Origin of the sequence: Sphingomonas sp. GM_Shp_1, from assembly GCF_026540895.1 — a bacterium.
Classification (GTDB): domain Bacteria; phylum Pseudomonadota; class Alphaproteobacteria; order Sphingomonadales; family Sphingomonadaceae; genus Sphingomonas.
This window is the reverse complement of record NZ_JALNUR010000003.1, coordinates 1-115,343: the sequence shown is the minus strand read 5'-3', so window position 1 is coordinate 115,343 and position 115,343 is coordinate 1. Positions and strand designations below refer to the sequence as shown.

Below are 115,343 nucleotides of genomic sequence, written 5' to 3'. Positions count from 1 at the left end.
TTCCATGGCGGACTGGTCTTTCCGCGCAGCGCCTCGCTGCATATGGGCCGCTTCGCCGCCGGGCTGGCGCGCGCGGCGGTGCGGCATGGCGCGCGCATCCATGAGGATACGCCGCTGACCGGCCTGGGCCGTGCGCCAGGCGGGCGGCACAGGCTGGTCACGCCGCGCGGCACGATCGTCGCCGACCATGTCCTGCTGGCGACCGGCGCGTCGATGGCGGGACCGTTCCGCTGGCTGCGGCGGCGGATCGTGCCGATCGGCAGCTTCATCGTCGCTACCGAGCCGCTCGGCGATCTGGCCCGCCAGATCATGCCGGGGCGGCGCAACGGGACGACGACGCGCAACATCGGCAATTACTTCCGCCTGACCGCCGATGACCGGCTGATCTTCGGCGGGCGCGCCCGCTTCGCGCTCTCCAGCCCGCGCAACGATGTGCGCAGCGGCGCGGTCCTGGAGGCACGGATGCGCGAGGTCTTCCCGGCGCTGGCGGGTGTCCGCATCGCGCATAACTGGGGCGGGATCGTCGACCTGACCGCCGACCGCCTGCCCCGCGCCGGCATCCGCGAGGGCGTGCATTATGCGATGGGCTATAGCGGCCACGGCACCCAGATCTCCGTACTGATGGGCGAGGCGATGGCGCGGATCATCGCCGGCGCGGACGAAGCGGAGGAAAACCCCTTCCACGGCATCGACTGGCCCGCCGTGCCGGGGCATTTTGGGCCGCCCTGGTTCCTGCCGCTGGTCGGCGCCTATTACCGCTATCAGGACTGGCGGCATTGATCGGGCGGCGCGACGCGATCCGGCTGATCGGCGGTGGCGGCCTGTCGCTGGGCTTGGGCGCATGTGGCTTCTCGCCCGCGCGGCCCGAACCGGCTGGCGGGCGGTTGCGCGTCGCGGTCGCGGCCAGCTCGACCGCCGACACGATGGACCCGGCGCGCCAGACGGTGGTGTCCGACTTCTGCCGCTGCGCGATGGTCTATGACGGGCTGACCCGGCTCGACGCCCGGTCCCGCCCCCAACTGGCGCTGGCCGAGGCGATCGAGACCGAGGATGCGCGCGACTGGTCGATCCGGCTGCGACGCGGGGTCCGCTTCCATGACGGATCGCCGCTGACCCCGGCCGATGTCGTCTATTCGCTCGGCCGCCATCTCGACCCCGCCGTGGGATCGAAGGCGCGCATCTTCGCCGAGCAGTTCGCCAGCATCCGCGCCGACGGGCCCGACCATGTCCGCATCGTCCTGAAGAGCCCCAATGCCGACCTGCCGGTGATCCTGGGCATCGCGCAATTCCAGATCGTCCGCGACGGCGCGCGCGACTTCCGCGCGCCGATCGGCACCGGACCGATGCGCATGGTCGAATTCGCCCCCGGCGTCCGGTCGATCGCGGTGCGCTGGCCCGATTACTGGCGGCGCCAGGTCCGGCTGGGCGAGGTCGAGCTGTTCGCCATTTCCGACGACAGCGCCCGGATCAACGCGCTGCTGTCGGGCGATGTCGACCTGATCCACGCGATCAACCCGCGCATCGCGCGCCATTTGGTCGGCGCGGGCTTCGACCTGCTGGTGACGGAATCGGGCGGCTATACCAACCTGATCGCGCGACTGGACCAGGCGCCGACGCGCAACCCGGATTTCGTCGCGGGGCTCAAGCTGCTGCTCGACCGGGAGACGATGCGCAGCGCGATCTTCCGCGGCTATGCGACCATCGCCAACGACCAGCCGATTGCGCCGACCAACCCCTATTTCGACCCAACTGTGCCACAGCGTACCTTCGACCCCGACCGCGCCCGGCATCATTTCGCCCGCGCCGGGATGATCGGCGCGCGCCTGCCGCTCGTCACCTCCAGCGCGGCGGACAAGTCGGACGACATGGCGGTGCTGATCCAGAATGCGGGGCAGCGCGCGGGCGTGCAGTTCGACATCCGCCGCGTGCCGTCCGACGGGTACTGGACCAATAGCTGGATGAAGGTGCCGCTGGGCTTCGGCAACATCAATCCGCGCCCGACCGCCGACATCGTCTTCACCCAGTTCTTCGCCTCCGACGCGCCGTGGAACGAGAGCGGGTGGAAGAATCACCGCTTCGACAGCCTGCTGGTCGAAGCGCGCGGCGAGACCGACGAGGCGCGGCGCAGGTCGCTGTACGGCGAGATGCAGCATCTGGTCCACGACCATTCGGGGATCGGCATCCCGCTGTTCCTCAGCCTGCTCGATGCGCACAGTCCGAGGGTGAAGGGGTTGCGGCCGATGCCGCAGGGGGGATTGATGGGGTTCGACTTCGCCGCCGACGCCTGGCTGGAGGGCGCATGATCCGCTCCCCCCTCCTCCTGCTGATCGGCCGCCGGGTCGGCGCCGCGCTGGTGACACTGGTCTTCGTCTCGGTCGCGGTCTTCGCCATCGCGCAACTGATGGAGGGCGACGTGGCCGAGGCGATATTGGGCCAGAGCGCGACGCCCGAGGCGGTGGCGGGCCTGCGCGCCGCGATGCATCTCGATCAGCCCGCCTGGCGGCGCTATGGGGAATGGGCGGCCGGCGTACTGACCGGCGATCTGGGCCATTCGCTGATCACCGGCCTGCCGATGCGCGAGATGATCGCGGCGCGCCTCGCCAATTCGCTGACGCTGGCCGGGCTGACCGCGCTGGTGTCGGTGCCGCTGGCGCTGGCGCTGGGCATCGTCGCGGCGGTCCGGCGCGGCACCGCCTTCGACCGGGCGATCAGCATCGCGACGATCGGCATCGTGTCGGTGCCCGAGTTCCTGATCGCGACGCTGGCGGTCATGATCTTCGCGGTGACCTTGCGCTGGCTGCCCGCCCTGTCCTCGACCCGCGACATCCATTCTGGCTGGGATCTGGTCCGGGTCTTCGCGCTGCCGGTGTTCAGCCTGGCGTGTTTCGTCATGGCGCAGATGGTGCGGATGACGCGCGCGGCGGTGATCGACGCGCTCGACACCTCCTATTGCGAGGCGGCGCGGCTGAAGGGCTGTTCGCCCGCGCGCGTGGTGCTGCGCCATGCCCTGCCCAATGCCATCGGGCCGATCGCCAATGCGATCGCGCTCAGCCTGTCGACCTTGCTGGGGGGCGTCATCGTGGTCGAGATCATCTTCAACTATCCGGGCGTCGCGCGGCTGATGGTCGACGCGGTCGCCACCCGCGACCTGCCGCTGGTGCAGGCGGTCGCGATCCTCTTCTGCACCGCCTATCTGATCCTGGTCACGACCGCCGATCTGGTCGCGATCCTCTCCAACCCCAGGCTGCGGCACCGGTGAGGGCGATGACGACCAGCGGCCGGATCGGCCTGGGCCTCGTCGTGACGTGGATGCTCGTCGCACTGCTCGGCCCCAGCGTCGCGCCGCACGGCGTGGGGGATGTCGTCGATCTCGACGTGTTCGATCCCGTCAGCCTGCGCTTCCCGCTGGGCACCGACTATCTGGGCCGCGACATGCTCAGCCGGGTGCTTTACGGCGCGCGCCATACCGTCCTGATCGCCTTCGTCGCGACCGGCATCGCGGCGGTGTCGGGCATATTGCTCGGCCTGGCGGCGGCGGCGGGCGGGTGGATCGACATCGGCCTGTCGCGGCTGTTCGACATCGTCATCGCCATCCCCAGCCTGATGCTGGCGCTGGTGGTGATCGCGGCGACCGGCGCGTCGGTGCCCGTGCTGATCGGCACATTGGCGCTGATCTACACCCCCGGCGCGTTCCGCACCGCGCGGGCGCTGGCGCTGGGGGTGATGGCGCTGGACTTCGTCGCCGCCGCGCGGGCGCGGGGCGAGCGCCTGCCCTATATCGTGGTGCGCGAGGTGCTGCCCAACGTCACCGAGCCGCTCGCCGCCGATTTCGGCCTGCGCTTCGTCTTCGTCGTCCTGCTGCTCAGCGGCCTGTCCTTCCTCGGCCTGGGCGTCCAGCCGCCCGAGGCGGATCTGGGCGCGCTGGTCCGCGAGAATATCGCCGGGCTCGGCTTCGGCGCGCCCGCCGTGCTGTTCCCCGCGCTGGCGATCGCCTCCCTCACGATCGGAATGAACCTGGTGATCGACTCCCTTCCCGGACGGCGGCGGCGATGACCGGCACGCCGCTCGTCCGTATCGAGCATCTGCGCATCACCGCCACGGGCGAGGACGGGCGCGAGATCGTGATCGTGCCCGATATCAGCCTGTCGGTCGCCAAGGGCGAGGTGCTGGCCCTGATCGGCGAGTCTGGGTCGGGCAAGACGACCATCGCGCTGTCGCTGCTCGGCTATGCGCGTCCCGGCTGCCGGATCGCGGGCGGCACGATCGAGGTGGCGGGCCAGCGGCTGGACGGCGCGAGCCCCGAACAACTGCGCGGCATCCGCGGCCGCACCGTCGCCTATGTCGCGCAGAGCGCCGCCGCCGCCTTCAACCCCGCGCTCACCATCATGGCGCAGGTGATCGAGCCCGCGCTGATCCACGACACGCTCGACCGCGCCGCCGCCGAGGCCAAGGCCAAGGACCTGTTCCGCCGCCTCGCGCTGCCCGATCCGGAGGGAGTCGGCGCGCGCTATCCGCACCAGGTGTCGGGCGGGCAGCTCCAGCGGCTGATGGCGGCGATGGCGCTGATCACCGATCCGGCGCTGGTCATCTTCGACGAGCCGACCACCGCGCTCGACGTCACCACCCAGATCGAGGTGCTGAAGGCGTTCAAGGACGCGGTGCGCGACCTCGGCACCACCGCCGTCTATGTCACCCACGACCTGTCGGTCGTCGCGCAGATCGCCGACCGCATCGCCGTCCTGCGCGGCGGCGCGGTGCAGGAACTGGGTACGACCGAGCAGATCTTGTTCGCGCCCGCGCACGGCTACTCCAAGGCGCTGGTCGCCGCCGCCGCCCCCCGCACACCTGCCATCGCGCCGCCGAGCGAGGACGCGCCGCTGCTCGACCTGTGGGGGATCGTCGCGGGCTATGGCGGGACGGGCACGGACGGCATGCCCCGGACCAGGATCCTGGACGGCATCGACATCTCGATCCGGCGCGGCCAGGTGCTGGGCGTGATCGGCGAGTCGGGTTGCGGCAAGAGCACGCTCGCCCGCGTCGCGGCGGGACTGCACGCACCGACGGCGGGCCGCATCCTGCTGAACGGCCGGCCGCTCGCCTCGCTGGTCCGCCGCCGCTCGCGCGAGGAACTGCGGCGGGTGCAGATGGTATTCCAAAGCGCCGACACCGCGCTCAACCCGGCGGTCAGCATCGGCGCGGCCATCGCCCGGCCGCTCGCTTTCTATCACGGGATGGATCGGCGCTCGGCCCGGGCGGAGGTGGCGCGGCTGCTCGACCTCGTCCGCCTGCCCGCATCGCTCGCCGACCGGCTGCCCGGCGAATTGTCGGGCGGGCAGAAGCAGCGCGCCAACCTCGCACGGGCGCTGGCGGCGCGGCCCGACCTGCTGCTGTGCGACGAGGTGACGTCGGCGCTCGACCCGGTGGTGGCCGAGGCGGTGCTCGACCTGCTGATCGAGCTGCGCCGCGAACTGGGCCTGGCCTATATGTTCATCACCCATGACCTGGAGATCGTGCGCGCGATCGCCGACGACGTTCTGGTCCTCTATGCTGGGCGGGTCGCCGAGCAGGTGACGCGCGACGGCCTCGGCGATGGGCCGCACCATCCCTATACGCGGCTGCTGACCGCCTCGGTGCCCGAATTGCGGCCCGGCTGGCTGGAGGAGACGCCCGCGCGCCAGGCGGGCACGGCGGGCGCGCGCATGTCGGCCACGGGTTGCAGCTTCCACCCGCGCTGCGTCCGCGCCCTGCCCTCCTGCGCCGAGACGATGCCGCCGCGCTTGCTGGCGGAGGACCGGCAGATCTTCTGCCACCGGTCGCTGGAACTGCTCTGATCGGGGCGATGCCGGTCGCGGCATCGCCCCGAGGGGAGGATCAGGCGACCACCGGCCGCCAGATCGCATAGACCTTCTTCACATTCTCCTGGCTGTCCCAGGAGCACATCGCGCCATGTTCGAGCAGGAAGATGTCGCCCTTGCCGAAGGTCCGGCTCGCCCCCGTCTCGTCCCGGAACGTGACGCTGCCGTTCAGCAGGTGCATCAGCTCGTGGTGGCGATAGCGCATCGCGGTGCGGTGATAGGGCGTGGAATCCCAGGTGCCGCAGATGACCACCCCGTCGCTCGACAGATAGTCGGTATGGTTGCGGCAGGACGGCGTCGGCCCGACCAGCAGCTCGGCGAGCGGCGGGTTGGACGGGGTCAGCGCGGCGCTCTCATCGATGAGCACGATCCGGTCGGCGGCGGGCTTTTCGATGGCATAGCGCATCGCCAGCGCACGGGTGCCGGGCGCGGCCTGCCAGTCGAAGGCGACGCCGCTGGGGATCACCGCGCAGGCATCCGTTTCCAGCATCACCTCGCCCAGCCGCAGCGAGCCCGCCAGCACGATCACAAACTCGTCGCCGGGCAATCCTGCATCCGACCCCGCCGCGCCGTCGAGCGCCAGCAACTCGACGCTGCAAGGCCCCTCGGCGAGCGGCAGCGATACGCGCGCGCTGCGATAGTCGCCGGTGGCGGGCGCCTCCACCGACGCGGCGAAGGCGCGCAGGTCGATGAACGAGCGGACCTCGGCCATGACGCTCACAGCCCCACCAGCCCGGGCAGACCCGCGATGCTGGGGATCTCATGCACCTGATAATAGCTGTTCAGCGGCTCATGGCCGCGATTGACGAACGCCTTGTTGGTGATGCCCATGTCATGGGCGGTCATCAGGTCGTAGCGGAAGCTGGACGAGACGTGCAGCACGTCCTCCGGCCCGCAACCGAGCCGGTCGAGCATATATTCGAACGCCTGCATCCGGGGCTTGTACGCCTGCGCCTCCTCGGCGGTGTAGACCGCGTGGAACGGCGCCTGGAGGTTGGCGACGCTGGCGGGGATCAGGTCGATCATCGAGTTGGACAGGATGACCAGCGGATATTCCGCCGCCACGCGCGTCAGCGGCGCGACGACGTCCGGGTGCGGGCCCCAGGTCGGGACGGCGGCATAGACCTCCGCCGTGTCGCTGTCACGATACTCGATGCCCCATTTGGCGCAGGTCCGGCGCAGCGATCCCTCGACCACGTCGCGATAGGGCTTCCACGCGCCGAGCACCTCGTCCAGGCGATAGGCGGAGAAATCGGCGCAGAACCGGTCCATGTCCGCCGCCGCGATCCGGTCGGCGTAGAGACGCCGCGCCACCGGCGCCATCTCGAAATAGATCAGCGTGCCATAACAATCGAAGGTGATGTATTTCGGACGAAGCACGGTCGGCCCCCTTGCTGCTGTGAGTATGTCGGTGCCGATGGTAGCGGCGGCGGCGCGGCAGAATTGCTGATTTCCCCCGCGCCGGCGTGGCGTTCGGCATGCGCTTCCCCATGCCGCAGCATAATATGCCGCACTCTTCCTTGCCAGACACGGGTCGAAGCGCTTCAACACGGGGGAAATCGCTGGCCGTGGCGGCCGGACGGCATCGGGAATGCCGTTTGCCCCCCCGTTTTCGGGAGCGTCTGCTGACCGGCTGCCACTAGACTGGGCGCAAGTGAAAAGTGACAGGTGACCATGACGAACGACAGGGCGGGACTTTTCTATATCGACGGCGACTGGTGCGAACCGGTGGCGGCCGCGCCCGCCATTCCCGTCATCGACCCCGCGACCGAGACGCCGATCGGCGCCGTCGCGGCAGGGTCTGCCGCCGATATCGACCGGGCGGTAGCCGCCGCCAATCGTGCTTTTCCTACCTTCGCCGACAGTCCGGTGGCGGAGCGAATCGCGCTGCTCGGCCGGATCGCCGCGCTGCTGGAGGAACGGACCGAGGATTTCGCCCGGGCCATCGCGAGCGAGATGGGCGCCGCCATCGGCTTTGCCCGCGCCGCGCAAGTTCCCTTCGCCATCGCCCATGTCCGCGCGCAGATGGAGGTGCTGGCGGATTACCGGTTCGAGCGGCAGGAACCGGGCTTCACCCTGTGCAAGGAGGCGATCGGGGTCTGCGCGCTGATCACCCCGTGGAACTGGCCGCTATACCAGATCACCGCCAAGGTCGCCCCCGCCCTCGCCGCCGGATGCCCGGTGCTGCTGAAGCCCAGCGAATTGTCGCCCTATAGCGCCTTGCTGTTCGCGCAGGTCATGCATGATGCGGGGACTCCGGCGGGGGTGTTCAACCTGGTCGGCGGCACCGGAGAGGTGGTCGGCGCGGCGCTGGCGGCACATCCGGACATCGCGATGATCTCGATCACCGGCTCGACCCGCGCGGGCGTGCTGGTCGCGCAAGGAGCGGCGGTCAGCGTGAAGCGCGTCGTGCAGGAACTGGGCGGCAAGTCGCCCAATATCCTGCTCCCCGATGCCGACTTCGCACAGGCCGTGCCGCGCGGGGTGATGGCGGGGATGCGCAATGTCGGCCAGTCGTGCAGCGCCCCCACCCGGATGCTGGTCCCCGCCGACCGGCTGGTCGAGGTCGAGGCGCTCGCGGCCAGCGCCGCTGCCGAGTGGCGGGTCGGTCCGCCGAGCGACGAGGCGACGACCATGGGCCCCATCGCCAATGCCGCGCAGTACGCCCGCGTACAGGACATGATCGCGGCGGGCCAGGCGGAGGGCGCGCGGCTGATCGCCGGAGGCCCCGGCCGCCCGGCCGGACTCGATCGCGGCTTCTACGTCCGACCGACCATTTTCTCGGGCGTCACCCGGACGATGCGGATCGCGCGCGAGGAGATTTTCGGGCCGGTGCTGTGCATCATGCCCTATGCCGATGAGGACGAGGCGGTGGCGATCGCCAACGACACCGTCTACGGCCTGGGCGCGCATGTCCAGTCGGGCGATCCCAAGCGCGCGAAAGCCGTGGCCCGGCGCATCCGGTCGGGACAGGTCCATGTCAACTATCCCGCCTGGACCGCGCACGCGCCGTTCGGCGGCTACAAGCAATCGGGCAACGGCCGCGAATATGGGGTCCATGGTTTCGAGGAATATCTCGAGACCAAGGCGATCCTGGCCTGAGCCCCGGAGGGAGACCAAGATGATGCAAGCCGACACACTCGCCCAACCGGCGATGTCGCCCGCCTCCGAGACGCTGGCGACCGTCGAGACGCCGTGCCTGGTGCTCGACGCCGACCGGATGGACCGCAACATCGCCCGGCTGAAGGCGCATCTGGCGCCGATGGGCGTGGCGCTCCGTCCGCATCTGAAGACCGGCAAGTCGGTCGAGGTCGCGGCACGGCTGATGACCGGGCCGCAGGGACCCGCCACCGTCTCCACCCTGCGCGAGGCCGAGCAGTTCGCGGCGGCGGGCGTGCGCGACATGATCTACGCGGTCGGCATCGCGCCGGACAAGCTGCCCCGTGTGCTGAGCTTGCGCGCGCGCGGCGTCGACCTGGCGGTCATCCTCGACACGCTCGAACAGGCCCGGGCGGTGGCGGCGGCCGCGCGCGCGGCGAGCACCGCCATCCCCGCGCTGATCGAGATCGACTGCGACGGCCATCGCTCCGGCGTGTTGCCGGGCGACACCGGACAGTTGCTCGCCATCGGCCGGGCGCTGGCGGACGGGGCCGAGCTGCGCGGCGTACTCACCCATGCGGGCGGCAGCTATGCCGCGCGCACCCCCGACGAGCTGCGCCGCTGTGCCGAGGTCGAACGGGAAAGCGTGGTCGATGCCGCCGCGACGCTGCGCGCCGCCGGCCTGGCCTGTCCGGTGGTCAGCGTCGGATCGACCCCGACCGCGCATTTCGCCACCGACCTGACCGGCGTGACCGAGGTACGCGCGGGCGTCTTCGTCTTTTTCGACCTGGTGATGCACGGCATCGGCGTCTGCGCGATCGACGACATCGCGCTGTCGGTGCTGGGCACGGTCATCGGCTTCCAGCGCGAAAAGGGCTGGATCCTGATCGATGCGGGCTGGATGGCCATGTCGCGCGACCGTGGCACCGCCAGGCAGCCGGTCGACCAGGGCTATGGCATCGTCTGCGATATGGACGGCACGCCCTATCCCGACCTGATCCTGGCCGACGCCAATCAGGAACATGGCATCATCACCGTGCGGCCGGGTTCGGGCGGCACCCTGCCCCCGCTCGCGATCGGCGACCGGGTGCGCGTCCTGCCCAACCATGCCTGTTCGACCGGGGCGCAGCATCCCGCCTATCACGTCGTCCATGGCAGCGATCCGATGATCGCCGCGACCTGGCCCCGTTTCGGAGGATGGTAATGACCGACACCACGCTTACCCCCGTGCTGACCCATGATGCGCCGATCCCGGCGGGCCATTATTCGCAAGCCGTGCGCGCCGGGGATCATCTCTACATTTCGGGCCAGTTGCCGATCCGGGCGGACGGCGCGCCGCTCGACGACATGGGCTTCGAGGCGCAGGCGGCGCAGGCCATCGACAATATGCTGGCGATCCTGGCGGCGGCGGGCGGCACGCCCGACCGGCTGGCGCGCGTCACCGCCTATATCGTCGGGGTCGAGAACTGGCCGCGCTTTAACGCCGTCTACGCCGCCCGGCTGGGCGACGCGCGACCGGCGCGCACGGTCGTGCCGGTGCCGGAGCTCCATTACGGCTATCTGGTCGAGATCGACGCCATCGCGCTGCTGGCGCGCGACTGAATTCCAAGGTTCGGGGGAGTCCTTCATCATGGCGAGCATCACGACGGCGGGCATCGGCAGCGCTCCATCCCCGGCCCGGGCGGCCGGCGCCACGGCGCGGGCGGGGGCGCGGCTGGTCAGCATCGACGCGCTGCGCGGCTTCGTCATGGTGCTGATGCTGCTCGACCATATCCGCGAGACGTTCCTGCTCTGGGTACCGATCGGTGACCCGGTCGACGCGCTGACCGTCGCGCCCGACTCCTTCTTCAGCCGGATGACCAGCACCCTATGCGCGCCGATCTTCGTCGCGCTGACCGGGTTGGGCGCCTATCTCTACGGCCGGAAGCATAGCCGGGCGGAGACCAGCGCCTTCCTGCTCAAGCGCGGCGCGTTCCTGGTCCTGCTGGAGTTGACCGTAGTCAACTTCGTCTGGCGCGCCGAAATCCCGCCGACCATCCTCTATCTCCAGGTCATCTGGGCGATCGGGTTGAGCATGATCGTCCTGTCGCTGGTCATCCGCCTGCCCCATGCCGCCGTCGCCGCGATCGGCATCGTCATCGTCGCCGGGCATAATCTGCTGGGGCCGATCACCATTCCCGAAGGCCGGCCGTTCCACCTGATCTGGACCGTGCTGCACGATCGCGGGACACTCATCTTCGGCGGTTTCCCGGTGCGCGTCAGCTACCCGCTGCTGCCCTGGATCGGCGTGATCTGCCTGGGCTGGGCGATCGGGCCGTGGTTCGTCGCCGACGACGCGGCGGCCCGGCGGCGGCGGCTGGTGCGGACCGGTGTGGCGATGCTGATCGGCTTCGTCGTGCTACGCGCGCTCAACATCTACGGCGATACGCCCTGGTTCGTCGTGCCCGGCTCGTCCGTCCGCACGGTCATGAGCTTCCTGGCGCTGACCAAATATCCGCCCTCGCTGCTGTTCGTGCTCGCGACCCTGGGCACCGGGCTGCTGCTGCTGGCGCTGTTCGACCGGGTGGACGACACGCGGGCGATCGGCTGGCTGGCGGTGCTAGGCAGCGCGCCGATGTTCTTCTACCTCTTCCACCTCTATGTCCTGCGCGCGCTCTATCTGGGCGCGGTCGCGATCTGGGGCACCAACCACGACAGCGTGTTCGGCTTTCCGTCGCTCCAGTGGATCTGGCTGATGTGGATGGCGATGATCGTGCCGCTCTATTTTCCGACACGCTGGTTCTCGGAGCTGAAGAAGCGCCGCAAGGATATCGGCTGGCTCAAATATTTCTGAGCGCCGCCCCTCTTCATACCGCTGGAGCCCCGGAATGCCCGCACCGCTGACCGCTATCGATTCGAGCCCCGCTTTGCCCGCCAGCGCCGATGTCGTCGTGATCGGCGGCGGCATCGTCGGCAGCTTCACTGCTTATTACCTGGCGAAACGTGGGCTGAAGGTCGCGCTGGTCGAAAAGGGTCGCGTGGGCGCGGAACAGTCGAGCCGCAACTGGGGCTGGTGCCGCCAGCAGAACCGCGACGCGCGCGAGCTGCCGATGGCGACCAAGGCGCTCGACCTGTGGGAGCAATTCGCCATCGACACCGGCGAGGCGACCGGGTTCAGCCGCTGTGGCCTGCTCTATCTCAGCGACAATGAGGCGGAGATCGAAGGCTGGGCGCGCTGGCGCGATTTCGCGCGGACGGCGGGGGTCACGACGCACATGCTGTCGGCGACCGAGGCGAGCGAGCGTGGCCGGTTCAGCAACAAGGGGTGGAAGGGCGGCGTCTTCTCCCCCACCGACGGCACCGCCGACCCGTCGCGCGCCGCGCCCGCCGCCGCCCGCGCGCTGATGGCGCTGGGCGGCACGGTGCATCAGCATTGCGCGGTGCGCGGGCTGGAGACGGAGGGCGGCCGCCTGTCCGCCGTGGTGACCGAGCATGGCACGATCCGCACCCGCATCGCGGTGCTGTCGGCGGGCGCCTGGGCCTCGTCCTTCTGCCATCAATATGGCATCCGCTTCCCGCAGGCGACGATCCGCCAGACGGTGATGGCGGTGGGGCCGGGTGAGGACATCTTCCCGGCGGCGATGCACAGCGACTATATCTCGATGACCCGGCGCGGCGACGGCGGCTATACCCTGTCGATCAGCGGCAGCGGCAAGGTCGATCCCACGCCGCAGTTCCTGCGCTTCTCGACCCAGTTCGTGCCGATGTTCCTGCGCCGCTGGCGCAAGCTGTCCCCCGGCGGGCTGGAAGGCGTGCGCTCGGGCCATGAGCGGGTCGCCCGCTGGCGGCTCGACCGTCCGACGCCGATGGAACGGATGCGCATCCTCGATCCCACGCCCGATGCCGCGACCGTCAAGCGCACCCATGCCCGCGCGCTGGAGCTGATGCCGCGCCTGTCGGAACGGGCCGTGACCGGCGCCTGGGCGGGTTATGTCGACAGCACCCCCGATGGCGTGCCCGGGATCGGCGAGGTGGAGCAACTGCCCGGCCTGGTGCTGGCCGCAGGATTCAGCGGCCACGGTTTCGGCATCGGGCCGGGCGCAGGCCATCTGATCGCCGATATCATCAGCGGCGCGTCGCCGATCGTCGATCCCAAGCCTTATCACCCCAACCGCTTCGCCAGTTCCGCCTGGGGCAAAGTCGCGGATTTCTAGGGCCGATCGACATTCAGATATGCCCTTCTTTTCCCTCGCCCCTCCTTGAGGGGAGAGGGTTGCGCAGACTTAGACTTTGCGCAGCAAAGGCTTAGTCGGAGCTGGGTGAGGGGTGTTGCGCTCGCGCAGTCGAGCGCGCGAGCCTGCGGCTCGCTCAACCCCTCACCCAAGCTGCGCTAGCCAGCAGGCTGGCAAGCTCCGCTAACCCTCTCCCCTATCCAGGGGAGAGGGAAAGAAGGAGTGGCATGAATGTCGATTGGCCCTAGCGCGGGATGACATGGAATCGACCCGAACCTAGCCGCTCCCCTGAAGGGGGGGATGGCTCAACCCGATGTCCTCCCGCTCCAACTGGCCTATAGGCCGGCTTGGTCGATCATCTGTGCGATCTCACTCGGCAGGGCCGTTTCCGATTTCGGCAACAGTCGATGAAGCGCCGTCTGCACGCGTTTGCGGGCCACCTGATACGCCTTGTGACGGATGACCCGCATCGCGTTCGTCCGCCAGGACGGGCTCTCGCCGAGCCGTGCCTCCCACTTGGCCTCCTCCGCCTCGAGGATCGACAGCGCCAGGCGCAATCCATCGCGTCGTCCGCGTGCATATTCGTCGGAAACCGGGGAAGTCTTCATCTTGAGGCGAGATTGGCCCGCCCTACCGTCTCTGACAAGGCAAATCCCCGGTGCGGCTCAATTGCCCTCGGCGTCGACCATGACGACCACCGGCCTGCCACGCGACATCGGCTCCCACCCGGCCGATATCGCCGAGCGCACGCAGCGCGCTATCGTCGCATCGTCGAGCTGAAGCCGACCGCGCGGCAATCCTTTCAACAGCCGCTTGGGCGGCGGAAATTCGACCAGGGCTTCGCGCTTGGCGTCCTGCTGGAGGAGCGAGATCGTCATGCCCTTCCACCCCTCGTCATCCGACTCATGGGGTTCGCTGTGCAGGTGCCAATCATAGGCCACGCCGTCGACAGTGACGGTTCCGGCGTTCGTTCGGGATTTCGACATGGCCGGGCCTCTAGCATAGCAAATGGGCGAAGGCATAAATTCGGGTATCGCCCGTAATAATTCTATGGCCCGGATGCGCTTCGGGTTCGTTAGGAAAAAACCCTGAGCAGGAGAGAATGGCGTGCTGTTTCACACGATGGTCGGATCGAACGACATTGAACGATCGAAGCGCTTCTACGACACGGTGCTCGGCACCCTCGGCGTGGGCGAGGCGACGCGCAACATCGCCGACAGCGGCCATACGCGGCTCATCTACAATAATGGCAACGGGACCAACTTCATCGTCAGCCAGCCGATCAACGACGAACCGGCAACCGTCGCGAACGGCGGCACCGTCGCCTTCGCCTGCAACTCGCCGGAGCAGGTGAAGCAGTTTCACGATGTCGCGGTCGCCAATGGCGGCACGTCGATCGAAGCACCGCCCGGACCGCGCCACACGGCATCGATGGGCACGATCGAACTCGCTTATTTCCGCGATCCCGACGGCAATAAGCTCTGCGGGATCCACTTCCCCGAGTAATCCGGCGAACCCGTGCTGCCCGTCCCCGTCGGCGATGGGCAGCGCCTGGCCGATCCGGTGCGACGAGGATCACGCGTGAGGGTCGGCGGATATTGGCCCGATGCGCGGCGTCGGACGTTGGTCAGCGCATGAAGATGATCCGCTTTCCCGACGGTACGACCGTCCCCGCGCTGGGCCAAGGCACCTGGATGATGGCGGAAGACCCCGCCCGCCGATCGGATGAGATCGCCGCCCTTCGCGAAGGGCTCTCGCTCGGCCTGACCCTGATCGACACGGCCGAGATGTATGCCGATGGCGAGTCCGAACGTCTCGTCGGCGAGGCGATCGCGGGCGTGCGCGACGATGTGTTCCTGGTCAGCAAGGCCTATCCCCAGAATGCCTCGCGCGACCGGCTGCCCCGGGCCTGCGAAGCGAGCCTCCAACGGCTCGGCACCGACCGGATCGACCTGTACCTGCTGCACTGGCGTGGACGTGTGCCGCTGGCCGAGACGGTCGAGGCGATGGAACGACTGGTCGCGGCGGGCAAGATCCTGCGCTGGGGCGTCAGCAACCTCGACACCGACGACATGGCGGAACTGGTCGCGAGCGGCGGCGAGGGCTGCCAGACCGATCAGATCCTCTATAACCTCACCCGGCGCGGCCCCGAATATGATCTGATCCCCTGGCTAGCGCAGCATCGCATGCCGGTCATGGCCTATAGCCCGGTCGAGCAAGGCCGCTTGGTGGCCCATCCCGGCCTCGCCGACATGGCTGCGGAACGCGACGCCACGCCCGCGCAACTCGCCCTCGCCTGGCTGCTGGCGCGGGACGGCATCCTTCCCATCCCCAAGGCCGGATCGGTCGCCCATGTGCGTGACAATCGTGCCGCTTTGGACCTCACCCTGTCCGAAGCCGAGCTACGACGCCTCGACGGTCTGTTTCCGCCGCCACGAGGTCCCGAGCCGCTTGCGATGCTCTAGCCACGGATGAAGTCGAGGAACGCGCGCAGCGGCGGCGAAAGCCGGTCCTTGAACAGGTGCGCTTCGTCGGTGGCTTACCTGCCAGAGGATGCCTTGGCCGAACTCTACGTGATCGGTCGGTGATCAGGCAGGCCTGTTGGCGAGCACCGCGTCGAGCAGGCCGGGAAAGCGCTGATCGAATTCCTCGCGGCGCAGCGTGTTGATCATCTCGCGCCCGGCCTGCGTCGTCTCGATCAGCCCCGCCGCACGCAGCAGCTTCAAATGGTTGGACAATGTGCTCTTCGGAATGGACTCGCACGGCGCGGCGTCGGTGCAGCGCAGCCGCTCGGTCGCGGCGAGCCGCGCCACCATGGCCAGCCGATTGGGATCGGCCAACGCGTGCAACGCCAGATCGAGCGGAACGTCCTCCAGCCGGGGATGGGTGAAGCGGGGCATGCAAACAAATATAGGGCACCGCAGTGAATTTAATAGTTCGGGATTATTGAACCATTAAAGCGTCTCCCCATCTTCCGCCTGCCGACAGCGCACGAAGCCGTGATCGCGGGCCAGATTTGGAGAATGCACATGTCCATTCAGGGAAAGACAGCGCTCGTCACCGGCGGATCGCGCGGCATCGGCTCGGCCATCGCCAAGCGACTGGCGGCCGAGGGCGCGGCGGTGGCGATCACCTATGCCGGTAACAAGGCGGCAGCGGATGCCACCGTGGCGGTGATCGAGAGCGCGGGCGGCACCGCCTTCGCCTTCCAAGCCAATGCCGCCGATCCGGCCTCGCAGCGAGCGGGCGTCGAACAGGCCGCCGCTGCCCTGGGCGGGATCGACATCCTCGTCCACAATGCCGGAGTGGCCGAATTCTCGACCGTCACCGAGGATACCGACGAGACCTATGACCGCCAGTTCGGCGTCAATGTGAAAGGCCTGCACGTCGGCACCCGCGCCGCCCTGCCGCATCTTCGCGACGGCGGGCGGATCATCCTGATCGGCAGCATCTCGGGCGAAATGGCCTTCCCCGCGACCACGGTCTACAGCGCGACGAAGGCGGCCGTCGCGGCGCTCGCACGCGGCTGGGCCAAGGACCTCGCCTCGCGCAACATCCTGGTCAACACCGTGCAGCCGGGACCGATCGACACCGACATGAACCCCGCCGACAGCGACTTCGCAGGGCAGGTGCTGCAAGCCATCCCGCTCGGCCGCTACGGCAAAGTCGAGGAAATCGCAGGCGCGGTGGCGTTCCTGGCCGGACCGGATGCGAGCTACATCACCGGCACCACGCTCAACATCGATGGCGGTGCGACGGCGTAAGGCCAGTGATCGTCGCCCTTTCCTTGATGGAAGGGGCCGCCGAAGCTTGGGCGAGTATGACGCGGACGTTTGTCCCCGACATTGGCCCATCCCCCGCACTTGCTGGTTGTTGAGCCCCCGAAACAGGACGGGCGCCGTTGTCCTCACGACGGCGCCCGTAGAACCCTGCCCAAACCCCCTCGCCCGTGCCTATGGGGACACGGACGGCGAGCGCATCGTTTAGAACCGACATCGCATGCAACAGCCGGAGTGCGTTCCATCTTCAATCTCGTCTTTGCCATACCGGCGCTGATCGTCCTGGCACGCTGGCTGTCACCGTTGCCGCTGCCCCTTTGGGCGGAGATACCTGCCGGGTTCCTGATGATCGCGGCCTCGCAGTTCCACCTGTGGAGCCGCCTCTCCTCAGGCTCGGTATTCGCGCCCGAGTTCCCGCGGCTGGTCGTGATCCTGTTCAACTGGGCATTCGGCGCGCTGCTCCTGCTGGCCGTGTTCCAACTGGCCCTCGACCTGGGTGCGCTGCTGACCATGCTCGTTCGTCGGGAGGTGATCCGGGAACCGGCCCTTCTGCGATATGCCATCGCCGGGCTGGCGGCGGTGCTGGCCGGGATCGGGGTCGCCAGTGCGCTGCGCGTTCCGCCCATCAAGGACGTGACGGTGGCGATCCGCGACCTGCCGCCGTCCTTCGACGGCTACCAGATCGTTCAGCTTACCGACCTTCATATCAGCCGCCTCTTCACGCCCCAATGGGCGCAAGCGGTCGTCGAGCGCGCCAACGCGTCCGGTGCCGACGTGATCGTGGTGACCGGCGACTTCATCGACGGGTCGGTCGAGATGCGGCGGGATGACGTGGCGCCATTGCGGCAGTTGCGTGCGCCGGACGGGGTCTATGCCATTCCGGGCAATCACGAATATTTCTTCGATTACGGCGCGTGGATGCGGCACCTGTCGAGCATGGGCTTCCGCATGCTGACCAATGCGCATGCCGTGATCCCGCGCGGCGGTGACCGACTGGTGGTCGCGGGGGTCACCGACCTGTCGGCGCCCAGCGTCGGCGAAGCCGGACCCGACCTTACCCTCGCACTCCGAGGGGCACCCGCCGACGCGCCGATCATCCTGCTCGATCATCAGCCCCGCAAGGCGCGCGATGCCGCCGCGCGTGGGGTGGCGCTTCAGCTGTCGGGGCATACGCATGGCGGCATGATCCGTGGGCTCGATCGGCTTGTCGCGCGAGGCAATGCCGGGTTCGTGTCGGGACAATATGCGGTCGGCGGCATGACACTCTACGTCAGCAACGGCACCGGTTTGTGGCCGGGCTTCGCCCTCCGGCTGGGCGTACCGTCCGAGATCACACGGTTCACATTGCGGCCGATGCCATAGGGCAAATATCACCCCGACCCGCTTTTGCGGGCCGGATCGGTGATTTTTGAGCAGACGCACAAATCAGTCCGGCCGGACCGATTGCGGCGATGCACCGCATCTTGGTCAAGGAGCCCCCCGCTCCAAATCGCTCCGTCCGACCGTGCCGGCCGACATCTCGATCGCCACACGTCATGGGCAGTGCGTCGAATATCGCATAGGGTAATGTGGGTTTCGGGGATCTGTACGTCTAATGGCTATGGGAACGGGTCAGACACAGCCGCAGGCCATGCCCGGCAACCTGCTGGAGCTATCCAACCGGCTTCGCCCGGCGCTGATCGCATTCTTCCAGCGACGCATGCGGGATGCGTCGCTCGCCGAGGATCTGACGCAGGATCTGTTCTGCCGCCTCGCCTCGGGGCCGCAGCATGTCGTGGACAATCCCGAAGCCTATATCTTTCGTATCGCGGCCAATCTGGTCAACGATCATTATCGCCGCGAAAGCGTCCGCACTCGCTATCACCATGGTGAAATGCTGTCCGATGGCGACATCGACCGGCTGGACGCGGCGCGCACACTGGAGGCACGGGAAAGCGTCGGCCACGTCGCGCGGATTCTGAACGGCCTCCCAGAACGGACACGGCACATTTTCATACTCTACCGTTTGGAAGGCATGCAGCGCAAAGCCATCGCCGACGTCTTCGGCATCTCCGTCAGCGCCGTCGAAAAGCATATCGCCACCGCCATGCGAGCCCTGCTCCGCGATCTGGGAGGCGTGCAATGACGCCGGACCCCTGGAAATCGATCGACGATCAGGCGATCGCCTGGTGCATGCGGCTCCACGACGCACCGCTGAGCCCCGAGGATCAGCGGAAATTCTCCGCCTGGCTGGCCGCCGATCCCGCGCATGGCGAGCGGCTGGCACGCGCGCGCGGGCTATGGGGCGGGTTCGATGATTACGCGGATACGCCCGAACTGCTGACGTTGCGCGGGGAGGCGCTGGGGGCGGTGCAACAGGCGGGTGCACGACGCTGGACGGTCCGGCCTATTCCCAAGGCGGGATGGCTGGCGATCGCCGCCGCCGTGCTGCTGGCCATCGGCCTGGTCGCCATGCTGCGCGCGCCCTCTCGATATTATGAGACCGGCGTCGGCGAACGGCGAACCGTGATCCTGGCCGATGGCTCGACGATGACGCTCGACGCGGACACGGGCGTTCGCGTTCGCTTCACGGATGACCGACGCGAGCTGACGCTGGATCATGGTCGCGCGAGTTTCAAAGTCGCCAAGAACCCGTTGCGGCCATTTGCCGTGACCAGCGGCACGAGCATGGTGGTGGCCGTCGGGACGGCCTTCTCGGTCGAGCAGTTGACCACCGAGGTACGGGTCGCGCTGTATGAAGGACGCGTCGCCGTCCTGCGGAACGCGGCCAACGGCCCGGCTCCGCAATTCGCCACGGTGCACGGCACGCGGGAGAGCGCCGAACAGGCGCTGACGCCGGGACAAGAACTGATCGTGTCGACGGACAAGCCGCTCGCAACCCTGCGCGCCGCCGCAGTCAGCGATCGGCTGGAGGGGGGACAATTGTCCTTTACCGACGAACCGCTGCTGATCGCGGTGGAGCGGGTCAACCGATACAATATCGGCAAGCCCATCGTCGTCACTCCCGACGCATCGAGCATCCGGATCAGCGGCGTCTTCAACGCGGGGGATATCGACGCCTTCCTGCAAGGCGTGGTCGCCGCCTTCCCGATTCAGGCCGTTCCTTCGCACGGATCGATCCTGCTCTCACGGCGTAGCGGACAGAACGCTACCAATTCGATGCCACGCAATCCCCCCTCCACGACATGATTGAATTTTTTAGGAGCCTTACTGAGCATTTCGAACCCCCGGACGTCATATTCTTGTAACCAAAAAACGGGGGGCGATATGTCGAATAGGAGTGGGTTTGGTACCATCGCATCACGCGTGAGCGCGATGGCCTTGGCGACGGCGACGGTGATGGCCGGAGTGGCGGCGACACCGGCGGCAGCACAGCAGAGCGTAGTTAAGGTGGATGTCCGTTCGCAGCCGCTGGGTCAGGCGTTGCGGACGCTGGCGCATCAGGCGCGGATCCAGATCGTGTTTGACGAAACCCGGCTCGCCGATCGCCGGTCGCCCGCCGTTTCGGGCACCATGCCCGCCACCACCGCGCTCGACCGGCTGCTTCGCGACAGCGGCTTCAGCGCCTCGCGGACCCAGCAGGGGGTCTATGTGGTGGCGGCCCGCTCAGCCGGGCTCAGCCCCGTCGGGCTCAACACCGTCGGCCAGACCGGTACGAGCGAGCAGCAGCGCGAGGCGGTGATTTCGGGCGAGCCGCCCGCGCCCCAGGCCTCGGGAGGCGGCGACGTCGTCGTCACCGGCACCCGCATCGTCCGCCCCAACCTGAAGTCCGCCAGCCCGATCACCACGATCACCTCTTCGGAGATCAGGGCGCAGGGTGCGGTCAACCTGGAGGAGGTTACCAACCGCCTCGGCCAGGTCCAGCCGGACGCGCAGCAGAATTACCAGCAGAGCAACGGCCAGCAGCGCGGCGTCAAGCTGCGCGGCCTGGACTTCAACCGCACCCTGTCGCTGATCAACGGACAGCGTATCGCGGGCACCGAGTCCGTCGACACCAACCTGATCCCGGTGTCGCTGGTCGAGCGGATCGACCTGCTGACCGGCGGTGCATCGTCGGTCTATGGCTCGGACGCCATCGCCGGCGTCGTGAACTATGTCATCCGGCGCGACTTCATCGGGCTGCAACTGTCCGCCAATTACAGCTTCTACAATCACCTCAATCGCGACAATGTCTCGACGCCCGTCGCCCAGCGCTACGGGATTACGACGCCCCGGGGGGTGACCAATGATGGCGGCCGTGCGGACCTGAGCGCGACCTATGGCCATAATTTCCTCGACGACCGGCTGAACATCTCGGTCTACGGCACCTATCGGACCGCCGACGGCATCCTGTTCCGCGACCGTGACGCGTCGGGGTGCCAGTTGCGCCGCGACACCGGCAATCCGCTGCGCGTCAACAATCTGATCTGCGGCGTCACCGGCGCATCGCCCAACGGGACGCTGACCGCCAACGGTGCGAACTATTCCAACGTCACCGGCAACCCCGGCGTCTTTGCCCCGGCCTCGACCATTCCGGGTTATCCCAACCAGGGCGACCGACTAGCCGCACGCGGTTACGAGCGGTACAATGCCGGTGGCTTCATCAACTTCAAGGCATCCCCGGCCGCCGAGATCTCGCTCGGCGTGATGTACCTGCACGACAAGTCGGAGAACCTGCTCTACGGCCCCTATGTTCAAGGCAGCTACCAGGTCAATTGCGACAATCCGTTCCTGTCACCGTCGCAGGCGCAGACGATCTGCGGCGCGCGCGCGGGGACGGCCGTATATGCGCCGCTGAGCGTCCAGTACGGCTTTCCGGGTCTGGCGGGCGACCGCGACAAGGAGACCTTCACCAACAGCCAGACGCGGATCAACGCCTCGATCCGGGGCGAAATCGCGGACGGCTGGCATTACGATGTCGGCGGCGTCTATGACGAGAGCCGCCAGCTATGGCAGCCGGGCGGCAATCCGGTCGCGGTCAAGGTCGGCCGGGCGCTCGACGTGGTGAACATGAGCGGCGTTCCCACCTGTCGCTCGGTGGTCAACGGCACCGACCCCGCCTGCGTGCCGCTCAACGTCTTCGTCGCCAACAATCCCGGCAGCGCCGCGCTGAGCAACTATCTGTTCAACGAGGGGCTGGGCGTCAGCGACCTGCGCGCCAAATTCTACGACGTCACCGCCAACCTGACCGTCGACCTGACTCGCTACGGCATCCGTTCGCCCTTCGCCGAACAGGGTCTCGCGCTCGCCTTCGGCACCGAATATCGCAAGCAGGAGGAGCGTGGAATCCAGAATGCCCGATTCATCGAGGTCTATGGCGGCGTCGCCGACCGCTTCGCGACGCAGGACGTGGTCGAGGGCAATGTCGAGGCGCAATTGCCGCTGGTGCAGAATGTCAGTCTGATCAAGCTGTTGCAGGTCAATGGCGGCTATCGCCTGTCCAAGTACAGCACCAATTCCGAGACCTTCAACACCTGGAAGGTCGAGGCGGTCTATTCGCCGACCGAGGACATCACCTTCCGCTTCGGCCGCAACCGCGCCGCGCGCGCACCCGGCCTGCGCGAGGCGAACCAGACAGTCAGCTTCCAGAACGCGACGATCATCGACCCCTGCGCCAGCGTCGACGGCGTCGCTCCGCGCGCCAGCCGCGAGGTGTGTCGCCTGACCGGGCTGCCCGACAGCCAATATGGCAACGGAATCGCAGCGGGCATTCCCGGCAGCATCCGATGCGTCGACGATGTCTGCCGCCAGCGGAACAACGGCATACCGATCAGCCCGGAGGATGCGCGGACGACGACCTTCGGCTTCGTCTTCACGCCGCGCTTCATCCCGCGGCTTAGCCTTTCGGTCGATCGCTACACGATCCAGGTCAACAGCGTGATCAGCTATCTAGGCGCCAGCTTCGCCGTGGACGGCTGCGTCATCACCGGCGATCCCTATTATTGCAGCAGGCTCGTCCGCGATCCGACCACCTATCAGTTGACGAGCACCGGTACCTCCGCCGGTTACATCCAGGGGGGCAATCTCAACGCCTATCGCCTGTTCGCCAGCGGCTATGACTTCCAGGCGCAATATTCGATCCCGCTGGGCGAGACGGCGGGCAAGGTCGACCTGCTGATGAACGGCACGCTGACGACCGATCAGGGCGGTCAGGCCGCCGTCAACCAGCCTCGGACCAATTGCGTCGGCTATTTCGGCGGCTCCTGTTCGCAGCCCGCGCCCCGCTGGGTCCATAATGTCCGCGCGACCTATTCCTCGGAAGGCCAGCTTCTCTCGGCCTCGCTCGCCTGGCGGTATATCGACGGAACGACGGCAGGGCAGAATGGCGGCCCGAACTCCAATCCGGCGACCGCAGTTTCCGACTTCACCCGCATCGCGCCCTATCATTATTTCGACCTGGCGCTGGCCTTCAGCATCGCCAAGCGGCTGACCTTGACCGCGGCGGTCAACAACATCTTCGACCGTCAGCAGCCGATCATGACCAACACCTATGACTATGCCCTGTCGCGCGGCAACACGATCCCGCAGCGTTACGACACGCTCGGGCGGCAAATCTCGATCGCCGCGACGACGCGCTTCTGATGACCGGTCCATCGCCCGAGCGTCCGCGAGGGCGGCAAAAGCGGTCGCGCTCGGGCGGAAGCCGGGCCGCGCAGGGCCTGCTCGGGCTGGCGGCGATGGTCCTGACCGCCGCCGGCCCGGCGACGCCGGTGCTTCCACGCCCCGCCCATCTGACGATGGGCACCGGTCGCATCCGGGTTGGGGCGGGCGCCCGCATCGCCGTGCCGGCGGGCGATGCCGGTGCGATGAACGCCGCGCGCCGGATGGCGGAGATCGTCGCCCGCATACGCGGCCTTGCTCTGACCGTCGTCGAGGGCGGGGATGGCGTGATCCGCCTCGAACGGTCGGGCAAGGCCCTGCCCGGCGACGAGCGATACCGGCTCGACGTCGCGGCGGCGGGCATCCGGATCGCGGCGGCAAGCGATACCGGGCTGCTCTATGGCGCGATGACCCTCGCCCAGTTGCTGACCCCCGACGCGCGGTTCGGCTCAGGCGTCACCGTCCAGGCGATGACGATCGAGGATGCGCCCCGCTTCGCCTGGCGCGGCGTCATGCTCGACGTGGCGCGTCATATGCAGCCGATCGCATCGATCGAGCGCGTCATCGATATGATGGCGCAGGCCAAGCTCAACCGGCTGCAACTCCATCTGACCGACGATCAGGGCTGGCGGATCGAGATCAAGCGCTATCCCGACCTGACCGGGATCGGCGCCTGGCGTGACGCGGGCGGCTCGCGTTACGGCGGCTTCTATACGCAAGACGAGCTTCGCGCGCTGGTGACCTATGCCGCCGCGCGCGGGGTGACCATCGTGCCCGAGATTGACCTGCCCGGCCATGCCCAGGCGGCCATCGCGGCCCATCCGGAGGTCGGCGTGCTGGGCGATCGTCCGCCGGTGTCGGGCGATTGGGGGATCAATCCCTATCTATTCGACGTCACCGACCCGAGCCTCGACTTCGTGCGCAACGTCCTGGACGAGGTGATGGCGATCTTCCCCTCCCCCTATATCCATATTGGCGGCGACGAAGCGCTGAAGGATCAGTGGCGGGCCTCCCCGGCGGTGCAGGCGAGGATGAAGGCGCTGGGAATCGCGGACGAGGAGCGGCTGCAAAGCTGGTTCGTCGAGCAACTCGGCCAGCATCTCGCGCGCCATGGCCGTCGCCTGATCGGCTGGGACGAGATATTGGAGGGTGGCCTGCCCGCATCCGCCTCGGTCATGTCGTGGCGCGGGGAAAAGGGCGCGATCGAGGCGGCCAATATGGGCCATGACGTGGTGCTATCGCCTGGCCCCGTCCTCTATTTCGACAATCTGCAAAGCGCGCGCGGCGACGAACCACCCGGCCGGATGAAGTACCAGACGCTGGCCGACGTCTATGCCTATGACCCGCTGCCCCGCGAGATCGCCGCGTCGAAGGCACATCACGTACTTGGCGCGCAGGCCAATCTCTGGGCCGAATATATGGTCACGCCCGAACAGCGCGAACATGCGCTGTTCCCGCGTCTGGCGGCGCTGGCGGAGATGACCTGGTCTCCCGCCGGTACGCGCGACTGGCCGGACTTCCTGTCCCGGCTCGACCCACAGATGAACCGTTATGTTCGGCAGGGGGTCGCGGTCGCGGACAGCGCCTTCGCGGTCGACTTCACCGTGATCGGCGGGGTCGGGCAAGCGTTGCGCGGCCCGAGGGTGTCGGTCGCGATGGCGCGCCAGGCGCCCTATGGCACGATCCGCTACACGACCGACGGCAGCGCGCCGACCGCCCGCTCGCGCGCCTATGCCGCGCCCGTGACGGTCAGATCGGGCACGGTCCTGCGCGCCGCCGACTTCGCGCCGGACGGACGTCCGCTTGCAGCGTTCCGGGCCTTCGACACCACCCCGGCGGCGCTGCTTACACGCTCGAGCGCGGAACTCGTCCCCTGCCCCGGCCCGGGTATCCTGCTGCGCCTGCCGCTGACCCGCGATGCGACCGGCAACGGCCCTGCCCACAGCATGAACATCTTCAACCCCTGCTGGACATACAAGGCCGCGCCGCTCGACCAGGTCGACGGGATCGCGGTGACGATCGGCCGCCTGCCGCGCAATTTCGCATTGCGACAGGAGCAGCGCGAACAGGTCGTCTGGCGCTATACGCCGAGCCATTTCGGCGCGCTGATCGTGCATGGCGGCGGCTGCGACGGTCCCGCCCTGGCGTCGACGCCGCTGCCCGATCCAAGCCGCAGCGCGAACCGCTTCACCCTTTCCGCACCGCTGTCCCGGAGTCCGTCCGAGAGCGACCTGTGCCTGACAATCGCTCCGCCGGTCGGTGGCCCGCTCTACGGCATCGACACGGTGCGGCTAACCATGAAGGACCGCCAGTGATCGACACCCCCCGCCCTTCGCGCCGCGACGCCATCGCCTTGGCCGCCGCCACCCTGTCGCTGCCGGGTCGAGCGCTGGCCGAGCCTTCCGCGACCGCCTTGAAGCCCTATGGCGCGACGCCTTCCTCGCGGCAGTTGGCGTGGCATCGGATGGAGCAGAACGCCTTCGTCCATTTCACGATCAACACCTTCACCGATCGCGAATGGGGCTATGGCGACGAGGACCCCGCGATCTTCAATCCCAAGGCGTTCGACGCCGACCAGATCGTCGGAGCCGCCAAGGCAGCCAATCTGCGCGGCCTGATCATCACCGCCAAGCATCATGACGGCTTCTGCCTCTGGCCCAGCGCCTTTACCGAGCATAGCGTCAAGAGCAGCCCCTATAAGAACGGCAAGGGCGATATCGTCGGCGAACTGGCCGAGGCCTGCCGGCGTCAGGGGCTGCAGTTCGGCATCTATCTGTCGCCCTGGGACCGCAACCACCCGGACTATGGCCGCCCGGCCTATATCACCTTCTTCCGCAACCAGTTACGCGAGTTGCTGACCCAGTACGGCCCGATCTACGAGGTATTCTTCGACGGCGCGAATGGCGGCGACGGCTATTATGGCGGCGCGCGCGAGATGCGGAAGATCGACGCGGTCCCCTATTATAACTGGCCGTCGATCATCGATTTCGTCCACCAGCTTCAGCCGATGGCCTGCACCTTCGATCCGGTCGGCGCGGACCTGCGCTGGGTCGGTAATGAGGAGGGCGAAGCGGGCGATCCTTGCTGGGCGACGATGGACGACAAGGGCTTCACGCCCGAAAAGGGCAATTCGGGGGTTCGCGGGGGATCGGTGTGGTGGCCCGCCGAGGCCGATGTCTCGACCCGTTATGGCTGGTTCTGGCACGCCTATGAGGATGGCCAGAGCCGCAGCCCGGCCAATCTGATGAAGATCTATTTCGACACGGTCGGGCGCAGCGCGGGGCTGCTCCTGAACCTTGCCCCCGATACGCGGGGGCGGATCACCGATGAGGATGTCGGCAACCTCGCCGAATTCGGCAAGGCGGTGCGCGATATGTATGCCACCGACCTCGCGCGCGGGGCCACGGCCTCGGCCAGCAGCGCGCGGCCCGACCATCCGGCCGCCCATGTGCTGGACGGCAAGCCGGGCAGCTTCTGGGCTGCGGCCGATGGGGCCGCCACGCCGATGCTGACGCTGGACCTCGGTACGGCGAAGACCTTCGACGTGATCCGCCTCGCCGAGCATCTGCCGCTGGGTCTGCGGGTCGACCGGTTCGCGATCGATATCCCCCGGACCGGGGGCTGGCGCGAGATCGTGGCGAAGCAGGGGATCGGGTCGCAGCGCGTCGTCCGGCTCGACGCACCTGTCACCGCCCGGCACGTCCGCCTGCGCATCGTCGCCGCAGCAGCGGTGCCTGCGATCACCGAGTTCGGCATCTATCTCGCCCCCGTCCTGCTCGAACCGCCGCATATCCTGCGCGACCGGGAGGGACTGGTGACGTTGACCAGCGATGCGCCGGGTCAGGCCATCGCCTATACGATCGACGGCAGTACGCCCAGCGCCGCTTCGCCGCGCTACGCCGCCCCCTTCCCCCTGCCCGATGGCGGGACGGTGCAGGCGATCGGGATCCATCTGGCGAGCGGCGCGGTCAGCAGCGTCGGGCGACGCGACTTCGACATCCGCAAGAGCGACTGGAAGATCGTTCGCGCCAGCGCTCCGCAGGCCGAAAAGCTGATCGACGAACTGAACCGCACCGACTGGATCGCGCCACTAGTCGGCGCGGATGGCAAGCCCTGTTCGGTGACGATCGACCTGGGACGCAGCGTGACCATGCGCGGCTTCGTCCTGAAACCCGGCTGGCATGCGCCGCAGGGCGCAGGCGATCCGGCGACCTGGACGGTGCGGATCGGCGACGACCCGGCACTGTCCGGCCCGGTGCAGGAGGCGGGGGAATTCTCCAACATCGCCGCCAACCAGGCGCCGCAGCGCCTGGTCTTCGGTCGGCCGCATCGCGGCCGCTATATCGAGATCGCCTTCCCCCGCACCGCGAACGGCGAGACCCGGCTCGCCATCGCGGAGATCAGCCTGCTGACCCGATAGGTCGGACTTCAGAAGAAGGTCTCGATGACGTCCACCACGCGGTGATCGTCATCGGCGACCAGGATACGGCGCCACTTGTCGAAGGTCAGGCACGGATGCGAGATATCGAAGGCCAGCACATCGCCCACCGCCAGATCGTCCCCCGGCGCGATGGCGAGATAGGCATGCTGATCCATCAGGCCGGTCACCTCCCAATGGCCCGGCGCGTCGCCGGGGCGGCTGTCGCGGCCCTGACGGAACAGCGTGGCGGGACGTGGCAGTCCGGCATCGAAGGCCACGTCGCGCTTGCCCATCGCCACCACCGCGCGCGCCGGATCGGGAATGGACTGCACCGCCGCCCAGATACGAAGCGCGGGTTGGAGTGGCGCGCCAAAACGCGGGGCGACCGGGTTGCGGCGCAAAATCCCGTCCTGCGCGACCCGGTACAGGCCATCGTCATGACTGATATAGCAGCCGGGGCGCAGCAGCGCCTGGACCGTGCCGTCGCCTACCGCCGCCGCACTTTCCTCGGCCACCACATCGTACCAGGCCGAACCGGCACCGGTCAGGATGGCGGGCACCCGCTCCACCCGCCCCTCGGCGACCAGCCGCGTCGCGACGGTCACGGCACGGCGGACAAAGCGGCGCACCTCCACCTCATCGGCCAGCACGCCTTCGTAGAATTCGATGCCGCCCAACCGCAAGGCGCCCTTCCAGGGGATCAGCGCCGCCAGCACCGCCGCAAGCTCGGCCTCGGTCCTCACGCCGGTCCGCAATCCGGGCTGGTCCGGCTCGGGCGCCAGTTCGACCAGTATGTCGAGCCTTGCCCCCCGCACGCGACAGGCTTCCCCGAGCAGATCGACCCCGGCCACGCTGTCGACGAGGCACATCACGTCCAGACCGGGTCGCTCCGCGAGTTCCGCCAGCATCGCGACATTGGCCGCTCCGACCACTTGGTTGGCGATCAGGATATGCTCGACACCTTGCGATGCGGCGACCCGCGCCTGCTGAACGGTCGCGACCGTGATGCCCCAGGCGCCCGCGTCGAGTTGACGCCGGAACAGCGCGGGCGCCATCGTGGTTTTGCCATGCGGGGCCAGCGCCAGGCCATAGGCGTCGATAAACTGGCGCATCCACGCCAGATTATGCGCCATGCGCGTCTCGCTCAGCACGGCGGCAGGCCAGGGCACGTCACCGGCAAGCAGGTTCCAGGGCCGGTCCACGATGCCCACGCCCTTGTTCAGTTCCATGCCCTGCCTGCTCACTGTCATTCTCCCGATACGCATCCGCTCACCGATCCGGGCGGCCTATCTTTCATGACGTTCGAGCCCGGGAAAGGCGCATCATGACACGAACACGCATCGTCGGCGCGACCCTCTATGACGGCACGGGCAGCCCCGGTCATCCCGCCGACGTGACGATCCGGGACGGCCGGATCGCTTCGGTCGATCCGGCCTCCGACATGGTGGCCGATGGCGCGATCGACGGGCGCGGGCTGGCGCTGGCGCCGGGCTTCATCGACGCACACACCCATGACGACCTGATGGCGATCACCGCCCCGGCGATGCTGCCGAAGATTACCCAAGGCGTCACCACGGTGGTCGTCGGCAATTGCGGGATCAGTGCCGGGGCGGGCCGTGCCACCGGACCCACGCTGCCCGATCCGATGATCCTGCTCGGCGCGCCCGAGGCCTTCCAGTATGAGAGTTTCGCCGCCTATGCCGAGGCGGTCGAAGCGGCCGGGCCCGCCACCAATGTCGTCGCGCTGGTCGGGCATACGGCGCTGCGCGCGCGTCATCTGGACCGGCTGGACCGCGAAGCGACCGAGGAGGAGTGCCTTTCCATGCGCGCGGACCTGGCCGAGGCGCTGGCTGCGGGGGCCTTCGGCTTCTCGACCGGCCTGGCCTATGCCAATGCCGGGAGCGCCTCCACGCGGGAGGTGATGGCGATCGCGGCGGCGCTCCGCGATACGGGCGCGCTCTATGCCACCCATCTGCGCAGCGAAGGCGCGGCGATCCTCGATGCGATCGACGAAGCGGTCGCAATCGCACATGACGCAGCGGCACCGCTGATCGTCTCGCACCTGAAATGCGCGGGCGCGTCTCAACATGGACGCAGCGGAGAGATACTCGACCGGCTGGAGCAGGCGGCGAAGGTCCATCCGGTCGGGTGCGACTGCTATCCCTATACCGCCAGTTCCTCGACGCTCGATCCGCGACAGGTGGTTCCCGAAACGCCCATCATGATAAGCTGGTCCGATCCGGAACCGGCCCAGGCCGGTCGGATGCTGAGCGACATCGCCGACGACTGGGGTATCGACCCGGTCGAGGCGGCCGGGCGGCTCCAGCCCGCCGGGGCGGTCTATCATTGCATAAACGAACGGGACGTCGATCGCATCCTGGCGCACCGGCTGACCATGGTTGGATCGGACGGCCTGCCCTGCGACCCGCGCCCTCATCCCCGGCTCTGGGGCAGCTTCCCGCGCGTGCTCGCTTATTATGTCCGGACACGCGGGCTCCTGACCCTGCCGGTCGCGATCCGCAAGATGACCGGCCTGGCGGCCGATCGTCTGGGGCTGGTCGATCGCGGCTATATCCGCCCGGGCCTGGCGGCCGATCTCGTGCTGTTCGATCCCGAACGGATCGCCGATCGCGCCAGCTATGACGACCCCCAGCAGCCCGCCGACGGTGTGCTGGGGGTCTGGGTCAACGGCATCGCGACGCTGGAGCAGGGCCGCGTCACCGGCGCGCGCGGCGGACGGATGCTTCGTCGCCCCGGCACCAAAGAACATTTCAATGGGAAGGACATATCGTGATGACGGATGGTATCAAGCGTTTCGGCGTCGAGGGCGGCAGCGGCACCGGCGGACAGCATCTGCCCTTCGCCCGCGCCGTGCAGGCCGATGGCTGGCTCTACGTATCGGGCCAGGTGCCCATGGTCGACGGCGAGGTGATCGACGGCGGCATCGTCCCCCAGACCCACCAGGCCATCCGCAACGTCCTGAAAATCTTGGAGGAAGCGGGATATGGCCCCGAGCATGTCGTGCGTTGCGGGGTGTGGCTGGACGATGCGCGCGACTTCATGTCGTTCAACCGCATCTTCAAGGAGTATTTCGGGGCCAATCCCCCGGCACGGGCCTGCGTCGTCTCGCAGATGGTCGTCGACTGCAAGGTCGAGGTGGACTGCGTCGCCTGGAAGCGCCCCTAAGTGACGCCGGGCGCACTGCTGTTGGTCGAGGCGGGCGCGGCCGTCGCGATCCTGATCCTGCTGATCGTGCGGGTGCGATTGAGCCCGTTCATCGCGCTCATCCTCGTGTCGCTCGGCCTCGCGCTCGCGACCGGGATTCCGGCGGGCACGATCGTCAAGGGGTTCGAGGCCGGGGTCGGCGGAGCGCTCGGCCATATCGCGCTGGTCGTCGGGTTGGGCACGATCCTGGGCAAGATGATGATCGAGTCCGGCGGCGCGGACCGGATCGCCGATACCGTCATCCGGGCCTTTGGCGAACGCCGGGCGGACTGGGCGGCCATGACGATCGCGCTGATCGTCGGGCTGCCGGTCTTCTTCGAGGTCGGGTTCGTCCTCCTCGTTCCGATCATCCTCGTGGTCGCACAGCGGCTCGGCCAGCATCCGCTGCGGCTGGGATTGCCGATGGCCGCCGGGCTTTCGGTCGTCCATGCCATGGTGCCGCCGCATCCGGCGGCGATGCTGGCGACCCAGGCCTATCACGCCGATATCGGCCTGACCGTGCTGTTGGCCGCATTGATCGGCATTCCCACCGCCGCGATCGCGGGGCCGCTCTATGCCCGGCTGATCGTCCCCCGCCTGGGGCCGACGATGCCGACCGGTATCGCCCGCGCTGGCGCACCGGCGGGATCGCTTCCCCCGTTCGGGATGACCATGGCCACGCTGCTGCTCCCCGTCCTGCTGATGCTGATCGGCAGCCTGGGCGCGTCGGGGCCGATGGCGGCGTTCCCGATGGGGCCCTTCCTCCAGTTCATCGGCTCGCCGGTCGTCGCGCTGCTGACGGCTGTGCTGGTGAGTTACTGGACGCTCGGCCTTGCGCGCGGACTGAACCTGGACACGATCCAGCGCTTCACAACGAATGCCTGGCCCCCACGGCGATGATCACCCTCGTCGTCGGTGTCGGCGCGGGTTTCGGGCGGGTCCTTACCGATAGCGGCGCGTCCGCCGCGATCGTGGCGCTCGCCGGGCAGTGGCATATTCCCATACTCCTCCTGGCATGGCTCATCGCCGCGCTGATCCGCATCGCGACGGGCTCCGCCACGGTCGCGATGGCCACCGCCGCCGGGATCATCGCACCCATCGCCGCCACCTCGACCGTCCGCCCCGAACTGCTCGTGATTGCGACCGGCGCGGGGTCGGTCGTGTTCAGCCATGTCAACGATGGCGGTTTCTGGCTGGTCAAGGAGTATTTCGGGCTGAGCGTGATCGACACGGTTCGGAGTTGGACGATATGCGAGACCCTCATATCGCTTACCGCGTTGGCAATAGCGGCGACCTTGTCGCTCCTATTGTAAGGAAACGACGTTAGACGGCCGCCAGCCGGCTCCGGGCCGACTGGCGGACTCCATCAAATCTGCGCCAGGCCACCATCGGTGAACAGCTCGCTGCCCGTCATGAAGCTGCTGTCCGACGAGGCCAGGAAGGCGGCGGCCGCCGCGACTTCCGATGGGTCGCCGACATGGCCGATCGGCGTCGTCGCCCCCAATTCGATCATCGCGTCGCGGCCGACGACTTCGGCGGCCAGTTCGGTCAGCGTCGGCCCCGGCGACAGAACGTTCACACGGATCCCCGTACCCCGCAGATCCTGGGCCCAGCTCCGCGCCAAATTGCGGACGGCGGCTTTGGAGGCGCTGTAGACGCTGAACGCCGGCGTTCCCATAACGCCCGTGGTCGAGCCGGTGAGGATGACCGAACCGCCCTTCTCCATCAGCTTCAGGCCCTTCTGCACCGTGAAGATGGTGCCTTTTACATTCACGTCGAAGGTCGCATCGACATGGTCCGGCGTGATCTCGGGCAAGGGCAACAGCGCGCCGGTGCCGGCATTGGCGAACAGGATATCGAGCTTGCCATGTTCCCGCTTCACCGTTTCGTAGAGCCGATCCAAGTCGCCGGAGTCGGTGACCGATCCTGCCACCGCCCGAGCTCGGGCGCCAAGCTCCGCCACGGCCGCCTCCAGCTTATCCGCCCTGCGCCCGAAGACGTAGACGAACGCTCCTTCCGCGATGAACCGCTTCGCCGAAGCCAGGCCGATACCGGTGCCACCCCCGGTGATGACGGCCGTCTTTCCTTCCAGTCTGTTCATAAGTGCCTCCATTCATTGGTTGCACACAGCTGGCGTGGAGCCTACCTACAGACAAGTATGCACCTTTTGGTAAGTACAGAGAATGTCTGAAACGCTGCAAGCCGACGATCCCGTTACGACGCCCACCGCGCCCGCCTTTACTTGCGGGCTCGACGCCACGCTGAAGATCATCTCGGGCAAGTGGAAGCCGCTGATCCTCTACTTCCTGCTGCGCGGCCCGACCCGCTATGGGGAACTGAAGCGCGCCATTCGCGATGTCAGCGACAAGGTGCTGATCCAGCAGCTCAAGGAGCTGGAGGCGGACGGCGTCCTGCGCCGGAACGATTACAAGGAGGTTCCGCCACGGGTCGACTATACGCTGACCCCACTCGGACAGAGCCTTGCCCGGGCGCTGGAGCCTTTATGCCAATGGGGCACCGCGAACATGGCCGTGATGCAGAGACTTTTCGCCGAGCGTGACGGCTGGGGACGCGAGCGTCGTTGACCAGCCTTTGGCTGCCGCACGGGGGATGTTGCGGACAGGTTCGAGGTCCCGGGGGCGCCTGCTCACACGCCGCGGCTAGCGCTCCCGCCCACGATCCGGCACGGCTAGGTGTCAATGACGAAGGCGACGTAGCATCGTCGCCTATCGCATCCCACAACTCGCGGTCAGTATCGAGGTGCCTTGGCGAAGTCCGCCTTGCCGAAGGGGCGGTCGTAGAACATGTAATCGTAATAGAATTCGCGCAGCCGCCGATGGAAGGCCCGGATACGGTCCTGATAGGTGAGCTGGGCGCTCAGATCGGTATGGGCCAGCCGCGTCAGCAACGCCTGGACTCCGACCGATGGGAGAAGCCAGCCCAGCGCGTCGGCGGTCGCGGCGCGGCGTTCCAGCCCTTGGCGATAGGCTTTCACCCGATCGGCGACGCTCTCGTCGCCATTCTGGTGGAAGGCGTAATACCATTTCTGGTGGAAACCCTGCGGCAGGGGCGGCGAGTCCGCCCATTCGGGGTGGCGGGCGTAGAAGCGCCGCATCGTCTCCTCGCGCGGGATTTCCCAGGCGTGATGGACATTCTCACGCTGCGCCAGCGCGATCTTCGCGCCTTCGTCGACGGGAATGGCGCGGTTGATGACGACATTGGCGAGCGTCGGGATCACGAGGACGAGCACCAGCCACGATCCGGCCAGCGTCGCGGCATTGGCGGTCGATCCATGGCCCAGCCGTGACACCAGCCCGGCCAGCCCGATCCAGAACAGCAGATAGGCCCCCGCCACCGCCACCACGAGCAGCACGGTCCAGGCGGCAACCCCCGACAGGATCGCGCCGATCACAAACGGCACCGACAGCGCCGCCAGCAGCAGCCCGAAACGGACCAGCCCGCGCCGCAGCCATAGGCGCCGCGCGCCCGGCAGCGCGCCCAGCATTCGCGCCCGCCCGGCCTCGCGCTCGCCGGACTTCAGGTCGTGGAACAGCGCGATGGCGAAGAGCGGCGCGAGGAAGACCAGCACGAAGGCGAAATCGAGCCGCCCCGGCAGCGCCAGTTCGGGATTGAAGGTGTCGCCATCATAGATCTGCGCCTCCAGCCCCAGCGCCCGAACCCGCAGGATATAGGGCGCGACGTCGCGCATCCCGATCGCGGCGAAGGCGAGCGTCGCGGGCGCGTCCCAGGTCGGGTGGAAGGTATAATAGGCGGCGTTGCCGGCATCCTTGTCCCGGTCGACATGGGTGGCGATGGCCGCGACATCCTCGGCCTGCGCGGCGGGGATCGCGGCGATGGCGGCGCGCTGCCGCGCCATCTCGGCCATGCCGGCGGCGACGGCGGCGGTGCTGAGCAGCGCCAGCAGAACCAGCGCGATGCTCGCCATGCGCGACCGCAGCAGCAGCCGGAGTTCGTGCATCCAGATCGCCATCACTTCGCTCCCAGCCGACGGGCGGCGAGGGCCAGTGCGCCCCCGGCCACCACCAGCCACCCCAGCACGATCGCCAGTCCGGGCAGGCTCGCCCGCACCAGGGTCCGGGCATCGGGCTGGACGAAGGTGAATTCGGGGATACGGCGCCAGTTGTCCGCCCCGATCCGCTTGCGCCGGTCGGCCCCGGCGTCCTTGGCGATGTCGTCGGCATAGCTGACCGCCTCCGCCTGCAGGCGGTTCAGCCGCTGGACCAGGGCGTAGCGATAGGCCTCCGCCTGTTCCAGGAAGCGGCGATGCCCGGCGAAGTCGGTGCCCGCCGCCGCCATCGACGCCTGTCGCAACGCGATGGTCGGGCTGAGCAGGCCGACGCCGGTGACCAGCGCATTCTGCCGCGCCTGCGCCGCGAAGCTCTCGGCGGCATAGCGGTCGAACAGCCGGCTGGTCATCGCTTCGCCCTCCAGCGCGAGCAGGCCCTTGTAATTGACCGGCAGATCCTCGATCCGGGTCACGCCATAGCGTTTCAGCACGTCCGCCTTGAACTTCGCGAAATGCGGGTCGTCGGGATCATGGCTGTCGCCCATGCGCCGCAGGTCGCGGGCGATGGCGACGTCGGTCTGCAGCCGGTTAGCGAGCGGATAGGCGGCGCTCGCCATATCGGGGGCGACGCGCGGCAGCAGCACGACCGTCACCGCCCAGATCGCGAGCAGCGCCAGCAGCGCGTCGCGGCGACGGCGGACCAGCATCGAGACGAGGAGGATCGCCACCACCCACAGCGCCAGATAGGCGGCATAGGCCAGCGCGATCATGAGCATCGGCCCGGCAAACGCCCCCGGCTGGCCCGAGATCAGGACGAAGCCGATCATCGCCGGCAGCCCGACCAACAGCGCGACCACGCCCAGCGCGGCGAGCTTGCCGAGCACGATCGCGCGCGCCGATGCCCCCTGCACCATCAGCGGGCGCAGCGTCCCCCCCTCGGTCTCGCGCGCGATGGCGCCATAGCCGAGAAAGATCAGCAGCAAGGGCGCCACCGCCTGCAACACGAAGGCCGGGGTCAACTGGCCGAAGCGGACCAGCGCCGAGCTTTGCCGGACATCGCCGAAATTGCTCGTATTCTGCCGATGTCCTTCGAGGAACATGGTGTTGCCGGTAAAGGCGTCGACACCCGGATCGAAGGCGGCGAGCGGCCCCAGCGGGCGGAAGATGAAATGGCCATAATGGACGACGCGGTGCGGATGGCGATCCGGCTGCGCCTCGAACGCATGGTTCGCCTCCGCCTGGTTGCGCGCGCGGTTGTCGGCGATGCCCTGTTGATGCGTCCAGGAGGTGACGACCGCGACCAGGGTCAGGACCAGCAGCAGCAGGATGGCGGTCACCGCGACGCGGTTGCGCCGCATCAGCCGCAACTCGTCGCGCGCTATCAGCGAAATGGCGCTCATGCCGCCGCCACCCCGGCGAACCGGTCGTGCAGCGCCCGCACGTCGAACCGCGCCTCGCCCTCGGCCGCGACCTCAGCGACGATGCGCCCGCCTTCGAGGAACCCGATGCGGTCGGCGACATCGGCCGCGCTGAGCAGGTCGTGCGTCACCATCAGTACGGCAGTGCCCCGTGCACGGACCGCATGGAGCAGCGTGTTGAAATCGGCGGTCGCGCGCGGATCGAGGCCCGAGGTCGGCTCATCGAGCAGCAGCACCGGCACTTCGCGCAACAGCGCCACCGCGATCGCGACCTTTTGCCGCATCCCCTTGGAAAAGCCGCCCAGTCGCTGGTCGAACGCCCGTTCCTGCAAGCCCGCCGCCGCCAGCGCCTCGGTGATCGCGGTCCGGTCGCGCGGCGTGCCCGACAGCGCGAGCAGATAATCGGCATTCTCGACCGCGCTCAGATGTTCGTACAGCGCGACATTTTCCGGCAGATAGGCGATGCGCCGCCGCGCCGCGTCGGGATCGGTCGCGGGGTCGATCCCGCTGACCCGGACGCTGCCGCCATCGACCCGGACGAAGCCCAGCAAAGTCGACAGGGTCGTCGACTTGCCCGCGCCGTTCCCGCCGAGCAGCGCATAGATTTCGCCCGCCGCGACCGACAAGGTCAGACGGTCGAGCACCTTATGGGCGCCATAAGACAGAGTGGCGTCCGCTATGGCGATTTCGGGCGAGGCGGCGGGGGTTGAAGGCATGGTCGACATGGCCTGATCACTGCCCTGTCAGCCCCGCTCTCGTCAACAGTAATGATGTATCATTGCATTGACAGACGACAGCCAATCGGTTTGTAGGCGCGAAACTGCATATCATTTGCATCGGGGGTTCTATGATGATCTGCATGCGCCGGCTCGCTCCGGCCCTGATTCTCGTGCCGCTACTGAGCGCAGCCGGTGTCCGAGCCGAGGAATCGAGCGAGCGCGGCGCGCCGAGGGAGGAGGAAACGACCGACGAAATCCTCGTCACCGGATCGCGAAAGGCCAATGCGAGCATCAACGGGCTCGACATCGACCCGCATTTGCTGCCGCAGAATGTCCGCCTGCTCGACGACACGCTGATCGACCAAGCGGGCTTTACCGACCTATCCCAACTGTTCGACCTGGCCGGGGGCATGTCGCGGCAGAACAGCTTTGGCGGGGCATGGGATGCCTATGCGATCCGCGGCTTTTCCGGCGACATCAACCAGGGGCCGGACCTGCTGGTCAATCGCTTCAGCGCCAATCGCGGCTTCAACGCGCGCCGCGACGTGGCGACGGTCGAAAGCTTCCAGGTGCTGAAGGGCCCGGCCTCCGCCTTGTCGGGCAAGGGCGAGCCGGGCGGCTCGATCAACATCGTGACCAAGGCGCCGCTCGACCATGTCCATGCCGGGGGCGAGATGGGCTATGCCAGCTTCGATACGTGGCGTGGCAGCTTCGATATCGGCGGACCGGTCGGTGGCGGCGTGTCGACGCGGGTCATCGGCGTCTATCAGGACGGCGGCAGTTTCCGCGACTTCGTCCACAACGACCGGCTGCTGTTCGCGCCGTCGATCGGCTGGCGGCTGAACGACCGGATACGGCTGCTCTACCAGCTCGAATACAACCTCGTCCATTTCACCCATGATCGCGGCCTGGTCGCGGTGAACGGCAATGGCCGGGCGCTGCCGCGCAGCCGGTTCCTGGGCGAGCCCAATGACGGGCAAATGACCCAGCGCACATCGCAGCATCAGGCGACCGCCTATGTCGATCTGGCCCCCGGCATCACGCTGGAGGGGGGTGTCCAGTATCGCGACGGCGCGCTGCTGGGCCAGTCGACGCACAATTCGGCGCTGGTCGGCACCAGGCTGCGGCGGCAATTGCGGGTCCACGACTATCGCTGGCAGGATCTGTCGGGACGGATCGAGATCAGCGCCAACCGGACCCTGCTCGGCATCGGCCATCAGATGCGGATCGGCGCGGACGCCTTCGACTTCGACCAGCGCCGCATCCTCTACCGCTTCAACCCGACCGCCGCGCAACCCTATGACATCGATATCTTCAACCCCGTCTATGGCCAGCCCAAGCCGGTCGCGCCGCTCAACCAGAACCTGCTCGAACGGCTGAGCGGACAGAGCGTCTATGCGCAGGACCTGCTGACGCTCGACGATCGCTTCTCGCTGCTGCTCGGCATCCGCCAGGACTGGATACGCCAGGACAATCTGAACTATCGCAACGGTCGTACCGACCGCCAGCGTCCGCAGGCGACCAGCCCCCGCGCCGCCTTCACCTTCGCGCCGAGCGAGCATGTCTCGACCTATATCAGCTGGGGCCGGTCGTTCCGGTTCAACCAGGGCGTTGATGCCGCCGCCAACCCCTTCGCGCCCGAACGCGGCGAGGCGTGGGAAGCCGGGGTGAAGGTCGCGGCGCTGGCCAAGCGCCTGACCGGCACCGTCTCGCTGTTCGAGATCACCAAGCACAATATCCTGGTCAACGACCCCGCCAATGCCGGTTTCTCGATCGCGACCGGTGAGGCGCGCAGCCGGGGCGTGGAGGCGGATGTCAATTACCGAGCCGGCGACCGGCTGACCCTGACCGGGGTCTATGCCTATACCGATGCCAAGGTGACGCGCGACACGCGGCCGGGACTGACCGGCAGCGGCCTGTCGAACATCCCGCATCACAGCGGCGCGGCCTATGCCTTCTGGCAGTCGCGGGGGACCGAGCCGGGATCGGTCGGTATCGGCGCCGGGGTGACCTATGTCGGCGCGCGGCCCGGCGACGATGTCGCCAGCGGCTTCCGCCTGCCGGGTTATGCTACCGCGCGGCTCAACCTGTCCTATCAGGTCGCCAAGGGGCTGTCGGCGCATCTCGACGGCGAGAATCTGTTCGACACCTATTATCTGGAAAGCAGCTATTCGAACATATGGATCACGCCCGGCGCGCCGCGCACGATCCGCGGCCGGATCGCCGTCGCGCTATGAGGGGCTGGGCGTTGGGACTGGCGCTGGTCGCCGGGGGCTGGCCCCTCGCCGCCGCCGCGCAGCGCACCGCCGAGAATACGGTGCGCGAGGCGGAAGACGGCTTCGGCAAGAGCGTCGGGAGCGAATCGATCGGCATCTATGCCAGCGGCGAGGTGCGCGGGTTCAGCGCGACCGAAGCGGGCAACAACCGGATCGAGGGCGTCTATTGGGACCGCGCCGTCGCGCTGAGCAGCGTCATCACGCGGGAAACCACGACCCGCGTCGGGCTCAGCGCATTTGGCTACCCGCTTCCCGCGCCGACCGGGATCATCGACCATGAGATGCGGCGTGCGGGCACGAAGACGGTGGTCAGCGTCCAGCTCAACAGCGGCGAATATCTGGGCACCGACCTGGTGGTGGATGCGGCGATCCCGGTCGGCGACAGGATCAGCCTCAACCTGGATGCGGGGCTGTATGACGACGAATATGTCAGCGGCGCCGGCGGTTGGTATGCCAGCTATGGCGGGATCGCGCGCGTCCGTCCGGTCGACGGCGTCGAACTGACCGGCTTCTATGGCGGCTACAGCTTCGGCGACGAGGAACAGGCGCCGACGATCTTCACCGCCGACGGCCATGTGCCCGGCCGTATCGTGCGCCGCCGCTTCTTCGGACAGGATTGGGCCGACATGGCGGGGCAGACCTTCAACTACGGCACCCTCGCCAAGGCCATGTTCGGCAAGTGGCAGGTGGCCGCCGGAGCCTTTCGCAGCCGCTTCGCCCGCGATGAATATCACACCGCCTTCTTTCGCGGCGTCGATGCGAACGGGGTCGGTCGCTCCTTCGTGCTGGCGGGCGCGGATCAGACGACCGCGTCCACCTCGGGCGAGCTGCGGGTCAGCCGCCTGATCGAGGACGGGCCGCGTCGCCACCGGCTGCTGGCCTCCGTGCGTGCGCGGGACGTCGCCGCACGCTATGGCGGGCTGGCCACCGCCGATCTCGGGCTGGCGACGATCGGGGTTCCCGATCCGAAGGCCCAGCCGTCGCTGGTGCCGGGCGAGCGGACCCGCGACGATGTCCGGCAGACCAGCTATGCCCTGGGCTATGAGCTGCGCTGGGCGCGGCTGCTCGAACTCAATCTGGGCCTGACCCGCACCGATTACCGCAAGACGGTCGCGGTGCCGGGGGCGCCGGCGGTGCTCCAGCACGACCGGCCCTGGCTGTGGAACGCCGCGCTCGCGCTGTTGCCGACCGAGCGCCTGACGCTCTACGCCGCGACCACGCGGGGGCTGGAGGAAAGCGGCATCGCGCCCGGCAATGCGAGCAATCCCGGCGCGGCGCTGCCCGCACTGCGCACCCGGCAATATGAGGCGGGCGCGCGCTACGCCTTTCCGGGTGGCTGGCGGGCGACGGCGGCGGTATTCGACATCGCCAAGCCCTATTTCGATCTCGACCGGCGCGACGGCATGTTCCGCCAATTGGGCACCGTCACCCATCGCGGCGCGGAGGCGTCGCTGTCCGGCAGTCCGCTGGCGGGATTGAGCATGGTCGCGGGCATGGTCTGGTTGCGCCCCCGCGTGACCGGCCAGGCGGTCGACGATGGACGGATCGGCCCGCGCCCGATCGGCCGCACGCCTTTGTTCATCGACGCCAGCGCCGATTACAGGATTCCGGGCCTCGCCGGTGTCTCGATCGACGCCCATGCGACCTTCGAGGCACGGCGAACCGCCAATGCCGCGAACACGGCGGCGCTCCCGGCCCGCGCCATTCTCGATCTCGGTGCCCGTTATCGCAGTCGCATCGGGCGCGTGCCGACTCTGCTGCGGCTACAGGTCCGCAACGTCGCCGACACATTCGGCTGGCGGGTGTCGGGCGGCGGCGGCTACACCCTGTTGCCGGGACGCCGGGTGACCGCGAGCCTGACGGCGGACTTCTAGGATCGGGCCTTATCCCATGACGTTCGCCGAAAAATCTGCAACCTGGCCGTAGAGTGGCATCCCATCAGACGACATTCAAATCCGTCACGAACTCGTAGCGGTCTCCGCGATAGACCGAGCGGGTGAATTCGACGATCCGACCATCGGGAATTCGAGTGCAGCGCTCGATCCGCAATACCTCGGAATTCTGTCGTACGTTGAGGATCCCGGCTTCGGTTTGCGTGGCGAGCGAGGCGCGGACCCGCTGCGTGCCCGATGTGGGTCGAAAGCCATGGACCTCGAGCGCCTGATAGAGGGAATCGCCCAGCGCATCGAGGTCGGGCATGAAGATCGCCGGGATCACCGCATGCTCGATCGCCAGCGGTTCATCGCCCGCCAGGCGGACACGACCGAGCCGGGCGACGCGGGCATCGGGAGCCACCCCCACCGCCGCGGCTTCCTCTTCGGTCGCCAAGGCATAGGATTTGTAGATCCAGACCACGCCGGGGTCCTGCCCGCGCGACCGGGTGTCGTCGGTGAAGCTGTTCAGCTTTGCCCCCGGCGCTTCGATCCGTCGCGCGACGAAGGTGCCCGAACCCTGCCTGCTGATCAGCACGCCTTCGTCGATCAACTGCTTGATACCCTTGCGGACGGTGACGCGCGACAGGCCCACCATTTCGCTGAGTTCCCGTTCGGAGGGCAGCGCGCTCCCCGGATCGATCCCCCCGCCGTCGATATGCTCGCGCAGGCTCTGCGCGAGTTGCAGGTACAAGGGCGTCGCTTCGTCGCTCCGCGTCCAGGCGATATCGCGCATCGTCACGCCTCCCACGCGTCCAGCGCGTGCAGGGCGTCGCGCAGGCTACCATGATGCGCGTCGAGCAGCGCCCTCGCCTCGTCCAGGGGCAAGCCCATGGCGACCAGGACGCCGCGCCTTATGTCGTTCTCCGCGACGCCCAGCGCATGGATCGCCACCTCGGCATCCACGCCGGCCAGTTCCTGGACCATCCGGCGAGCGCGTCGGAGGAGCTTGGCGTTGGATACGCGCATCGCCACCATCCGCCCGCGATAGACGAACCCCAGGCGCAGCATCAGGGCCGTGGACAACAGGTTCAGCACCGCCTTTTGCGCGGTTCCCGCCTTCATGCGGGTCGATCCCGCCAGAACTTCGCTGCCCGTATCGGCCAGCACATGATGCTCCGCCTGTTCGATCAGGGGGGTCCCCCGATTGTTGGCGATCCCGATCGTCAGCGCACCGAGCGTCCTGGCGTGCCGAACTGCAGCCACGGTGTAAGGCGTCTGTCCGCTCGCCGCGACGCCGATGACGACATCGGACGGGGTGATCGCGCAGGCATCGATGTCCGCCTGCGCCGCCTCGACATTATCCTCCGCCCCTTCATACGCTTCCGTCAGCGCGCCGAAGCCGCCCGCCATCAGGAAGACCAGACGCTTCATCGGCCAGCAGAAAGTGGGGTTCAGCTCGGTACCGTCCTGCACGGCGAGCCGCCCCGATGTGCCCGCGCCGACATAGATCAGGCGTCCGTCCTGGCCGAGCCGCGCCGCCGCCGCTTCGGCAGCCCGCGCGATCGCGGCCGTCTGCGACTGGATGGCGGCGATGGCGGCCATCTGCCCTTCCAGCATCGCTTCGACTGCCGATTCCGTCGGCCATTGGTCGAGGTCCAGATACCGGGCGTCGAGCGTTTCGGTGTTCATCATAGCGTTGATCCCACTGGAAGCTTCGATGCGGAGCGGCCCGCCGGCGCGGCGCAGACCAGGAACGCCAAGGCCGTTCCGATGCAAAGCTGGAAGGGAAAGGATAGCCCGGTGAGCGCGAGCGGCAGGCCGATGGCCCGGGCGATTGCCGGTTGCAGAAGAATGATCGTCACGAAACCGATCAACAGCGCCGCGATGGCCGAGCCGGTCGTGCCGCGCGTGGTGAACAAGGCCGTGAAATACACGCCGAGCAGACCCGCATAGCTGAACACCATCACCTGCAACGCGAATTCCAGGAGGCCCATCGAACTGTGGCGCTGCCAATAGAAGGAAAGGACGGCCATCAGGAACATCGCGAAGCCGATGATGCCCATGCCCGCACGCCCGGCCTGGACGAAATGATGCTCCTCGACCGGCCCGCGCCGGTCGCGCCAGGGGCGATAGAAATCCTGTACCAGAACCGACGACATCGCGTTGAGCGCCGAATTGGTGGTCGCCACCGCCGCCGCGCAGATGCCGATCGTCACCAGGCCGCGCAGCCCGCCGGGCAATTGGGTCAGGATATAGTGCATGAAGATGCTGATCTTCTGCCCCTCGAATCTGCTGGCCGCGACGGCACCCGAACCGCCCATCAGGTCGGGACGGTCATAGAAGACGTACAGCAACAGGCCGATGACCATGAACATGCCGACGGTCGGCACGGTCGCCAGCACGGACAGGTAAAGGCTGCGCGCCCCCGTCCTCGCATCCCGGCACGATAACAGGCGCTGCGTGGTGTCCTGATCCATGCCCGCATTGGCGATGTAGAGCAGCGCGAGGCCCGTGACGATCGCCAGCACCGAGAAGGGCCGCGACAGGTCGAAGGAGAAGTCGAACAGCCGCAGCTTGTCCACGCCCTGCGGCGTATGCGCCAGCGCCTCCAGTATCTGGCCATTCGAGGCCGGGATCGACAGGCGCAGGAACAGTAGCACGGCGATCGCCGAGCCGACATAGACGACGAACTGGATCAGGTCGTTCCACAATACCGACTTCAGGCCGCCGACGAAGGTGAACGCCACGCTCGCCACGACCAGCGCGGCGGCGGCGAACATGATCCCCTGCACGCCCACGCCACCCGTCACGACCATCGCCAGCGCGATCGCGGCGAGATAGACGCGCGCACCACCGGCAAAGACCCGTCCCACCAGGAACATGCCCCCTGCCCAGCGGGTCGCCCGTTCGCTGAAACGCAAGGTCAGCAACTCATAGGCGGTGGTGGCGCGGATCGCATAGAAGCGCGGGATCAGGACATGCGCCACGAAGATCGCGCCGATCAGGCCCCCGCCGATATTCCCGCTGAGATAGGTGAGGTCGCCGTGATAGCCATAATCCGGCCCGCCGAGGAAGGTCGCGGCGGACTGCGTCGCGGACAGCACCGAAAGCGCCGCGAGCCAGGCGGGCACGGTGCCGCCCGCCAGGAAATACTCGCGCGCCGACGCGGTCTGGCGCGGCGTCAATATCCATCCGCCCACGACCAGCACCAGCAGATAGCCCGCGATCACCAGCCAGTCGGCCATGGAGAAGGGCAACGTCATCGAAGCATACTCCGATCGCCCGGGACCGAACGTCCACGGGCATGAAGCGAATGCGCCCGGCCCGCGGATCGGGCCGGACGCCATGGCAAGGCTATCCGATCACAGATGCGCGGTCAGCGAGAAGCCGATCGTCCGCCCCAATATGTCGTAGGTGTCGGGGAAGGTGTTGAAGACACCGCCGGTCGACACGCGCGGCGGGGTCTTGTCGAACAGATTGTAGACGCCCGCGCTCATCGTCACGACATCGGTGAAGTCGTACGATGCCGACAGGTCGAAGATATCCTGCGCCGGAAGCGTCTCGGTCGACCCGACCGTGCTCGACCGGACCTTGCCGATACGCTGCCAGTCGAACTGGATCACGCCCTTGTCGAGCAGCCAGCCGAGCCCGGCGGTGTGGCGATAGTCCGGCTGGACCAGCGTCGTGCCGTCGCTCGAACAGGTCGCGCCGAACGTGCCCTTGCACTGCACCGCCGACACGGTCGGGTTCGCCTGGATCAGATAGGAGGTGACGATGTTGCCCTGATAGCTCGCGCGGACACCCTTGCCCGGCAGCCAGTCCGCCCGCAGCGTATAGGCCGCCGAGATGTCGAAGCCGCGTTGCAGCAGACGGCCCAGATTCTGGTTGTTGACGAAGGCATCGGCGAAGGTGCCGTTCGCGTTGCGCGTGACCAGTGCGCACAGCGGATTGCCCGCGGTCGGATTGGTGATGTAGCAGCTCGTGATCGCCGCGATCGGCTGGATCACGCCGACCGCCCCGCGCAGGTCGAGGTTATAATAGTCGACCGTCAGGTTCAGGCTCGGCAGGAAGGTCGGCGTGAACACCACGCCCGCCGTTGTCGTATAGCCGGTCTCCGGCTTGATGTCGGGATTGCCGCCATAATAATAATTGCCGGTCAGATAGCCGGGGGCGCTGGAATTGGCGGAGCCTACCGCCGGGGCACCGAACCGCGCGCATTGCGCCGCATTGCCGGTGCCGATCACGCACGGGTCGCCGCCATAGCGCGGCTTCAGACGATCGACCGTGACCAGGCTGTTGAGCGGCAGCGAGGAAGTGCTGGCGGCGAACTCGCCGAAATTGGGCGTCCGCAACACGCGCTGATAGGTGCCGCGCAGCCGCAGGTTGCGGTCGACTTCCCAATTGCCCTCGACCTTCCACGTGCCGTGCGTGCCGAACAGGTTATAGTCCGACAGACGATAGGCCCCGCCCACGTCCAGCTTGCGGATCAGTGGCGTGTCGTGGATCAGCGGGACAAGGACTTCGCCATACAGCTCGATGACGTCGAACGCCCCGCGATAGGCGGCCTGCACGCCCTGGCGATAGGTGTTGCCGGACAGCAGCGCGCTATCCTGATTGATGCTCGCCGTTTCACGCCGATACTCGACGCCGGCTGCGAAACCGATGGGACCTGCGGGCAGGGAGAACAGATCGGCCAGCGTACCGCTGAGCGTCCCCGCCGTGACGAACTGGTCGCGCTTGCGGATGAAGCCGTCGATCGTGCTCCCCAGCGCGGCGGCGAGGCCGGGCCGGTTGGGGCCGAAGATGTTCACCGTATTGACGATCGACGCGAAATTGTTCGCCCCGGCCGCGTTGGCGACGAGGCCGTCGCCCGAGATCAGGGACGATTCGGTCGAGCGGCCATATTGCGCATAGACGTTCCACCGCACCGCATCGGTCAACGGTCCGCGCAGGCCGGTCTGAACCTGCAAGGTGTTGCGCTCGGTCGCATAGGTGATCAGGCCCAGCTCGGCCAGCGAACGCGACACGTTCACCTGCGCGGTGCCGTTCACGAAGGTCAACTGGTTGCGGATCGCGTCGGTCAGAAACGGATTGGTCGCACTGATCGCGACGGTGCGGTTGACCGAGGCGGGCGCTGCGCCCGGGGTGCCCGTCTCCTCGGTCCGGGCATTGGTATACATGGCCCGGCCATAGAGTTCGACCTGCGGCGTGATCTCGTATTTGTACAGCGCCGCCACATTGATGCGCTTGAGCGGTGAGATCAGCGGATAGCTGGCCGAAATGTTGGATGTAGCGGACGGACTGGTCGTGAACGCGCCATCGTCGGTGAAGCCGAAGCGGCGCCCGCTCGCGACATCGGTAAAGACGCCACCGAGGCTTGGGATCGTCTGGTTGGGCGTCGCGGCCCAGTCGCGCTGTCCGGCGCGGACCCCATCCCGCTGCGTATAGTCCGCCGCGATCACTAGGTTGCCACGATCACCGATGCCCGTGCCGAGCATCAGCGAGCCGCCATATTGCGCGCCGCCCTGGACCGACAACCGGCTGGTCGCGGTGCCGCGAATGCCCTCATATTCGTCGTTGAGGATGAAGTTCACGACGCCAGCGACCGCATCCGCGCCGTAAACCGCCGCCGCGCCGCCGGTCAGCACGTCGACACGCTTGATGAGCGAGGCAGGAATCGCATTGACGTCGACCGAGTTGCGGAAGCTGAACGGCGCCGCACGGGTGCCGTCGATCAGCACCAGCGAGCGGCTTTGGCCGAAGTTGCGCAGTTCAAGCACCTGGGCGCCGAACGCATCGCTGCCCTGCGAGCCCTGACGCACGCCGCCCGACAATTGCGGAATGGCGGTGGAGAAATCCTCGATCGTCAGGGCGGAACGAAGCTTGATCTGCTCCTCGCTGGTCGAGGCGACCGGGCTGCTGGAGGTCAAGCCCGGAACGGGAATGCGCGTGCCCGTTACCACCACCTCGTCGCCGGTCGTCGAAGCGTCCTGGGGCGCGGGAGCAGCGGGCGTCGCCGGGCCAGTCTGCGCCAGCGCGGCTCCGGGTGCCTGTATCAGGGCGACGGCCAGTGCGGCTGCGGCTACGCTCTGTCGGTATGACGTCATGATCATCGAAGTCCCTCCCTGATATGCCCCAACCCGGTCCGCCTATCGTGGAACATGTCGCGCGACGGGCCGGAAAACCCGCGCCGATCATGCATACCTGTCACCAACATGTAAAGATGTGGTATTATCATTTGGTATTGCTCGAGGGATACCATAGCTGCCCGCCCGTCAGCGGTGCGGCGACGCCGGTCGTGCCCGGGAAGGTCAGCGGCAGGCCATGCAGGCTGCGTGCGGCGAGGAACGCCATCGCCTCGGCCTCGACGAAATCGCTGCGCAGGCCGATTTCGTCCGCCGTCCGGCATATCCCCAGTCGATCGCTCAGCGCCGCCATCAGCACCGGATTATGGCCACCGCCCCCGCATATGATCCAGCATTCGGGCGGGGCGGGCAGCATGCAGGCCGCCAGGGCCACAGCCTCAGCCGTGAAAGCCGTCAGTGTCGCGGCGGCGTCTTCCAGCGAACAGGCCGCCGCCCAGTCGAGCGGAAAGTCGTAGCGATCGAGCGATTTTGCCCCCTCCCCACGGAAATAGTCGTGCGCCAGGAGCCGGGCCAGTATCTCCGTATCGACGCTGCCCGCCGCGGCGAACCGGCCGCCATCGTCATAACGGCCCGCGCCACGCGCCTGGACGACCTGATCGATCAGACCGTTGCCCGGCCCCGTATCGAACGCGATCAGCGTGCCGTCCGCACCGATCCAGGTCAGGTTCGCCACACCGCCGACGTTGAGGAACGCGACCGGTCGCGTGAGCCCGAGATAGTCGGCGAGCGCGGCGTGATAGACCGGCACCAGCGGAGCCCCCTGCCCGCCGGCGCGCAAATCGTCCTGCCGCATCTGCGCCACCACCGGCACGCCCAGGGCATTCGCCAGCATCCGGGGATCGCCGATCTGGACGGACAAGCCACGCTCCGGTCGATGGAGCAACGTCTGGCCGTGAAAGCCGACCAATGCCGGGCGGCACCCGGCTTCCGCGATGACCCGTTCACCCGCCTCGACATGCAGCCGCACGATGAGGTCGGATGCGGCATCGAACGACGACGGCACCGCGCCATGGCCGTTCCACGCCAGCGCATCGCGGGTCGCCTGCTCGATGGTCGTGCGTTCGGCACTCGTGAACGGGATCATCGCCGTAGGACCGAACGCTTCGATCCGCTCGCCATCGGTTTCGATCATCGCGACGTCGACGCCGTCGAGCGACGTCCCGCTCATATAGCCCATCACCAGCATCAGCGAGACGGGTCCCAGGTGCAGACGATCAGGCTGGCATCGTCGTGCCGCTTCACACGGACATGACGCAGCAGCGAATCCGGCTCGCTCTCGATATCGCGCAATCGTGCAAGCCAAGCGGCCCCGTTCTCCGGCGTGGCGATCGTCAGCAGATCGGCGGGCGTCACTATTCCGAACAACTCGATGAGCCGCAGGAACCCGTCACTGGCGATGGCGAAGCGCTGACCGGGCCGGAGCGGCACCGTCGTCTGCCAGACATGGTCCGCAGCGGCGGGCTCGGTGCCGAGCACCCAATAGCCGCCCTCACGATTTTTGAGACGGCGATTGTCGCTCAGGCCCGGCAACAGGCGAAGCTTCAAGGCATCATTATCGATCAGAGGATCTTCCTCGCGGATCGCCTTGACCGTAGCAAGGGTCCGCGCCTCGACCGCATCGAGCGCATAGGTGCCGAACAATCGTGCGGTCCCCGTATCGTCCACCGTCGCCACGCGACAGTCGGCGAGCGCGGTGATCTCGGCGACGTCGCCCTGCCGGCGGATCATGGCAAAGGCCGCCGAGGGATGCTCATGCGTGCCGCCGGCGGCGCGAAGCTGGGCATCCTCCAGCGCGGCGGCGCAGCGCGTCATGACCAGGCGCAATATCTCGATCGTGGATCGATCCGGATCTTCCGCCAGGGCGTCGGCGATCAGCCGGTTGGCGGTATGCGCGAACCAGGCCGCGTCACTTGGGGCGTCCAGCAGAGATGGACCGACGCCCGTAGCCCCGTCGATCACCCAGGCCGCGTCGCCATAATGGCCGATCGCATCCTCGTTCACCATGCTCCCGCCATCGGAGAGCGCGACATCGATCCTCAGCATTCCATGCTCCCGATCCGATCTTCATGCGATGGGACATCCTACGCCGATGCTCACCCACATGCAAACCAATAGCATGCCACTTGCGTCGTTCTGCATAGTGGTATTTACTCGGGTTATGACGTCCCCTCGGCTCACCATGACCGACACCGCACCGCTGCTCGCCCGGCTGCGCGCGACGGTCGGTCGCCGCCACGTCCTGACTGCGGCGCGTGCCACGGCCCGGTTCCGCAAAGGCTATCGCACCGGCGGGGGACCGGCCATCGCCGTGGTGCGACCGGGCAGTCTGGTCGAGATGTGGCGCGTCGCACAGGCCTGCGTCGCCGCCGATGTCTCGATCCTCCTGCAAGCGTCGAACACCGGGCTGACTGGTGGCTCCACGCCAGACGGCGATGATTATCCGGGCGGCCTCGTCATCATCAGCACCACGCGATTGTCGCGGCTTACCGTGATCCGAGAGGGCGAGCAGGTGGTGTGCCTGCCCGGCGCGACCCTGTACGAACTCGAACAGGCCCTGCGACCTTATGGACGAGAGCCGCATTCGGTGATCGGGTCATCCTGTTTCGGGGCGTCGGTCGTCGGCGGCATCTGCAACAATTCGGGCGGTTCGCTGGTCCGGCGCGGGCCCGCCTATACCCAGTTGGCCCTGTTCGCCGCGGTCGAGCCCGATGGCCGCCTGACCCTGGTCAATCATCTGGGCATCGCGCTAGGCGACGAGCCGGAGACGATCCTGTCCCGCCTCGATCGCGGCGAGTTCAGCGACGCCGATATCGAGGATGCGGGCGATCGATGGGCGCACGATCACCGCTATGCCGAGCATGTCCGCGCGATCGACAGCGATGTGCCCGCCCGCTTCAACGCCGACCCACGCTGTCTGTTCGAGGCGGCGGGAAGTGCGGGCAAGCTGATCGTCTTCGCGGTGCGCCTGGACACCTTCGCGCGCGAAGAGGGCACCGCCACCTTCTATATCGGCACCAATGAACCCGACCGCCTGACCGATCTGCGGCGGACGATGTTGCGCGATTTCGACAGGCTGCCGATCGCGGGCGAATATATGCACCGCACCGCTTTCGACGTGGCGGATCGTTATGGCCGCGACACCTTCTTCGCGATCGAGCGGCTGGGGACCGACCGGCTGCCTGCGCTTTTCGCCGCCAAGGCCCGCTTCGATGCCGTGGCCGATCACATGTCCCGGGGGTTGAGCGACCGCCTGCTGCAAGCGGCGGGGCGGTTCATACCGGATCGCCTGCCCGCCTGGATGCGGACCTATCGCGATCGCTTCGCGCATCACCTGATGCTGAAGGTGTCGGGCGACCAGATCGACCAGACCCGCGCCCTGCTCGCCCGGCTGTTTCCCGGCGACGACGCGGGCGACCATGTCCAATGTAGCGCGGCGGACAGCGCCAAGGCGTTCCTCCACCGGTTCGTCGCGGCGGGTGCGGCGGTCCGCTACCGCGCAGTGCGCGCCGACGCCGTCGCCGATATCGTCGCGCTCGACGTCGCGCTGCCCCGCAATGCCGAGACATGGACCGAGACATTGCCGCCCGCGCTCGACGCCCAAGTCATTCACGCGCTCTATTACGGTCATTTCTTCTGCCACGTCTTCCATCAGGACTATATCGTCCGAAAAGGCACCGACCCCGTGGCGTTCGAGCATGCGCTATGGACATTGCTCGACGCGCGCGGGGCGCAATATCCGGCCGAGCATAACGTCGGCCATCTCTATGTGGCACCGCCCGCGCTGGCCGAATTCTACCGCCGGATCGATCCGCGAAACCAGCTCAATCCCGGCATCGGCCAGACGCCCCGTGCGCGCCACTGGAGCGACGCATCGGACGGTCCGGCTTGAGAGCCCGTCGCGCCCGGGGCCATGGCCAGCATTTATGGTCGTCCGCCATGGTGGAATGGGTGGCCGTCCGTCGGCATGCTATGGCGAAGCGATGGAGCGCATGAAGTTTCGAGCCGCGCGAACCCGCCGCGCCCGCATCGTCCCGCTTCTCGCTTGGCTCGCCGTCTGGGCCGAGCCCGCGTTCGCAGCACCAGCCGCCTGCCCGGTCCTGAGCGCCCCGCTCTCACGCGCCGACGACACGCGCTTCGCCCGGATCGACGCGGCGGTACGCGGCGGCGTCGGCACGCTCTATCCCGGCGCGGTGCTGCTCGTGACCGATCGCGGGCGCATCGTCCATCGCGCGGCCTTCGGCCATGCCCAGACGCTGACCACGGCTCCGGACGGCACGCTGCACACGCTCGCCACGCCGCGAGCGATGACCGTCGATACCCTCTTCGACATGGCCTCCGTGACCAAGATCGAGGCCACGACCGCAGCGATCCTGCATCTCGTGGGCACCGGCCGCCTGTCCCTCGACGACCGGCTGGGCGCGCTGCTGCCCGCGTTCCGAGGGACCGACAAGGCGGACATCACGATCCGTCAGTTGCTGACCCATCGTGCGGGCCTTTGGGAATGGCAGCCGACCTGGCTCCACCGCGACGCCTCGGGCGAGACACTGCCCTATCTGGCGGCCTTGCCGCTCCGCTATCCGGTGGGCTCGCGCTTCGCCTATTCGGACCTTGGCTTCATGCTGCTGGGGGCGGTCGTCGAACGGGTCGCGGGCATGAAGCTGGACCGCTATGTCGGCGAGAAACTCTATCGCCCGCTCGGCATGACCGATACCGGCTTCCTCCCGTCATCGACCTTGCGCCGACGTGCCGCCGCGACATCGCAGGGTGACGCGTATCAGCGGCGCATGGCGGAGACCGGCAAACCCTATCCCGCCGCGTCCTTCCCTCCTTCCCGGCCCTTTGTCGGATATCGAAACCATGTGCTGGTCGGCGAGGCGAACGATGCCAATGCGGCACTCGGCTGGCGCGGTGTGGCGGGGCATGCCGGGCTGTTCTCGACCGCGACCGATCTTGCCCGCTATGCGCAGGCGCTGTTGAACGGGGGCTGCTATGGCCGTTGGCGGCTCGCACCCGCGCCGACGGTCGCCGCGTTCGAGCAGACGCCGTTCGACGCCGATCAGGCGCTGGGCTTCCACAAGACGCAGCTCGCCGGGATTGCCGCAACCTTTTACGGCCATTCGGGCTTTACCGGCACCTGGTTCGCCTTTTCCCCACAACTAGACATGACCGTCGTGCTGCTCACCAACCGGGTCCATCGGCCGGACGGCGAGCCCTACCCCGCGCTCGACACCCTGCGCGAGACGGTGCTGCGGGAGGCGGTGGCGACGGTGCTCGACAATCGCAACAAGGAGAAGACATGGCGCTGAACCTGGGCGTGATCGAAGGCTTTTTCGGCAAGCCGTGGAGTTGGGCGGACCGTACCACGGTGCTCCGCACGCTGGCGGGCGCGGGCTATCGTTTCTATCATTACGGGCCCAAGGCCGACCCGTTCCTGCGCCGCCGCTGGCGCGAGCCGCATGCGCCGGAACAGTTCGCCCCGCTGGCCGCCTTCGCCGCCGAGTGCAGGAGACTGGGCGTGCGCTTCGGCGTGGCGCTGACCCCGGCGGGCAGCACGCACCCTTTCAACGAGGAATCCCGTGCGGCGCTGACGCGGAAGCTGCGGCAGCTCGACGCGTTGGGCATCGACGACCTCGCCATCCTGTTCGACGACCTTCCCGCCGACCTGCCCGATCTGGCGCGGAGTCAGGCCGAACTGGTCGACTTCTGCGCGAACAACAGCCGCGCGACCCAAATCTTCTTCTGCCCGAGCTTCTATTCGGACGATCCGATCCTGGAACGCGCCTGGGGCAAGCGGCCGCCGGACTATCTGCATCAACTGGGCCGCTATCTCGATCGTAAGGTGCGCGTCTATTGGACGGGCGAGGAAGTGGTCTCGCGGGAGATCGGGGTCGCGCATCTGGAACGGGTACAGCACGAACTCGGGCGCAAGGTGTGCCTGTGGGACAATTATCCGGTCAATGACGGCGTGCGCATGTCGCAATATCTCCACCTGCGCGCCTTTACCGGCCGCCCGGCCGCGATCCGTCATCATGTCAGCGGTCATGCGATCAACCCCGCCTCGCAACCGCTCCTGTCCTGCATCCCCGCGCTGACGCTCGCCGCCAGCTACCGGGAGGGCGAACGCTACGCCTATGGCCAGGCTTTTCTGGCGGCGGCGACCAAGGTGCTGGGCGCCGATTTCGCAAGTATATTGCACCGCGACATCCTGCCGCTTCAGGATACCGGCCTCGACAATCTCGGGCCGCGTTTTGCCGAGCTGCGCGAGCGCTATGGGGCGATCGATCATCCGGCGGCACGTGAGATCACCGACTGGCTGGACGGTCGCTTTCGCACGACGCTGGAAGAAGTGCAGACGCAGTAGAGGCAAGGATCGGACATGACGCAGTTCTTTCTCGGCGTGGATGCGGGCGGCAGCAATTGCCGTTGCCGCCTGGTCGACGGCACCGGCCGGGTGCTGGGCACCGCCCAAGCGGGCCCGGCCAATGCCGGACTGGGGCTGGACGCGCTCTATGCGACGCTGCGCCAGGTGACCCAGGACGCGGTCCGCGCGGCGGGGCTGGACGCGGCGCAGGTCGCGATCGTCCGGGCCGCCATGGGCATTGCGGGCATCTCGCGGCCGGGTGTGCGGGCGGCGCTGGAGGGCTTCGCCTTTCCCTTCGCATCGACGGTGTTCGACACCGATGCCGTCATCGCCAATCTGGGGGCCCATGGCGGCGGCGACGGGGCGATATTGATCATCGGCACCGGCAGCATCGCACAGGTGCGCGTGGGCGGGCAGAGCTTCCGGATCGGCGGCTATGGCTTTCCCATTTCGGACGAGGGCAGCGGCGCGGCCTTGGGCCTCAGCGCGATGCGCCATGCGCTACGGGCGCTGGACGGGCGGACGCGCGCGACGCCGCTCAGCACCGCCGTCACCGAGCGGTTCGGCCATGATACGGCCCGCGCCATCGCCTGGATGGATCAGGCGACCCCGCGCGACTATGGCAGCTTCGCACCGCTGGTGATGGACTATGCCGAAGCGGACGATGCGATCGCCCGCTCGATCGTCGAGGATGCCGCAGGCCATATCGAACGGTTCATCGAGACGATCTACGAACGCGGCGCCCCGCGCTGCGCGCTCCTCGGCGGCCTGTCGGCGAAGATGCGCCCCTGGTTGCGCGCACGGACCGTCGCCCGGCTCAGCGAACCGCTGGGCGATGCGTTGAGCGGGGCGCTTTATCTGGCGGGCCTGCCCGCCCGGACAATGGAGACTTTGCCATGATCGCGCGTCGACGCTTCCTCGCCGCCACCGGGCTCGCCGCGCTCGGGCCGGTCGCCGCACCGCTAGTGAAGGCGTTACCCGCGCCGCCGCCCGCCCCGGCCCTGCTCGCGTCCAACGCGCTCGCGCTGTTGCGGGGCTGACCGACCGCCGCTCAGTTCGCGGCGGCGATCGCCACCAGCGCCGCGTCGATTGCAGCGGTCGCGCTCGCGTCGTCGGCCATGTCGTTGGCATAGGCGGCGAAGGTCAGCGTCCGCCCGCTCGCCGCGATTATCGTCCCGGCCAGCGCATTGGCCGCGTTGAGCGTGCCGGTCTTCGCCATCAGTCGCCCAGCCAGCGGGGTGCCGACGAACCGCCGCGCCAGCGTGCCGTCGGTGGCGGCAACGGGAAAGGTCGCCCGCCATGCCGCCCCCCAGGGCTGGGTCTCCGCCCAGCGCAGCAACGCCACCGTCGCGCGCGGGGTGACCCGATTATAGTTGGACATGCCCGCGCCATCGGCAAAGTCATAGGTCGTGCGGGCAACGCCAGCACGGGCCAGCACCGCGTCGACGACCGCATGCCCATCGGCGACCGACCCGCTCGGCCCCAGTCGCCGCAGCAGAAGTTCGGCGTGGAGATTCTGGCTCGTCTTGTTGGTCTCGCGCAGATCCTCGGCCAGTGGCAGTGGCGTCAGGCCGGCCAGCACCGGCACGGGCGCAACGGCCGCAACGGGGCCGCCTCCGCGTCGTACGGGATCGTCCGCATCCGTCAACGGTCGGTGCCGCACGGTGATCCGCCCCGACACCGTCACGCCCGCCGCTCGCAGCAGTTGCGCGAACCGCCAAGCCGCCCGGTGCGCCGGATCATCGACCGCCAATCTCAGGACGACTGGCGCCGTCCCGAGGGCGAGACTGCCGGTCATGCGCACAAGGTCGCTGCCCGGCATGCGCTCGATCGAGAGCGTCCGCGCCCCGCCCGCCGCGCCCGTCGTCGCGGCATTGTCGATCCGGTAATAGCCATCGCCGACGACCCGTGGCGGCGCGCCGGACGCGGTGGGTGTCACGGTCAGCGTCACGACATTGTCGTCCAGCGTCAGCGCCGAGATGCCGGTGCCATAGGCGCCGCTCATATTGTTCCAGCTCATCCCCTGCGGCCAGCGTTCGTCGGGGAATGCAGTGTCGTCGCCGACCACATCGCCCACGGCCCGCGTGCGGCGCGCGACGGCTGTCGCCAACTCCGCCAGGCAATCGACACGGCAATCGGGCGCGGAGGACAGGCGGGCATCGCCATGCCCCGCGAGGATCACCGTCGGGGTTCCCTGCCCCTCCAGCCGAACCGTCGCCCCGCCCGGCGCATCAGGCGTCGCCACGTTCAGCGTCGCGAAGGCGGCGGCGGTGGTGAACAGCTTGGTGTTGGACGCGGGCACGAAGCGTTCGTCCGGGCGCAGCGCAACGATCTCCTGCCCCTCGGGATCGACCACCACCAGCCCTATACGCGTGCCCGGCGGCGCCTTCGCCAGCGCCTCCGTCACTGCGGGCGGCAGCGGCGCCTCGACCGGCGCACTCGCCAGCAACAGCGGCAATAACAGACCTCCCATCATCGGCGCTCGATCTCTTCGCTTAACAGGGCCAGGAACTCGGCCGCCAGTTTCGAGGGCGGGCGATCGAGCAGGTGGATGGCATGGACGTCGAAGGTGATTGACGGGCGAAGCGGCCGCATCGCCAGCCCCGGCGTCATCGACGCCGCAGCGGTGAAATTGTCGACGATCGCCAGCCCCACCCCTGCACGGACCAGGGCGGCGGCGATGTAGAAGGTCCGCGCCACCACGATCTCGTCCAGCACCAGATCGTGCCGGTCGATCTCCTCGGACAGCAGCTTGCCGATCGGGCCGCTGCCCTTGAGCGATATCAGCGGCCGCCCGACCAGTTGCGACAATTCCAGCCGGGGTGGCGCGTCGGGCATGTCGCGTTCGCGGTAGAGGACGACCATCTCGCCCTCGCCCAGCCAGTCATGGGTAAGCGCCACGCCGCGCGGCGGCTCGCTGGCGATGGCGATGTCGCTTTCGCGTTCGTAGAGTTTGCGCAGCAGATCGTCGTGATGCACCGTCTGCAAGTCGAAGCGGACATCCGGCCGCCGGGCCAGGAACCGCGACACCGCGTCCGGCAGCACCCCCAGGCCCAGACTGGGCAGGGCCGAGATGCGCAGCGTCGTCCCCGCACCCATGCGCAGGTTGCGTCCCGCCTCGCGCAACGCGCGCACCCGCTCCTGGATATTGGCCACATCGGCGAACAGCGCATGGGCATCCTCGGTCGGCAGCAGTCGCCCGTTCGAGCGCTGGAACAACTCGAACCCCAGCAGGCTCTCGGCATGGCGGAGCGTCTTGGACACCGAGGGTTGCGACACGTTGAGGGCGCGGGCGGCGGCGGAGACCGAGCCGTTGACGTACACCGCGTGAAAAATCTCGATATGGCGAAGGTTCATCGATGCAGCCTAGCGCCCCCGCCCCTATTCCACCACCGACCCGCGAAAGCGCGCCGTATCCAGCTCCCCCTCGCCTCGCGCGACCAGCGTGGCGACCGCGAGATTGGCCGAGGCGGAGGGCACGGTGCGCGTCATGTCGAGCAATCGGTCGAACGGCAGGACCAGCCCCACGACCAGCGCGGTCTGCTCCGCGCCCACACCGACCGCCGACAGCATCGCCGCCAGCATGAACAGCGAGGCGGAGGGGACCGGCGCCGTGCCGAACGCGGCCAGCGCGCCGGTCAGCAACATGGTGACGAGCATGGTCGCGTCGGGCACGATGCCCAGCGCCTGCAACGCGAATTGGCCGAGCAGTCCGACATACATGGCGGTGCCGTCCTTGCCGATCGACGCGCCCAGCGGCAGTACGGTCGAGGCGACGCCGCGCGACACGCCCAGGTTATCCTGCGCCACCCGCAACGCGACCGGCAGCGTCGCCGAGGACGAGGCGGTCGAAAAGGCGACCACCAGCGCATCGACGATCCCCCGGAAGAAGCGCGCCACCGGCAGTCGCGCGATCAGCCCGACCAGCGCGGCATGAACCACCAGCATCTGCACCAGCGACGCGAGCACGACCGCCAGCGCCAGCCACCCGACATGCACGAACACCGCCGCGCCGTTCACCGCCACCGCCTGGGCGATCAGCGCACATACCCCGAACGGCGTCACCTCCATCACGGCGCGCACAATATGCAGCAGGACCGAGGACAGACCCTGGAGCAGTGCGACGACCGGCCGCCCCGCCTCACCCGCCATCACGCTGCCGGTGCCGAGCAGCACCGCGACGAAGATGATCGCCAGCATGTCGCCGCGCGCCAGCGCCTCGACGATGTTGGTCGGCACGATCGACAGCAATTGGTCGGCGGGCGTCACCGGGGGGCCGAGCGAATGAGGGACCACGCCCGCGAGCGGCATCGCCACGCCGGGGCGCAAGCCCAGTCCCATCGCCATGCCGATCGACACCGCGACCAGCGTGGTCGCGGCGAACAGCCCCACGGTGCGCAGGCCGATCGACCCCAGCCGTCGCGGATCGCCCAAGGTCGCGATTCCGCCTGCAATGGTGACCAGCACCACCGGCACCACCAGCATCTTGATGAGCCGGACGAAGATCTCACCGACCAGCCGGATCGCCCCGGCCGCCTCGGGCCGGAACAGTCCCAGCGCGACGCCGAGCAGCAATCCGCCGACCACCCGCTGCCACAGCGGAATGGCGAACCAGCCCCGGATCAGGCGCAAGCGGGCGTTCCCCAGAAACCGGGTTGGGGCGGGCTCAGAATGCCGTCGTCATCGCGCACGCCGCCGGGGCGATCGGTCGCCAGCCAGAGCGGGCCATCGAGATCGACGAAGTCCGCGCCCCCCGCGACCAGCATCGCGGGCGCGATTCCCAGCGACGAACACACCATGCACCCCACCATCACGCCGAACCCCCGCGCCCTCGCCTCCGTGGCCAGCGCCCATGCTTCGGTCAAGCCGCCGGTCTTGTCGAGCTTGACGTTGACATGGCTGTAGCGCCCGGCCAGCCGATCGAGGTCGGCGCGGGTGTGCAACGCCTCGTCGGCGCAGATCGGGATCGCGCCCGCCAGCTCGGCCAGCCCCTCATCCTCACCGGCGGGCACCGGCTGTTCGAGCAGGTCGACACGCTGGGCCAACAGCATGGGCAGCCGGTCGGCGATGTCCCCCACCTGCCAGCTTTCATTGGGATCGACGATCAGGCGCGGCGTGGGCGCGACGGCGCGCACCGCCGCGATCTGATCGGCCGCCCCCTCGCGATCGACCTTGATCTTGAGCAGCGGCACCCGCGCCACGCCACGGGCGACCTGGGCCATCGCCAGCGGCGTATCGATCCCGATGGTGATCGCCGACGCCAGCGCGGCCACGGGCGGGACACCCGCCAGCGTGGCGACGCTCTTACCCGCCAGCCGCGCCTCCAGGTCCCATAGGGCGCAATCCACCGCGTTGCGCGCGGCCCCCGCCGGCATCGCCCCGGCGATGTCCGCACGCGTCGCGCCGTCCTCGATCAGGGCGCGTACGGCCTCGATGGCCGCGATCGCGCCATCGATCGTCTCGCCATAGCGGGGATAGGGCACGCCCTCGCCCCATCCTTGCGCATCGCCCTGGCGGATCGTCACCGTCACCACATCGGCGGCCGTCTTTACGCCGCGCGCGATGCGGAACGGCGCCCTTAGCGGGAAAGCGTCGTGACGAACGGTGAGGATGCGTCGCATGACGTCTCCAGCAAGAGGTCGATGATCGGCTCGGCACCGAAGCGATAGGGATCGGTACAGGGCAGGCCCAGCGCATCCTCGGTCTCGGCACAGAGACGCCGGGCGGCCGCCTCGTCCAGCTTGGCGGTGTTCAGCGCCACCCCGACGGCGCGGACCTCCGGGCTGGTCAGCCGGGCGACGCGCAGATTGGCCTCCAGGCACTCGGCCAGCCCCGGCATCGAGAAATGCGGCAGCCCGCGCATGTGCGGGCGCAGCGGATCGTGACACATCACCAGCGCGGTCGGCTGCGCCCCGTGAAGCAGGCCCGTCGAAACGCCCGCAAAGGCGGGGTGGAACAGCGACCCCTGCCCCTCGATCAAGTCCCAGCCCCCATCCGTGCGGGCCGGGGCCAGCGTCTCGATCGCGCCTGCAATGAAGTCGGCCACCACCGCATCGAGCGGCACGCCCTCGCCAGCGATCAGGATGCCCGTCTGGCCGGTCGCCCGGAAGTCGGCGACGACACCCCGCGCGCGCAGCGCATCGCGCAGGCAGAGCGTGGCGTACATCTTGCCGACCGAACAGTCGGTGCCGACGGTCAGCAACCGGTTGCCCGTCCGCCTGCGGCCGTTGCCGACCGGCAGCGTCTCAGGCGCGTCGCGCACGTCGAACAGGGTGACGCCCGCCTCCTCCGCCGCCGCGACCAGTATGGGCACGTCGCGCAGCCGCTGATGCAGCCCACAGGCGATGTTGAGCCCGGCGCGGATCGCGGCCAGCGCGTCGCCGATCATCCAGTCGGGGAAACGCCCGCCCGGATTGGCGATGCCCAGCACCAGCGTCCGTGCCCCCGCTGCGCGCCCGGCAGCGGCATCCATCCGGGGCAGGCCGAGCGTGAACGGACAGTCGTCGTGCCGCCACTCGCCCACGCAATCGTCGCGGCGAAAGGCGGCCAGACCGCGCGATGTCTTGAGACCGATCTCGTCATCGGAATGGCCGAGATAGAGGAGATAGGGAGCGGGAATGGTCATGATGCGAACATGATAGAAGCAACTCCCTATGCGCCGCCAATCGCGCTCGCATCGCCGCCTATAACGTCCGGCTATTGGCCGCAGCCGCCGGGCCGGGGCCGCAGCAGCGCCCGGCCCGCCGCAACGCCCGTCGCCGCTCCGTCGGACACCGCTCGCCGCCCGTTGACGAACAGCGCGCTCACCCCGACGCTCGGCACCCGCGGATGCATATAATCGGCACGCGGCGCATATGTCCTAGGATCCAGCACCACGACATCGGCATAATAGCCGGGCCGCAGATAACCACGCTGCGCGATGCGGTACATGTCGGCGGTCGCGCCGGTCGACCGGCGGATGAGTTGCGACAAGGTGATCACCTTCCGCTCGACGACATAGGTGCGATAGAGCTGGGGGAAGGTCGCATATTGGCGCGGATGGCCGTCCGATCCGTCCGACGAGGTCACCACCCAGGGCTGTTTCATGATCAGGTCGACGTCGCGATCCACCATGTTGAAGCTGGCCACGTCGCTGCCCGCTGGGCCGGTGCCCGCCGCATTGGGCACACGCAGGATACGGATCGCCGCGTCGATCGGCGAGAGCCCCCACTGCACGGCCATCGCCGCAAGCGTCTTGCCGCTCCAGGGCTGCCCCTGCGCGGTCAGCAGCAGCGAGTCCGCCCCGCCCCGCCGACGCAGATTCTCCGCCATCTCGGTCTTCAGCCGCGCGAGCGCGACCGGATCGTCGAACCGCGCGAGCAGCCGGGCATAGCCACCGTCCATCGCCCATCCCGGCACCAGCGCGGCATCCACGCTCGATCCCGAGGCGAGCCAGGGATATTGATCGGCGGTGACGGCCTGGCCGGTGCGGCGGGCCGCCTCGATCGTGGCGATCAGCGCGGGCGCCTGGCCCTGCACATCGACGCCCAGCGCCTTCAGATGGGCGAAATGGACCGGCGTGCCCGCGATGCGCCCGATCTCGATCGCTTCCCGGGTCGAGGCGAGGAGGCCGATCGAATAATGGGCCTCGTCGCGCTGATGCGTGTCGTACAGGCCGCCACGCTTGCCCGCCTCGCTCGCGACCGCCGCCACTTCGTCGGTTTTGGCGAAGCTTTGCGGCGGATAGAACAGGCCGGTGGACAGGCCATAGGCGCCCTCGCACATCGCGCGGGCGGCAAGACGCTTTTCCTCCGCCAGTTCGGCGGGCGTGGGCGCGCGGGCGTCCTGCCCCAGCACATGCTCGCGGATCGCGCCGAAGCCGACGAACGGCACCACGTTGGTGCCGATCCCGCTCGCCTCCAGCGCCTTCGAATCCTTCGCCACCTCGAATGGGCCATAGCCGTCGACGCCGATCACCACGGTCGAGACGCCCTGCGCCAACCAGGAAAGATTGAGCCGCGCCTTGGGATCGGCGGAGCGGATATAGCTGTCCGGATGGGTATGCGCGTCGATCAGGCCCGGCGCGACGATCTTCCCCCGCGCATCGACCACCGTACCGGCCCGCGTGCCCCGCGTACGCCCGACATAGACGATGCGATCACCCGCCAACTCGACATCGCCGATGAAGGGCGGCGTCTCGGCCCCCGTATAGATGGTGCCGCCCCGGATCACGACATCGACGCGCGGCGCGGTCGACGCCGTGGCGACGCACCAGACCAGGGCCATCAGGGCAAGGCGCTTCATGAAATGCTCCTTTCGGGTTGCAGACGGGTGATACTGGTCGCGGCGGCATCGACCGCGGCTCGGCTGAACGGCATGGGCTGCATCGTGCCGGTGCTCCACGGTCCGACCTGGTCCCGCCGGTGCGGCGAGCGCGGATCGTTCGACTGGCCCGGCAGGTTGAGCATCAGCGAACGATCCCAATCGCCGACGTCGATCACCTCCAGATAGCTCGCCCCACCGCCGACCCGCCAGTCCGGCCCGTCGCCCAGCCAGCGCGCCATCACCGTAAAGCCGTCGCCGCCCGAGCCCCCTACCTCGATCGCCGGAAAGGCCGCCGCGATTGCCGGAATCCTCGCAAGCGGATGGGTGATGCGGACCCGGTGCAGCGCATCCCACCGCCAGCCTGCCGGATCGGGCCCCAGCAGTTTGGCCGCTTCCGTCCAGCCGATAGCGAGCGACTGGTCGATCAGGTCGGGCCGGTCGGCGGCGACACGCAACAGTTCGGGGGGCTCGATCGCGGGGATCAGGTCGCGTGCGCTTTCCGGGACCAGGGCGGTGACCATCCGCGCGTTCAGTTCGCGCAACACCACCTCGTACAGTGCCGCCGCAGCGCTCGGCCCGTCGATCCGTGCATCCCAGCGCGACAGCATCGCGACCGCCGCCTTGGCGCCGGGCGAGGGCCGGTGCGGCAGCATCGCCTGGAAGCGCCGGGCGAGCGACGATAGCGTATCATGCTGTAGCGCCACGCTGTCGGCGATGCTGTGCCGCGTCTGTTTCGACAGTATCTCGGCGATGCGGTCATAGCGGGCGGGATCGCGGAACGAGAAGGCCGGGCTCCGTTCGACCGGCCAGCCGGGCGGCAGGTTGTTCTGGTTGGCGGAGGCGAACCAGCCCTTGGCGGGATCGAACTCGCCGGGCAAGGCGCGGAAATCGCGCATCCCGACCCAGTCATAACGGCCATCGCCCGGCACCGGCAGCAGCCCCTTGCCGCGCTTGCGCTCCGGCCAGAAGCCGATGGCCTGCCATGCATGATGCCCGCGCACATCGGCATAATGGAAATTGGTGGGCGACGGATGCAGCTTGAACGCCTCGCGCAACCCCGCCCAGTCCTGGGCGAGGTTGATCGCCACCATGGAGAATGCCCCCGATCCGCCCGGCTGCATCCCGACCGAGGCGATCGCGGTCGCACGCGAACGGGCCGGATCGTGCGACACCACCGGCCCCTGCACCGAATAACGGAGCACGGCGCGATACGGCGGCGCATCCTTCACGGGAATCTCGACCACCTGCCGCTCGAACCGTTTCCAGCCGCCGTCATGGCGGTAGCGCTCCGGGTCGTCCGGGTGGAGGTCCAGCACGAACAGGTCTTCCTGGTCGATGTGGAAATTGGTGCGGCCGAAGGCGAAGTGGTCGGTATGCCCCTGCATGATGCCCGCCAGCCCAGGCGCTCCGCCACCGATCACGTCGAGGCCGGGTGCGGTGAGATGCGCGACATGGCGCGGTCCGAACCCGCCGATGCCCAGATGGGGATCATTGGCCAGGATCGGACGACCGGTGGCGGTGCGGCGGCCCGCCACCGTCCAGGCGTTCGACCCGGCATTGGTGGCGCTCAACATCTCGTCACGGTCGCGGGTCTTCGTCCCCGGCCCGAACGGCAAGGGCCCCAACTGCAACACGCCCATATCCGCCTCGCTGACCTGCGCCGGGTCCAGCCCCTCCGGCACGGTCATGGCGATCGCGGGGCGCAAAGGTGCCACCAGCCGGTCGAGATCGAGCCGCCCCATCGCCGCCAGCATGGCGCGGCGGATCTCGTCATCGACATTGCCGACCGAGCCACTGCGCGCCAGCACCAGATCGCGCAGTTCCCAGCGTAGCGGCATCACGCCCAGGATGCGATATTCCAGCGGCAACAGGGTCGGATCGCGCTCGACCTCGGCGATCCGGGCATTGATCCCCGCGACATAGCCGCGCACGCAGTCCAGCACCGGCGACGGCACATGCGCCAGTTCGGCCTCGAGGTCGCCGCGATAATGGAACAGCCGCGCCTTGGCGTCGTGCGCCGCGAACGCCGCGCCGAACACCTCGGCCATTCGCCCCATTTCCCGGCGATGGGCGAAGTCGATCTGGAACAGCCGGTCGCGCGCGACGACATAGCCCTGACCGAAAAAGGCATCCGCCTTGGTCAGCGCGCGGATATGCGGAACGCCCCAGCGATCGTCGACGATCTCGATCGGCCGCGACAGTCCGGGGATCGTCGCACGGGCGGTCGGCGTGATCGCCTGGGCGATCCCGCGCCACGGTGCGAGCACGCCCAACGCCGTGGCGCCGAGCAGGAATGTACGGCGAGAGACCATGGTTTCTCCTTCTCGAACCACCACATGGCGCGCCCCCGCAATGTCGATGGCGTCCAGGCCGACGGGGCGGCCGGTCCCGAAGCATAGGGCGGCGAAACAGACCTGCAATGCGACCATAATCCAAGGCTATGGCCCACCCAACGATCGGTAGCCGGTCGACCCTTGACCTGGGTTACGTCTCGCCTGCACCATCCCGGATGCACGGATCAGCGATAAGACCATGACCGTCCGCAGGGAGATCACGCTCCGAAGATCGTGAATATGGGGAATTGCAGATGACCGACGGATCTTGGCGCCGGCTGATCAGGGCCGGCACGGGCCTGACAGCCTTGTCGATGGCGCTCGCCGCCCCCGCCATGGCCCAGACGACGCCCGCCGCCGATATGACCCCGCCTCCACCGGCGACGGGCGGCACGGACATCGACCCGGACGACGTCACCGTCACCGGCACGCGGATCATCCGCGACGGATTCCAGTCGCCGACGCCGCTGACCGTGGCGACGCAGGAGGACATCCTCAACACCTCCCCGACCAACAACATCGCCGACTTCGTCAACCAGCTGCCCGCGCTGGCGGGCTCCACCCGCCCCTCCAATTCGCGCCTGGCGATCAGTTCGGGTCTGGCGGGCATCAACGCGCTCAACCTGCGCGGGCTGGGCGAAATCCGCACGCTGGTGCTGCTCGACGGGCGGCGGACGGTTTCGTCGAGCGTCACCGGGCTGGTCGACGTCAACACCTTCCCCCAGGCGCTGGTGAAGAGCGTCGAGATCGTCACCGGCGGTGCCTCCGCCGCCTATGGATCGGACGCGGTCGCCGGGGTCGTCAACTTCGTGCTCGACAAGAAGTATCGGGGCATCAAGATCCTGGCCGACAACGGCATCACCGAACGGGGCGACGGGGCCAATTACTCGTTCAGCGCCGCCGTCGGCACCGCCTTCGGCAGCGACGATCGCGGGCACCTGCTGCTGAGCGGCGAATGGGCGCATCGCGACGGCATCTTCCGGGTCGATCGCGACTGGAACGCGCGCGGCGTCGTCCGCATCACCAATCCCAACTACACCAACACCAATGGCCAGCCGCAATATCTGATCCGCCAGCCGGTCGGCGTCGCCAACACCACGCCCGGCGGCATCATCCTGAATTCCAGCGGCGGCGTCGCGAACCGGCTGCGCGGCATCTATTTCGGGCAGGGCGGCGCGGCGAGCCAGTTCCAATATGGCGCGCTCAGCTTCCCCGCGCCGGGCGGATCGACCGCCCCCTCGCTGACCCAGGGTGGCGACTGGCGCGTCAACGACCAGGGCCGCAATATCGGCCTGGACGCGGACGACGACCGCCGGGGTGCGTTCGGCCGGTTGAGCTACGAGGTCGCGACCGGCGTGACGCTGTTCGCCGAGGCATCCTATAACTGGCAAAAGACGCTGTTCAACGCCGGGCCGCAATCGACGACCGGCATCACGCTGACGGCGGCCAACCCGTATCTTCAAGCCGCGCTCGCCAATGCGGTGTCCGCCGGGCTCATCACCCCGGCGGAGCGCTCCGCCGTCACTTCGGTCACGGTCGGCAGCACCGCCGTCGACCTGCCCTATCGCAAGAACAACAGCAGTCGTGACGTGCAACGCTATGCGATTGGCGGCGAGGGCGAGTTCCAGGCGTTCGGCCACAAGGCCTTCTGGAACGTCTATGGCCAATATGGCGAGACGAACGCGCATGAGCAGCTGCGCGACATCATGAACACCGCCAACATGGCCAATGCCACCGACGCGGTCGCGGCGCCCGCGGGCAATGCACTGGGGGTGGCGGCGGGCACGATCGTGTGCCGATCCTCTCTCACCGCGCCGACCAATGGCTGCGTGCCGCTCAACCGGCTGGGCATCGGCGTCGCCAATGCGGCGGCGATCGACTATGTGCTGGGCGATCCTTACCGCGACCAGACACTGAAGCAGACGGTCGCCGGGGCCAATCTGTCGATGACCCCCTTCGCCACCTGGGCGGGTGACGTCAGCGTCGCGGTGGGCGGCGAATATCGCCGCGAGTCGGTGTCCGGCTTCGTGCCCAGCCAGTTCCAGACCGGCTGGTCCGTCGGCAATTTCCTGCCCACCTTCGGCAGCTATCACGTCAAGGAAGCCTATCTCGAAACGGCGGTTCCGCTGGGCCTGGGCCTGGAGTTCAACGGGGCGGTTCGGGGGACCGACTATTCCACCTCGGGCTATGTCACCACATGGAAGGTCGGCGCGACCTGGCAGCCGATCCCGGACATCCGCTTCCGCGCCACCCGCTCGCGCGACATCCGCGCGCCCAATCTCAGCGAGCTCTACGCATCCGGCACGTCGCGGACCAACACGCTGACCGATCCGGCGACCGGGCGAACGACCGTCACCTTCCGCGAAATCACCACCGGCAACCCCAATCTGCGCCCCGAAAAGGCCGATTCGATCTCCATCGGCGTCGTGCTCCAGCCACGCTTCCTGCCCGGCTTCTCCGCATCGGTCGACGGCTTCGACATCAAGCTGAAGGACGCGATCGGGCAGTTCTTCGCCCAGGACATCATCAATCGCTGCTATGAGGGGCGCAGGGACTTCTGCGCCGCCTATGGCCCCGATCCGACGGGCGACCGCGAGCTGTTCTTCCGCGCCAGCCCGTTCAACTTCGCCCGCCAATGGGTGCGCGGCATCGACTTCGACGCCAGTTACCGGGTGCCGCTCAGCGAAATCTTCGATCGAGCCTCCGGTGCGGTGACGCTCCACGGCCTGGCGACGCGCTACATCCACAACATCACCGACAGCGGCGTGCCCAATGTGGTGCCGATCGACATCGTCGGCCAGTTGAGCGGCACCAGCCCGCCCGAATGGATCTATCGCTTCAACCTGGGCTATGAAAACGACCGCTTCTCGGTCACCGGCACGGCGCGCGGGGTGAGCAGCGGCACCTATGGCAACAATTACATCGTCTGCGACGGCAATTGCCCGACCGGACGGCCCGCCGCGACCGTGTCGCAGTTCCCGACGATCGACAACAACTCCATCTCGGGCGTGATGTATCTCGACCTGAACCTGACCGCCAAGATCGCGACCCGTGGCGGCGGCCGGGCCGAGGTGTTCCTGAACGTCACCAACCTGCTGGATCGCGATCCCATCCTGCTGCCGGAAACCGGGCTTGCGGCCAACAGCACCTATTCGGACCTGCTCGGCCGGGCCTTCCGGGTCGGCGTCCGGTTCCAGACACGCTGAAGCGGTGCGGCGGCGATGAGATATATGCGCAATCATCGCCGCCGCCTCCCGGCACCGTTCCATACTCCCGTGCCGCCAGAGCGTTAGGCAGCATGGCACGCGGCCCCGTGACCATCGCCGACGATGAATGGGGGGTGCCGCATATTCGCGCATCCTCCATTCCCGATGCCTATTTCGGCCAGGGCTATGTCGTCGCGCGCGACCGGCTGTTCCAGATCGATCTCCAGTTGCGGCGCGATCTCGGCCGATTGGCGGAGGCATTCGGTGCGCGGTTCGTACCCCATGACCATGCCGCGCGCCTGCTCCTCTATCGCGGGGACGTCGCCGCCGAATTGGCGGGGCTTCCCGCCGAAGTGGTCGCCTGCGCCCGGGCCTATGTCGATGGGATCAACGCCCGCATCGCCGAGCTGGAGGCCGATCCCTCGCTCTTGTCCCCCGAATATGGCGTATTGAAGCTGCGACCGCTGCGCTGGGACATCGCCGATCTGGTCCGCATCCGCAGCGGCGACATGGGCAGCGTCACCGACGAAGTTCGACGCGCCCGGCTGGCGGCGCTCGGCCTGCTCGACCTCGACGCGCTGGTCGCGCCGCTGGCCGGGGACTGGACGCCGCAATTACCTGAGGGGCTTGATCCGGCTGCCGTTTCGCAGGCCGATCTGGGTATCCTCGGCGACACCGAGGGGCCCCTGCCCTGGACCGATGCGTCGTTCGCCGGTTACGACCCGGTCGAGGACCGTCTCGACCGCGAAGCCCATGGCAGCAACGCCTGGACGATCGCCGCCGCACGCTCGGCCACCGGTCGCCCGATCCTGGCCAACGACCCGCATCTCGGCATCGGCGGCTTCTCGCCCCGCCACCTCGCCCACCTCACCGCGCCCGGTTTCGACGTGATCGGCGCCGGAAGCCCCGGCATGCCCGGCATCATGCAGGGTCATACCGACTATTATGCGTTCGGGCGGACCAACTCGCATATCGACCAGGAGGATTTGTACGTCCAAGAACTCAACCCGAACGATCCCGAATCCTATCACCATCAGGGGCAGTGGAAACGGTTCGCGCGGACGACCGAGACGATCCGCGTGAAGGACGCCGACGATGTGGTGGTGACGCTCCGCCATGCCGAACAGGGCCCGGTGCTGCTGCACGATCCGTCCCGCCTGCGCGCGACGGCGATGGCGTCGGTCTCGCTGCGTCCCGGCGCCAACATGACCTTCGCGATCATCGCGCTCAACCTGGCGAGGAACTGGGACGAACTTGCCGAAGCAGCGCGGCTGCACGTGGCCCCGACCAATCTTCATTATGCCGATGTCGACGGCAATATCGGCTGGCGGCTGCTCGGTCATGTTCCGGTCCGCCCACGGCATGACGGGCTGTTGCCGGTGCCGGGCGACGGAGGCTATGACTGGCAGGGCATCCTTCCAACCAAGCAGATGCCGACCCTTCTCAATCCGGAGCAGGGCTGGTTCGCCTCGGCCAACCAGTTCAACCTTCCGCCGGACTGGTCGTCGGCCAACGGGGTGACGAGCTTCACCTGGAACGCCCCCTATCGCTACGACCGGATCGCGCAGCTTCTCAGCGAAGCAGGCAGCCATAGCCTGTCCGACAGCGTGGCGTTGCAGCATGACGACCTGTCCCTCCCCGCGCTGGCGCTTTTGCCACTCCTGCCGAAGGGGCTCGACGGCATGGCGGCAAAGGCGGCGGCCATGCTGCGCGACTGGGATGCCCGGCTGGGCGCGGACAGCGCACCCGCCGCGCTGTTCGAGATGCTATGGAGCGAACTCGGCAAGGCGTGCCTCGCCGCCATCGTGCCCGACACGGCGCGCGATCTGGTGACGTCGATCGATCCACGACCGATGCTCGCTCTGCTCACCCGCCCCGACGAGCGGCTCGGCAGCGAGCCGGAGGCGGCACGCGATGCCCTTCTCGCAAGCGCGCTCGGTCGGGCCTGGGAGGCCGCGGTGGAGACGTTCGGTGCCGATCCGGCCCTCTGGCGCTGGGGCGATGCCCACCGCGTCGTCCTTCGCCATCCCCTGTCGGGCTGGCCAGGGATCGACGCCGTGCTTCCCGCGATCGAGGGCGGGCGATCCGGGGGCGATGCCTTCACGGTGATGGCGCGCGGTTATGTCACCGCCCGCGACCATCATGTCAGCCACGGCGCAAGCTTCCTGATGGTGTGCGATGTCGGCGATTGGGATCAGAGCCTGATCCTGTCCCTGCCCGGCCAGTCGATCGACCCGCGCTCTCCGCATTACCGTGATGGCTATGCGACGTGGCTGGCCGGTCAGGCGCGCCCCTTTCCCTTTGGCAGAGAGGCGGTCGACGCGCATATTCGCCACATGACCGAGCTTCACCCATGACGATCGACCGGCGGCGCTTCGTACAGGGGATGACCGTGGCGGCGATGTTCGCCCCCTCGGTCGCCGCCGGGGCGCGGACGCCGCGCTTCGCCGCCGCCTTTGACGAGATCCAATCCTGGGTCGGCAAGGCTTTTCCTGGCGCGGTCGTTGCGATCGGCACCCATGGCAGGCTGGTGGCGCTGCGCAGCTTCGGACTGATGTCGTCCGCGCCCGATGCGCCGCCGATGCCCCGCAACGCGATCTTCGATCTCGCCTCGCTCACCAAGGTCGTCGGCACGACGACCGCAGCCGAGCTGCTCTATGACCGGGGGTTGCTGGATCTCGACCGCCCGGTGATCGCCTATCTCCCGGCTTTCGCTGCCACGCCCGGACATGAGCGGATCACCATACGGCACCTGCTCAGCCATAGTTCGGGCCTGTTCACCACCGATCTCCTCTGGCAGCACAGCCACAACCGGCAGGAACTGCTCGCCCTGATCGACCATATGCCGGTCGCCTGGCCACCCGGCTCGCGCTACCAGTATCGCGACGAGAACATGATCCTGATGGGCGAGATCGTCGAGCGCCTGTCGGGCAAGCCGCTCGACCGGTTCCTGCACGACGAGGCGTTCGGGCCGCTGGGTATGAAGGATACCGGCTTCAACCCGCCCACCAGCCGGTTGGAAAGGATCGCGCCGACCGAGCAGGACGATATATTCCGCCACCGGCTGATCCGGGGCGTCGTGCATGACGAGAACGCCTATGTGCTGGGCGGCGTCGCCGGGCATGCCGGGCTCTTTTCGACCGCGTCGGACTTGGCCAAGCTGGCGGAACTCTATCTTCGCGGCGGTAAAGGCCTGCTGAAGCCATCCACTATCGCCGCCTTCACGACACGCCAGGCCGAACCGCCGGGCACGTCCCGCGCGCTCGGGTGGGACATGCCCGACGCATTCGGCAGCTTTGCCGGGCCACGCGCTTCCCCCGACGCGCTGATCCATACCGGCTTCACCGGCACGTCTATTTATATCGACCGCCAGCGTGACGCCTTCATCGTCCTCCTGACCAATCGCGTAAATCCCACCCGCGACAACAAGCGCATCGGCGAAGCCCGGATCGCAATCCACACCGCGATATTGGCGGCTATCGACGGCCTTCTCTCCCGGACGGACAGCCGCGCCTGAATCGGATCGGCCGTAGCGACCGGATGGTCGACGACGGGGGCGATGTGGTCAGCACCGTTTCGCGCGGTGATGGACCGAATGTACGCGTTATTCAGCGGAGAGGAAGGGCATGAAGCGGCTATATGCACGCGATAAGGGCTTCGATCGCGGCTGGCGTGGTGGTGGTCACGTTGAAACGCATGAAAGGCTGGCCAATCTTGGGCAGCAGGAAATGGGACCCTGGCGCGGTCAGATAGCCCTTGGCCAGCATCCGTTTGGCGACACTGCTCGAATCGACGCCCTCGCCGAGATTGGCCCACAAAAAAGTGCCGCCCGTTGCCGTCGGCTGTGCCGGCTTCACCGGCGTCGACGCCAGCAAGTGACGCAGGGTGACGCCACGGCGCAGCAACCGGGACCGGATGCGTTCGCAACGTCGGCGATAAAGTCCGTCGTGAAGGAAACGATAGACCACACGCTCGGGGATCAGCATGTTTGCGAGGCCCTGGACGGGACGAAACAGGCGCAGCAACTCCATGAAGCGCTCACCCGCAACGATGTAACCGACGCCCATCTCCGGCGAGAGGGTCTGGGAAAAGCCGCCGACATGGATCACATGTTCCAACTGATCGAGCAGGATCAGCGGCACCGCGGGGCGACCATCGGTCACTGGCGCCAGATCGGCGTAACTGGCGTCGTCGACCAGCGTCATGTCGAACTCGGCCGCGATCTCCAGCAACTTTCGCGCCTTGTGCAACGAGATGCTGGTGCCCGTGGGGTTCTGAAGCATGGACGACAACAGGAACATCTTGGGTCGGTGGCGCTCGCACATCAGGCGCAGCACTTCGAGGTTCGGACCGTCCGCCTCGCGCGGGATGCGGTAGATCTCCGCGCCTTGCGCCAGCAATACGGCAAGATGGGCGAAGGAACACGGGTCCTCGATCAGGACCGGCGTGCGGTACCGCACGAACGAGCGGATGCACAGGGTCAGGCCGGCGATGCAGCCCGGAGCCGTGATGATCGAATCGATCGGCGCATCGACGCCGTCCATCCGTAGCTTGTTCTGCAACTCCTCGCGTAGCGGCAGATAGCCTGCCGGGTCGCCATATCGGCCCAGTCGCCTGCCCAAGGTGGCCGCCCCCTTGAGCACGCGTGCCAGTTCTTCGGTCGAGCCATCGTCGTGATGCAGCAAACCGCTTCCCGGAACGCGATCGGGCGGCAGATCGGAGTAGATGAGTTGAAACGCTTCGAAGTCGACCGTCGCCGGCGTTCTGTCGCGGGCGGGCGGCGGGGTCGTCGCGACGACAAAAAAGCCCGCGCCGCGCCGCGACTGGATTTTCCCGCCAGCAACCAACTTGTCATAGGCGCGCTGTACGGTGTCGCGGCTCACACCATGCTCGGCGGCCATGGCCCGGATCGAGGGCAGTCTCTGGCCGGGCGCAAGGCGACCATCGGCCATCGCCTGGCCGACGGTCTGGACGAGGCGCAGCACCTTGTTGCCCTCGGCCGCCGACGAGCCGGCTTCCGTCGGCTCCGCCTCCGTCGATGGAGTGTCCTGGTCAAATAGGTGGGACAGGCTGATCATCTTTTAGACTTTTGGCCTGAAGCCAGCGGCCTAGCAATCGCTAATGTCACCGAATGATAAGCTTCTTTCCGTTTGTTGCGCTGTCGGCCATTGCCGCGTCTGGAACCGTCGCCCCCGATGGTTCGATGCGAAACAATGTGCGATCGGCGGGCCATCCGGTCACGGTACAGAACCGGCAGCCGACGAGCGCACCATCGGCGATCAGTGACCCTGTCACGCGCTTCACGCTGTCCAACGGACTGAAGGTCATCGTCCAGACCAGCAAGCGCGTGCCGCTCATCACCGCGACCGTGGTCTATGATGTCGGGTCGAAGGACGAAAAGCCGGGCCAATATGGTTATGCGCATCTCTACGAGCATCTCCTGCTCGACGGCAGCGCACATTGGAATCAGAACGCTTTCGTCTCGCTGCGGGATCTGGGCGCGACCAACGTCAATGCCAGCACGAACCAGGACGCCACGACCCTGTTCGAGACGTTTCCGCGTGCCGCGCTGGAGCGGGTATTGTTCCTCGAAGCCGACCGGATGGGCTATGTCGGCGAAGCACTGACGCCCGAGCGGGTGAAGCGCGAGGTCGGGGTCGTGCTGAACGAGAAGCGCCAGCGCGGCAGCCGCCCCGACGGCACCGACGAAGCGACCACGCTGGCGGATATGTATCCGGCGGACCATCCCTATCACCACAGCGTGATCGGCGAGGATGCCGATCTGGAGGCGGTGACCGTGGATATCGCCCGCCAGTGGTTCGACGCCCATTATGGCCCGTCGAACGCGACACTGATCCTGGCTGGCGATGTCACCGGGGACGAGGCCAGGCGGCTGGTCGAGAAATATTTCGGCGGACTGGCACCCCGACAGCCGCTCGACCGGCTGCTGACGCGGACGTCGCCGATGACCGGACCGGTGCGGCGCGAGATTTTCCGGTCGGTGCCGCAGGGGCGTATCTATGCCACCTATATCGCACCGCCACAGGGCTCGCCGTCGATCGCCGCGCTGGACCTGACCGCGCAGATCATGGCGGCGGGCGCGCGCTCGCGGCTCAACCGGCGCCTGATCGAGGAACTGGGCATCGCCAGTTCCGCCTTCGTCACCTTCAACGAAGGACAGCTATCGAGCCGGATGGGCTTCGTCATCGACGGTATCCCGGCGGACCAGATCACGCGCGCCGAGGCGGAGATCGACGCCGTCATCGCCCGCTACATCGCCGAGGGCCCCACCCCCGACGAACTGGAACGCGCGCGGGCGGCCCGCACGCAATATATGTTCGGGTTGCAGGACAGCACGTCGGGCAAGGCGTTCCTGCAGGCTCGGGCGGCGAACCAGACCGACGATACCGACTATGCCGCGACTTACTTGCGCGAACTGCGCACGGCGACGCCGGAGAGTGTCCGGCGTGAAGTCGAGGCGGTCTATGGTCGCCCCGGCTACCGACTGATCGTCCGTCCCAAGCCGACGGCGCAGGCGACGCCGGGGGGCTATGACCTGACCCAGGGACCGCCGCCGATAGGCCAGATGACGCCGATCGTGTTTCCGGCGGTGGAGCGAGCGCGCCTGTCCAACGGGTTGAAGGTGGTGCTGGTCCCCCGGCCCGGCGCCATGACCGACAGCGCGCTGCTTCGCCTCGACGATGCGGGTCTTGCAGGCCCTTCGCGGGTGATCGCGCCGCTCGCGCTCGACCTGCTGGCCGGAAACGGCACCACCCCGGATCAACGCTCCCGCGCCGATCGCGCCGAGATGCTGAACGGGTGGATCAACAAGACCGCCGAACTCGACCATGCCGACCTGAGCGTCGGGTGGGATGCGAAGCGACTGGCGGACGGAGTCGCTTTCCTGGGCGATGTGCTGACCCGGCCCGGCATCACCCCGGAGGCGGTCGGAGCGCTGAAAAAGGCACGCGGCGAGCAACTGGCCGCCCAGCGATCGAACAACTCCGCGCTCGCCGATCGGGCGCTGTTCAACGCCATATACGGCGCCGGTCATCCCTATGCCCCCGCGCCGGATGTTTCGACGGACATCCAGGCGACGGAAGCGATCGATCCCGCCTCCTTGCGCGAATGGTATCGCGGCCACGTACGGCCCGATCGCGCGACGCTGTATATCGCGGGGGATACCAGCATGGCTGTCCTGAAGCCGCTGTTGGAAAAGGCGCTGGCCGGATGGGCCGCGCAGGGTCCGGCGGCACCGGCTCCGACGATCCCGCCAGCGCACGGCACCCCGACGCCATCCCTGACGGTCATCGACAAGCCGGGGGCGGCGCAGACCTTCATCATGGCGGGCAAGGTCATCCCGGCCGCCACGCCCGGCAGCCCGGAGGCGGCTGCGACCTGGACCGTCAACGAGGTCTATGGCGGCAATTCGACCGCCCGGATCGGCAGCAACCTGCGCGCCGACAAGGGCTGGACCTACGGCATCGGATCGGGCCTGTACGACACGCGCGGCGAACGGCGCTGGATCCTCGCGGGCTCGGTCAGCCGGGAGCATAGCGGGGACTCGGTCGCGGAGCTGATCAAGGAGATGCGCGGCCTGAACGGCGATCGTCCGCCCGAGCAGCGCGAGTTGACCCGTATCGCGACCAGCGTGGCCAACCAGAGTGCGGCCAAGCTGGAGGGGAATGCGAACCTGCTCCAGGCCATGGCGGACGCCGAATCCGACGGGCTGCCGCATGACGATGTCGTGCGCGAGCCGATCCGGCTTCAGTCGCTGACGCTCGGCCAATTGCGGGGCGCCACCGGCGCGCTGTCCGATCCGGATACGGTCCATTGGGTGCTGGTCGGCGACTGGCAGCGCATCCGCGACCAATTCACGAATCTCGAGCTTGGCACGCCCGTGGTGATCCCCACGGCGCGCTGAAGGGGGCCGCGCGGACAGCCCGGCAGGGCAGGCGCGCATTGTTATCCATCAATGACATGGGGGGAATTGAATATGGGGACACGTCATTATGTCGCCGCCAGCCTGTTGGCGCTGGCGGCCGCCACCGCACCGGGCGTCGCGTCGGCGCAGGACCGTGCGGTATCGCAACCCGCCTTGCCGCTGAGCGAGGCGTTGCAGCGGATCGCGGCGGAATGGGGCAAGCCGCTGAACATCGATCCCGATGCGGTACGCGGGATCACCGCCAGGCCGGTCGTCAATGCCCGGTCGGAGCGTGACGCCGTCGCCCAGGCGACACGCGGCCTGCCCGTCGCGGTCGAGGTCAGCGCTACGGGCGCCATCTCGATCGTCAACGACGTCGTCGTCACCGCGCGGCCCAACGAGGCCGAGAACAGTGTGCTCGTTCGCGGCGCGACCAGTTCGTCGCGACTGGGCCAGTCGCTCCGGGAGCAGCCGCGAAACACCCAGGTCATCTCCGCCAAGCTGCTCGAGCGACAGCAGGCGCAGACGATCGCCGAGGCACTCGCCAACGCCGGCGGCGTGGTCGTCAACACCGCCACGGTGCAGGGCGGCATCAGCTATTCGGTGCGTGGCTTCGACTCCAACGGCGCGGTCAATGGCCTGCCTTCGGTATCCAGCTCCAGCTTCGCGGCGGGCACGACCCAGTCGCTGGTCAATATCGAGCGGATCGAGGTGCTGAAGGGCCCCGACGCGATCCTGCTGGGCGGCGACAATCTGGGCGGTACGATCAACATCGTGACCAAGAAGCCGAATGCTCAGGAGCGGCTGTACGCGTCGATGGATACCGGATCGTTCGGCCTGATCCGGGGAACCATCGACGCCAATCGCGCCCTGACCGACGACAACCGTCTGAGCGCGCGCATCGTCGCCACGGCTGCGACCGCCGATCGCAATTTCGGCGGCTATCGCGGCACCGAGGATTATCTGTTCGCCCCCTCGCTGCGCTACAAGAACGCGACGACCGACGTCATCGTCTCGGCCGTGGCGGGTACGCAATATTTTGGCATGGTGCCGTACACCGTGCTGAACAAGGCGACGAAAACCCCGTTCGACGTCGCCTATGACCGGCCGCTGGTGGGCGGCAAGGAACAGTTCACCCGCAACGGCACCACGCAGTTCAACGCCGAACTGACCCAGAAGCTGACCGACTGGCTGACGGTAGTAGTACGCGGCCAGCATCAGAACGCGACCTTCGCACTGTCGCAATATTCCCCGTTCGCCGTCTTGAACAACAACGGCCTGCTGCTCGTGTCGAGCAGCGGCGTGCGACAGAAATCGACCACCGATGTGGTCGATGGCTTTGCCCGCATCGCCTTCGACACCGGCCCGTTCAGCCACAAGATCGTCGTCGGCGCGACCAATGTGAAAAGCGACACCGATGCGATCTATGCCGCCAATGGGGGGATGTTCCCCTATAATTTCCTCACCCCCGGCGGAACCCTGCCGCCGCTCGCGACGATCTATCGAGAGCGATCAACGGTCATCGGCAAGCAGCGTGGCTATTACGGCCAATATCTCATTGGCTTCGGTCCGATCCACCTTATGGCGGCGGTTCGTCGCAACATCCTGGACTTCACCTCGATCGTCGCCCGTTTCGGCCCCAGCTCCAGCCATGCGACGGCCACCACCCCCAATTTCGGTGCCGTGGTCGATATTACCGATACGCTGTCCGTGTTCGGCACCTTGGCCTATGGGTATACGCCGACCTTCACGCTGAACGTCGCCAAGGAAAGGCTAGGCGACATCAAGAGCCGCAATGCCGAAACCGGCATCAAGTGGGACCTGTTCGACAAGCGCATGCTGATCAACGCATCCTATTTCAGCATCCGACAGAGCAACCTCATCGACCGCGATCCGATCAATCCCGGTTTCTCGATCGCGCTGCCTGGGCAGTTGGGCCGGGGCATCGACCTGAACGTCAGCGGCACGCCGTTGACCGGCCTGACGCTGTCGGCGGCGTTCACGCGGACCGAATACAAGTTCCTGGCCCCGACGCCGACGATCGGCAACACCGTCAACGGCCAGCCGCGCGACGTGTACAACCTTTATGCGTCCTATGAGCGCAAGGTCGCCAACGACGTCCGCGCCGGGCTGGGCGCCGGGGTGGCGGGCCGGTCGAGTTCGGCGATCGATCGCCTGAACACCTACCGGATCGCGGGTGCCGCGCTGGCCAATCTCAACGGATTCGTGTCGATCGGCGCGCTGGACATCAATGTCGGCGTCCGCAACCTGTTCGACCGCAAATCCTATGCGCCGACCCGGTTCGACAGCTATATTCCGCTGGGCGAGCCGCGCACGTGGCGGCTGACCGTCGGCTATCGTTTCTTCTGATCCAGGATGACCCGCCGATGATGCCGCAACCCACCCAAAGCGGGGAGGTCCGTCGCGAGACGGGCCTCGCCCCACCCCAGGACGCCACCGCCCGCTGGGCGGACGCATGGCGGCTGGTCAGCGGCTATTGGCGGTCGTCCGACTGGAAGTTCGCCTGGTTCGCGCTGATCACCTTGTTCTTCTTCCAGTTCGGCACGGCGTTCATCATGCTGCGCGCCAATCGCTGGCAGCAGCATTTCTTCGACGCGATCGAACAGCGCGACCAGGCTCAGATGGTGCCGCTGCTGATCGTATTCCTGGGGATCATGGCGATGCAGATCGCCATGATCCTGGCGGAGAATCTGATCGACGGCCTGCTGTCGATCCGTTGGCGGACCTTTCTGACGCGCGACTATCTCGACCGCTGGATGAGCCGCAACCGCTATGCCGAGATCGAGCGGTTGCGGATCATCGACAATCCCGACCAGCGCATCGCCGACGATCTGAACGCGATCACCGCCGCATTGGGCATGACGATCGGCGCGCTGCATATCGTCATGCGGCTGGTCGGATCGGTCGTGACCGGCGTCACCTTCGCGATGATCCTGCTGGAGACGGCGCCGCCGATCCGTTTCTCGCTGGGCGGCACCGCGATTTCCATTCCGGGCAGCACCGTCTGGTATGCCTTTGCCTATGCGATCATCGGATCGTGGCTGACCGCCAAGATCGGCCAGCCCTTCGTCCGCGCGATGATGCGCCAGCAGCACCGCGAGGCGGATTTCCGCGCCGGGCTGATCCATGTCCGTCGCAACGCGGCGCAGATCGGGCTGGCCGGTGCGGTCCCGACCGAGCGCGAGGCCCTGCGCCAGGCGTTCGACGCGGTGCGAACCAATTTCCGCTCGGTCATCTACAGCTCACTGGGGATCACCGCGGCGGGCAGCGTCTATGACCGGTTGGGCACGGTCCTGCCGCTGTTCATCATGGTGCCGGGCTATTTCGCCGGGAGCATGACCTTCGGCCAGTTGATGGCGGGCCGCGACGCCTTCGGGCAGTTGGGCATGCAACTCGGCTATTTCGTGAAGAGCTATCAGTTGATCGGTCAGCAGGTCAGCTATTTCAACCGTATGAAGGGGCTGGACGACGCGCTGGACGAGGTGCGGCCTGCTGGAATCACGGTCGGCGCGGGCACCGCGCCGGGCGTCGTGCTGGCGACCCAGGGCCTGGCGCTCCACCGTCCGCATGGCGAGGCGCTGGCGATCGTCGGAGACTGGACCGTACGCAAGGGCGAACGCTGGGCGGTGCGGGGTGCCTCGGGCACCGGCAAGTCGACACTCGTCCGCGCGCTGGCAGGGCTGTGGCCCGACGGGCAGGGCAGCGTCGCGATGGCGCATGACAGCCGGGCGATGTTCGTGCCGCAGCGGCTTTACCTGCCGCAGGGTACGCTCAAGGCGGCGGTCTGCTTCCCCGATCGCCCCGAAAAGCATGGCGATGTCGAAATCGTCGCATTGCTGGAACAGGTACGGCTCGGCCATCTCGCCGCCGAGATGCACGCGCTGCGCCTGTGGCAGGAGGAATTGTCCCCCGGCGAGCAGCAGCGGATCGCGCTGGCCCGCGTCCTGCTGCATCGCCCGACGCTGCTGGTCCTGGACGAGGCGACGAGCGCCCTCGATGCGGGCAATGCGCGCCATTTCTACGACAGCGTCCGCACGGGGCTGCCCGACGCCACGATCATCAGCGTGGTGCATGACGAGACGCTGCTGGCGCACCACAGCCATATGCTGACCTTCGCGGATGGCGGCGCGATCGCCACCGCCATCGACCGGACCAGGACCGGCGACTGAGATCGCCGCAACGAGACGGCAGAGAGGATTTTGAACATCATGACGGGCAAGGTTATCGACGTCACGGGCTCGGACGTCGCCGCGGTCATCGCGGAGCAGAGCGGCTTGATCCTGTTCGATCTCTGGTCGCCGACATGCGCCCCATGCCGGGCCCTGGCCCCGATCCTCGACGATCTGGCGGCCGATTTCGTCGACGAGTTGCAGATATGCAAACTCAACGTCGAGGCGGACGAGGCGATCGCCAAGCCGTTCGCGGCGCGCGCGCTGCCGACCCTGGCGCTGTATCGCGACGGCATGGAGATCGACCGGGTGGTCGGCCTGAAGTCGCGCGGGCAATTGACCGCCTGGCTCGAAAGCCATCTATGACCGGCGCCTTCGGGGGTGATCCCGCGATCAAGGCGGCACTGCTCGCCAGACTGGAAAGCCATGTCGCCAAGGGCACGCTTCGCTTCGGCGGGACCGCCTGGGACGGCTCGGGGGGCAGTCCGCTCGGCGTGTCGACGGAAGGAGGCGATAGCGCCGATTATGCGGCCCGGTTCGGCTACCCGCTTGCCATGGCTGGATTACTCGATCCGTTGACCGCTTATGCCGAGCCCGATCACCGGGCTACGGTCACACTGCGCTGGGTGGAATGCGTCGAGGTCGGCACCGACCTGTCACCGGTGCCACGGCGGATCGTCGACCATTTCCTGACCGCCATGGGTGCCGACCGGGTCGCGGCGGTCGCCTATGCCGAAGTACAAGCGCTACACCACGCAGAGGCCTCGGGCACTGCCGTGCATCGCGGCGAATGGACCGCAGCGCGCCGCCGCATCGAGGCGGCCGCCGAAGCAGCGTTACCGCGCAGTCCGGAGCGTGCCGCCCTGAACATATGCGCCACCGCGTGCTGGCCCCTGCGAACGAGCAGTTCGATCCTGTCGACGCTGATCGCGGCATGGCTTCAGGACGTCAACCGTGAAGCCGATCCCGCGTTCGGAGACGTCGACCGTGCGCGCGCCATGGCCAAGCTTGACGAGATTTACCAACAAACCCAGCCGCTACGCGACAAAGGTGAGGCGGTCGACATTCCCGCCCTGTTCCGCACAGGCGAACCCGCGCTCGCCGCAGCCTTCGAGGCATCGCTGGCACGCACGAATGCCCGCTACCTCGACCGCACCCGATCCGTTCCCGACATCGTGCTCGCCTACGTCGCCGCTGCCAAATGACGAAACTCCTTTTGAAATAGGGAGGCGGAAAAACCCCAGCGATGGTCGCTCCGATCGGGGAGTGGAGCAGCAATTACGGTGACAGTTGATCAAAGTCGGCGGGGTCTGCCGCCGCGTTCAAGAAGGCTGATGGGGCGGACGGATACTTAAAGACCCTTGATAAGCAGCCGCTCGGCCGACGCATATCACAGATCCTGATCCTGGCGGCACCGCTCGACCGGACGGGGTCCAATGTCGCTCCCCACGCAAGCCGTCTGACAGGCCCCAGGGCCTAGACATCGGGCAAGGTCTGACGGGCTATTCCCCAACCGGCCAGCGCAGCGCTGGCGGCACGACGCACGAGCATGTCCGCATCGCGCAGCGTCCATGCTCCGGCCGTCTCGATCTCTCGCAACTCGCTCCAGGACACCGGTGCAGCGACCGGGGCATCGTCCCGCGCCCGTACCGAATAGGGCATGACGGCGGTGCTGCCGCGCTGGTTACGGAGCCAGTCGATGAAGATACGCCCCGATCGCTTGGACTTGGTCATCGTTGCCACGAAACGCTCGGGATCGGCCGAGGCGAGCGCCTTTGCGAACCGCTCGGCGAAGCTCTTCACGTCGGGCCATGTCGCCTCGGGCGTGAGCGGAACGATGACGTGGAGGCCCTTGCCCCCGGACAGCATGGGAAAGCTCGTCAGGCCCAGCTCGGCCAGTTGCTCCTTCAGATGTTCCGCGGCGCGTCTGGTCTCGGCGAAACCCAGTCCTTCATCGGGGTCCAGATCGAACACCATGCGGTCTGGTGTCTCGACCTCCGACACCCTCGAACCCCAGCCGTGGAACTCGATCGCCCCCATCTGCACGCAGGCGATCACCCCGTCGATATCGTCGACATAGAGATAATCGTCGGCGTCGCCGTCCTTGTCCTGGATCGCCACGCGGCGGACATGGTCGCCGAAGCTGCCGGCGTCATGCTTCTGGAAGAAGCATTTGCGCCCCCGCCCCTGCGGGCAGCGAACCAGGCTGACGGGGCGGTCGCGCATGAACGGCAGCATCAAGGGAGCAATCGTCGCGTAATAGTCCGCCAGATCGCCCTTGGTGATGCCCGTTTCGGGAAAGACCACCCGGCTGCGATGCGTGATGGTCACGCTGGTCTCGGCCATGGGAAGTGGGTCGGAGGCCGTCGTGCCCCGGCGGCCGGTCAGCCCGATGAAACTGGCATGGCGCAATAGCCCATCCGGGGTTACCTCCGCATAGGCGATGTCGGCGGACAGGCTGGGCGTCACCCAGTGCGCGCCCTTCACCGCCGCCCTGGGCGCCACGACCGTCGGCGTCTTCCGCTCGATACGCTCCAGTTTGAGGCGGAGCGCGTCCATCGTTGCCAGATCGAAGCCGGTCCCCACCTTGCCGGCAAAGACATAGCCGTCCGGCCCCTCCTGCCCCAGCAGCAGCGATTTGAAGCCACGCCGCTTGTCCGAAGGCAGCCAGCCCACGATCGCATAGGCATCGCGCTTGACGCATTTCACCTTGACCCAGGCACGCGTGCGGCCCGAGCGATAGGGCGCATCCGCACGCTTCGACACCACGCCTTCCAACCCGTCTCGGCACATCTGATTCAACAGCGCCTCCCCCTGACCGATCACATGTTCCGAAAAACGGATGGCGGCAGGCGCATCGGCCAATAGCGAGCGTAGCCGTTCCTTCCGCTCCAGCGTCGGAAGCGCGGTCAGATCCTCGCCATCCTGCTCCAGCAGGTCGAAGGCCATCAGCACGGTCTCGCCGCCCTCCCCGATCGCGTTCTTCAGGGTCGAGAAATCGGGTCGACCGTCCTTGAACGCGACCGCCTCGCCGTCGATCAGCGCGGTGCCCGTCAACCGGGTCGCGGCATCAGCAATGTTGGGAAATTTGTCGGTCCAGTCGAGGCCTGTGCGGGTAAAGATCTGCGCTCGGCCAGCGGCGATTGCCACCAGCACGCGATAGCCGTCGAACTTGATCTCATGCAGCCATGCGGTGCCGGTGGGGACGGTGTCCTGCAAGGTGCATAGCTGGGGCTTGCGAAACGAGGGCAATGTCGGCTTGCCCCGGCGCGTGCGCGGTGGCGAGGCGCGACCGGCCGCCGCGACCTTTCTTTTGGATGGGCGTGCGGGTCGACCGTCTGCGATCTCCGCCATCGTTCGCCCCGTGGCGATGCTGGTCAGCGCCTCTTCGACCAGCACGTCGGTACCCCCGGCCTCCGCATCCCGCACCTTACGCAACAGCCAGTTCTCGCGCCGCTCCTTGCCGCGCGGCTTCAGGCGGATGAGCATCCATTCGCCCCGCATCCGCTCACCATGCAGCACGAAGTGGAGGTGGCCGCTGTCGATGTCCGACGCGGACTTGCCCGCGACCGGCGACCAGGTGCCGCGATCCCATAGCATCACCGTGCCGCCGCCATATTCACCGGCGGGGATCGTACCCTCGAAGGTCGCATAGGACAGCGGATGATCCTCGGTGCGGACCGCCAGCCGCTTCTCGGCGGGATCGAGGCTGGGGCCGCGGGTCACGGCCCAGCTCTTCAGCACGCCATCCATTTCCAGTCGGAAGTCCCAGTGCAAACGGGTGGCGTCATGCTTCTGGACCATGAAGAGGTTGCCATGCCCGGGCTCCAGCGTCCCTGCTGGCTCGGCGGTACGCGCGAAGTCCCGCTTGGCGTTATAGGTCGCGAGCAGGGGCGATTCCGCCTTGTTTGCGCGCTTAGGCACGTTTCTTCCCCACATGCCTGGTCGACTTGCCGGACGCCGGCTTCTTCGCCACCGGCTTCTTCTGCGCGGGTTTCTTCGCCGATGATGCTCCGCCCTTGCCGCCCATCGACTGACGCAGAGCGGCCATCAGGTCGACGACATTGCTGCCCTTGGTCGCCTTGTCCTCCCCGTCATCCTCGATGATCTTCTTGCCCCTGGCCTTGCGCTTGCGTTCGATCAGGTCGCGAAGCGCATCGACATAGCGGTCATGATATTCCTGCGGGTGGAATGGCCCGCTCTTTCGGTCGATCAGCGCCTCCGCCAGTTCCAGCAACTCGCCTTCGGGCTCGTCATCGGGGATCTCCCGGAAATAGCCCTGGGCTTTCTCCATCTCGTCGGCGTAGCGCAGCGTCTCCAGAACCATGCCCCGCCCCGATGGCTTCAGGCTGACCACATATTCGCGCCCCCTGAGCGCCAGTTGTCCCAGCCCGACCTTGCGGGTTCGCTTCAGGGCCTCGCGCAGCACGATGAACGCCTCGTTCGCCAGATCATCGGCGGGCACCACGAAGAACGGCTTCTCATAATAGAGCACGTCGACCGCGTCCGCGTCGACGAATTGCGTCAGCTCCAGCGTCTTCTTGCTCTCCAGCTTGACCGCGTCGATCTCGTCCTGTTCCAACAGCACATATTCGCCTTTGGCTACCTCATAGCCCTTCATGATCTCGTCTTTGTCCACGGGTCCGATGCCGGTCACCACCTTTTCGTAATGGATCGGCTTGCCGCTGGGCTCGTGGATTTGCTTGAATGAGACGGTCGCACCCGAGCGGGTCGCGGAGTAGATTTCCACCGGGATGGAGACCAAGGCGAGCTTGATCTGTCCCTGCCAGTAAGCGCGTGCGGCCATGCCGGTTCTCCTTGCCCCCGTGCAACGCACGACAGGCTATGGGAGTTCGCCCGAAAAAGGAGGGTTGGATGGCAAAGGCACCGAAACTCAAGGTGTTCACCACGGCGATCGGCTTTCACGACGCCCTGGTGGCCGCCCCCAGCCGGGCGGCGGCATTGCGGGCCTGGGGAAGCGATCGCGATCTCTTCGCGCGGGGCGCGGCGTCCGAGGTCACCGATCCGGAGTTGATGAAGGAAGCGCTGGCCAGGCCCGGCGAAGTCGTTCGACGCCTGCGTGGTTCGGAGGCGGAGCAATTCGCCGCACTACCCCCCGACCGACCAGCTAAGGGCAAAACGCGGTCTGCAAAGGCCCGCGCGAACAAGGCTGTACCTGAGAAACCAAAGCCATCCGCCAGGGAACTGGAAAGGGCCGAAAGGTCACTACAGGACACCATGAAACGCCACCGCGAGGCGGATGCCGCAGCCAAGGCAAAGGTCGAAGCCGCGCAGCGCGACCGTGCCGATCTCCAGCGACAACAGCGCGGCGAGGAAGATAAGCTGCGGGCGATACGCGACGACGCACAGGCGGCGTATGATCAGGCGATCGAACGATGGCGCAAGGGCTGAAGGCGATTACCCACCCTGGTCAGGACGCGTCACCGCCACTCCGCGCAGTGGGTGGGATAGGCTTTGTGCTCCGGCGCAGACTTCGACGTGCTTTGGACGCCGGTAGATCGCCTCCAGCGGGCACTGTCGTCCAGCCAGAATAACGGGAAAGAAGGAAATTCCCTATGTCCCGACGCAACTGGCCATCGAACGGCATGAAAGGGGGTATCGACCGGTATCGATCCCCCCCCCCCGTGTACAAGGCAAGATTATCGTGTGAAACGTAGCCCGACGAAGAACGTCCGCCCGATCACGTCATAGACGCCTGCCTGATAGCTCAGTTCGAAATTGGCGCCGCCCGCCTCGGCACCCGGAATGCGCGGGGGCTTGCGGTCGAAGGCGTTGTTGAGGCCGCCCGACAGTTCCATATTCTTGTTCAGGCGGACCCAGGCGAAAAAGTCGTTGTAGAAGACGTTCGGCGTAAACACCGGGTCGTATTTTTCCGCAGTGATCGTGGTCGCAGCCTTCATCGGCGAGAAGTGGCGCAGGGTCCAGGTCGTGCCCCAATTTTCCTGCGAATAGGTGGTGCGGATCACGCCCTTCCATGTCGGGCTGCCGAACACACCGCGATATTCGGTGACGGTGTTCGGATCGCTTGGGTCCAGCGTATAGCGACGGTTGAGCAGCCTGGTGTAGTTGGCGTTGATCGACAGGTTGCCAGCGCCCGCGCCAAAGCCCAGCCGTTCCAGATCGGTCGCATAGTTCAACCCGAAGTCCAGGCCCCGCGTCAGATATTGTGCCAGGTTCAGTTTCTGCGTGACGACCGACTTGATGTTGTTGCCGGCATCGCGGGTGACCAGCTCGCAGAAAACGTTGGTCAGGCTCGGCTGGTCGACGCACTTGTCGATGATGGTCTGCGCACCGAAAGCGTCGATCGCGTTGCGCAGGTCGATATCGTAATAATCGACGGTCAGTGAAAGGCCATGGATGAAGCGAGGTTGGATCACCGCGCCGACGGTCAGCGTCCGAGCGGTTTCCGGCTTCAGCGCCAGATTACCCTTCGAGATGATATCGCGATAAATCCAGTAGTTGCTCAGGTCCGACGGTTTGATCGCGGCGCAGTTGGGTGCGGTATACTGCGTCCGGGTGATGCGGTTGGTAAGGTTATAGGCGTTGCATGGGTCGGTGACCCACATGCCGCCGATGCTGCTTGCGGTGAAAAGCTCGCCGATATTGGGTGCGCGCACCGCCTGACCATAGGTCGCGCGGAAGCGGATGTCGCGGATCGGTGCCCACTCGCCGCCCAGTTTCCAGGTCGTGGTGCGACCCGCCGTACTGTAGTCGGACAGGCGCACCGCGCCATCGACCGACAGGCTGTCGAAAAACGGGGTCGAGCGCAGGATCGGGGCGTGGAGTTCACCATATGCCTCCTTGACGCTGTAATTGCCGACCAGCGGCATCTGCGTCACGCCCAGCGTCGGGTCGTAGCGTGGGCTGTCGGCGTTGTACTCCGCCGCCACGCCGATATCGTTGCGCTCCTTGCGATATTCGGCGCCGATCACCGCCTGCACCGGACCGCCCGGCAGATCGAACAACCCACCCGAGATATAGCCGGATGCGACCTGCTGGGTCATGACCGACTTCGCCCAGCTCGACGTGTACTGGATATAGTTGATCATCGGCTGGGTCAGCGTGACGAACGGATTGATCGGCACACAGCCGTCGTTCGGGCTGGTCAGGGTGCTGCGGCAGACCGGGTTGCCGCTTGCATCGGCGGTCGAGTCGAGCCCCTGATACCAGCGGGCATAGGAGGTTGCGTTGAAATCGCGAACCTGCTGTTCGGACCGGCCATAGGAATAATAAGCGGTATAGTTCCAATTGTGGGCCAGCAGGCGGAAATCGCCCTCGGCCCCGGCCACCGCCTGGAGCATTTTGCGGCGATACTGGGTTTCGGGCGTGCCGACCTCAAGGACACGCCGGGCGAAATTGACGCCGCCCTCCGGGATCGTACCCCCCGCCGCCGCACGCATCTGCGACGTGATATAGGGGCTGTCAGCCGGGACGGCGTCATAGCCGAAGCCGGTCAGCGGCGCATAGGCGGCGGTCGAGAAGTTGCGAGCAAAGCTGACATTGCCAAACAGCTTGAACGCCTCGCTGAAGTCATAATGGCTGGCGACGCGGGTCGAGAAGCGCTCCGATGGGACCGACAACAGCCAGCCGTCATAGCGGCCATGATATTCGCTGCCCTCGCCCGCCAGCAGCGTGCCCAGCGCTTCGCTGGTATTGGCCATGTTGACCGACTGCGGATTGAGGAAACCCTGCGGCCCCAGATTGGGCGCGCGCAGCGCGCCGTTCGCCGCGACGGCATAGAGCTGGTTGTTGAGGATGAGTTGCGCCGAGTTGGACGAGTAGATGTTGTAGACACCATCATAGATGGTGTTCTTGGTCGCGGTCTTGGTCTTGCCGTAAAAGGGATAGCCCTGCGCGGTCCATGGACGTTGGGAGCCGTCGACCCCCTCCGGCTGGTTGTCGTAAAAGGCGTAGAAGGTAACGTTGCCGCGGCTGTCGGCGAAATTGGTGCCTGCCAGCAGGTCGAACCCATATTGGTTCATGTCATCGCGCGTCGACGCATTGTAGCGGACGTTCGATTCCAGGCCCTGATAATTCTTCTTCAGTATGAAATTGGCCACGCCTGCGACCGCGTCCGCGCCGTAGAGTGCCGATGCGCCGCCGGTCACGACCTCAACCCGCTCGACCAGGCTGGACGGAATGTTGCTGAGATCGACCGCCGAGGTGCCGGGGATGGCGGGCACCTGACGATGGCCGTCGACCAGTACCAGCGTGCGCTGCGTCCCCATGCCGCGCAAATCAAGTGCGTTGATGCCCGCATTGCCCGCCAAGTTGCTGGTCTGATTGGTCTGGGTGATGGCCAAGGCTGGAAGCTGGTTCACGACATCGGTGATCTGCTGCGATCCCACCGAGCGGATTTCGGCGGCGGTAACGACCGCGACAGGCGAAGGACTGTCCTTTGGATCGCGACGAATGCGTGAGCCCGTGACCAGCACTTCCCCGGCGCTATCCCCGTCATCGCTCTGCGTTTGCGTGTCCGTCGCCGTACGAGATTGAGTTTGCGCGCACAATTGCTGCGCAAAACACGCACAACCCAGCATCAACGCCGCGCGCATCGCCTTTTTACGATAGATCATGTCACTTGCCCCCAAGTCGTGTATTTCGTATACTAAATGTAGTCGTCGCTTTCATGTCAAGTGACGTCCTGTTTAAAACGGGGGTGTTGCATCGCCGCCACAGCGGAAAGGCGGTCACGGCTCGCGCACTTTTGGGTCCTGTGTCCCGGCATTTGGAGGAGCACGCTGACAATGGACGCGGCTCTAAGGCAATGTATTTACAGGGCGTAAGACTGAGGAGCGCCTTGAGCCGCCGGGAAAATCTTTGGCGGGCGCGAAGTTGGCGAGGCGCGCGCAGTGGGGATCAGGTCTCTCATCGTGCAGGCGCTCGACGGCCGTCTCCTTGACGGTCCAATCCACTCGCATCACCCGGCCTTCGCTGGGCGGGCTGTCCGTTGGTCCAACGATGCCGGGAAACCCGCCATGGCCTTCGGTAATTTCCTGTCGTCTTCGGTAATCTGGAACACCACTCGATCGATGTGCCTCACCTAACGCGAAATTTTCCTGCAATTTGGCTGGCGGATTTTTCGCCGACATTCGTACAAACGGGTAACTGCCTCCGCCATGTCGTTCGACCGGCCGGCGGCGCGCCCGCTCGCAAGGAGACGAAGGCCCTTATGGCTGCAATGTCGCTTTCCGCACTCGACGACCAATCCGGAGGAGCAACAGGCACGACGTTTGGCAGCCGTCGCGAGAAGCCGTCTCCGGCCGCCACCGACCCTTCCACCTGAACCGACCCGCCCATCCGTCGCACCGACCTGCCTGCCAGACTGGAGATTATGATGACCGATCTTTCCGCCCCGACCGCCTCTCGCGCGACCTTGACCGAGGACGGGTGCGACGATTTGCTGACGCGCGGCTATGCGCGGCGCGATCTGGCGCGGATCGGAGCGTTTTTTGGCGTGGGTGCCCTGGCATCGGCCACGCTTGGGCGTCCGGCCTGGGCGTCGGGCGGCAAGCCCGATCCCGCGCCGACCGCGAAGACCCGTATCGGCGCGAACGAATGCTGGACCGGCCCGCTGGCACCCGGACAGAAGGCCGCCGCCGATGCCATCGCCCTGGGCAACCGGTACGAACCGAACGCGATCCGCCCCAGTTTCGTGCGCACCATCGCGGCGGTCGAGAACGTGCCGGAGGACCATATCGCGCCCTGGCCGGGGTCCAGCGATCCGCTGTCGCGCGCGGTCGTCACCTTCTGCTCGCCGACCCGCGGCCTCGTCACCGCCGACCCGACGTTCGAACTCGCCGGTCGCACCGCGACATGGCTCGGCGCACCGGTCAAGGCGGTGCCGCTGACGCCGAACCTGACGCACGACGTCAAGGCGATGCTGGCCGCCGATCCCAACCCCGGCCTGATCTACATTTGTTCGCCCAACAACCCGACCGGGACGGTGACGCCGCTTGCGGACATCGAATGGCTGATCGCCAACAAGCCCGCCGGCACGATGGTCCTGATCGACGAGGCCTATACCCATTTCGCCGGCGTACCGGTCGCGTCCTATATGGCGACCAAGTATCCCGACGTGATCGTCCTGCGCACCTTCTCCAAGCTGTTCGGCATGGCGGGCCTGCGGCTGGGCTTCATCATGACGAACCCGGCCAATATCGAAAAGATGATGCGCTATGACGGCGGCATGCAATCGGGCGCTCTGCCCGTCACGACGGTCGCCTGCGGGACGGCCAGCCTGAAGGCGACGGACCAGATCATCGCCCGGCGCAAGACGATGGAACAGGCACGCGCGATGACGCTCGCCCACCTCACCAAGCGCGGCGTCGCCTTCAAGCGGACCGACAGCAACATGTTCATGATCGATTGGCAGACGAAACCCGCGAAGGACATGCAGGCCGCCTTCCGTGCGCAGTCCGTGGAAATCGGTCGGTCCTGGCCGATCTGGCCCACCGTCAGCCGCATCACCATCGGATCGATGGCGGAGATGCGGCACTTCTGTCAGGCACTCGACAAGATCATGGCGTGACGAGCGCGGCGGCGGCGGGGATCATTCCCGCTGCCGCCTACCGGAGCTGTTCGGTAGCGCCCTCCGTGTGCGAGAGCAGCAGCACCGATCCATCGGCGTTGGTCAGCACGCGCACGGGCAGGCGTTCGGCCAGGCCGTCGAGGAACAGGCGCGACTCATCGAAGCGGAAGCGGCCGCCGATCTGGAGGCGACCGACACGCGGATCCCCGACGATGATCGGGCGCACACGGTAGCGGTTGAACTCGGCGACCGCGTGCTCGAGCGTGTCGCCATCGAATTCGATCATGCCGTCGCGCCACGCCACCCGCTGGCTGATCGATCCCGGATCCAGCGTCGTCACGCCCATCGCATGCGCCTGCACCACGGCGCCGCCGCCCGCCGGGACGCGCCGCATCGCCGCTGCGGGACCGGTCGCCGCGCGCATGCCGACGACACCCTTCGTCACCGTCAGCTCGACCGCGCGCTCCTCCAGCCGCACGTCGAACGCCGTGCCCAGGGCCCGGAAGACGGTGCCCTGTGCCTCCACCTCGAACGGGCGTCGAATATCATGCGCCACATTGAAATAGGCCTCGCCGCGCAGCAGTTGCAGGGCGCGCCGGTCCGCCTCGAAGCGGACGAGCACCGCGGAATTGGTGTTGAGGTGGAGGCGCGATCCGTCGGCGAGCGCGATCTCCCGCACCTGCCCGACCCCGGTTTCGTAGCGCGTCCCGCGCTCGCGCAGGCCCGCCCAGCCGACGAGCGCCGCCACCGATGCCGCCAGCGCCCCGGAAGCCAGGGCCTGCCGTCGGGTGAACCCGTGCCGCACCGGTGCCGCGACCGATACCGCAGGGGTAGGAGCCGGTTCCGGGGTATCGCCTTCCAGGGCCAGCGTACGCGCCGGGTCGAGCAGCGCGCCAGCCTCCCAGGCGCATTCGGCCCGTGCAAAGGCCACCGCGTGACGCGGATCGGCGGCGATCCATGCATCTACTTCGCGCCGAAGTGCCGGATCGTCACTCTGATCCAGCGCGATGACGAATTGGGCGGCCTTCGCCTCGATCTGGCTTCGCATCGTGGTCGCGCACTCCACCCGACTGTTCCCCATCCTCGGCCATGGCGTGCATCATCAATCGCACGGCCTTTACCAGATGCTTCTCTACGGTGGAAACGGATAAGCCCATCGTATCCGCTATCTCGGCTACCGACTTTCCGTGCACGCGGCGCTGCACGAATGCCGTACGACACTGGCGCGGCAAGGTCTGCAAGGCGCTTTCGACGCGGCGGAGCGCGTCGCGCGCGCACAGCGCCGCTTCGGGTTCGTGGCTGTGCTGGAGCAGGTCGGCCTCGGTCAGGGTGTGGAATGCGACCACGCGGACGCGTCGGGCCCGGTCGATCATCAGGTTGCGCGCGACGGTGAACAGATGCGCGCGACCATGGCCGACATTGCGCCAGCCGGGCGAAGCATAGACGCGCGTCAGTATTTCCGCGACACAGTCGTCGACGTCGGACGCCGGATCGCTGGGCTGCACGAAGCTGCGCCGCAGGCGCGCGCGCAACGCCGCCTCATGCGGCAGGATCTCCCGTTTGAACCACGCCAGTTTCGCACGATCGCTGCTGTCCACTGCCCATCCCCCGACAGAATTACGCAGCCTCTCCCGCCCCTTTCTTATGACAAAGGTTTCACATCCGCCGACCTCTGTCCAGCACCTGATGGCGTCCCAGCAACGCCGAAATCAATCCGATGCTTGTTATGACGACAAGGAGGGCGCGCCAGCGAAACACGGCCCATTCGCTGCGCGCGGGACGGCGCGTCCACCAGCGTCGGGCGAAGGAGATACTTCGTCAGATCGCCACGGCGGGACCGGTTCCGGATCGGCAACCGCGTGGCGCTGGGCCTGTTCCGCGAAAGCCTGATCCCTTGCTAGCCGCCGGTGGGTCTTCGGCGCGCCATGCGATCCTCACCGGCGGGCGGCGGCGATGAGGGTGGGCGCGTCGATGGTGAATTTGAACCCGAAGACCAGGGCATTGGGGATGTTCGTCCGGCGGAAGGGCATCCCGGTCTGGTCGGGGTGGAGGATATACTGGATGTTGGGCGAGACGCGGACGGCGGGCCCGATCTGGGCGCCATAGGCCAGTTCCATCATATACTGGTTGCGCCGGATGTTGCCGTCGCCACCCGCCGCCAGCCGGGCCGCACGCATTCGCGCCATCGCCAGGTCGGAAAAGCTCTGCTGGTTGATGACGAAGCCGATCGTGTCCTGATCGCGGCCCGCGAAAGTGCCGGTCTGGAGCAGACCCAGTTCCAGGAAATGGCGCTCCTCGACCCGCCCGGACAGATTGGTCATCGCCACGCCGAACACGCCCAGCCCGCGATGCGAATTCATGTCCGGCCGGGTCAGCATCTGGTCGAACCGGACATAGAGGCCGCTGCGGCCTTTGAGCGTCGCAGCGGGCCGTCCGCTCAGGATGGCGATGCCGCCTTGGGTGTCGCGCAGCGGATCGGCATAGTCGCCCCGGTCGATCCAGCCACCCAGAATATAATGGCGCGGCAGCCGGTCGGTCTTGAAGTCCGACGCATAGCCCAGTTCATAGGGTATGACGAAGCCGGTGCCGCCCTTGAAGCTCAGGCTGAACCCATTGTCGTCGGGGCGCTTGCGGTTGGGATTGACCTCATAGATGCCGGCATGGGCGAACCAGCGATCGGCGATCGTCAGCTTGGCCCTGGCCATCCAGCTCGACGCCGGGAAATAGGTGAAGTTGCTGTTCTTGAAGACGAAGGTCGGATTGCCACAGGCCGAGTTGGTCTGGAAATGGCAATAATAGGGTAAGTTCAGGAAATGGATGTTCGCCTGGCTCTTGCCCGCCTCGATGTCGAGCGCATTGCCGAACAGCTTCTGTTCCCAGGTCAGGATGGCGAGATGGGTGTTCTGCGTGCCCCAGACCTCCTGGACCGAGGTGTTGTTGCCGATCGCGATCTGCGACAGGCTCTTGCCATGGCGGTTGGTGACCGCGACGTGGAGGCCGCCGCCCGCGATTCCGGCGATCCGCTCGAAATCGAGATCCGCGCCGACATAGATCTGCCCGGTATAGGCGGACTTGCGGGCGAAGCCGCCGGTCGCGTTCGCTGCGGCCTCGCCGGTATAGTTGAGCGCCAGGGTGATGCCCTGATCGGCCAGCGGCTGATAGGTCTCGACTCCCTTCTTCTTCTGGCCCAGCACCAGCGGCACGGTCTTGGTCGCCTGACGCGATACCTGGGGTGACGCAGGCCCCGTCGCCGGCGGCACGTCTTCGGCTCGCGCACCGGACGCGGCCATTCCCATGCCCAGCGCGGCGATCGCCGCGAGGCTCTTCACTCCAGCCATGACATTTCCCCTCTTGGAAAACTCTCGTCCGGCCCGAAGGCCGTAGATGTCAGCCTTGCACCACCGGGCGTTTCAGCAGGCCGACGAGCAGCGCGCTGACCACCACCCCGGCGACAAGGGCCGCGACATAGGCGGCCAGATGCGTGACCGCGCCGGGGATCGGCAGGACGAAGATGCCGCCATGCGGCACCCGCAACTCGACGCCCGCGACCATCGCGATCGCGCCCGTGGTCGCCGATCCCGCCATCAGCGCCGGGATCACCCGGAGCGGATCGCGCGCCGCGAACGGGATCGCGCCCTCGCTGATGAAGGCCAGGCCCAGCACCGCCGCCGCCGCGCCCGCCTCGCGCTCGTCGGCGGTGAAGCGGTTGGCAAACAGCCGGGTCGCCAGCGCGATGGCGAGCGGCGGGGTCATGCCCGCCGCCATGGTCGCCGCCATCGGCGTATAGACCTGGCTCGCGACCAGCCCGACCGAAAAGGCATAGGCCGCCTTGTTGACCGGCCCGCCCATGTCGAACGCCATCATCCCGCCCAGGATCAGGCCGAGCAGCACCGCGTTCGACCCCTGCATCCCGCGCAGCCATTCGGTCAGGAAGGACAGCACGGCGGCGACCGGCGTGCCGACCGCATAGATCATCAACAGGCCGGTCAGCAGCGTGCCGAGCAGCGGCAGGATCAGCACCGGCTTCAGGCCCTGCAGGTTCTTCGGCAGCCGGATCACGCGGTTGAGCGCGTCGACCCCGTAGCCGGCGATGAACCCCGCCGCGATGCCGCCCAGAAAGCCCGCGCCCAGGCTGCTCGCCAGCATCCCGCCGATCATGCCCGGCGCGATGCCGGGCCGGTCCGCGACCGAATAGGCGATATAACCGGCCAGCGCCGGCACCATCAGCGCGAAGCCGGCCTTGGCCCCGATCGTGAACAGCGCATAGGCGAGCGTGCCCTTGGCCGCCTCGTCATTGGCGTGGATGCCGCCCAGCGCGAAGGCGAGCGCGATCAGCAACCCGCCCGCCACCACGAAGGGCAGCATGAACGACACGCCGGTCATCAGATGCTTGTACGGGCCGGCGCGCTCGGTCGCCTCGGGCGAGCTGGTGGTGGCCGCCCCGCCGCCCTGCACCTTGGCCTCCGCCAGCGCCCGTTCGATCAGCGCCGCGCCGCCGGTGATGGCGGGCTTGGTGTTGCTGGCCAGCACCCGCTTGCCGGCGAAGCGCGCCCGGTCGACCTCGCGGTCGGCGGCGATGATCACCACATCGGCCTCGGCGATCTGCTCGGGCGTCAGCGGATTGCCTGCACCGACCGAGCCTTGCGTCTCGACATGGATGTCATAACCGAGCTGCCGCGCCCCCTCCTGCAACCCCTCGGCCGCCATGAAGGTATGCGCGATGCCGGTGGGACAGGAGGTGATCGCGACGATCTTCTTCGTCGCGGCGCGGGGCGTCTCGCCGACCGCCAGCGCGGCGGCCGGGTCGGCGAGCACCGCCTCCAGCGTCAGCAAGCGGTCGGCGCGCGCGCGGGTCGCCGCATCGGCGCTGCCCTCCGCGCCCACGAACAGCAGCGTGTCGCCGGCCCCGGCCGATACCGGGTTGACCACGCCCTGCCCGGTGCGCAGCTCGATCTCGATCGACCGACCCGCATCGCGCGCTGCGCGGCGCAGTGCCTCGCCCGCGAGCACGCCGGTGACGCCCGCCTCGCCGGCATCGACGATCGCCAACAGCCTCTTCATGCCTTCTCTCCCACCATGGACGGGCCGGTGATTCCGGCTCCGCTGATCGTCACTTGCGCGGCCAGCGCGTCGATCGTCGCCAGATCGGGCAGATGCGGCCCCGGCCGGCCCAGCTTGGCGACGGCGAAGGCGGTGGACAGGCGCGCGATCCGCTCCAGCCCCGCGCCCTCGGCGATGCCGGCGGCCAGCCCCGCGACCATCGCGTCGCCCGCGCCCACCGTGCTGGCGAGCGGCCCGGCGGGCAGGTGCGCGACCAGCGCCCCCTCCTCCGACACGAACAGCGCGCCCTCCCCGCCCATCGACACCACCACCAGCGCGACGCCGCGCCGGTGCAGCGCGGTGGCGCAGGCCACGACATCGGCCATGCTGTCGAGCGACATATCGGCCCAGGCGGCCAGTTCGCGGCGATTGGGCTTGACGATCCCGGGCAGCACCTCGCCGCGCAAGGCCTGGGTCAGCGGCGCGCCGCTGGTGTCGAGCAGCACCCGCGCGCCGCGCGCGGTCAGTGCGGCGACCATCTCGGCATAGAGGATCGGGTCGCAGCCGGGCGGCAGGCTGCCCGACAGGACGATCAGCGCGTCCTCGCCCGCGAAATCCGTGACCGCCCGGGTCACTTGCGCGACATCGGCGTCGCCGACCACCGGGCCGCTCATGTTGATGTCGGTGGTGTCGGCATCGTCGACGATCTTCATGTTGACGCGCGTGTCGCCGGCGATGCGGACGAAGCGGTCGTCGATCGCCTTCTCGGCGAACAGCGCCTCGAACAGCGCCGCATTGCCTTGGCCGAGCAGGCCGAAGACGCTGACCGGCGCGCCCCAGTCGGCCAGGCAGCTCGCGACGTTGACGCCCTTGCCGCCCGCATCCTGGCGGATCGCGCGGGCGCGGTGCACGTCACCCGGCACCAGCCGGTCGAGCGTGATCGTCTGGTCGATGGCGGGGTTGAAGGTGACGGTGGCGATCCGCATCACGCGGCGCTCCTTTCGGGCATTTGCGCTACCGGCGCGATATCGAGCGCGCGTACATCGGCGGCGCTCTCCACCGCCAGCGCGCGGGCGGCGAGCGCCTGGAGCGCGGGCAGCTCGCTCGCGCGCAGCCGCGCCTTGACGGCGGGCAGGTCGCGCGGGGTCATCGACAATTCGGTGACGCCGAGGCCAGTCAGCAGCGCCGCGCCGAACGGATCGCCCGCCAGCCCGCCGCACACCCCGACCCAGCGACCGTGCCGCCGCGCGCCCTCCACCGTCATCGCGATCAGCCGCAGCACGGCAGGGTGCATCGAGTCCGCCTCGCTCGCCAGCTCGGGATTCTGCCGGTCGATGGCCAGCGCATATTGGGTCAGGTCGTTGGTGCCGACCGAGAAGAAATCGGCGTGCTTGGCCAGCGCATGGGCCTGGACGGCGGCGGCGGGCACCTCGATCATGATGCCGACCGGCACCACCGGCGCGTCGAGCGCCACGCGCACCGCCTCGCACCGTTCGCGCAAGGTCAGCAGCTCGGCGACCGAGGTGATCATCGGGAACATGATCGACAGGTCGCCCCCCTGTTTATTGGCGTCCTTCGCCGCCCGGTAGAGCGCCCGCAGCTGCGGCTCCAGCAGGTCGGGGCGGCGCAGCAGCAGCCGCGCGCCGCGCACGCCCAAGAACGGGTTCTCCTCCTTGGGCAGATGAAGATGCGGCACCTGCTTGTCGCCGCCGATGTCTAGCGTGCGGACGATCAGCGGGCGACCGTCCAGCGCGTCGATCATCGCGCGATAGACCGCATATTGCTCGTCCTCGCTGGGGCTGTCGCCGCGTTCGAGGAACAGGAATTCGGTGCGCATCAGGCCGACGCCTTCGCCGCCCTGCGCCAGCGCCTCGGCGACCTGGTCGGGGCGGTTCACATTGGCGGCGATCGCGACGCTATGGCCGTCGCGGGTCACCGCCGGGCGGCTGCGCTCGGCCTCCTCGGCGGCGCGGCGCGCGGCGATCGCGGCGATCCATTCGCGTGCGGAAGCGAGGTCGGCTTCGCTGGGATCGAGCCAGACTCGCCCCGTGTCGCCATCGACGATCGCGACCGTCCCCGCCGCCTGCGACAACAGGTCCGCGCCCCCCGCGACCACCGAGGGCAGGCCGAGCGTGCGGGCGAGGATCGCGCTGTGTGAGGTGGGGCCGCCGAGCGCGGTGGCGATGCCCGCGACGCGGTTCGTGTCGAGCGCCGCCGTGTCCGACGGCGCGAGATCGCCCGCGACCAGAATGCACGGCGCATCGGGCAAATCGTCCAGTGTACCCAGTCCCAGACCCGGATCGATCTGGGCCAGTACGCGCCGCCCGATGTCACGAAGATCGGCCGACCGCGCGGCGAGCACCGGATTGCCCAGCGCCGACAATTGCCCCGCCATGCGCTCGATCGCCTGATGCCAGGCCCAGGCGACGCCATGACCCTCCACCATCAACTGGCAGGTGAGGGTGATCAGGTCGGTATCGTCGAGCAGTGTCGCCTGCGCCTTGAAGATCGCGGCATCGCCCGCACCCAGGCGGCGCGTGGTATCGTCGATCAGGCCCTGCATCTGCGCGCGGGTGCGGACCAGCGCGCCCTCCAGCAGCGCGCCGCCGGTCGCGAGATCGACGGGATGGTCGACCACCTCCAGCTCGGCCGAGGCGAGAACATGGACCTTGCCGATCGCGAGGCCGGGACTGGCGGCGACGCCGGCGATCATCGCGGGCGTGCCGACCGGCTTCCAACCCTGCACCGGCACGGCGGCGGCGGCCTTTTGCGCGGCGCGCGCGGCCTCGGCCTGTTCGCGGCCGGTGAGGCGCGTGATCGTGCCGTGGAAACTGTCCAGCGCGACGCGCGCGCCGGGCCCCGAGGCCGAGAGGGTGACCGTGTCCCCCGCCTTCAGCCCGAGCTGGAGCAGCGCGACCAGGCTGCGCGGATCGGCGGCCTCCGCCCCGTGGCGGACCCGCAGGGCGACGGGCAGCGCCTTGGCCGCTTCCGACCAGGCGGCGGCGGGGCGCGCGTGCAGGCCGGTCGGATAATCGACGGTCCACGTCACCCGCTCGTCCAGATCCTCGGCGGGCAGGCGGGCGCGGTTCTGGTCCACCGCATCGTCCTGCAGCGCCGCGATGATCAGCGAGGGATCGTCGGTGGTCGCCAGCTGGTGCAGCCGCGCTTCGTCCTGGATCAGGCGGGTCAAGCGGCGCAGGATCGCGATATGGCTGTCCGAACTGGCGGCGATGCCGACGACCAGATGCGCGATCTGGCCGGGATTCCACTCGATCCCGTCGACGAATTGTAGGACCGCGATCCCGTCGGCGCGGACCAGCCCCTTGTCCTCGCCCAGGCCGTGCGGGATCGCCACGCCGGCGCCCAGATAGGTGTTCGCCACGCCCTCGCGCGCGATCATGCTGTTCTCATAGCCCGACCCGACACAGCCCGCCGCGACGAGCAACTGCCCCGCCTGGCGGATCGCATCATTCTTGTCGGTCGCCGTCGCCGCGAGCCGGATCAGGTCCGCGCGAATGGCAGGGGATGGAACGGGGGTAGACATGTCTCTGGCCTCTCCGGCGCGAATCTGCTCGTCGCTTGCGCTATTAGAAAACGTTTTCTCAAATTGAAGTCAATAGTTCTTGCCAGAAATCGGCCCAGCAGGCAGAAGCACAGGGAAAGCGACGCGAGACAGCGCCAAGGAGAGGAGAGAACGTTTTCCATGACCGTCGGCATCAAGGATGTGGCACGGGTCGCCAACGTCTCCACCGCGACCGTATCGCGCGTACTCGGCGGCCGCAATGTCGACGAGGCGATGCGCGACCGCGTGCTCGCGGCGGTGCGCTCGACCGGCTATCGGCCCAACCTCGCCGCGCGGCGGCTACGGTCGCGGCACACCAACACGATCGGGCTGATCGTCGCGGATATCCGCAACCCCTTCTTCACCGCCGTATCGCGCGCGATCGAAAACCTGGCCTATGAGAATGGCCTGAGGGTGATCCTGTGCAACACCGATGAGGATGCCGCGCGCGAGGCCATGTACCTGCAACTCATGCAGGAGGAACGGGTAACCGGCGTCATCCTGGCCCCCACCCGGCAAGGACTGGCGACGCTCGCCAAGACGAAGCCGGACTATCCCATGATCCTGATCGACCGCGCCACGCCCGGCATCGCGCATGACTGCGTCGTGCTCGACAATGCGGCGATGGCGGCGATCCTGGTCGAGCATCTGCATGCGCGCGGCTTTCGCCGCATCGCGGGGCTGTTCGGCGCGTCCAGCAGCACCGGCGAGGAGCGCCGCGCGGGCTTCGAGGCGACCGTGCAACGGCTGGGCCTGGCGGGCGAGGCGATCGCGGTGCCGCATGGCGATGGCGAGGTCGCGCGCATCGTCACCGATCTGCTGGCACGGCCGGACCGGCCCGAGGCGCTGATCGCCAGCAACGGCGTCGCCTCGATGGCGATCCTGCGCACCTTGCACGGGCTCGGCCTGTCGGTGCCGAACGACATGGCGCTGGCCGGGTTCGACAATGAGGGGTGGATGGACCTGGTCGGCGGCGGCCTGTCGGTGATCGAACAGCCGGTCGAGGAGATCGGCCGCACCGCCATGGCGATGCTGATGGACCGGCTCGACCATGCCGATGCCGCGGTTCGCAAGGTGGTGCTCGCGGGGCGCTTGGTCGCCCGCGGCTCCAGCGAACCGGGCAGCCCCAATCCTACATCTTCTTTCTTCTCCACCGAGACTGGAGCCTGACCATGATGCCACGAATGTCGCTCACGCGCTTCCTGATCGAACAGCAGCGGGGGCCTGCGCAACTGCCCGGCGAATTGCGCCTGCTGATCGAGACTGTGGCGCGCGCCTGCAAGACGGTCGGCCATGCCGTGTCGAAGGGGGCGTTGGGTGAGGTCCTGGGGTCGCTCGGCAGCGAGAATGTGCAGGGCGAAGTCCAGAAGAAGCTGGATGTCATCGCCAACGATTTCCTGCTCGATGCCAATGAATGGGGCGGCCATCTGGCGGCGATGGCGTCGGAGGAGATGGAGACGATCCACCGCATCCCCAACCGCTATCCCAAGGGGGAGTATCTGTTACTGTTCGATCCTATTGACGGGTCGAGCAACATCGATGTCTGCCTGTCGGTCGGCACCATCTTCTCGGTGCTGAAGGCCCCGGCGAATGCCGCCGGGCGTGAGATCGGTGAGGAGGATTTCCTTCAACCCGGTTCGGAGCAGGTGGCGGCGGGCTATGCCATTTACGGGCCGCAGACGCTGCTGATCCTCTCAATCGGCACCGGCGTGTACGAGTTCACCCTGGACCGCGAAGTGGGGGCCTGGAACCTGACCGACGGACCGATCCGGATGCCCGGCGGTACGCCCGAATTCGCGATCAACGTGGCGCGGCGGCGGCAATGGTCCGACGTGGTCGCTCGCTTCGTCGACGACCGGGTCACCGGAACCGAGGGCCCCTGCGGCCGGGACTATTCGATGCGTTGGACCGGATCGATGGTGGCCGACGTCCACCGCATCCTGAAGCGCGGCGGCACGTTCCTCTACCCCCGCGACGACCGCACTGGCCAGGCCCGGCTTCGGCTGATGTACGAGGCCAATCCTATGAGCTATCTGATCGAACAGGCGGGCGGCGCGGCATCCGATGGCGAGACGCGGATCCTTGATATCCGGCCCACCGGACTGCATCAGCGCGTCGGACTGATGCTCGGCGACGCGGAGGAAATCGCTGCGCTGGGTAGCGCGCCCATGGTGGCGGAGCTCGCGACGTCCGGTGCGGGATAGGAGCGAGTCGACCTCGTTTCGATTCCGGTCAGGGTATCTGAGATATTAAAGAACGGTCGGGGCATATCCGGCTGGGTGCCTTGGGTGAGCCGCGCGTGGAGGATCACCTTGCCGAGCGGCATCGCGTCGCTACCCACATCGTCTTCCCCGAACGCATCGGCCCGCCTGCGAACAGGCGGGCCGACAGCACATCAGAACCGCGCCTTGAAGCCGACATAGAAGGACCGGCCCAGGACGTCATACGTGCCCGGCAGCGTGTTGCCCGGGGTGCCCGCGATCACCAGCGGGGCCTTGTCGAACAGATTGGTGACGCCGAACCGGAACTGATAGGCGTCGTTCACGCGAACCCGGGCGGTCAGGTCGAACAGGTCATAGGCGGGCACGCCGGGCGCGGGGCTTGCCGGGCGGATCACCGCCGTGACGTCGCGCATCGCGTTCAGATGGCGCCAGCGAAGCCCGAAGTCGACATCGCCAAGCGTCAGATTGCCCGTCGTCGTGTACCGCCAGCGCGGCAGCGGCAGCGCATTGGTGGCGTCGATCGTGCCCCGGAACTCTTGGAACGCATCCGTCGAGAAGTTCTTGATCTGATAGCTGCCCAGATAGCTGACGACCGAGTTGAGCGTGAAGCGCCCCTCGCCCAGGCTGCCCAGCGAACCCAGCGGCACGGCCCAGTCGAGCTGGAAGTCGATGCCGCTGGTCTTCAGCCCGCCCAGGTTGAGATAGGGCAGCGAGACATTGGCGATGCCGCCGGTATTATCGCGCGAGATCAGCTGACAGAAAGTGTTGGTCGCGCTGTAGCTCGGGTTGCTGCCGTCCTGGTTATAGCATTTGGCGAGTGCGGTATTGCCCGCCACCGTCGAGATCACGTCGCGGATCGAAATGTCGTAATAGTCGACCGAGAAGGACAGGCTGTTGAAGACCGGCGACGCGAATTCGGGCCGCAGCACCGCGCCCAGCGTCTTGGTCGAGGCCTTTTCGGGGGTCAGCGCCAGATTGCCGGTGTTGGTGACAGGGATCGCCACCGTGGTGAAGTTGTAGCTGTCGACCAGGCTGGTCGGCACGCCGGTTGCGATGCACAGCGCTCGGACCTGCGATCCGTTCGAGCCGCTCCGCGACACGCTGCGCACGTCGCAGGGGTCGCCCGAAGTGGGCGGGTTGCCGATCTGCACCTGCGCGCCGGTCGGCGAGCTGAACAACTCGCCGATATTGGGCGCGCGCACGGCCCGCTGATAGCCGCCACGGATGAGCAGCATCCGGACCGGCGACCATTCGCCTTCGGCCTTGTAGGTCCACACATCGCCGGTCACATTGTAATTCGAATAGCGACCGCCCAGGCTGACGTTGAGCGAATGGAAACCCGGCACGTCCTTCAGGATCGGCACGAACACTTCGGTCGCGATCTCCTTCACGTTCGTCGAACCCCGCGTCGGGTTGGTGGCGTTGGTGGCGAAGACGTCGCCCGCGATCAGCGCGGCATCGGGGACGAAGCTATACTTGTTCTCGCGGTAGGTGCCGACGAACGAGGCCTTCACATCGCCGGCGGGCAGGCTGAAGAGCGTGCCCTGCACTGCGCCTTCGACCGTATTCTGGCGGATATCCTCGTACCGGCGGATGCGCTGGGTGATATAGGCGGCGCAGGCCGCGCTGAGGCTGGTGGCGTTGCCGATGCCGAACGGATTGTAGCCGCCCGCGCAGACCGAATTGCCGCCATCCGCCGCCTGGAGAAGCTGGTTGACGCGCGACCCCAGTACGCCGGGCGCGATGTCGTCGTTGATCACGTTGCGGTCGCGCGCGCCGTAAATGTCATAGGTCCAGTCGCCAAAGCCCAGTTTCCCGCGCGCGCCGACGATGAACTGGCTGGTCTCGAACCGCGTCTCGAACACGCGCGGCGGCAGCTCGACGAAACGGCGGTTGATCGCGAAGCTGGCATTGGGGCTCGGACGCGACGCCAGCACAGCGCGCAGGCTGGCGGGGATGAAGGGATTGCTGGCGGAAACGTTGACCGGGATGAACTGGGTCAGCGAGTTGCCGACATTGGTCCGCGCATCCGTGCGGGTGTAGAGCGCCTGGGCATAGAGCGTCAGCGCGTCGGAAATCTCGTAATCGGCCTTGGCGAAGAAATTGTAGCGCTCCAGCGGCCGGTCGATCGACTGCTGCCGCGCCACCGGCTGGCGGACGACATTGCCGAACGTCACATAGTCGCCGGTCGTCGGGCCGGTATAGTTATAGGCGCCGACCTGGCTGAACAGCGACCCGTTCGCGTTGAAGCCGAGCGAGTTGGTCCGGGCCACGGTCCCCGCCGCCAGATTGGGGAAGGCCGCGTTGACCGCCGCCTGCGACGGCAGGTTGGTCGCGGAGGGGACATAGGTGCCCTGACCGATGAACGACGACAGGATGCCCAGGTCGAAGAAGGAGCGTTCCGACCCCTTCAACTCGTCGCGCTTGGTATAGCCGACCGACGCGATGATGTTGAAGCGGTCGTTCCTGGACGTCCACCCGCCGATCGCCGACAGATCGGCCGCCAGGCGATCGCCGCGAAAGGTGTCGCCGATCTGGCCGTCGATCTCGACGCCGTTGAGGTGACGCCGGGTCCGGAAGTTGACCACGCCCGCAATCGCGTCCGAGCCATAGACCGCCGAGGCGCCGCCGGTGATCGTCTCGACGCTTTCGACGATGGACTGCGGGATGACGTTGACGTCGGTGACGTTGAAGACCGTCGAGGGCGGCAGGCGACGGCCGTCGAGCAGCACCAGCGTGCGCTTGTCGCCCAGGCCGCGCAGGTTCAGCGTCGCGCGACCGGCGCTTGCCGCCGCGCTGGCGCCGCCGCCCTGCGATCCCGATCCAGGGACGAATTGCGGGAGCTGGTTGAGCGATTGCTCGACATTGACCGCGCCCGTCGCCTTCAGGGCCTCCACGCTGCTCGTCACGATCGGGCTGGCCGACGTGTAATCCGAACGCACGATGCGCGAGCCGGTGACGACGATCTCCTTCGTCCCGACATCGTCCCCTGCGCCCTGAACTGCGGCGGGCGTGGCAGCGCCCTGGCCGGGCAGGTCGCCCGGCGACGTCTGATCGGCGGCGGGCCGCATGGAGCTGCTGTCCGTGGCCGGCGCCGTTACGGGTGCGTTGGCGGCGGGTGCGGTTTGCGCGTGGACGGCGGGTGCCGCGACCAGTGCCCAACCCAATGCCAGAGTGGATATGCCCCCAGAAACCTTCGACATGATGTTTCCCTCTCCTGTAGTTCTTATAAACTATCTATTTCGTACATGGTATATCGGGATCAGAGTTCGATGCGCTTCACGTCCCCCAGGATGACGATGTAGGCCAGCGCGCCGAGCAGTGCGACGACCCCGATAAAGCCGATCGCGTAAACGAAGCTACCGGTCGCCGCGACGATCGCACCGATGATGATCGGCGTGACGATGCCGGCAAGATTGGCGGCCAAGTTGAAGATTCCGCCCGTGACGCCCAGCATCCCTTCCGGCGCGATGTCCGACACCAGCGTCCAGCCCAAAGCCCCCATGCCCTGTGCGAAGAAGGCCAGCGACAGGATCGCGATGACAAGGCGATTGTCGTCGATGAAATTGGCCGACACGATCGTCGAGGCCAGCAGCAGGCCGAGGATGATCGGCAGCTTGCGGGCGACATTGGGGGAGCGACCCTGGCGCAGCATCTTGTCGGACCACCAGCCGCCGAACAACACACCGACCGACGCCGCGATGAACGGCAGGATCGCGAGAAAGCCGATCTTCAGCCAGTCCATGTGCCGCTCGACCGCCAGATAGGTGGGGAACCAGGTCAGGAAGAAGACGAGCGTCGAGTTGCCCGCGAACTGGCCCAGGCAGATGCCCCACATCTGGCGCTTGCGCAGCAGCCGCCCCGCCGCCGACCAGTCGACCTTCTGCGCCTTCGCCTGCTCGACCAGCCCGCCGCCCTCGGCGATCAGCGCGATCTCCGCCTCGTTCGCACGGCTGTCACGCGGCTCGCGGTAACGGAGCCACCAGATCGCCGCGAAGATCATGCCGATGCTGCCCGCCATCACGAACAGCGAGCGCCATCCCCAATGTGCCAGCATCAGGAAGAGCAGCGGGCTCAGAAAGGCGAGGCCGATATATTCGCCCACCGTATATATCCCGGTTGCCATCGCCCGCTCGTTACGGGGGAACCAGGTCGCCACCACCCGACTATTGGCCGGGAAACAGGGCGACTCCGCCACGCCGAGCAGTAGACGCAGGCCGAACAGTCCCACCACGCCGCCGATAAGGGCATGACACAGGGTGAAGAAGGACCAGAAACCGACCGACAGCATATAGGTCAGCCGGGTTCCGAACCGGTCGAGGAACGCGCCCCCCGGCACCTGCGACGCCGCATAGGTCCAGGAAAAGGCCGAGAAGATCAGGCCCATCATGGCCGGGTTGATCGCCAGTTCCTTGGTCAGCGACGGTGCCGCGATGCCCAGGATCGTGCGATCGAGATAGTTGATCAGCGTGCCCGTGGCGATCAGCCCCAGCACGCCATAGCGCACACGGGTCGCCCGAGCGGAATCGGGCGCCCCAGTGACACTGACGCCGCTCATGCGGCGCGCCCTTGGGTCAGTTGGGTGAAGTGACGCACCATGCGATCGGCATCGGGCGCGATGCCGGTGAAGATCTCGAAGGCGCCGACGGCTTGGAACACCGCCATGGTGCCGCCATGCGCCGTGCGGCATCCCTTTTCGCGCGCCACCCGCAGCAATTCGGTTTCCAACGGGAAGTACACGATTTCGGCCACCCAAAGGTCAGGCCGGAGAAGCGCGGGGTCGAGCGGCAGGCCGGGATGCCCGGCCATGCCGGTGGGCGTGGCGTGGATCAGCCCCGAGGCCGCCGCGATTTCCGCGGGCAGGTCGCTGCTGGCGCTGGCGCGTCCGTCGAAGCGCGATGCCAGCCGGTCCGCCAGCGCATGGCTGCGCGCCGGATCGACGTCGAAAATGGTCAGATGCTCGACACCCAGCGTCAGGGCCGCCGTCGCGGTCGCCGCCCCTGCCCCGCCGCTGCCGAGTTGGACGACCGACTGTCCGGCAATGTCCCCGATCTCGCGCTGGATGCCTGCGGTAAAGCCCAGCGCGTCGGTATTGAAGCCGGTGGCCTGTCCGTCCGCGATCCGCACGGTGTTGACCGCGCCGATCGCCTCGGCGACCGGATCGACCGCGTCGAGCAACGGCATGATCGCCTGCTTGAAGGGATGGGTGATGTTCAGGCCGTCAAAGCCCGCGTCGACCGCGCCGCGAAAGACCTGGGACAGCCGCTCGTGCGAGACGTCTTGACCCGCCAGGTCGATCAGCCGGTAGACATAGGCCAGGCCCTGCTCGCGCGCTTCGACCATATGCATTGCGGGGGTCAGCGATGCACCGATATCCTGCCCGATCAGGCCGGCCACGATCCCACGATGTCGCGACGCCCGTGCGCGCTGTGTCTTGACGGTTTCGTCAACCACGATCCACTCCTAATCACGCCGGTCGTTGCCGGTTTCTCTGGCAATGTACGAACCAGTACGTTACAGTCAACCCACATATGATGCTGACTTCGGGACATGATCATTTGTATGATGGGGGGATGAGCACCAAATCCCTTGAGACGGCTGATGAAAGCCGCTCGGACCGTACGCGCGCGGACATTCTTGCCATCGCCACCGAAGAGTTCGCCGACAAGGGGTTCAGCGGAGCGCGGATCGACGAGATCGCGGAACGGACCAACACCAGCAAGCGAATGATCTATTATTATTTCGGGGGGAAAGAGGGGCTGTACCGCTCCGTTTTGGAGGCGGCCTATTCGGGTATCCGCACCACCGAGGCGGTGGCCGAGCTCGACTCGCTCTCCCCGATCGAGGCGCTCGCGCGGCTGACCGAGATCACCTTCGACTATCACCTGCACCACCCCGAGTTCGTGCGCCTGGTGATGAACGAAAATATCCAGCGCGGCTCGGTCATCGCGACCATCGACAGCACGCGCTCGCGCAACGACTCGGTCGTCGGGATGATCGGCCGATTGCTCGAGCGCGGCGTCGCCGAGGGTGTCTTTCGCGAGGGGATCGATCCGTTCGACCTCCACATGACGATGAGCGCGCTCGGCTTCTACAACGTCTCCAACCGCTACACGCTCGGCAAGATCTTCGCGGTCGACATGCAGGCGCCGGACATGATCGCGCGCCGCCGCGCCAGCGTCATCCACACCGTCATAGCAAGCTGCCGACGATAAACGGCACGAGAGAGAGGAACGGCACGGCCATGAAGTTCGGGATCGCCACGGTATCGCTGAGCGGTACGCTCGAAAACAAGCTCCATGCCGCTGCCGCCGCCGGTTTCGACGGGGTCGAGATTTTCGAGAACGACCTGATCGCATCGCCGCTCCGCCCGCGCGAGGTGCGGCGGATGATGGAAGACCTGGGGCTGACCTGCCAGCTCTACCAGCCCTTCCGCGATTTCGAGGGGATGCCGGGCACGCTCCGGCAAAGGGCGCTCGACCGCGCCGCCGCCAAGTTCGACCTGATGGGCGAATTGGGGGCCGACCGCATCCTCGTCTGTTCCAATTGCTCGCCCCAGTCGCTGGGGGAACGGATGCGGATCGTCGACGATCTGGCCGAACTCGCCGACATGGCGAGCCGTCACGGCATCGTCGTCGGTTACGAGGCCCTGGCCTGGGGGCGTCATGTCTTCGATCATCGCGACGCCTGGGCCATTGTCGAGGCGGTAGACCATGTCTCGCTCGGCATCATCCTCGACAGCTTCCATTCGCTGTCCCGCGCTATCCCCAGCGAGAGCATCCGCGACATTCCCGGCGACCGCATCGCCTATGTCCAGCTGGCCGACGCGCCGCGGCTCGAGATGGACCTGCTCTACTGGAGCCGCCACTTCCGCAATTTTCCGGGGCAGGGCGGGCTCGACGTGGCGGGTTACGTCGCCGAGATACTGCGCACCGGCTATCAGGGCCCGCTGTCGCTCGAAATCTTCAACGACCGGTTCCGCGCCTGGTCGGCCGAGCCGATCGCGCGCGACGGTCTGCGCTCGCTCCGCTATGTGCATGATGAGGCACAGCGGCGGCTCGGGCAAGTCCCCGCCATCCCGGCCTGCCCCGAGCGGGTGGTGCCCGAATTCCTCGAATTCGCGGTCGACGAGGAACAGCGGCCACGGCTGGAGGCGATGCTCGCCTCGCTCGGTTTCGCGCATACCGGCACCCATCGCACCAAGCGGGTCAACCGGTGGCAGGCGGGCAGCGTCAACTTGGTCGTCAATGTCGAACAGAGCGGCTTTCCGCACAGCTATAATCTGACCCACGGCCCCTCGATCTGCGCGGTCGGCCTGAAGGTGCCCGACCACCAGGCGGTCGTCGCGCGCGCCGAGTTCTTCGGCGTCGACAAGGGCGCGCAGATCGAAACCCCGGGCAATCTCGACGTGCCCGCCATCCGCGGCGTCGGCGGAAGCCTGATCTACCTGATGGACGAGGACAAGGCCGCGGCCGTGTGGGACGCCGAGTTCGTCGCGACCGGCCATACGGCCCCCGTCACCGACCTGACGTTCGATCATCTGGCGACGGTCGTCCAGGTCGACGAATTCCTCTCGTGGCAGTTGTTCTGGCGATCCCTGTTCGGTCTTCGCGAGAGCGTACAGGCCGACGTGATCGATCCGGCGGGGCTGGTCCTCAGCCTGCCGCTGGAGTCGGTCGATGGCGCAACCCGGATCACGATGAACGCCAGCGACGCCAGCGGCACCCTATCCGCCCGTTTCGTCAGCAAGGGATTTGGCGGCGGTTACCAGCATGTCGCCTTCGCCACCCCCGACCTGATCGCGACGGCGCGCGACCTGCACGCGCGCGGCGCGGCGCTCCTGCCGATATCGGCCAATTATCATGACGATCTGGCGGCACGGATGGGCGACATCGCCGTTGCCGAAGACTTGCGCGCCTTGGGGATCATGTACGACAGCGACCCGATGGGCACCTATTATCAATTGTACAGCCGCGCATTCGACAAGATGTTCTTCTTCGAATTCGTCCAGCGACAGGGATATCGCGGCTTCGGCGCTTATAACGCGAGCTTCCGTCTTGCATCGCAGGAGCAGTTCAAACCTAACGAACACGCGCTTTAGCCGAAGCGATCAGGATGCCGCCGCCAACGAGCAATAGCATCGCGCCGGCGGTCCTTCGCATCGATCTCCATCGCTAGGGCCGTCAGGATCGCGCGCCGCTACGCGTCACGATCCTGCCGGATCCTCACACCCGCTCCAGCATCAGCGCGATGCCTTGTCCGACGCCGATGCACATGAAGGCCATGGCGTAGCGCCCACCGGCGCGGTGCAGTTCCTCCACCGCGCTCATCGCGATGCGGGCGCCCGACATGCCGAGCGGATGGCCGAGCGCGATCGCGCCGCCATTGCGGTTCACGCGGCGGTCGTCGGCGGCGATGCCGAGGTCGCGCAGGGTCGCGATCGCCTGCGAGGCGAAGGCCTCGTTGAGTTCGATCACGTCGATCCGGTCGAGGCCGATGCCGGTGATGCGGCACAGCTTGCGCGCCGCCTCGATCGGGCCCACCCCCATGATGCGCGGCGCGATGCCGGCCGAGGCCATGCCGAGCACCCGGGCGCGCGGAGTCAGGCCGTGCCGCGCGGCCGCCGCCTCGCTGGCGACCAGCATCGCCGCCGCGCCGTCGTTGAGGCCCGACGCATTGCCCGCGGTCACGGTGCCGTCGGCGCGGACCACGGGCTTGAGCTTCGCCAGCGCCTCCAGGCTGGTCGCGCGGGGATGTTCATCCTGCGCGACGGTGATGGGGTCGCCCTTCTTCTGCGGGATGGTGACGGGGACGATCTCGGCGGCCATGCGGCCGCTGGCGATGGCGACGGCGGCCTTTTGCTGGCTGGCGAGCGCGAAGGCGTCCTGTTCCTCGCGGGTGATGCCCCATTGATCGGCGACATTCTCGGCGGTCTGCGGCATGGTGTCGACGCCGTAAGCGGCCCGCATCGCCGGGTTGATGAAGCGCCAGCCGAGCGTCGTGTCCTCGATCTGCTGGGCGCGGTCGAAGGCGGTGGCGGCCTTGCCCATGACATAGGGCGCGCGGGTCATGCTCTCGACGCCGCCTGCGATGAGGAGTTCGGCATCGCCGCTGCGGATCGCTTGCGCGGCGCTGCCGACCGCATTGAGGCCGGAGCCGCACAGCCGGTTGATCGTGCCGCCGGGCACCCCCTCGGGCAGGCCGGCGAGCAGCACCGCCATGCGCGCGACGTTGCGATTGTCCTCGCCCGACTGGTTGGCGCAGCCGAGCAGCACGTCGTCCACCGCCTGCCAGTCGACTTGGCGGTTGCGCTCCACCAGCGCGCGCAGCGGGAGGGCGGCAAGGTCGTCGGCGCGGACGCTCGCCAGCGCGCCGTTGAGCCGGCCGATGGGGGTGCGGATCGCATCGCAGATATAGGCGTCGGGCATCAGGCGTCCTTGTCCAGCATGTCGATGATCGTCTGCGCCTCGGCGAACCCCGTATTGGCGGCGGGCACGCCGGCATAGATGGCGGTCTGCATCAGCACTTCCTTGAGCTCGTCGGCGGTCAAGCCGCCCTGGGTCAGCCCGGCGCGGACATGGAGCGCGAACTCTTCCCACCGCCCGAGCGCGCAAGTGATGGCGAGGACAATGAGTCGGCGCGTCCGGTCGTCAAGGCCCGGCCGGCCCCAGATCTCGCCCCAGGCGATGCGGGTGATCATCGCCTGGAAATCGGCGGTGAAGGGCGTGCGCTTCGCCAGGCTGGCGTCGACCCAGGCATCGCCCAGCACGCGGCGGCGGTTGCGCAGCCCTGCGTCGAACAAGGTCTCGGCCGCCGCTTGCGCCGCCTCGTCGGCACAGAGGAACCGCCGCAGCGCCGTCGCCAGCGCGCCCGGCGCCTCGATCGGCGGCAGATGCGCGCCGTCGACGCTGGCATGACGGGCGCCGGGGATCGCCAGCAGATGCTCGCCATGGCCGGCAAAGGGGGTCGAGACGTCGAGCGTGCCGGTGACGACCAGAGTCGGCACCGCGATGGTGGCGATCCGCTCGGCCAGCGCCATGTCGCGGATCGCCGCGCCCGCCCCGGCATAGCCGGCGTCGGACTGGCGGGCGATGCCCTCGCGCAGCGTCTCGGCGATCTCCGGATGCCGCGCGGCGAAGCCCGGCGACAGGAAGCGGCCGACGCCCATCTCGGCGATCGCGGCGGTGCCCTGCGCCCGGACGGTCGCGATCCGCGCGTCCCAGGCCACCGGATCCATCGTCGCCGAGGTGCAGATCAGCGCCAGCGCCGAGACGCGCTCCGGATGGTCGAGCGCCAGTTGCATCGCGACCATGCCGCCGAGCGACACGCCCGCCACCGCCGCGCGTGCGACCCCGGCATCGTCCATGATCGCGGCGACGTCGCTCGCCAGCATCGGCAGGGTATAGTCGCCATCCGGCGCGTCCGACCCGCCGCTCCCACGCATATCGATGCGCAGCAGCCGGAAGGCGGGCAGCAGCAGCGGGACGGTCCGGTCCCATAATGACAGGTCGGTGCCGATCGAGTTGAGCAGCACCAGCACCGGGAGGCCGGCCGCCCCCTCCAACCGCCAGTGCAGCCGCACGCCGTCGCGGATCGTGAACGCCATGTCAGTCCTTCATGCTGTCGAGCAGTTCGGCGATGATGCCCGGGCTCTCGCCCATATCCTTGCCGACCGCCGCCGCGGCGAGGTTGCGGGCGATGGCGGCTTCGTCAACCTCCAGTCCCTCCGCGACCACCGCCAGCGCGGCGGCGCTGCCCGAGGCGAGCAGGAACAGGTCGGCGAGGACCGGCCCCTCCGCCTGCCAGCCGCCAAGGGCCCGCTCCTGTTCCTGCGGCATTCCGGCCAGCAGCGTCGCGACCAGCCCCGGCGCGCGGGTCGCGGCGGACAGCGCGACCTGGCAGCCGGTCGGATTGCGCTTGTGCGCCATCGCCGACGATCCGCCCCGCCCGGCGACCAGCGGCTCGCGCGCCTCGCCGATGCCGTTCTGCGCCAGCAGCGCCACGTCGCGCGCCACCTTGCCGAGCGCACCGATCAGGATGCCGAGCGCCGCACCGATCGCGGCGACGCCGGTGCGGCGCGCATGCCAGGGGGCGGCGGTGCCGAGTCCCAGGGCCTCGGCCATGTCGGCGGCGATCGCCGCACCCTGCCCGTTCATGCCAGCGCGGGTTCCCACCGCACCGCCCAATTGCAGCCTCGCATGGTCGGCGACCGCCGCGTCCAGCATCGCGAGTGCGTCGTCCGTCGCGCGCGCCGCCTGCGCCAGCCGCAGGCCGAACGACACCGGCATGGCGTCCTGCAACAGCGTGCGGCCGATCGCCGCCCGTTCGGCATGGTTGCGAGCCTGCGCCGCCAGCGCATCGCGGACGCGCCGCCCATCCGCCCGCAACAGGCGATGCGCGGAGCGGACCTGCAGCATCAGGACGGTGTCCGCGACATCCTGGCTCGTCGCCCCCCGGTGCACCGCCCCGCCGGCCTCGCCGCCGACCATCGCCCGCAGCCGCGCGACCAGCGGAATGGCGAGCGTGCCGGCCAGCGCCGCTTCCTCGGCCAGTGCGGCGGGATCGATCCGCGCCGGATCGACACCCGCGACGATCGCGGCCGCCAGCTCGGGCGCGATCACGCCATGCGCCGCCTCTGCCCGCGCCAGCGCGACCTCGAAGGCGCAGGCATGGGCGATCGTCGCATGGTCGTCGAACACCGCGATCATGTCCGCCGTCGCGGCGGGGCGGAGGCGCAACAACGCGCTCACAGGTCGAAGAACACCGTCTCGCGCGGCCCCTGCAAATGCAGGTCGAGCGACCAGACCTGATCGCCGGCCGAGGTCGCGACCAACGTGGCGCGCCGCTCCGCCGGAACCAGCGCCAGGGTCGCATCCTCGCCCTCGGTGCCCTCGAAATAGAGGCGCGTCGCCAGCCGCTTGATGACGCCGCGCGCGAAGACCGACACCGCGACATGCGGCGCATGGCCGGGCGCGATCGGTCCCGGCATGACGGTGCGGAAGCGATAGCGGCCGTCCTCGGCGGTCGCCGCCCGGCCGAAGCCGACGAAATGCGGATCGCTGTCCGCCTCGCCATGATAGCGCCCGGCGGCATCGGCCTGCCAGATCTCGATCATCGCATCGGGGATGGCCGCGCCGTCACCGTCGAACACGCGGCCGGTGAGTTCGATCGCCTGCCCCTCGGGCGTGCCGGTCGGCGAGGACAGGTTGAGGACGTAGTGCGCTTCCGAAAACAGTTCGGGTCGCGCGCCCATGTCGGACTGGCCGACCAGGTCCGCGCCGCCCTTCCATGGCAGGCCGTAATGGAAGAAGGGGCCGACCGTCTGGCTGGGCGTCTGGCCGAACAGCGCCGGGTCCTGATTGTCCTGCCGCGGCGCCGGGCGGCGGTCGGCGACATCAATGGTCATGGTCGTTGTCCTCGAACGGCGTCTGCTCGCGGCCCTTCAGCACCACGTCGAAGCGATAGCCCAGCGCCCAGTTGGGCTGGGTCACGTCCATGTCGAACCGCGCGACCATCCGCTGGCGGTAGGGCATCGGCACCGCATTGGCGATCGGGTCGATCTCGATCAGCGGATCGTCGGGGAAATAGAGCTGGGTCACCAGCCGAGTCGCAAAGGCGGGGCCCAGCAGCGACAAATGGATATGCGCCGGCCGCCACGCATTCCGGTGGTTGCCCCAGGGATAAGCCCCCGGCCGGACGGTGACGAAGCGATAGCGCCCCTCGGCGTCCGTCACCACGCGGCCCGCGCCGGTGAAATTGGGGTCGTGCGGCGCGTCCCACTGGTCCTTGGCGTGGATGTAGCGACCGGCGGCATTGGCCTGCCAGATCTCCATCACCGTATCGGGCACCGCGCGGCCATCCTCGTCGAGCACGCGGCCCTCGACGATGATCCGCTGGCCCAGCGCCACGCCCTGGTGCTGCGTGGTGAGGTCGGCCAGTGCCGGCCCCATCAGCCGCTCCCATCCCGCCGGACCGCTCGTCTCGGTGCGCGTCTGCGGGATGCGCAGCGGCGCATGCAGCGGCGCGCGGACCATGGTCGATCCATAGTCGGGGAAGAGCGACGGCGGCGCGCCGGCATCCTCGCGCTTGTAGCTCATGCCGACAGCTCCACCCCGGTCTTCGCGCGCACCTCCTCGGGGGTGACGCCCGGTGCGCATTCGACCAGCCGCAGCCCCGGCTTGTCGCAGGCGATGACGGCCAGGTCGGTGATGATCAGGTCGACACAGGCCTTGCCGGTCAGCGGCAGCGCGCATTCCGGCAGGATCTTCGGATCGCCCTGTTTCGACACATGGTCCATCACCACGACGACGCGGCGCACCCCGGCGACCAGGTCCATCGCGCCGCCCATGCCCTTCACCATCTTGCCCGGGATCGTCCAGTTGGCGAGGTCGCCGCCCTCGGACACTTCCATCGCCCCCAGGATCGCCATGTCGATATGGCCGCCCCGGATCATCGCGAAACTGTCGGCGCTGGAGAAGAAGCTGGAGGTCGGCAGCGCGGTGATCGTCTGCTTGCCGGCGTTGATCAGGTCGGGGTCCGCCTCGCCTTCATAGGGAAACGGCCCGATGCCCAGCATCCCGTTCTCCGACTGCAACGTCACCTCGATGCCGGGCGGCACGTGATTGGCGACCAGCGTCGGGATGCCGATGCCGAGATTGACGTAGAAACCGTCCTGCAATTCGCGTGCGGCGCGCGCCGCCATCTCGTCGCGGGTCCAGGCCATCATCCATTCTCCCGCTGGCGGACGGTCAGCTTCTCGATCCGCTTCTCGTTGATCGTGCTCCGGACGATCCGGTCCACATAGATGCCCGGCGTATGGATGCCGTCGGGGTCAAAGCTGCCCGCCGGCACGATCTCCTCCACCTCGGCCACCGTCACCTTGCCGGCGGTCGCCATGTTCGGGTTGAAGTTGCGCGCGGTCTTGCGGAACAGCAGATTGCCCGCCGGGTCCGCCTTCCATGCCTTGACGATCGACAGGTCAGCGCGCAGCCAGGTCTCGCGGACATAATCCTCGCCGTCGAACGTCTCGACTGGCTTGCCCT

General features: G+C 67.5%; 88 protein-coding genes (1 of these 88 running past the window's edge). 45 read left to right on the top strand and 43 right to left on the bottom strand.

The features are described from left to right. The 5 genes in view from OXQ33_RS02810 to OXQ33_RS02790 are tightly spaced (at most 5 nt apart) and all read left to right on the top strand, a layout consistent with a single transcriptional unit that may run on beyond the window. Window positions 1–780 carry the 3' portion of an FAD-binding oxidoreductase gene (locus OXQ33_RS02810; protein WP_267433168.1) on the top strand. Its footprint begins 501 nt before the window's first position, so only the last 780 of its 1,281 coding nucleotides appear in the window; its start codon lies beyond the left edge, outside the window; the stop codon is at window positions 778–780. Next, window positions 777–2,303 carry an ABC transporter substrate-binding protein gene (locus OXQ33_RS02805; protein ID WP_267433167.1) on the top strand — a complete coding sequence of 509 codons (1,527 nt, stop codon included), beginning with the start codon at window positions 777–779 and terminating at the stop codon, window positions 2,301–2,303. Before OXQ33_RS02810 ends, OXQ33_RS02805 begins: the two co-directional genes overlap by 4 nt. Continuing rightward, entirely contained in the window at window positions 2,300–3,259 is a 960-nt protein-coding gene (locus OXQ33_RS02800; RefSeq protein WP_267433166.1) for an ABC transporter permease, read from the top strand. The genes OXQ33_RS02805 and OXQ33_RS02800 overlap by 4 nt, the downstream gene beginning before the upstream one ends. A gap of 5 nt (window positions 3,260–3,264) precedes the next feature. Continuing rightward, complete coding sequence (locus OXQ33_RS02795; RefSeq protein ID WP_267433165.1) at window positions 3,265–4,053, top strand: ABC transporter permease; 789 nt, start codon at window positions 3,265–3,267, stop codon at window positions 4,051–4,053. After that, window positions 4,050–5,831, top strand: coding sequence for an ABC transporter ATP-binding protein (locus OXQ33_RS02790; RefSeq protein WP_267433164.1), 1,782 nt, complete (start codon window positions 4,050–4,052; stop codon window positions 5,829–5,831). The genes OXQ33_RS02795 and OXQ33_RS02790 overlap by 4 nt, the downstream gene beginning before the upstream one ends. Window positions 5,832–5,871: 40 nt before the next feature. On the opposite strand, the gene OXQ33_RS02785 is transcribed toward OXQ33_RS02790, so the two are convergent. Continuing rightward, window positions 5,872–6,567 (bottom strand): cupin domain-containing protein, encoded by a 696-nt coding sequence (locus OXQ33_RS02785; RefSeq protein ID WP_267433163.1) that lies wholly within the window; start codon window positions 6,565–6,567, stop codon window positions 5,872–5,874. 5 nt (window positions 6,568–6,572) lie between these two features. Next, window positions 6,573–7,235, bottom strand: coding sequence for a haloacid dehalogenase type II (locus OXQ33_RS02780; protein ID WP_267433162.1), 663 nt, complete (start codon window positions 7,233–7,235; stop codon window positions 6,573–6,575). Between the two features lie 294 nt (window positions 7,236–7,529). Between OXQ33_RS02780 and OXQ33_RS02775 the strand changes: the two genes are divergently transcribed. The 5 genes from OXQ33_RS02775 to OXQ33_RS02755 are packed head-to-tail and all read left to right on the top strand — an operon-like array spanning window position 7,530 to window position 13,147. Next, complete coding sequence (locus OXQ33_RS02775; protein ID WP_267433161.1) at window positions 7,530–8,957, top strand: aldehyde dehydrogenase family protein; 1,428 nt, start codon at window positions 7,530–7,532, stop codon at window positions 8,955–8,957. 22 nt (window positions 8,958–8,979) lie between these two features. Next, a complete protein-coding gene (locus OXQ33_RS02770) occupies window positions 8,980–10,158 on the top strand; it encodes a DSD1 family PLP-dependent enzyme (RefSeq protein WP_267433277.1) in 1,179 nt (392 codons plus the stop codon). Continuing rightward, window positions 10,158–10,556: a RidA family protein gene (locus OXQ33_RS02765; RefSeq protein ID WP_267433160.1), complete on the top strand. Its 399-nt coding sequence runs from the start codon at window positions 10,158–10,160 to the stop codon at window positions 10,554–10,556. Before OXQ33_RS02770 ends, OXQ33_RS02765 begins: the two co-directional genes overlap by 1 nt. Window positions 10,557–10,584: 28 nt before the next feature. Further along, the gene (locus OXQ33_RS02760) at window positions 10,585–11,787 is read left to right on the top strand and encodes a heparan-alpha-glucosaminide N-acetyltransferase domain-containing protein (RefSeq protein WP_267433159.1); all 1,203 of its coding nucleotides are present in this window, start codon (window positions 10,585–10,587) and stop codon (window positions 11,785–11,787) included. A 34-nt stretch (window positions 11,788–11,821) separates the two neighbouring features. Beyond that, window positions 11,822–13,147, top strand: a complete 1,326-nt coding sequence (locus tag OXQ33_RS02755) for an FAD-binding oxidoreductase (protein ID WP_267433158.1) — start codon at window positions 11,822–11,824, stop codon at window positions 13,145–13,147. A 353-nt stretch (window positions 13,148–13,500) separates the two neighbouring features. Here the strand turns inward: OXQ33_RS02755 and OXQ33_RS02750 are convergent, their stop codons facing one another. Next, window positions 13,501–13,773: a hypothetical protein gene (locus tag OXQ33_RS02750; protein WP_267433157.1), complete on the bottom strand. Its 273-nt coding sequence runs from the start codon at window positions 13,771–13,773 to the stop codon at window positions 13,501–13,503. Window positions 13,774–13,830: 57 nt separating this feature from the next. Continuing rightward, window positions 13,831–14,151, bottom strand: a complete 321-nt coding sequence (locus tag OXQ33_RS02745; RefSeq protein ID WP_267433156.1) for a hypothetical protein — start codon at window positions 14,149–14,151, stop codon at window positions 13,831–13,833. A gap of 121 nt (window positions 14,152–14,272) precedes the next feature. Here OXQ33_RS02745 and OXQ33_RS02740 point away from each other — a divergent pair, with 121 nt between their 5' ends. Both OXQ33_RS02740 and OXQ33_RS02735 read left to right on the top strand, forming a co-directional pair. After that, window positions 14,273–14,671, top strand: coding sequence for a VOC family protein (locus OXQ33_RS02740; RefSeq protein ID WP_267433155.1), 399 nt, complete (start codon window positions 14,273–14,275; stop codon window positions 14,669–14,671). A 128-nt stretch (window positions 14,672–14,799) separates the two neighbouring features. Next, window positions 14,800–15,630 carry an aldo/keto reductase gene (locus OXQ33_RS02735; RefSeq protein WP_267433154.1) on the top strand — a complete coding sequence of 277 codons (831 nt, stop codon included), beginning with the start codon at window positions 14,800–14,802 and terminating at the stop codon, window positions 15,628–15,630. A gap of 123 nt (window positions 15,631–15,753) precedes the next feature. Here the strand turns inward: OXQ33_RS02735 and OXQ33_RS02730 are convergent, their stop codons facing one another. Continuing rightward, on the bottom strand, window positions 15,754–16,065 hold the full coding sequence (locus tag OXQ33_RS02730) for a metalloregulator ArsR/SmtB family transcription factor (RefSeq protein WP_267433152.1): 312 nt from the start codon (window positions 16,063–16,065) through the stop codon (window positions 15,754–15,756). A 129-nt stretch (window positions 16,066–16,194) separates the two neighbouring features. On the opposite strand from OXQ33_RS02730, the gene OXQ33_RS02725 reads away from it, so the two are divergent. The 7 genes from OXQ33_RS02725 (at window position 16,195) to OXQ33_RS02695 (ending at window position 27,943) form a co-directional block, all read left to right on the top strand. Then, window positions 16,195–16,929: a 3-oxoacyl-ACP reductase family protein gene (locus OXQ33_RS02725; protein ID WP_267433150.1), complete on the top strand. Its 735-nt coding sequence runs from the start codon at window positions 16,195–16,197 to the stop codon at window positions 16,927–16,929. A gap of 249 nt (window positions 16,930–17,178) precedes the next feature. Beyond that, a complete protein-coding gene (locus OXQ33_RS02720) occupies window positions 17,179–18,306 on the top strand; it encodes a metallophosphoesterase (RefSeq protein ID WP_267433148.1) in 1,128 nt (375 codons plus the stop codon). A gap of 268 nt (window positions 18,307–18,574) precedes the next feature. Next, complete coding sequence (locus OXQ33_RS02715) at window positions 18,575–19,069, top strand: sigma-70 family RNA polymerase sigma factor (protein ID WP_267433147.1); 495 nt, start codon at window positions 18,575–18,577, stop codon at window positions 19,067–19,069. Continuing rightward, window positions 19,066–20,133: a FecR domain-containing protein gene (locus OXQ33_RS02710; RefSeq protein ID WP_267433146.1), complete on the top strand. Its 1,068-nt coding sequence runs from the start codon at window positions 19,066–19,068 to the stop codon at window positions 20,131–20,133. The genes OXQ33_RS02715 and OXQ33_RS02710 overlap by 4 nt, the downstream gene beginning before the upstream one ends. Before the next feature lie 126 nt (window positions 20,134–20,259). Continuing rightward, window positions 20,260–23,505 carry a TonB-dependent receptor gene (locus tag OXQ33_RS02705; RefSeq protein ID WP_267433276.1) on the top strand — a complete coding sequence of 1,082 codons (3,246 nt, stop codon included), beginning with the start codon at window positions 20,260–20,262 and terminating at the stop codon, window positions 23,503–23,505. After that, on the top strand, window positions 23,505–25,838 hold the full coding sequence (locus OXQ33_RS02700) for a family 20 glycosylhydrolase (RefSeq protein ID WP_267433145.1): 2,334 nt from the start codon (window positions 23,505–23,507) through the stop codon (window positions 25,836–25,838). The genes OXQ33_RS02705 and OXQ33_RS02700 overlap by 1 nt, the downstream gene beginning before the upstream one ends. Next, window positions 25,835–27,943 (top strand): alpha-L-fucosidase, encoded by a 2,109-nt coding sequence (locus OXQ33_RS02695; RefSeq protein WP_267433143.1) that lies wholly within the window; start codon window positions 25,835–25,837, stop codon window positions 27,941–27,943. The genes OXQ33_RS02700 and OXQ33_RS02695 overlap by 4 nt, the downstream gene beginning before the upstream one ends. An 8-nt stretch (window positions 27,944–27,951) precedes the next feature. On the opposite strand, the gene OXQ33_RS02690 is transcribed toward OXQ33_RS02695, so the two are convergent. Continuing rightward, a complete protein-coding gene (locus OXQ33_RS02690) occupies window positions 27,952–29,172 on the bottom strand; it encodes an amino acid deaminase (RefSeq protein ID WP_267433141.1) in 1,221 nt (406 codons plus the stop codon). A 95-nt stretch (window positions 29,173–29,267) separates the two neighbouring features. On the opposite strand from OXQ33_RS02690, the gene OXQ33_RS02685 reads away from it, so the two are divergent. From OXQ33_RS02685 to OXQ33_RS02670, 4 genes are read left to right on the top strand one after another with little or no spacing between them, the layout of a single operon-like run. Continuing rightward, complete coding sequence (locus OXQ33_RS02685) at window positions 29,268–30,737, top strand: D-aminoacylase (RefSeq protein ID WP_267433140.1); 1,470 nt, start codon at window positions 29,268–29,270, stop codon at window positions 30,735–30,737. Then, window positions 30,737–31,129, top strand: a complete 393-nt coding sequence (locus OXQ33_RS02680) for a RidA family protein (protein ID WP_267433139.1) — start codon at window positions 30,737–30,739, stop codon at window positions 31,127–31,129. Before OXQ33_RS02685 ends, OXQ33_RS02680 begins: the two co-directional genes overlap by 1 nt. Beyond that, on the top strand, window positions 31,130–32,047 hold the full coding sequence (locus OXQ33_RS02675; RefSeq protein ID WP_267433138.1) for an SLC13 family permease: 918 nt from the start codon (window positions 31,130–31,132) through the stop codon (window positions 32,045–32,047). After that, on the top strand, window positions 32,044–32,460 hold the full coding sequence (locus OXQ33_RS02670; RefSeq protein WP_267433137.1) for a hypothetical protein: 417 nt from the start codon (window positions 32,044–32,046) through the stop codon (window positions 32,458–32,460). The genes OXQ33_RS02675 and OXQ33_RS02670 overlap by 4 nt, the downstream gene beginning before the upstream one ends. A gap of 53 nt (window positions 32,461–32,513) precedes the next feature. Here the strand turns inward: OXQ33_RS02670 and OXQ33_RS02665 are convergent, their stop codons facing one another. Continuing rightward, entirely contained in the window at window positions 32,514–33,248 is a 735-nt protein-coding gene (locus OXQ33_RS02665; protein WP_267433135.1) for an SDR family oxidoreductase, read from the bottom strand. 82 nt (window positions 33,249–33,330) lie between these two features. Between OXQ33_RS02665 and OXQ33_RS02660 the strand changes: the two genes are divergently transcribed. Continuing rightward, window positions 33,331–33,732 carry a helix-turn-helix domain-containing protein gene (locus tag OXQ33_RS02660; protein ID WP_267433133.1) on the top strand — a complete coding sequence of 134 codons (402 nt, stop codon included), beginning with the start codon at window positions 33,331–33,333 and terminating at the stop codon, window positions 33,730–33,732. Between the two features lie 164 nt (window positions 33,733–33,896). Here OXQ33_RS02660 and OXQ33_RS02655 read toward each other — a convergent pair whose 3' ends face one another. From OXQ33_RS02655 to OXQ33_RS02645, 3 genes are read right to left on the bottom strand one after another with little or no spacing between them, the layout of a single operon-like run. Continuing rightward, complete coding sequence (locus OXQ33_RS02655; RefSeq protein ID WP_267433131.1) at window positions 33,897–35,138, bottom strand: DUF3526 domain-containing protein; 1,242 nt, start codon at window positions 35,136–35,138, stop codon at window positions 33,897–33,899. Further along, window positions 35,138–36,574, bottom strand: a complete 1,437-nt coding sequence (locus tag OXQ33_RS02650; RefSeq protein ID WP_267433129.1) for a DUF3526 domain-containing protein — start codon at window positions 36,572–36,574, stop codon at window positions 35,138–35,140. The genes OXQ33_RS02655 and OXQ33_RS02650 overlap by 1 nt, the downstream gene beginning before the upstream one ends. Next, a complete protein-coding gene (locus OXQ33_RS02645) occupies window positions 36,571–37,308 on the bottom strand; it encodes an ABC transporter ATP-binding protein (protein ID WP_267433275.1) in 738 nt (245 codons plus the stop codon). Before OXQ33_RS02645 ends, OXQ33_RS02650 begins: the two co-directional genes overlap by 4 nt. A 143-nt stretch (window positions 37,309–37,451) precedes the next feature. Here OXQ33_RS02645 and OXQ33_RS02640 point away from each other — a divergent pair, with 143 nt between their 5' ends. Further along, complete coding sequence (locus OXQ33_RS02640; RefSeq protein ID WP_267433127.1) at window positions 37,452–39,548, top strand: TonB-dependent siderophore receptor; 2,097 nt, start codon at window positions 37,452–37,454, stop codon at window positions 39,546–39,548. After that, window positions 39,545–41,461, top strand: a complete 1,917-nt coding sequence (locus tag OXQ33_RS02635) for a TonB-dependent receptor (protein ID WP_267433125.1) — start codon at window positions 39,545–39,547, stop codon at window positions 41,459–41,461. The genes OXQ33_RS02640 and OXQ33_RS02635 overlap by 4 nt, the downstream gene beginning before the upstream one ends. Before the next feature lie 64 nt (window positions 41,462–41,525). Here the strand turns inward: OXQ33_RS02635 and OXQ33_RS02630 are convergent, their stop codons facing one another. From OXQ33_RS02630 to OXQ33_RS02605, 6 genes are all read right to left on the bottom strand, one after another. Further along, complete coding sequence (locus OXQ33_RS02630; RefSeq protein ID WP_267433123.1) at window positions 41,526–42,254, bottom strand: GntR family transcriptional regulator; 729 nt, start codon at window positions 42,252–42,254, stop codon at window positions 41,526–41,528. A gap of 2 nt (window positions 42,255–42,256) precedes the next feature. Further along, entirely contained in the window at window positions 42,257–43,150 is an 894-nt protein-coding gene (locus tag OXQ33_RS02625) for an N-acetylmuramic acid 6-phosphate etherase (protein WP_267433274.1), read from the bottom strand. After that, complete coding sequence (locus OXQ33_RS02620) at window positions 43,150–44,706, bottom strand: sodium:solute symporter (protein ID WP_267433121.1); 1,557 nt, start codon at window positions 44,704–44,706, stop codon at window positions 43,150–43,152. Before OXQ33_RS02620 ends, OXQ33_RS02625 begins: the two co-directional genes overlap by 1 nt. A gap of 117 nt (window positions 44,707–44,823) precedes the next feature. Beyond that, complete coding sequence (locus tag OXQ33_RS02615) at window positions 44,824–47,574, bottom strand: TonB-dependent receptor (protein ID WP_267433120.1); 2,751 nt, start codon at window positions 47,572–47,574, stop codon at window positions 44,824–44,826. A gap of 121 nt (window positions 47,575–47,695) precedes the next feature. Then, window positions 47,696–48,793 (bottom strand): anhydro-N-acetylmuramic acid kinase, encoded by a 1,098-nt coding sequence (locus tag OXQ33_RS02610; protein WP_267433118.1) that lies wholly within the window; start codon window positions 48,791–48,793, stop codon window positions 47,696–47,698. Next, window positions 48,793–49,650, bottom strand: a complete 858-nt coding sequence (locus OXQ33_RS02605) for a protein phosphatase 2C domain-containing protein (protein ID WP_267433117.1) — start codon at window positions 49,648–49,650, stop codon at window positions 48,793–48,795. Before OXQ33_RS02605 ends, OXQ33_RS02610 begins: the two co-directional genes overlap by 1 nt. 136 nt (window positions 49,651–49,786) lie before the next feature. Between OXQ33_RS02605 and dld the strand changes: the two genes are divergently transcribed. From dld to OXQ33_RS02580, 5 genes are all read left to right on the top strand, one after another. Continuing rightward, the gene (gene dld, locus OXQ33_RS02600) at window positions 49,787–51,496 is read left to right on the top strand and encodes a D-lactate dehydrogenase (protein WP_267433116.1); all 1,710 of its coding nucleotides are present in this window, start codon (window positions 49,787–49,789) and stop codon (window positions 51,494–51,496) included. Between the two features lie 100 nt (window positions 51,497–51,596). Beyond that, window positions 51,597–52,913, top strand: coding sequence for a serine hydrolase (locus OXQ33_RS02595; RefSeq protein ID WP_267433115.1), 1,317 nt, complete (start codon window positions 51,597–51,599; stop codon window positions 52,911–52,913). Then, window positions 52,904–53,968: a beta-N-acetylglucosaminidase domain-containing protein gene (locus OXQ33_RS02590; RefSeq protein WP_267433113.1), complete on the top strand. Its 1,065-nt coding sequence runs from the start codon at window positions 52,904–52,906 to the stop codon at window positions 53,966–53,968. Before OXQ33_RS02595 ends, OXQ33_RS02590 begins: the two co-directional genes overlap by 10 nt. Before the next feature lie 15 nt (window positions 53,969–53,983). Next, window positions 53,984–54,868 (top strand): BadF/BadG/BcrA/BcrD ATPase family protein, encoded by an 885-nt coding sequence (locus OXQ33_RS02585; protein ID WP_267433111.1) that lies wholly within the window; start codon window positions 53,984–53,986, stop codon window positions 54,866–54,868. After that, window positions 54,865–55,008 (top strand): hypothetical protein, encoded by a 144-nt coding sequence (locus OXQ33_RS02580; protein ID WP_267433109.1) that lies wholly within the window; start codon window positions 54,865–54,867, stop codon window positions 55,006–55,008. Before OXQ33_RS02585 ends, OXQ33_RS02580 begins: the two co-directional genes overlap by 4 nt. Window positions 55,009–55,019: 11 nt before the next feature. Here OXQ33_RS02580 and dacB read toward each other — a convergent pair whose 3' ends face one another. The 7 genes from dacB to OXQ33_RS02545 all read right to left on the bottom strand — a co-directional run bounded on the left by dacB (window position 55,020) and on the right by OXQ33_RS02545 (window position 64,584). Beyond that, window positions 55,020–56,444 carry a D-alanyl-D-alanine carboxypeptidase/D-alanyl-D-alanine-endopeptidase gene (gene dacB, locus OXQ33_RS02575; RefSeq protein ID WP_267433107.1) on the bottom strand — a complete coding sequence of 475 codons (1,425 nt, stop codon included), beginning with the start codon at window positions 56,442–56,444 and terminating at the stop codon, window positions 55,020–55,022. Continuing rightward, entirely contained in the window at window positions 56,441–57,325 is an 885-nt protein-coding gene (locus OXQ33_RS02570; RefSeq protein ID WP_267433105.1) for a LysR substrate-binding domain-containing protein, read from the bottom strand. Before OXQ33_RS02570 ends, dacB begins: the two co-directional genes overlap by 4 nt. 24 nt (window positions 57,326–57,349) lie before the next feature. Further along, entirely contained in the window at window positions 57,350–58,600 is a 1,251-nt protein-coding gene (locus OXQ33_RS02565) for a dicarboxylate/amino acid:cation symporter (RefSeq protein ID WP_267433103.1), read from the bottom strand. Beyond that, window positions 58,591–59,589, bottom strand: coding sequence for an N-acetyl-D-Glu racemase DgcA (gene dgcA, locus OXQ33_RS02560; protein ID WP_267433101.1), 999 nt, complete (start codon window positions 59,587–59,589; stop codon window positions 58,591–58,593). Before dgcA ends, OXQ33_RS02565 begins: the two co-directional genes overlap by 10 nt. Beyond that, window positions 59,547–60,593, bottom strand: coding sequence for an N-acetyltransferase DgcN (dgcN, locus tag OXQ33_RS02555; RefSeq protein WP_267433099.1), 1,047 nt, complete (start codon window positions 60,591–60,593; stop codon window positions 59,547–59,549). The genes dgcA and dgcN overlap by 43 nt, the downstream gene beginning before the upstream one ends. A 71-nt stretch (window positions 60,594–60,664) precedes the next feature. Further along, on the bottom strand, window positions 60,665–62,251 hold the full coding sequence (locus OXQ33_RS02550) for an amidohydrolase family protein (RefSeq protein ID WP_267433098.1): 1,587 nt from the start codon (window positions 62,249–62,251) through the stop codon (window positions 60,665–60,667). After that, entirely contained in the window at window positions 62,248–64,584 is a 2,337-nt protein-coding gene (locus OXQ33_RS02545) for a penicillin acylase family protein (RefSeq protein ID WP_267433097.1), read from the bottom strand. Before OXQ33_RS02545 ends, OXQ33_RS02550 begins: the two co-directional genes overlap by 4 nt. 275 nt (window positions 64,585–64,859) lie before the next feature. Here OXQ33_RS02545 and OXQ33_RS02540 point away from each other — a divergent pair, with 275 nt between their 5' ends. The 3 genes from OXQ33_RS02540 (at window position 64,860) to OXQ33_RS02530 (ending at window position 71,328) form a co-directional block, all read left to right on the top strand. Next, on the top strand, window positions 64,860–67,811 hold the full coding sequence (locus tag OXQ33_RS02540) for a TonB-dependent receptor (protein ID WP_267433096.1): 2,952 nt from the start codon (window positions 64,860–64,862) through the stop codon (window positions 67,809–67,811). A gap of 92 nt (window positions 67,812–67,903) precedes the next feature. Further along, complete coding sequence (locus OXQ33_RS02535; RefSeq protein WP_267433095.1) at window positions 67,904–70,168, top strand: penicillin acylase family protein; 2,265 nt, start codon at window positions 67,904–67,906, stop codon at window positions 70,166–70,168. After that, window positions 70,165–71,328: a serine hydrolase domain-containing protein gene (locus OXQ33_RS02530; protein WP_267433094.1), complete on the top strand. Its 1,164-nt coding sequence runs from the start codon at window positions 70,165–70,167 to the stop codon at window positions 71,326–71,328. Before OXQ33_RS02535 ends, OXQ33_RS02530 begins: the two co-directional genes overlap by 4 nt. Before the next feature lie 118 nt (window positions 71,329–71,446). Here the strand turns inward: OXQ33_RS02530 and OXQ33_RS02525 are convergent, their stop codons facing one another. After that, window positions 71,447–72,889, bottom strand: a complete 1,443-nt coding sequence (locus OXQ33_RS02525; protein ID WP_267433093.1) for a PLP-dependent aminotransferase family protein — start codon at window positions 72,887–72,889, stop codon at window positions 71,447–71,449. 125 nt (window positions 72,890–73,014) lie between these two features. On the opposite strand from OXQ33_RS02525, the gene OXQ33_RS02520 reads away from it, so the two are divergent. The 5 genes from OXQ33_RS02520 (at window position 73,015) to OXQ33_RS02500 (ending at window position 81,130) form a co-directional block, all read left to right on the top strand. Then, window positions 73,015–75,735: a pitrilysin family protein gene (locus OXQ33_RS02520; RefSeq protein WP_267433092.1), complete on the top strand. Its 2,721-nt coding sequence runs from the start codon at window positions 73,015–73,017 to the stop codon at window positions 75,733–75,735. 72 nt (window positions 75,736–75,807) lie between these two features. After that, entirely contained in the window at window positions 75,808–78,105 is a 2,298-nt protein-coding gene (locus tag OXQ33_RS02515; protein WP_267433091.1) for a TonB-dependent siderophore receptor, read from the top strand. Between the two features lie 17 nt (window positions 78,106–78,122). Then, the gene (locus OXQ33_RS02510; RefSeq protein ID WP_267433090.1) at window positions 78,123–79,925 is read left to right on the top strand and encodes an ABC transporter ATP-binding protein/permease; all 1,803 of its coding nucleotides are present in this window, start codon (window positions 78,123–78,125) and stop codon (window positions 79,923–79,925) included. A 39-nt stretch (window positions 79,926–79,964) separates the two neighbouring features. Next, window positions 79,965–80,291, top strand: coding sequence for a thioredoxin domain-containing protein (locus tag OXQ33_RS02505; RefSeq protein ID WP_267433089.1), 327 nt, complete (start codon window positions 79,965–79,967; stop codon window positions 80,289–80,291). Further along, entirely contained in the window at window positions 80,288–81,130 is an 843-nt protein-coding gene (locus tag OXQ33_RS02500) for a hypothetical protein (RefSeq protein WP_267433088.1), read from the top strand. Before OXQ33_RS02505 ends, OXQ33_RS02500 begins: the two co-directional genes overlap by 4 nt. A gap of 271 nt (window positions 81,131–81,401) precedes the next feature. Here the strand turns inward: OXQ33_RS02500 and ligD are convergent, their stop codons facing one another. Beyond that, entirely contained in the window at window positions 81,402–83,849 is a 2,448-nt protein-coding gene (ligD, locus tag OXQ33_RS02495; RefSeq protein ID WP_267433087.1) for a DNA ligase D, read from the bottom strand. Further along, window positions 83,842–84,732, bottom strand: coding sequence for a Ku protein (locus tag OXQ33_RS02490; RefSeq protein ID WP_267433085.1), 891 nt, complete (start codon window positions 84,730–84,732; stop codon window positions 83,842–83,844). The genes ligD and OXQ33_RS02490 overlap by 8 nt, the downstream gene beginning before the upstream one ends. 68 nt (window positions 84,733–84,800) lie before the next feature. Between OXQ33_RS02490 and OXQ33_RS02485 the strand changes: the two genes are divergently transcribed. Further along, window positions 84,801–85,337: a hypothetical protein gene (locus OXQ33_RS02485; RefSeq protein WP_267433084.1), complete on the top strand. Its 537-nt coding sequence runs from the start codon at window positions 84,801–84,803 to the stop codon at window positions 85,335–85,337. Between the two features lie 248 nt (window positions 85,338–85,585). Here OXQ33_RS02485 and OXQ33_RS02480 read toward each other — a convergent pair whose 3' ends face one another. After that, on the bottom strand, window positions 85,586–88,522 hold the full coding sequence (locus tag OXQ33_RS02480) for a TonB-dependent receptor (RefSeq protein WP_267433083.1): 2,937 nt from the start codon (window positions 88,520–88,522) through the stop codon (window positions 85,586–85,588). 761 nt (window positions 88,523–89,283) lie between these two features. On the opposite strand from OXQ33_RS02480, the gene OXQ33_RS02475 reads away from it, so the two are divergent. Further along, on the top strand, window positions 89,284–90,477 hold the full coding sequence (locus tag OXQ33_RS02475; RefSeq protein WP_267433082.1) for a pyridoxal phosphate-dependent aminotransferase: 1,194 nt from the start codon (window positions 89,284–89,286) through the stop codon (window positions 90,475–90,477). Window positions 90,478–90,514: 37 nt separating this feature from the next. On the opposite strand, the gene OXQ33_RS02470 is transcribed toward OXQ33_RS02475, so the two are convergent. The 6 genes from OXQ33_RS02470 to ptsP form a co-directional block, all read right to left on the bottom strand. Continuing rightward, window positions 90,515–91,525, bottom strand: a complete 1,011-nt coding sequence (locus OXQ33_RS02470; protein WP_267433081.1) for a FecR domain-containing protein — start codon at window positions 91,523–91,525, stop codon at window positions 90,515–90,517. Beyond that, a complete protein-coding gene (locus OXQ33_RS02465; RefSeq protein WP_267433080.1) occupies window positions 91,467–92,075 on the bottom strand; it encodes an RNA polymerase sigma factor in 609 nt (202 codons plus the stop codon). Before OXQ33_RS02465 ends, OXQ33_RS02470 begins: the two co-directional genes overlap by 59 nt. A 336-nt stretch (window positions 92,076–92,411) precedes the next feature. Next, the gene (locus tag OXQ33_RS02460) at window positions 92,412–93,815 is read right to left on the bottom strand and encodes a carbohydrate porin (RefSeq protein ID WP_267433078.1); all 1,404 of its coding nucleotides are present in this window, start codon (window positions 93,813–93,815) and stop codon (window positions 92,412–92,414) included. Between the two features lie 49 nt (window positions 93,816–93,864). Further along, window positions 93,865–95,538, bottom strand: a complete 1,674-nt coding sequence (locus OXQ33_RS02455) for a fructose-specific PTS transporter subunit EIIC (protein WP_267433077.1) — start codon at window positions 95,536–95,538, stop codon at window positions 93,865–93,867. Then, on the bottom strand, window positions 95,535–96,503 hold the full coding sequence (gene pfkB / locus OXQ33_RS02450) for a 1-phosphofructokinase (protein WP_267433273.1): 969 nt from the start codon (window positions 96,501–96,503) through the stop codon (window positions 95,535–95,537). The genes OXQ33_RS02455 and pfkB overlap by 4 nt, the downstream gene beginning before the upstream one ends. Continuing rightward, the gene (gene ptsP / locus OXQ33_RS02445; RefSeq protein ID WP_267433076.1) at window positions 96,503–99,061 is read right to left on the bottom strand and encodes a phosphoenolpyruvate--protein phosphotransferase; all 2,559 of its coding nucleotides are present in this window, start codon (window positions 99,059–99,061) and stop codon (window positions 96,503–96,505) included. The genes pfkB and ptsP overlap by 1 nt, the downstream gene beginning before the upstream one ends. Before the next feature lie 159 nt (window positions 99,062–99,220). Between ptsP and OXQ33_RS02440 the strand changes: the two genes are divergently transcribed. Further along, entirely contained in the window at window positions 99,221–100,249 is a 1,029-nt protein-coding gene (locus OXQ33_RS02440; RefSeq protein WP_267433075.1) for a LacI family DNA-binding transcriptional regulator, read from the top strand. A 5-nt stretch (window positions 100,250–100,254) separates the two neighbouring features. Continuing rightward, entirely contained in the window at window positions 100,255–101,283 is a 1,029-nt protein-coding gene (locus OXQ33_RS02435; protein WP_267433272.1) for a class 1 fructose-bisphosphatase, read from the top strand. A gap of 191 nt (window positions 101,284–101,474) precedes the next feature. On the opposite strand, the gene OXQ33_RS02430 is transcribed toward OXQ33_RS02435, so the two are convergent. From OXQ33_RS02430 to OXQ33_RS02420, 3 genes are read right to left on the bottom strand one after another with little or no spacing between them, the layout of a single operon-like run. Next, a complete protein-coding gene (locus tag OXQ33_RS02430) occupies window positions 101,475–104,504 on the bottom strand; it encodes a TonB-dependent receptor (RefSeq protein WP_267433074.1) in 3,030 nt (1,009 codons plus the stop codon). 59 nt (window positions 104,505–104,563) lie between these two features. After that, window positions 104,564–105,859, bottom strand: a complete 1,296-nt coding sequence (locus OXQ33_RS02425; protein ID WP_267433073.1) for an MFS transporter — start codon at window positions 105,857–105,859, stop codon at window positions 104,564–104,566. After that, on the bottom strand, window positions 105,856–106,755 hold the full coding sequence (locus OXQ33_RS02420; protein ID WP_267433072.1) for a shikimate dehydrogenase: 900 nt from the start codon (window positions 106,753–106,755) through the stop codon (window positions 105,856–105,858). Before OXQ33_RS02420 ends, OXQ33_RS02425 begins: the two co-directional genes overlap by 4 nt. A 119-nt stretch (window positions 106,756–106,874) precedes the next feature. Here OXQ33_RS02420 and OXQ33_RS02415 point away from each other — a divergent pair, with 119 nt between their 5' ends. Together OXQ33_RS02415 and OXQ33_RS02410 are read left to right on the top strand one after the other, a co-directional pair. Beyond that, window positions 106,875–107,516 (top strand): TetR/AcrR family transcriptional regulator, encoded by a 642-nt coding sequence (locus OXQ33_RS02415; protein ID WP_267433071.1) that lies wholly within the window; start codon window positions 106,875–106,877, stop codon window positions 107,514–107,516. Window positions 107,517–107,545: 29 nt separating this feature from the next. Beyond that, on the top strand, window positions 107,546–109,402 hold the full coding sequence (locus tag OXQ33_RS02410) for a sugar phosphate isomerase/epimerase and 4-hydroxyphenylpyruvate domain-containing protein (RefSeq protein WP_267433069.1): 1,857 nt from the start codon (window positions 107,546–107,548) through the stop codon (window positions 109,400–109,402). A 124-nt stretch (window positions 109,403–109,526) separates the two neighbouring features. On the opposite strand, the gene pcaF is transcribed toward OXQ33_RS02410, so the two are convergent. From pcaF to OXQ33_RS02375, 7 genes are all read right to left on the bottom strand, one after another. Next, on the bottom strand, window positions 109,527–110,729 hold the full coding sequence (gene pcaF, locus OXQ33_RS02405) for a 3-oxoadipyl-CoA thiolase (protein WP_267433068.1): 1,203 nt from the start codon (window positions 110,727–110,729) through the stop codon (window positions 109,527–109,529). Next, complete coding sequence (gene pcaD / locus OXQ33_RS02400; protein WP_267433067.1) at window positions 110,729–111,907, bottom strand: 3-oxoadipate enol-lactonase; 1,179 nt, start codon at window positions 111,905–111,907, stop codon at window positions 110,729–110,731. The genes pcaF and pcaD overlap by 1 nt, the downstream gene beginning before the upstream one ends. Before the next feature lies 1 nt (window position 111,908). After that, entirely contained in the window at window positions 111,909–113,051 is a 1,143-nt protein-coding gene (locus OXQ33_RS02395; protein WP_267433066.1) for a lyase family protein, read from the bottom strand. Beyond that, on the bottom strand, window positions 113,048–113,707 hold the full coding sequence (gene pcaG, locus OXQ33_RS02390; protein WP_267433065.1) for a protocatechuate 3,4-dioxygenase subunit alpha: 660 nt from the start codon (window positions 113,705–113,707) through the stop codon (window positions 113,048–113,050). Before pcaG ends, OXQ33_RS02395 begins: the two co-directional genes overlap by 4 nt. Continuing rightward, window positions 113,697–114,398 (bottom strand): protocatechuate 3,4-dioxygenase subunit beta, encoded by a 702-nt coding sequence (gene pcaH / locus OXQ33_RS02385; RefSeq protein WP_267433063.1) that lies wholly within the window; start codon window positions 114,396–114,398, stop codon window positions 113,697–113,699. Before pcaH ends, pcaG begins: the two co-directional genes overlap by 11 nt. Beyond that, window positions 114,395–115,024 carry a 3-oxoacid CoA-transferase subunit B gene (locus OXQ33_RS02380; protein WP_267433271.1) on the bottom strand — a complete coding sequence of 210 codons (630 nt, stop codon included), beginning with the start codon at window positions 115,022–115,024 and terminating at the stop codon, window positions 114,395–114,397. Before OXQ33_RS02380 ends, pcaH begins: the two co-directional genes overlap by 4 nt. Further along, a partial coding sequence (locus tag OXQ33_RS02375) for a CoA-transferase (RefSeq protein ID WP_276039689.1) occupies window positions 115,024–115,343 on the bottom strand: 320 nt, incomplete at its 5' end. The genes OXQ33_RS02380 and OXQ33_RS02375, both read right to left, overlap by 1 nt.

Bases quoted from the DNA above. Each gene is read 5' to 3' on its own strand.
- dgcA (WP_267433101.1), bottom strand. From the start codon at position 59,589: ATGCGACGCATCCTCACCGTTCGTCACGACGCTTTCCCGCTAAGGGCG.
- OXQ33_RS02580 (WP_267433109.1), top strand. From the start codon at position 54,865: ATGATCGCGCGTCGACGCTTCCTCGCCGCCACCGGGCTCGCCGCGCTC.
- OXQ33_RS02620 (WP_267433121.1), bottom strand. From the start codon at position 44,706: ATGGCCGACTGGCTGGTGATCGCGGGCTATCTGCTGGTGCTGGTCGTG.
- pfkB (WP_267433273.1), bottom strand. From the start codon at position 96,503: ATGCGGATCGCCACCGTCACCTTCAACCCCGCCATCGACCAGACGATC.
- OXQ33_RS02470 (WP_267433081.1), bottom strand. From the start codon at position 91,525: ATGCGAAGCCAGATCGAGGCGAAGGCCGCCCAATTCGTCATCGCGCTG.
- OXQ33_RS02770 (WP_267433277.1), top strand. From the start codon at position 8,980: ATGCAAGCCGACACACTCGCCCAACCGGCGATGTCGCCCGCCTCCGAG.
- OXQ33_RS02705 (WP_267433276.1), top strand. From the start codon at position 20,260: ATGGCCTTGGCGACGGCGACGGTGATGGCCGGAGTGGCGGCGACACCG.
- pcaD (WP_267433067.1), bottom strand. From the start codon at position 111,907: ATGGCGTTCACGATCCGCGACGGCGTGCGGCTGCACTGGCGGTTGGAG.
- OXQ33_RS02735 (WP_267433154.1), top strand. From the start codon at position 14,800: ATGAAGATGATCCGCTTTCCCGACGGTACGACCGTCCCCGCGCTGGGC.
- OXQ33_RS02475 (WP_267433082.1), top strand. From the start codon at position 89,284: ATGACCGATCTTTCCGCCCCGACCGCCTCTCGCGCGACCTTGACCGAG.
- OXQ33_RS02610 (WP_267433118.1), bottom strand. From the start codon at position 48,793: ATGCTGGTGATGGGCTATATGAGCGGGACGTCGCTCGACGGCGTCGAC.
- OXQ33_RS02615 (WP_267433120.1), bottom strand. From the start codon at position 47,574: ATGATCATGACGTCATACCGACAGAGCGTAGCCGCAGCCGCACTGGCC.
- OXQ33_RS02520 (WP_267433092.1), top strand. From the start codon at position 73,015: ATGCGAAACAATGTGCGATCGGCGGGCCATCCGGTCACGGTACAGAAC.
- OXQ33_RS02665 (WP_267433135.1), bottom strand. From the start codon at position 33,248: ATGAACAGACTGGAAGGAAAGACGGCCGTCATCACCGGGGGTGGCACC.
- OXQ33_RS02430 (WP_267433074.1), bottom strand. From the start codon at position 104,504: ATGTCGAAGGTTTCTGGGGGCATATCCACTCTGGCATTGGGTTGGGCA.
- OXQ33_RS02775 (WP_267433161.1), top strand. From the start codon at position 7,530: ATGACGAACGACAGGGCGGGACTTTTCTATATCGACGGCGACTGGTGC.
- OXQ33_RS02795 (WP_267433165.1), top strand. From the start codon at position 3,265: ATGACGACCAGCGGCCGGATCGGCCTGGGCCTCGTCGTGACGTGGATG.
- OXQ33_RS02640 (WP_267433127.1), top strand. From the start codon at position 37,452: ATGCGCCGGCTCGCTCCGGCCCTGATTCTCGTGCCGCTACTGAGCGCA.
- OXQ33_RS02710 (WP_267433146.1), top strand. From the start codon at position 19,066: ATGACGCCGGACCCCTGGAAATCGATCGACGATCAGGCGATCGCCTGG.
- OXQ33_RS02655 (WP_267433131.1), bottom strand. From the start codon at position 35,138: ATGGCGATCTGGATGCACGAACTCCGGCTGCTGCTGCGGTCGCGCATG.
- OXQ33_RS02480 (WP_267433083.1), bottom strand. From the start codon at position 88,522: ATGATCTATCGTAAAAAGGCGATGCGCGCGGCGTTGATGCTGGGTTGT.
- OXQ33_RS02595 (WP_267433115.1), top strand. From the start codon at position 51,597: ATGAAGTTTCGAGCCGCGCGAACCCGCCGCGCCCGCATCGTCCCGCTT.
- OXQ33_RS02410 (WP_267433069.1), top strand. From the start codon at position 107,546: ATGAAGTTCGGGATCGCCACGGTATCGCTGAGCGGTACGCTCGAAAAC.
- OXQ33_RS02585 (WP_267433111.1), top strand. From the start codon at position 53,984: ATGACGCAGTTCTTTCTCGGCGTGGATGCGGGCGGCAGCAATTGCCGT.
- OXQ33_RS02605 (WP_267433117.1), bottom strand. From the start codon at position 49,650: ATGCTGAGGATCGATGTCGCGCTCTCCGATGGCGGGAGCATGGTGAAC.
- OXQ33_RS02515 (WP_267433091.1), top strand. From the start codon at position 75,808: ATGGGGACACGTCATTATGTCGCCGCCAGCCTGTTGGCGCTGGCGGCC.
- pcaH (WP_267433063.1), bottom strand. From the start codon at position 114,398: ATGAGCTACAAGCGCGAGGATGCCGGCGCGCCGCCGTCGCTCTTCCCC.
- OXQ33_RS02460 (WP_267433078.1), bottom strand. From the start codon at position 93,815: ATGGCTGGAGTGAAGAGCCTCGCGGCGATCGCCGCGCTGGGCATGGGA.
- OXQ33_RS02680 (WP_267433139.1), top strand. From the start codon at position 30,737: ATGACGGATGGTATCAAGCGTTTCGGCGTCGAGGGCGGCAGCGGCACC.
- OXQ33_RS02530 (WP_267433094.1), top strand. From the start codon at position 70,165: ATGACGATCGACCGGCGGCGCTTCGTACAGGGGATGACCGTGGCGGCG.
- ptsP (WP_267433076.1), bottom strand. From the start codon at position 99,061: ATGTCTACCCCCGTTCCATCCCCTGCCATTCGCGCGGACCTGATCCGG.
- OXQ33_RS02570 (WP_267433105.1), bottom strand. From the start codon at position 57,325: ATGAACCTTCGCCATATCGAGATTTTTCACGCGGTGTACGTCAACGGC.
- OXQ33_RS02685 (WP_267433140.1), top strand. From the start codon at position 29,268: ATGACACGAACACGCATCGTCGGCGCGACCCTCTATGACGGCACGGGC.
- OXQ33_RS02800 (WP_267433166.1), top strand. From the start codon at position 2,300: ATGATCCGCTCCCCCCTCCTCCTGCTGATCGGCCGCCGGGTCGGCGCC.
- OXQ33_RS02730 (WP_267433152.1), bottom strand. From the start codon at position 16,065: ATGCCCCGCTTCACCCATCCCCGGCTGGAGGACGTTCCGCTCGATCTG.
- OXQ33_RS02630 (WP_267433123.1), bottom strand. From the start codon at position 42,254: ATGCGCGATATCGCCTGGACGCGGAGCGACGAAGCGACGCCCTTGTAC.
- dgcN (WP_267433099.1), bottom strand. From the start codon at position 60,593: ATGACCATTCCCGCTCCCTATCTCCTCTATCTCGGCCATTCCGATGAC.
- OXQ33_RS02505 (WP_267433089.1), top strand. From the start codon at position 79,965: ATGACGGGCAAGGTTATCGACGTCACGGGCTCGGACGTCGCCGCGGTC.
- OXQ33_RS02700 (WP_267433145.1), top strand. From the start codon at position 23,505: ATGACCGGTCCATCGCCCGAGCGTCCGCGAGGGCGGCAAAAGCGGTCG.
- OXQ33_RS02660 (WP_267433133.1), top strand. From the start codon at position 33,331: ATGTCTGAAACGCTGCAAGCCGACGATCCCGTTACGACGCCCACCGCG.
- OXQ33_RS02765 (WP_267433160.1), top strand. From the start codon at position 10,158: ATGACCGACACCACGCTTACCCCCGTGCTGACCCATGATGCGCCGATC.
- OXQ33_RS02540 (WP_267433096.1), top strand. From the start codon at position 64,860: ATGACCGACGGATCTTGGCGCCGGCTGATCAGGGCCGGCACGGGCCTG.
- OXQ33_RS02380 (WP_267433271.1), bottom strand. From the start codon at position 115,024: ATGGCCTGGACCCGCGACGAGATGGCGGCGCGCGCCGCACGCGAATTG.
- OXQ33_RS02790 (WP_267433164.1), top strand. From the start codon at position 4,050: ATGACCGGCACGCCGCTCGTCCGTATCGAGCATCTGCGCATCACCGCC.
- OXQ33_RS02500 (WP_267433088.1), top strand. From the start codon at position 80,288: ATGACCGGCGCCTTCGGGGGTGATCCCGCGATCAAGGCGGCACTGCTC.
- OXQ33_RS02750 (WP_267433157.1), bottom strand. From the start codon at position 13,773: ATGAAGACTTCCCCGGTTTCCGACGAATATGCACGCGGACGACGCGAT.
- OXQ33_RS02550 (WP_267433098.1), bottom strand. From the start codon at position 62,251: ATGAAGCGCCTTGCCCTGATGGCCCTGGTCTGGTGCGTCGCCACGGCG.
- OXQ33_RS02490 (WP_267433085.1), bottom strand. From the start codon at position 84,732: ATGGCCGCACGCGCTTACTGGCAGGGACAGATCAAGCTCGCCTTGGTC.
- OXQ33_RS02510 (WP_267433090.1), top strand. From the start codon at position 78,123: ATGATGCCGCAACCCACCCAAAGCGGGGAGGTCCGTCGCGAGACGGGC.
- OXQ33_RS02715 (WP_267433147.1), top strand. From the start codon at position 18,575: ATGCCCGGCAACCTGCTGGAGCTATCCAACCGGCTTCGCCCGGCGCTG.
- OXQ33_RS02635 (WP_267433125.1), top strand. From the start codon at position 39,545: ATGAGGGGCTGGGCGTTGGGACTGGCGCTGGTCGCCGGGGGCTGGCCC.
- OXQ33_RS02725 (WP_267433150.1), top strand. From the start codon at position 16,195: ATGTCCATTCAGGGAAAGACAGCGCTCGTCACCGGCGGATCGCGCGGC.
- OXQ33_RS02785 (WP_267433163.1), bottom strand. From the start codon at position 6,567: ATGGCCGAGGTCCGCTCGTTCATCGACCTGCGCGCCTTCGCCGCGTCG.
- OXQ33_RS02690 (WP_267433141.1), bottom strand. From the start codon at position 29,172: ATGGAACTGAACAAGGGCGTGGGCATCGTGGACCGGCCCTGGAACCTG.
- OXQ33_RS02435 (WP_267433272.1), top strand. From the start codon at position 100,255: ATGCCACGAATGTCGCTCACGCGCTTCCTGATCGAACAGCAGCGGGGG.
- dld (WP_267433116.1), top strand. From the start codon at position 49,787: ATGACCGACACCGCACCGCTGCTCGCCCGGCTGCGCGCGACGGTCGGT.
- OXQ33_RS02535 (WP_267433095.1), top strand. From the start codon at position 67,904: ATGGCACGCGGCCCCGTGACCATCGCCGACGATGAATGGGGGGTGCCG.
- OXQ33_RS02415 (WP_267433071.1), top strand. From the start codon at position 106,875: ATGAGCACCAAATCCCTTGAGACGGCTGATGAAAGCCGCTCGGACCGT.
- OXQ33_RS02425 (WP_267433073.1), bottom strand. From the start codon at position 105,859: ATGAGCGGCGTCAGTGTCACTGGGGCGCCCGATTCCGCTCGGGCGACC.
- pcaF (WP_267433068.1), bottom strand. From the start codon at position 110,729: ATGCCCGACGCCTATATCTGCGATGCGATCCGCACCCCCATCGGCCGG.
- OXQ33_RS02745 (WP_267433156.1), bottom strand. From the start codon at position 14,151: ATGTCGAAATCCCGAACGAACGCCGGAACCGTCACTGTCGACGGCGTG.
- OXQ33_RS02650 (WP_267433129.1), bottom strand. From the start codon at position 36,574: ATGAGCGCCATTTCGCTGATAGCGCGCGACGAGTTGCGGCTGATGCGG.
- pcaG (WP_267433065.1), bottom strand. From the start codon at position 113,707: ATGACCATTGATGTCGCCGACCGCCGCCCGGCGCCGCGGCAGGACAAT.
- OXQ33_RS02525 (WP_267433093.1), bottom strand. From the start codon at position 72,889: ATGATCAGCCTGTCCCACCTATTTGACCAGGACACTCCATCGACGGAG.
- OXQ33_RS02645 (WP_267433275.1), bottom strand. From the start codon at position 37,308: ATGCCTTCAACCCCCGCCGCCTCGCCCGAAATCGCCATAGCGGACGCC.
- OXQ33_RS02545 (WP_267433097.1), bottom strand. From the start codon at position 64,584: ATGGTCTCTCGCCGTACATTCCTGCTCGGCGCCACGGCGTTGGGCGTG.
- OXQ33_RS02670 (WP_267433137.1), top strand. From the start codon at position 32,044: ATGATCACCCTCGTCGTCGGTGTCGGCGCGGGTTTCGGGCGGGTCCTT.
- OXQ33_RS02760 (WP_267433159.1), top strand. From the start codon at position 10,585: ATGGCGAGCATCACGACGGCGGGCATCGGCAGCGCTCCATCCCCGGCC.
- OXQ33_RS02590 (WP_267433113.1), top strand. From the start codon at position 52,904: ATGGCGCTGAACCTGGGCGTGATCGAAGGCTTTTTCGGCAAGCCGTGG.
- dacB (WP_267433107.1), bottom strand. From the start codon at position 56,444: ATGATGGGAGGTCTGTTATTGCCGCTGTTGCTGGCGAGTGCGCCGGTC.
- OXQ33_RS02455 (WP_267433077.1), bottom strand. From the start codon at position 95,538: ATGAAGAGGCTGTTGGCGATCGTCGATGCCGGCGAGGCGGGCGTCACC.
- OXQ33_RS02485 (WP_267433084.1), top strand. From the start codon at position 84,801: ATGGCAAAGGCACCGAAACTCAAGGTGTTCACCACGGCGATCGGCTTT.
- OXQ33_RS02625 (WP_267433274.1), bottom strand. From the start codon at position 43,150: ATGAACACCGAAACGCTCGACGCCCGGTATCTGGACCTCGACCAATGG.
- OXQ33_RS02755 (WP_267433158.1), top strand. From the start codon at position 11,822: ATGCCCGCACCGCTGACCGCTATCGATTCGAGCCCCGCTTTGCCCGCC.
- OXQ33_RS02440 (WP_267433075.1), top strand. From the start codon at position 99,221: ATGACCGTCGGCATCAAGGATGTGGCACGGGTCGCCAACGTCTCCACC.